This window comes from Allobosea sp. WAO (assembly GCF_001509835.1).
Lineage (GTDB): Bacteria > Pseudomonadota > Alphaproteobacteria > Rhizobiales > Beijerinckiaceae > Allobosea.
In genome coordinates, this window is the sequence record NZ_JXTJ01000015.1 from 55154 (window position 1) to 170496 (window position 115343).

The 115343-nt window shown below is 65.5% G+C and carries 99 protein-coding genes, 1 tRNA gene and 1 pseudogene (2 of these 101 running past the window's edge); 55 read left to right on the forward strand and 46 right to left on the reverse strand.

What is annotated here, in order from left to right; translation table 11 throughout:
* The 5 genes from DK26_RS23650 to DK26_RS23670 form a co-directional block, all read right to left on the reverse strand.
* On the reverse strand, window positions 1-1143 hold the 5' portion of the coding sequence (locus tag DK26_RS23650; RefSeq protein ID WP_066477953.1) for a M20/M25/M40 family metallo-hydrolase. It extends 456 nt beyond the left edge of the window; only the first 1143 of its 1599 coding nucleotides appear in the window; it begins with the start codon at window positions 1141-1143; its stop codon lies off the left edge, out of view.
* 21 nt (window positions 1144-1164) lie between these two features.
* Entirely contained in the window at window positions 1165-1959 is a 795-nt protein-coding gene (locus tag DK26_RS23655; protein WP_198162407.1) for an ABC transporter permease, read from the reverse strand.
* 4 nt (window positions 1960-1963) lie between these two features.
* Window positions 1964-2845, reverse strand: a complete 882-nt coding sequence (locus DK26_RS23660) for an ABC transporter permease (protein ID WP_066477955.1) — start codon at window positions 2843-2845, stop codon at window positions 1964-1966.
* Window positions 2846-2939: 94 nt separating this feature from the next.
* Complete coding sequence (locus DK26_RS23665; protein WP_066477957.1) at window positions 2940-4046, reverse strand: ABC transporter substrate-binding protein; 1107 nt, start codon at window positions 4044-4046, stop codon at window positions 2940-2942.
* Between the two features lie 56 nt (window positions 4047-4102).
* Window positions 4103-5197, reverse strand: a complete 1095-nt coding sequence (locus DK26_RS23670) for an ABC transporter ATP-binding protein (protein ID WP_066477959.1) — start codon at window positions 5195-5197, stop codon at window positions 4103-4105.
* A gap of 152 nt (window positions 5198-5349) precedes the next feature.
* Between DK26_RS23670 and DK26_RS23675 the strand changes: the two genes are divergently transcribed.
* Window positions 5350-6018, forward strand: a complete 669-nt coding sequence (locus tag DK26_RS23675) for a TetR/AcrR family transcriptional regulator (RefSeq protein ID WP_066477962.1) — start codon at window positions 5350-5352, stop codon at window positions 6016-6018.
* On the opposite strand, the gene DK26_RS23680 is transcribed toward DK26_RS23675, so the two are convergent.
* Together DK26_RS23680 and DK26_RS23685 are read right to left on the reverse strand one after the other, a co-directional pair.
* Entirely contained in the window at window positions 6008-7486 is a 1479-nt protein-coding gene (locus tag DK26_RS23680; protein WP_066477965.1) for an NAD-dependent succinate-semialdehyde dehydrogenase, read from the reverse strand. The genes DK26_RS23675 and DK26_RS23680 overlap by 11 nt on opposite strands.
* A gap of 4 nt (window positions 7487-7490) precedes the next feature.
* Window positions 7491-8771 (reverse strand): 4-aminobutyrate--2-oxoglutarate transaminase, encoded by a 1281-nt coding sequence (locus DK26_RS23685; protein ID WP_066477968.1) that lies wholly within the window; start codon window positions 8769-8771, stop codon window positions 7491-7493.
* Between the two features lie 255 nt (window positions 8772-9026).
* On the opposite strand from DK26_RS23685, the gene DK26_RS23690 reads away from it, so the two are divergent.
* Window positions 9027-9854 carry a MerR family transcriptional regulator gene (locus tag DK26_RS23690; RefSeq protein ID WP_083533538.1) on the forward strand — a complete coding sequence of 276 codons (828 nt, stop codon included), beginning with the start codon at window positions 9027-9029 and terminating at the stop codon, window positions 9852-9854.
* 170 nt (window positions 9855-10024) lie between these two features.
* Here the strand turns inward: DK26_RS23690 and DK26_RS23695 are convergent, their stop codons facing one another.
* Window positions 10025-10396, reverse strand: coding sequence for a hypothetical protein (locus DK26_RS23695; RefSeq protein WP_066477973.1), 372 nt, complete (start codon window positions 10394-10396; stop codon window positions 10025-10027).
* 280 nt (window positions 10397-10676) lie between these two features.
* Window positions 10677-11678 carry a carbon-nitrogen hydrolase family protein gene (locus DK26_RS23700; RefSeq protein ID WP_083533539.1) on the reverse strand — a complete coding sequence of 334 codons (1002 nt, stop codon included), beginning with the start codon at window positions 11676-11678 and terminating at the stop codon, window positions 10677-10679.
* A 118-nt stretch (window positions 11679-11796) separates the two neighbouring features.
* On the opposite strand from DK26_RS23700, the gene DK26_RS23705 reads away from it, so the two are divergent.
* The gene (locus DK26_RS23705; RefSeq protein WP_066477976.1) at window positions 11797-12651 is read left to right on the forward strand and encodes a LysR family transcriptional regulator; all 855 of its coding nucleotides are present in this window, start codon (window positions 11797-11799) and stop codon (window positions 12649-12651) included.
* A gap of 31 nt (window positions 12652-12682) precedes the next feature.
* Here DK26_RS23705 and DK26_RS29945 read toward each other — a convergent pair whose 3' ends face one another.
* Window positions 12683-14359 carry a methyl-accepting chemotaxis protein gene (locus DK26_RS29945; protein WP_184231682.1) on the reverse strand — a complete coding sequence of 559 codons (1677 nt, stop codon included), beginning with the start codon at window positions 14357-14359 and terminating at the stop codon, window positions 12683-12685.
* Window positions 14360-14532: 173 nt separating this feature from the next.
* On the opposite strand from DK26_RS29945, the gene DK26_RS23715 reads away from it, so the two are divergent.
* Window positions 14533-16155, forward strand: coding sequence for a peptide chain release factor 3 (locus DK26_RS23715; protein WP_066477982.1), 1623 nt, complete (start codon window positions 14533-14535; stop codon window positions 16153-16155).
* A 130-nt stretch (window positions 16156-16285) separates the two neighbouring features.
* On the opposite strand, the gene DK26_RS23720 is transcribed toward DK26_RS23715, so the two are convergent.
* Both DK26_RS23720 and DK26_RS23725 read right to left on the reverse strand, forming a co-directional pair.
* Window positions 16286-17515, reverse strand: a complete 1230-nt coding sequence (locus DK26_RS23720) for a hypothetical protein (protein WP_066477985.1) — start codon at window positions 17513-17515, stop codon at window positions 16286-16288.
* 31 nt (window positions 17516-17546) lie between these two features.
* On the reverse strand, window positions 17547-18839 hold the full coding sequence (locus DK26_RS23725) for an adenylosuccinate synthase (protein WP_066478246.1): 1293 nt from the start codon (window positions 18837-18839) through the stop codon (window positions 17547-17549).
* A 479-nt stretch (window positions 18840-19318) separates the two neighbouring features.
* On the opposite strand from DK26_RS23725, the gene DK26_RS23730 reads away from it, so the two are divergent.
* Window positions 19319-19897 (forward strand): protein-tyrosine phosphatase family protein, encoded by a 579-nt coding sequence (locus tag DK26_RS23730; RefSeq protein ID WP_066477994.1) that lies wholly within the window; start codon window positions 19319-19321, stop codon window positions 19895-19897.
* A gap of 185 nt (window positions 19898-20082) precedes the next feature.
* Window positions 20083-21294, forward strand: coding sequence for an amidohydrolase (locus tag DK26_RS23735; protein ID WP_066477997.1), 1212 nt, complete (start codon window positions 20083-20085; stop codon window positions 21292-21294).
* Window positions 21295-21468: 174 nt separating this feature from the next.
* On the opposite strand, the gene DK26_RS23740 is transcribed toward DK26_RS23735, so the two are convergent.
* From DK26_RS23740 to DK26_RS23750, 3 genes are all read right to left on the reverse strand, one after another.
* A complete protein-coding gene (locus tag DK26_RS23740) occupies window positions 21469-23157 on the reverse strand; it encodes a mucoidy inhibitor MuiA family protein (protein ID WP_066477999.1) in 1689 nt (562 codons plus the stop codon).
* A gap of 394 nt (window positions 23158-23551) precedes the next feature.
* Window positions 23552-25174 carry an ABC-F family ATP-binding cassette domain-containing protein gene (locus tag DK26_RS23745; protein ID WP_066478002.1) on the reverse strand — a complete coding sequence of 541 codons (1623 nt, stop codon included), beginning with the start codon at window positions 25172-25174 and terminating at the stop codon, window positions 23552-23554.
* An 83-nt stretch (window positions 25175-25257) separates the two neighbouring features.
* The gene (locus DK26_RS23750; RefSeq protein WP_066478005.1) at window positions 25258-25866 is read right to left on the reverse strand and encodes a TetR/AcrR family transcriptional regulator; all 609 of its coding nucleotides are present in this window, start codon (window positions 25864-25866) and stop codon (window positions 25258-25260) included.
* 77 nt (window positions 25867-25943) lie between these two features.
* On the opposite strand from DK26_RS23750, the gene DK26_RS23755 reads away from it, so the two are divergent.
* The 3 genes from DK26_RS23755 to DK26_RS23765 are packed head-to-tail and all read left to right on the forward strand — an operon-like array spanning window position 25944 to window position 29683.
* Window positions 25944-26549, forward strand: coding sequence for an NAD(P)H-dependent oxidoreductase (locus tag DK26_RS23755; protein ID WP_066478007.1), 606 nt, complete (start codon window positions 25944-25946; stop codon window positions 26547-26549).
* Between the two features lie 45 nt (window positions 26550-26594).
* On the forward strand, window positions 26595-27146 hold the full coding sequence (locus DK26_RS23760; RefSeq protein WP_066478009.1) for a biliverdin-producing heme oxygenase: 552 nt from the start codon (window positions 26595-26597) through the stop codon (window positions 27144-27146).
* The gene (locus DK26_RS23765; protein ID WP_066478011.1) at window positions 27143-29683 is read left to right on the forward strand and encodes an HWE histidine kinase domain-containing protein; all 2541 of its coding nucleotides are present in this window, start codon (window positions 27143-27145) and stop codon (window positions 29681-29683) included. Before DK26_RS23760 ends, DK26_RS23765 begins: the two co-directional genes overlap by 4 nt.
* 5 nt (window positions 29684-29688) lie before the next feature.
* On the opposite strand, the gene DK26_RS23770 is transcribed toward DK26_RS23765, so the two are convergent.
* Entirely contained in the window at window positions 29689-30570 is an 882-nt protein-coding gene (locus DK26_RS23770) for a type 1 glutamine amidotransferase (protein ID WP_066478015.1), read from the reverse strand.
* A 113-nt stretch (window positions 30571-30683) separates the two neighbouring features.
* Between DK26_RS23770 and DK26_RS23775 the strand changes: the two genes are divergently transcribed.
* The gene (locus tag DK26_RS23775; RefSeq protein ID WP_066478018.1) at window positions 30684-31589 is read left to right on the forward strand and encodes a DMT family transporter; all 906 of its coding nucleotides are present in this window, start codon (window positions 30684-30686) and stop codon (window positions 31587-31589) included.
* A gap of 7 nt (window positions 31590-31596) precedes the next feature.
* On the opposite strand, the gene bla is transcribed toward DK26_RS23775, so the two are convergent.
* Window positions 31597-32589, reverse strand: a complete 993-nt coding sequence (gene bla, locus DK26_RS23780; protein WP_066478023.1) for a class A beta-lactamase — start codon at window positions 32587-32589, stop codon at window positions 31597-31599.
* A 200-nt stretch (window positions 32590-32789) separates the two neighbouring features.
* Between bla and DK26_RS23785 the strand changes: the two genes are divergently transcribed.
* Both DK26_RS23785 and DK26_RS23790 read left to right on the forward strand, forming a co-directional pair.
* Complete coding sequence (locus DK26_RS23785; protein WP_066478025.1) at window positions 32790-34121, forward strand: hypothetical protein; 1332 nt, start codon at window positions 32790-32792, stop codon at window positions 34119-34121.
* 38 nt (window positions 34122-34159) lie between these two features.
* Window positions 34160-34999 carry an N-acetylmuramoyl-L-alanine amidase gene (locus DK26_RS23790; RefSeq protein WP_083533544.1) on the forward strand — a complete coding sequence of 280 codons (840 nt, stop codon included), beginning with the start codon at window positions 34160-34162 and terminating at the stop codon, window positions 34997-34999.
* Window positions 35000-35111: 112 nt separating this feature from the next.
* Here the strand turns inward: DK26_RS23790 and serA are convergent, their stop codons facing one another.
* Entirely contained in the window at window positions 35112-36701 is a 1590-nt protein-coding gene (serA, locus tag DK26_RS23795) for a phosphoglycerate dehydrogenase (RefSeq protein WP_066478031.1), read from the reverse strand.
* 217 nt (window positions 36702-36918) lie between these two features.
* Window positions 36919-38097 (reverse strand): phosphoserine transaminase, encoded by a 1179-nt coding sequence (locus DK26_RS23800; protein ID WP_066478034.1) that lies wholly within the window; start codon window positions 38095-38097, stop codon window positions 36919-36921.
* 286 nt (window positions 38098-38383) lie between these two features.
* Here DK26_RS23800 and DK26_RS28720 point away from each other — a divergent pair, with 286 nt between their 5' ends.
* Together DK26_RS28720 and DK26_RS23810 are read left to right on the forward strand one after the other, a co-directional pair.
* Entirely contained in the window at window positions 38384-39229 is an 846-nt protein-coding gene (locus DK26_RS28720) for a restriction endonuclease (RefSeq protein WP_083533545.1), read from the forward strand.
* A gap of 633 nt (window positions 39230-39862) precedes the next feature.
* A complete protein-coding gene (locus DK26_RS23810; protein ID WP_066478042.1) occupies window positions 39863-40219 on the forward strand; it encodes a hypothetical protein in 357 nt (118 codons plus the stop codon).
* 31 nt (window positions 40220-40250) lie between these two features.
* On the opposite strand, the gene DK26_RS23815 is transcribed toward DK26_RS23810, so the two are convergent.
* Window positions 40251-40496, reverse strand: a complete 246-nt coding sequence (locus tag DK26_RS23815) for a hypothetical protein (protein ID WP_066478045.1) — start codon at window positions 40494-40496, stop codon at window positions 40251-40253.
* 252 nt (window positions 40497-40748) lie between these two features.
* On the opposite strand from DK26_RS23815, the gene DK26_RS23820 reads away from it, so the two are divergent.
* The gene (locus DK26_RS23820) at window positions 40749-41012 is read left to right on the forward strand and encodes a hypothetical protein (protein WP_066478047.1); all 264 of its coding nucleotides are present in this window, start codon (window positions 40749-40751) and stop codon (window positions 41010-41012) included.
* Between the two features lie 132 nt (window positions 41013-41144).
* On the opposite strand, the gene putA is transcribed toward DK26_RS23820, so the two are convergent.
* Window positions 41145-44237: a bifunctional proline dehydrogenase/L-glutamate gamma-semialdehyde dehydrogenase PutA gene (gene putA, locus DK26_RS23825; protein ID WP_066478249.1), complete on the reverse strand. Its 3093-nt coding sequence runs from the start codon at window positions 44235-44237 to the stop codon at window positions 41145-41147.
* Window positions 44238-44390: 153 nt separating this feature from the next.
* Here putA and DK26_RS23830 point away from each other — a divergent pair, with 153 nt between their 5' ends.
* The 5 genes from DK26_RS23830 (at window position 44391) to DK26_RS23850 (ending at window position 49634) form a co-directional block, all read left to right on the forward strand.
* Window positions 44391-44846 carry an Lrp/AsnC ligand binding domain-containing protein gene (locus DK26_RS23830; protein ID WP_083533547.1) on the forward strand — a complete coding sequence of 152 codons (456 nt, stop codon included), beginning with the start codon at window positions 44391-44393 and terminating at the stop codon, window positions 44844-44846.
* Window positions 44847-45065: 219 nt separating this feature from the next.
* Window positions 45066-46118, forward strand: coding sequence for an ABC transporter substrate-binding protein (locus DK26_RS23835; RefSeq protein ID WP_066478049.1), 1053 nt, complete (start codon window positions 45066-45068; stop codon window positions 46116-46118).
* A 71-nt stretch (window positions 46119-46189) separates the two neighbouring features.
* Entirely contained in the window at window positions 46190-46978 is a 789-nt protein-coding gene (locus tag DK26_RS23840; protein ID WP_066478052.1) for an ABC transporter ATP-binding protein, read from the forward strand.
* Window positions 46975-47745 carry an ABC transporter permease gene (locus tag DK26_RS23845; protein WP_066478054.1) on the forward strand — a complete coding sequence of 257 codons (771 nt, stop codon included), beginning with the start codon at window positions 46975-46977 and terminating at the stop codon, window positions 47743-47745. Before DK26_RS23840 ends, DK26_RS23845 begins: the two co-directional genes overlap by 4 nt.
* A 269-nt stretch (window positions 47746-48014) precedes the next feature.
* Window positions 48015-49634: an acyl-CoA synthetase gene (locus DK26_RS23850; protein WP_066478056.1), complete on the forward strand. Its 1620-nt coding sequence runs from the start codon at window positions 48015-48017 to the stop codon at window positions 49632-49634.
* Here the strand turns inward: DK26_RS23850 and DK26_RS23855 are convergent.
* The 4 genes from DK26_RS23855 to DK26_RS23870 all read right to left on the reverse strand — a co-directional run bounded on the left by DK26_RS23855 (window position 49600) and on the right by DK26_RS23870 (window position 54505).
* Entirely contained in the window at window positions 49600-50730 is a 1131-nt protein-coding gene (locus DK26_RS23855) for a GNAT family N-acetyltransferase (RefSeq protein WP_066478058.1), read from the reverse strand. The genes DK26_RS23850 and DK26_RS23855 overlap by 35 nt on opposite strands.
* A 118-nt stretch (window positions 50731-50848) precedes the next feature.
* Window positions 50849-51976: a GTP-binding protein gene (locus tag DK26_RS23860; RefSeq protein ID WP_157089816.1), complete on the reverse strand. Its 1128-nt coding sequence runs from the start codon at window positions 51974-51976 to the stop codon at window positions 50849-50851.
* A 25-nt stretch (window positions 51977-52001) separates the two neighbouring features.
* Window positions 52002-52922 (reverse strand): DMT family transporter, encoded by a 921-nt coding sequence (locus tag DK26_RS23865; protein WP_066478060.1) that lies wholly within the window; start codon window positions 52920-52922, stop codon window positions 52002-52004.
* Between the two features lie 17 nt (window positions 52923-52939).
* Entirely contained in the window at window positions 52940-54505 is a 1566-nt protein-coding gene (locus DK26_RS23870; protein WP_066478063.1) for a D-alanyl-D-alanine carboxypeptidase family protein, read from the reverse strand.
* 190 nt (window positions 54506-54695) lie between these two features.
* On the opposite strand from DK26_RS23870, the gene DK26_RS23875 reads away from it, so the two are divergent.
* The 3 genes from DK26_RS23875 to DK26_RS23885 all read left to right on the forward strand — a co-directional run bounded on the left by DK26_RS23875 (window position 54696) and on the right by DK26_RS23885 (window position 58160).
* Window positions 54696-55601, forward strand: coding sequence for a DMT family transporter (locus DK26_RS23875; protein WP_066478071.1), 906 nt, complete (start codon window positions 54696-54698; stop codon window positions 55599-55601).
* A gap of 137 nt (window positions 55602-55738) precedes the next feature.
* The gene (locus DK26_RS23880) at window positions 55739-56908 is read left to right on the forward strand and encodes an acetyl-CoA acetyltransferase (RefSeq protein WP_066478072.1); all 1170 of its coding nucleotides are present in this window, start codon (window positions 55739-55741) and stop codon (window positions 56906-56908) included.
* 58 nt (window positions 56909-56966) lie between these two features.
* Window positions 56967-58160, forward strand: a complete 1194-nt coding sequence (locus DK26_RS23885) for an MFS transporter (protein ID WP_066478073.1) — start codon at window positions 56967-56969, stop codon at window positions 58158-58160.
* A 9-nt stretch (window positions 58161-58169) separates the two neighbouring features.
* On the opposite strand, the gene DK26_RS23890 is transcribed toward DK26_RS23885, so the two are convergent.
* Window positions 58170-58448, reverse strand: coding sequence for a BolA family protein (locus tag DK26_RS23890; protein WP_066478254.1), 279 nt, complete (start codon window positions 58446-58448; stop codon window positions 58170-58172).
* 76 nt (window positions 58449-58524) lie between these two features.
* Between DK26_RS23890 and DK26_RS23895 the strand changes: the two genes are divergently transcribed.
* From DK26_RS23895 to DK26_RS23920, 6 genes are all read left to right on the forward strand, one after another.
* Window positions 58525-59142 carry a J domain-containing protein gene (locus DK26_RS23895; protein ID WP_066478075.1) on the forward strand — a complete coding sequence of 206 codons (618 nt, stop codon included), beginning with the start codon at window positions 58525-58527 and terminating at the stop codon, window positions 59140-59142.
* Window positions 59143-59205: 63 nt separating this feature from the next.
* On the forward strand, window positions 59206-60675 hold the full coding sequence (locus DK26_RS23900; protein WP_066478082.1) for an SLC13 family permease: 1470 nt from the start codon (window positions 59206-59208) through the stop codon (window positions 60673-60675).
* 104 nt (window positions 60676-60779) lie between these two features.
* Window positions 60780-61955: a glycerate kinase gene (locus tag DK26_RS23905; protein WP_066478083.1), complete on the forward strand. Its 1176-nt coding sequence runs from the start codon at window positions 60780-60782 to the stop codon at window positions 61953-61955.
* A complete protein-coding gene (locus DK26_RS23910) occupies window positions 61952-63334 on the forward strand; it encodes a S8 family serine peptidase (RefSeq protein ID WP_157089817.1) in 1383 nt (460 codons plus the stop codon). Before DK26_RS23905 ends, DK26_RS23910 begins: the two co-directional genes overlap by 4 nt.
* A 25-nt stretch (window positions 63335-63359) precedes the next feature.
* Window positions 63360-63917 carry an RNA polymerase sigma factor gene (locus DK26_RS23915; RefSeq protein WP_248310091.1) on the forward strand — a complete coding sequence of 186 codons (558 nt, stop codon included), beginning with the start codon at window positions 63360-63362 and terminating at the stop codon, window positions 63915-63917.
* Window positions 63914-64693 (forward strand): hypothetical protein, encoded by a 780-nt coding sequence (locus tag DK26_RS23920; protein WP_066478087.1) that lies wholly within the window; start codon window positions 63914-63916, stop codon window positions 64691-64693. Before DK26_RS23915 ends, DK26_RS23920 begins: the two co-directional genes overlap by 4 nt.
* Window positions 64694-64845: 152 nt before the next feature.
* Here DK26_RS23920 and DK26_RS23925 read toward each other — a convergent pair whose 3' ends face one another.
* Together DK26_RS23925 and DK26_RS23930 are read right to left on the reverse strand one after the other, a co-directional pair.
* Window positions 64846-66831, reverse strand: coding sequence for a protein meaA (locus DK26_RS23925; RefSeq protein WP_066478090.1), 1986 nt, complete (start codon window positions 66829-66831; stop codon window positions 64846-64848).
* 263 nt (window positions 66832-67094) lie between these two features.
* Window positions 67095-68258 (reverse strand): mandelate racemase/muconate lactonizing enzyme family protein, encoded by a 1164-nt coding sequence (locus tag DK26_RS23930; RefSeq protein WP_066478095.1) that lies wholly within the window; start codon window positions 68256-68258, stop codon window positions 67095-67097.
* A gap of 165 nt (window positions 68259-68423) precedes the next feature.
* Here DK26_RS23930 and DK26_RS23935 point away from each other — a divergent pair, with 165 nt between their 5' ends.
* On the forward strand, window positions 68424-69662 hold the full coding sequence (locus DK26_RS23935) for a PLP-dependent aminotransferase family protein (RefSeq protein ID WP_066478097.1): 1239 nt from the start codon (window positions 68424-68426) through the stop codon (window positions 69660-69662).
* Window positions 69663-69678: 16 nt separating this feature from the next.
* Here the strand turns inward: DK26_RS23935 and DK26_RS23940 are convergent, their stop codons facing one another.
* The 6 genes from DK26_RS23940 to DK26_RS23965 all read right to left on the reverse strand — a co-directional run bounded on the left by DK26_RS23940 (window position 69679) and on the right by DK26_RS23965 (window position 74196).
* Complete coding sequence (locus tag DK26_RS23940) at window positions 69679-70995, reverse strand: MFS transporter (RefSeq protein WP_066478101.1); 1317 nt, start codon at window positions 70993-70995, stop codon at window positions 69679-69681.
* Between the two features lie 45 nt (window positions 70996-71040).
* Window positions 71041-71391, reverse strand: a complete 351-nt coding sequence (locus DK26_RS23945) for a MarR family transcriptional regulator (RefSeq protein ID WP_248310092.1) — start codon at window positions 71389-71391, stop codon at window positions 71041-71043.
* Between the two features lie 233 nt (window positions 71392-71624).
* The gene (locus tag DK26_RS23950) at window positions 71625-72113 is read right to left on the reverse strand and encodes a DUF1178 family protein (RefSeq protein WP_066478107.1); all 489 of its coding nucleotides are present in this window, start codon (window positions 72111-72113) and stop codon (window positions 71625-71627) included.
* A gap of 101 nt (window positions 72114-72214) precedes the next feature.
* A complete protein-coding gene (locus DK26_RS23955) occupies window positions 72215-73078 on the reverse strand; it encodes a carbon-nitrogen hydrolase family protein (RefSeq protein ID WP_066478109.1) in 864 nt (287 codons plus the stop codon).
* Window positions 73079-73090: 12 nt separating this feature from the next.
* Window positions 73091-73348, reverse strand: a complete 258-nt coding sequence (gene grxC / locus DK26_RS23960) for a glutaredoxin 3 (RefSeq protein WP_066478112.1) — start codon at window positions 73346-73348, stop codon at window positions 73091-73093.
* 47 nt (window positions 73349-73395) lie between these two features.
* Complete coding sequence (locus DK26_RS23965) at window positions 73396-74196, reverse strand: ComF family protein (RefSeq protein ID WP_248310093.1); 801 nt, start codon at window positions 74194-74196, stop codon at window positions 73396-73398.
* 176 nt (window positions 74197-74372) lie between these two features.
* Here DK26_RS23965 and DK26_RS23970 point away from each other — a divergent pair, with 176 nt between their 5' ends.
* Together DK26_RS23970 and DK26_RS23975 are read left to right on the forward strand one after the other, a co-directional pair.
* Window positions 74373-75494 carry an alkene reductase gene (locus DK26_RS23970; protein ID WP_066478113.1) on the forward strand — a complete coding sequence of 374 codons (1122 nt, stop codon included), beginning with the start codon at window positions 74373-74375 and terminating at the stop codon, window positions 75492-75494.
* Between the two features lie 638 nt (window positions 75495-76132).
* Window positions 76133-76208: transfer RNA gene (locus DK26_RS23975), tRNA-Glu, on the forward strand.
* Between the two features lie 48 nt (window positions 76209-76256).
* Here DK26_RS23975 and gmtX read toward each other — a convergent pair.
* The 3 genes from gmtX to DK26_RS28730 all read right to left on the reverse strand — a co-directional run bounded on the left by gmtX (window position 76257) and on the right by DK26_RS28730 (window position 81651).
* Complete coding sequence (gene gmtX / locus DK26_RS23980; protein WP_157089818.1) at window positions 76257-76973, reverse strand: gamma-mobile-trio protein GmtX; 717 nt, start codon at window positions 76971-76973, stop codon at window positions 76257-76259.
* Window positions 76974-77150: 177 nt separating this feature from the next.
* Entirely contained in the window at window positions 77151-80243 is a 3093-nt protein-coding gene (locus DK26_RS28725; protein ID WP_083533551.1) for a VPA1269 family protein, read from the reverse strand.
* Window positions 80236-81651 carry a tyrosine-type recombinase/integrase gene (locus tag DK26_RS28730; RefSeq protein ID WP_184231681.1) on the reverse strand — a complete coding sequence of 472 codons (1416 nt, stop codon included), beginning with the start codon at window positions 81649-81651 and terminating at the stop codon, window positions 80236-80238. Before DK26_RS28730 ends, DK26_RS28725 begins: the two co-directional genes overlap by 8 nt.
* A 1115-nt stretch (window positions 81652-82766) precedes the next feature.
* On the opposite strand from DK26_RS28730, the gene DK26_RS23990 reads away from it, so the two are divergent.
* From DK26_RS23990 to DK26_RS24000, 3 genes are read left to right on the forward strand one after another with little or no spacing between them, the layout of a single operon-like run.
* Window positions 82767-83558 (forward strand): PhnD/SsuA/transferrin family substrate-binding protein, encoded by a 792-nt coding sequence (locus DK26_RS23990; RefSeq protein ID WP_157089820.1) that lies wholly within the window; start codon window positions 82767-82769, stop codon window positions 83556-83558.
* Window positions 83555-85012: a HAMP domain-containing sensor histidine kinase gene (locus DK26_RS23995; RefSeq protein WP_066478120.1), complete on the forward strand. Its 1458-nt coding sequence runs from the start codon at window positions 83555-83557 to the stop codon at window positions 85010-85012. The genes DK26_RS23990 and DK26_RS23995 overlap by 4 nt, the downstream gene beginning before the upstream one ends.
* Entirely contained in the window at window positions 85002-86318 is a 1317-nt protein-coding gene (locus tag DK26_RS24000) for a sigma-54 dependent transcriptional regulator (protein WP_066478122.1), read from the forward strand. Before DK26_RS23995 ends, DK26_RS24000 begins: the two co-directional genes overlap by 11 nt.
* 17 nt (window positions 86319-86335) lie before the next feature.
* Here the strand turns inward: DK26_RS24000 and DK26_RS29950 are convergent.
* Window positions 86336-86476, reverse strand: a pseudogene (locus DK26_RS29950) (GDCCVxC domain-containing (seleno)protein); the annotation flags it as partial.
* 258 nt (window positions 86477-86734) lie between these two features.
* Here DK26_RS29950 and DK26_RS24005 point away from each other — a divergent pair.
* The 9 genes from DK26_RS24005 (at window position 86735) to DK26_RS24045 (ending at window position 98007) form a co-directional block, all read left to right on the forward strand.
* Entirely contained in the window at window positions 86735-87256 is a 522-nt protein-coding gene (locus DK26_RS24005; RefSeq protein WP_066478124.1) for an arsenate reductase (azurin) small subunit, read from the forward strand.
* Between the two features lie 11 nt (window positions 87257-87267).
* The gene (locus tag DK26_RS24010; protein ID WP_066478130.1) at window positions 87268-89730 is read left to right on the forward strand and encodes an arsenate reductase (azurin) large subunit; all 2463 of its coding nucleotides are present in this window, start codon (window positions 87268-87270) and stop codon (window positions 89728-89730) included.
* Between the two features lie 74 nt (window positions 89731-89804).
* Window positions 89805-91079 carry a gephyrin-like molybdotransferase Glp gene (gene glp, locus DK26_RS24015; protein WP_083533557.1) on the forward strand — a complete coding sequence of 425 codons (1275 nt, stop codon included), beginning with the start codon at window positions 89805-89807 and terminating at the stop codon, window positions 91077-91079.
* A 28-nt stretch (window positions 91080-91107) separates the two neighbouring features.
* Window positions 91108-91494 (forward strand): cytochrome c family protein, encoded by a 387-nt coding sequence (locus DK26_RS24020; RefSeq protein ID WP_066478132.1) that lies wholly within the window; start codon window positions 91108-91110, stop codon window positions 91492-91494.
* Between the two features lie 438 nt (window positions 91495-91932).
* Window positions 91933-93006: a topoisomerase II gene (locus DK26_RS24025; RefSeq protein WP_066478134.1), complete on the forward strand. Its 1074-nt coding sequence runs from the start codon at window positions 91933-91935 to the stop codon at window positions 93004-93006.
* A gap of 460 nt (window positions 93007-93466) precedes the next feature.
* Window positions 93467-94720, forward strand: coding sequence for a dsDNA nuclease domain-containing protein (locus DK26_RS24030; protein ID WP_157089821.1), 1254 nt, complete (start codon window positions 93467-93469; stop codon window positions 94718-94720).
* Between the two features lies 1 nt (window position 94721).
* The gene (locus tag DK26_RS24035; RefSeq protein ID WP_157089822.1) at window positions 94722-95273 is read left to right on the forward strand and encodes a hypothetical protein; all 552 of its coding nucleotides are present in this window, start codon (window positions 94722-94724) and stop codon (window positions 95271-95273) included.
* Window positions 95274-95491: 218 nt separating this feature from the next.
* On the forward strand, window positions 95492-97210 hold the full coding sequence (locus DK26_RS24040; protein WP_184231680.1) for a hypothetical protein: 1719 nt from the start codon (window positions 95492-95494) through the stop codon (window positions 97208-97210).
* A 41-nt stretch (window positions 97211-97251) separates the two neighbouring features.
* Entirely contained in the window at window positions 97252-98007 is a 756-nt protein-coding gene (locus DK26_RS24045) for an abortive infection family protein (RefSeq protein ID WP_066478145.1), read from the forward strand.
* Here the strand turns inward: DK26_RS24045 and DK26_RS24050 are convergent.
* The 4 genes from DK26_RS24050 to DK26_RS24065 form a co-directional block, all read right to left on the reverse strand.
* Window positions 98004-98633 (reverse strand): hypothetical protein, encoded by a 630-nt coding sequence (locus DK26_RS24050; RefSeq protein ID WP_248310094.1) that lies wholly within the window; start codon window positions 98631-98633, stop codon window positions 98004-98006. The two genes, DK26_RS24045 and DK26_RS24050, sit on opposite strands and share 4 nt — an antisense overlap.
* A gap of 14 nt (window positions 98634-98647) precedes the next feature.
* Window positions 98648-99181 (reverse strand): DarT ssDNA thymidine ADP-ribosyltransferase family protein, encoded by a 534-nt coding sequence (locus DK26_RS24055; RefSeq protein WP_066478150.1) that lies wholly within the window; start codon window positions 99179-99181, stop codon window positions 98648-98650.
* Between the two features lie 239 nt (window positions 99182-99420).
* Window positions 99421-100665: an organoarsenical effux MFS transporter ArsJ gene (arsJ, locus tag DK26_RS24060; protein WP_066478152.1), complete on the reverse strand. Its 1245-nt coding sequence runs from the start codon at window positions 100663-100665 to the stop codon at window positions 99421-99423.
* Between the two features lie 4 nt (window positions 100666-100669).
* Window positions 100670-101782: an ArsJ-associated glyceraldehyde-3-phosphate dehydrogenase gene (locus tag DK26_RS24065; RefSeq protein WP_248310095.1), complete on the reverse strand. Its 1113-nt coding sequence runs from the start codon at window positions 101780-101782 to the stop codon at window positions 100670-100672.
* A gap of 37 nt (window positions 101783-101819) precedes the next feature.
* Here DK26_RS24065 and DK26_RS24070 point away from each other — a divergent pair, with 37 nt between their 5' ends.
* The 9 genes from DK26_RS24070 to DK26_RS24110 all read left to right on the forward strand — a co-directional run bounded on the left by DK26_RS24070 (window position 101820) and on the right by DK26_RS24110 (window position 110132).
* Window positions 101820-102338, forward strand: coding sequence for an arsenate reductase ArsC (locus tag DK26_RS24070; protein ID WP_066478269.1), 519 nt, complete (start codon window positions 101820-101822; stop codon window positions 102336-102338).
* Entirely contained in the window at window positions 102335-103216 is an 882-nt protein-coding gene (locus tag DK26_RS24075; protein WP_066478163.1) for a metalloregulator ArsR/SmtB family transcription factor, read from the forward strand. The genes DK26_RS24070 and DK26_RS24075 overlap by 4 nt, the downstream gene beginning before the upstream one ends.
* 112 nt (window positions 103217-103328) lie before the next feature.
* Entirely contained in the window at window positions 103329-103676 is a 348-nt protein-coding gene (locus DK26_RS24080) for a metalloregulator ArsR/SmtB family transcription factor (protein ID WP_066478165.1), read from the forward strand.
* 151 nt (window positions 103677-103827) lie between these two features.
* Complete coding sequence (arsH, locus tag DK26_RS24085; protein WP_066478167.1) at window positions 103828-104550, forward strand: arsenical resistance protein ArsH; 723 nt, start codon at window positions 103828-103830, stop codon at window positions 104548-104550.
* A 76-nt stretch (window positions 104551-104626) separates the two neighbouring features.
* Window positions 104627-105931, forward strand: a complete 1305-nt coding sequence (locus DK26_RS24090) for an arsenic transporter (protein ID WP_066478169.1) — start codon at window positions 104627-104629, stop codon at window positions 105929-105931.
* A 44-nt stretch (window positions 105932-105975) separates the two neighbouring features.
* Window positions 105976-107037: an ArsO family NAD(P)H-dependent flavin-containing monooxygenase gene (locus DK26_RS24095; RefSeq protein WP_066478178.1), complete on the forward strand. Its 1062-nt coding sequence runs from the start codon at window positions 105976-105978 to the stop codon at window positions 107035-107037.
* A 138-nt stretch (window positions 107038-107175) separates the two neighbouring features.
* Window positions 107176-107493, forward strand: coding sequence for a metalloregulator ArsR/SmtB family transcription factor (locus DK26_RS24100; RefSeq protein ID WP_066478180.1), 318 nt, complete (start codon window positions 107176-107178; stop codon window positions 107491-107493).
* 54 nt (window positions 107494-107547) lie between these two features.
* On the forward strand, window positions 107548-108963 hold the full coding sequence (locus DK26_RS24105; protein WP_066478182.1) for an FAD-dependent oxidoreductase: 1416 nt from the start codon (window positions 107548-107550) through the stop codon (window positions 108961-108963).
* A complete protein-coding gene (locus DK26_RS24110; RefSeq protein ID WP_066478183.1) occupies window positions 108960-110132 on the forward strand; it encodes an MFS transporter in 1173 nt (390 codons plus the stop codon). The genes DK26_RS24105 and DK26_RS24110 overlap by 4 nt, the downstream gene beginning before the upstream one ends.
* A 202-nt stretch (window positions 110133-110334) precedes the next feature.
* Here DK26_RS24110 and DK26_RS29180 read toward each other — a convergent pair whose 3' ends face one another.
* The 4 genes from DK26_RS29180 to DK26_RS24125 form a co-directional block, all read right to left on the reverse strand.
* A complete protein-coding gene (locus DK26_RS29180) occupies window positions 110335-110478 on the reverse strand; it encodes a hypothetical protein (protein WP_157089823.1) in 144 nt (47 codons plus the stop codon).
* Between the two features lie 94 nt (window positions 110479-110572).
* Window positions 110573-111466 carry a hypothetical protein gene (locus DK26_RS24115; protein ID WP_066478184.1) on the reverse strand — a complete coding sequence of 298 codons (894 nt, stop codon included), beginning with the start codon at window positions 111464-111466 and terminating at the stop codon, window positions 110573-110575.
* A gap of 44 nt (window positions 111467-111510) precedes the next feature.
* Window positions 111511-112179, reverse strand: a complete 669-nt coding sequence (locus tag DK26_RS24120) for a dienelactone hydrolase family protein (protein WP_083533559.1) — start codon at window positions 112177-112179, stop codon at window positions 111511-111513.
* Window positions 112176-112412: a DUF2171 domain-containing protein gene (locus tag DK26_RS24125; RefSeq protein WP_066478187.1), complete on the reverse strand. Its 237-nt coding sequence runs from the start codon at window positions 112410-112412 to the stop codon at window positions 112176-112178. The genes DK26_RS24120 and DK26_RS24125 overlap by 4 nt, the downstream gene beginning before the upstream one ends.
* A 175-nt stretch (window positions 112413-112587) precedes the next feature.
* Between DK26_RS24125 and ligD the strand changes: the two genes are divergently transcribed.
* Complete coding sequence (gene ligD, locus DK26_RS24130) at window positions 112588-115215, forward strand: DNA ligase D (RefSeq protein WP_066478189.1); 2628 nt, start codon at window positions 112588-112590, stop codon at window positions 115213-115215.
* Window positions 115216-115268: 53 nt separating this feature from the next.
* A protein-coding gene (locus tag DK26_RS24135; protein WP_066478197.1) for a Ku protein crosses the window boundary here: on the forward strand, window positions 115269-115343 show its start. The gene runs 714 nt beyond the window's last position; only the first 75 of its 789 coding nucleotides appear in the window; the start codon lies at window positions 115269-115271; its stop codon lies off the right edge, out of view.

The window sequence follows — 115343 nt, forward strand, 5'->3', positions numbered from 1 at the left end:
CTGGATCTCGGGCATGAACGGGTCGTCCATCGGCTCCAGGCCGAGATTGCGCTGGATCTCACGGCCGAAGGCGCGCGCTTCCTCGCCCCATTGCGGCGCGCCGATCGCGGCGAAGTTGCGCCACGCCGCCTGCGCCATCGCGTGGTTTTGCAGGCCGGCGCGGGTGCGGGTGATCCAGGCGGGGCTGACCGTGCAGTGGCTCATCGCGGCGCAATGCTCGGCATTGCGGTCGAGCACCGCGAAGACGCGCTCGCACATGTCGAGCGTCGGGGCGCGCAGGGAATATTGGATCTGGGCGAGGCCGGGCGCGAGATTGTCCGCGGCCGCATAGCCCGCCTGGATGATGTGCTCGTTGAGCGTCCAGCTGCCGTGATGCGGCAGCATCGACTCCTTCATGTACTTGGACGAGGTGTACATCAGGCAGACCGCGTCGATCGCGCCAGGCGCGCGCGCGGTCGAGTGGCTGTGGGTCACGCCGGCAAAGGCGCCGGTCTGCTGCCAGGTCTCCGGGTTCGGGCACTCGAAGGTGTAGACGCGGCTCCAGTAGGGCGCGCTGTGGGTATCCCAGAAGCAGCTGTTCGCCAGCGCCGGGAACGAGTGCGGGTGGAAGCTGATCGCCGCGTCGAGATCGTTGTAGTAACCCTTCGCCGCGTGCACCGGCTTGGAGCCGCACATCTTCTCGGCCGGTTCGCCGAAGAACTTGATGCGGCCCTTGATGCCGTGCTTCTCCATGGCGTGCTTGGCGGCGAGGAAGCCGGCGAACGCGCCGATACCGAGAGCGGAATGAGGGTCGGTATGGCCGGCGGCGTGGCGGCTGACGCCCTCGCGCGGCTTGCGGAAGGGCACGGCTTCCTGCGAGGTGCCGGGCACGGCGTCGTACTCGGCATAGCCGCCGATGGTCGGGCCTTCGCCATTGGACCATTCGGCGCAGAACGCCGTCGGCATGCCGCCGGAACCTTCCTCGACGGTGAAACCCTCGGCGCGCAGGCGCTCGACATACCAGGCGGCGGAGCGGTACTCGCGCCAGGACGGCTCGTGCAGGTCCCAGATCGTCATATGGTCGGCGGAGAGACGCTCTGCGTTCTCTTCCAGCCAGGCGAGGGCGCTCTGCTTGTCGGCGCCAAAGTCACTGATGTCGGACATGGTTCTGCCTTTTCGGATGGTTCAGTTCCCGCGCCGCGAGCGCACATAGGCGTCCGCGCACAGGAGGCTCACGGTGACGGCGATGAGGACCGCCGCGACGGCGGCCATGGTGGGATCGAGCGACTCGTTGATGCCGTCCCACATCCGGCGCGGTAGGGTGAACACGGCGCGGCCGGCGATGAAGAGTGCGAGGACGAGCTCGTCCCAGCTATGGATGAAGGCGAAGATCAGCCCGGATACGACGCCGGGCATGATGTTCGGGATGATCACCAGGCGCAGCGTCTGGCTCATGCTGGCGCCGAGGCTGAGCGAGGCCTGCTCGAGGCGCGGATCGAAGCCGGCGAGCGCGGTCGAAACCGTGATCACCACATAGGGGACACCCGTCACCGCATGGGCGATGATCAGCCCGGTGTAGGTGTCGAGCAGGCGCAGGTCGATCCAGAACTGGTAGATGCCGAGCGCGTAGACGATGGTCGGCACCATGATCGGCACCAGCATCAGCATGCGGACGAAATCGCTGGCGCGGTTGCCGAGGCGCCAGCAGCCGATCGCGCAGAGCGTCCCGGCGACGACGGCCACGGCCGTCGAGACGCAGGCGATGATGAAGCTCTGCAGTATGCTGACGAGCCAGGGGCCGCTGCTGAACAGGTTGCGGTAGTACTGGAACGAGATCTCCGATTCCGGCAGCGAGAGATAGTGCCGGTCGGTCACCGAAACGGCGAAGACTACGGTGATCGGAAGGACGAGGAAGCAGATGATCAGCCACGCCAGCGAGCGTGTCATGATCGAGATGTTGCCGAAGCCGTTTGCGGTCATGGTCTCAGCCCGCCCCGAAGAGTTTGCGCAGATTGACCAGCCGGCTCAGCGCCGCGAGCAGCACGCCGATGACGATCAGCAGGATCGCGGCGAGCATGCTGGCGACGCCCCAGCGCACGACCTCGAGGATCTGGACCTTGATGTATTCGGCGATCATCAGCGTCTTGCCGCCGCCGAGCAGGGCCGGGGTGACGAAGAAGCCGAGCGAGAAGATGAAGACCAGGATGCTCGCGCCGACGACGCCGGGCAGGGACAGCGGCAGGAACACCCGCCAGAAGGCCTCGAACCGCGAGGCGCCTAGCCCGCGCGCGGCGGCGATGCAGCGCTGGTCGATGTCCCGCATGTTCGAGAAGATCGGCAGGATGCCGAGCGGAAGCATGTAATGCACCATCCCGATCATGACGCCGGTCTCGTTCCAGATCAGGCTCAGCGGCGAGTCGGTGACGCCCGTCGCCATCAGCGCCGAATTGATCAGCCCTTCGCGGCGCAGCAGCACGAACCAGGCGAAGGCGCGCACCAGCACGGAAATCCAGAGCGGGACGAGCACGCCAAGGAACATCCAGCGCTGGACTCTTGGGGAGGAGTGCACGAGCGCATAGGCGACGACATAGGCCAGCAGCAGCGTGAAGATCGTCGTCAGCACGCTGATGCGGGCCGTGGTCCAGAGCATGCGCTGGATCGAGGTGCTGCTGGCGAGCAACTCGTAATTGTCGAGGCCCGGAGCCGGCACCGTGACGCTCATCCAGAGCACGCGGCCGATCGGGTAGATGTAGAAGACCCCCATCAGGAGGAGAGCCGGCGCGATCAGCAGCCAGTAGCGCGTCTGGGGCGACGCGAAGAGGCTGAGACCGGCCCGGCTGCGCGCTGAGTCGGCAGGAGCAGTCATCACATGTCCGATCGGGTGGGGAAGCGCCCTCGGGCGCGGTCATGCCCACCTTGCGGAGGGCATGACCTGTCGTGCGTCGGGTGACGCGGAGCCGTTACGAAGAGATCAGGTCCAGGAAGCTCTGGAACGTCTTCGAATGGTTGGCCTTGTACCAATCGGCGTTGATCTTGGCCTGGACCGCAGCATTGGCTGCATCCGACGGGTTCTTCTTCTTCAGTTCGGCCGGCACGAGCGCATCCGCGGCGGGGTTCGAGGGGCCATTGCCCATCGCCGCCAGGAGCTTCACCTGGCCTTCCGGCTGCTGCATCGAGGCGATGGCGCGCATCGCTTCCTTGCCGGCGGGATTGCCCTTGGGCACGACCCAGAGGCCGGGCTGGAGCAGTCCGTCCTTGAAGGTGTAGGTGACACGGCCCTGCGTCTCGTCGGCGAGGACATTGGCGCGGGTGTGCCAGAGCAGGCCCATCACGCATTCGCCGTCGCGCATCAGGCTCTGGCTTTCCGAGCCGCTGTTCCAGAACAGCAGGTCCTTCTTGATCGTCGCGATCTTGGCGAAGGCACGCTTGACGTCGAGCGGGTAGAGCTTGTCCTTCGGCACGCCATCGGCCATCAGCGCGAATTCGAGCATGGCCTGCGAGTCCTTGCGCATCATGCGCCGGCCCGGATACTTCTTGGTGTCGAAGAAATCGGCCAGCGTCGGCTCGCCGGAAACCTTGCTCTTGTCCCAGGCGAGAACCGAGCTGAACATGTAGTTCACTACACCCTCGTCATAGGCAAAGGTGGGATCCAGCTTGGTCTTGTCGACGATCGAGTAGTCGATCTTCTCCAGCGCGCCATGCGGGCCGAGCTCGGCAAGGGTCGTGATGCCGGCGTCGCAGATGTCCCAGGTGACGTGCCGCGACTGGACCATGGTGAGGATCTTGCCGTTCAGCGCGCCGCTGCCGTCGAGCACGATCTTGCCGCCCTGGGCGGCGAACGGTTTCACGAAGGCCTCGTCGAAGGCCTTCATGGCGACGCCGCCGAAATTGACCAGCACCACTTCCTTGCCGGCCTGGGCCCGCGCGGCTCCACCGCCCAGCGCGAGCGCCGCAGGCGCGATGCCGAGCGCGAGCGCGCTGCGGATCAGGTCGCGACGCGTCTGCCCGGCGCCGAGTTCGGCCGCAAGGGCCCTACAATCTTCCCCGAAGCTCTGCTTTTCCATCATGATCCCCTGTTCTTGTTGATGATGAAGATGAGGCTTTCCGGTCGTTGGCCCGGCCGCTAAGCCTCCTGGACTTCCATCCCCGCCCGCGCGCTCCAACCCAGATCGAGGGATTGCCCGACTTCCGGAGCCGCGCCTGCATTCCAGGCCGGCAGCGAGACGCTGATCGGGCCGCAGCCTGCGGTGTCGACGAGGATGCGGAACTCCGAACCGAAGTAGTTCCACTCCTTGACGATGCCGCTCAGCCGGTTGTCGCTTTCGGTGCCGGGAGCGACGATGGAGAGCTTTTCCGGTCGCAGCGCGACCGTGACGTTGGAGCCGATGCCCGGCTTGGCGTCGCGGGCTTTCTGCACGAAGCGCACGCCATCTCCGGAGAACACGAAGCCGTCGCCGACATGGGACTCGACCTTGCCGCGCACGAAATTGCTCTTGCCGAGGAAGTCGGCGACGAAGGCCGTTCGCGGCCGGTCGTAGAGCTCGCTCGGCGTGCCCTGTTCGACCAGTCGCCCGTCGCTCATCACGACGATGCGGTCCGACATGGACAGCGCCTCGTCCTGATCGTGCGTGACATAGATGAAGCTCAGGCCGACCTTGCGATGCAGGCGCTTCAACTCCTCCTGCAGCTCGGCGCGCAGCTTCTTGTCGAGCGCGCTCAACGGCTCGTCGAGCAGGAGAAGGTGAGGGGTGAAAACGAGCGCGCGGGCGAGAGCGACGCGCTGCTGCTGGCCGCCCGAGAGCTGGCGCGGCAGGCGCTCGCTCTGCGTCGTCAGCTTGACCAGATCCAGCGCCGCCTTGACCTTCTCCTCGATCTCGGCGCGCGGGCGCCGGCGAACCTTCAGCGGAAAGGCGACGTTGTCGAAGACCGACAGATGCGGGAACAGCGCATAGCCCTGAAAGACCATGCCGAAATTGCGGGACTCCGGCGGCAGGTGCGTAATCGGCCGCTTGTCGAGATGGATGCTACCTTGGTCGGGCTGCACGAAGCCCGCGATCATCATCAACAATGTGGTCTTTCCGGATCCGGAAGGACCAAGCATCGTAAGAAATTCGCCACCCTTGATATCGAGGGATACGTCTTTGACAGCTTTGAATGTACCGAATGTCTTCGAAACACCAGATATCGACAGGTCGTGACCTGGAATCATTGCCGTCATTGTCAAGGCAGCCCCTCTGTTATATTTATTTCGACCTTGGCTGTCTGGTCGAGTGATTGCAGAGCTTAGCCACGTCAAAATCAGAGTCAACTATAAAAAAAGAGCCAACTCTAATTTTTTGAGGTAAGCTCGGGCATCGGCAGGAGGACGTTTTGGCCAGCAAGGTGATCGGACTGAGAGAGCGCAACCGGCAGCACCGCGTCGGGCTCATTCTGGGCGCAGCCTCTCGCCTGTTCGCGCAGGGCGGCTATGACAGCACGCGCATCGAGGAAATCGCCGAGGTGGCCGAGGTCGCGCCGGCCACGGTCTATAACTACTTCACGAACAAGGCGAACATCCTGACCGCGCTCGCTGCGCGGCATGTCTACAGCTCCTGGGCCGAGCGCAGCGCTTATGTTCAGAACCCGCCGAGCGACCCTGTGGAGGCCGTGCAGGGCTTCGAGCGCCTGCTCGCCGACCAGGCGATGCGCACGCTCGGCCGGGAATGCTGGCGGGTCATCATGGCCGCACCCTATCTCCAGCCCGGCAGCCGCCTCCACCGCGCCGGAATCATCTTTGGCTGGCTGATCGAGCGCCATTACCGGCGGATGTTGCGAACCTTCCAGGAGCGCGGCCAGCTCGATGCCGATGTCGACATCAGGGCGCTGGCCGAACTGATCACCGCGATCGGCACCTATCATTTCGGCCGCCGCGTCTCGGACGAGAACATGACGCTCGACACGCTGAAGCAGGACATCGAGAGACATGTCCTGATCACCTTTCTCGGCGTCATGCCCAGACAGGCGCGCCCGGACGCGCCGGGCGTGCTAGCTAGACACTGAGGCAAAGGTATTTGATCTCGAGATAGTCCTCGATGCCGTATTTCGAGCCCTCACGGCCGAGGCCCGATTGCTTGATGCCGCCGAAGGGCGCGACTTCGGTCGAGATCAGCCCGGTGTTGATGCCGACCATGCCGTATTCCAGTGCCTCGGCGACGCGGAAGATCTTCGAAACGTCGCGCGAATAGAGATAGGAGGCGAGGCCGAACTCGGTGTTGTTGGCCATCGCCACCACCTCGGCGACGGTCTCGAACCGGAACAGGGGCGCGACCGGCCCGAATGTCTCTTCGCGCGCAACCTTCATCGCGGCGGTGGCACCGGTCAGCACGGTCGGCTCGAAGTACAAGCCACCACGCTGGTCGCGCCTGCCGCCGGTCAGCACTTGCGCGCCTTGCGCTGTGGCATCGGCGATATGCTCCTCCACCTTGGCCAGCGCCTTGTCCGAGATGAGCGGGCCGGCGAGCGCGCCCGCCTCGAAGCCGTCGCCCACCTTGATCTGCCTGACGCGGTCGGCGAGCTTCTGCGCGAAGGCATCGTAAACCCCGGCCTGGACGTAAAGGCGGTTGGCGCAGACGCAGGTCTGGCCGTTGTTGCGGTATTTCGAGACGATCGCGCCTTCGACGGCAGCGTCGAGATCGGCATCGTCGAAGACGATGAAGGGGGCATTGCCGCCGAGCTCGAGGCCGAGCTTGAGCACCTGGTCGGCGCCCTGCCGCATCAGGATCTTGCCGACATTGGTCGAGCCGGTGAAGGTCAGCTTGCGGATCTTCGGGTTCTCGCAGAACTCGCGGCCGAGGGCGACAGCATCGGTCGACGGCAGCACGCTGAAGAGCCCCGCGGGCAGCCCGGCACGTTCGGCGAGAACGGCGAGGGCGAGGGCCGAGAGCGGGGTTTCCGATGCCGGCTTGGCCACCATGGCGCAGCCGGCGGCGAGGGCCGGCGCCAGCTTTCGCGCCAGCATGGCGTTGGGAAAGTTCCAGGGCGTGATCGCCGCCACCACGCCGACCGGTTGCTTGAAGACGATGATCCGCTTGTCGGGCTGGTGCCCGGGGATGGTGTCGCCATAGACCCGCTTGGCCTCCTCGCCGAACCATTCGACATAGGAGGCGCCGTAGAGGACCTCGCCCCTGGCCTCGGCCAGCGGCTTGCCCATCTCGGCGGTGAGGATCGCCGCGAGGTCGTCGACATTGGCGACCATCAGATCGAACAGGCGGCGCAGGACCGCCGCCCTGTCCTTGCCGGTGCGGGCCGCCCAGTCCTTCTGTGCCTCCTGGGCGGCGTCGATCGCGGCCGAAGCCTCGGCGCGGTTCAGGTCTGGTAGCGTCGCCAGGACCTCGCCCGTCGACGGATTGGTGACCTCGAAGGTCCGGCCCGTCGCCGCCGAGGCGACGGGCCGGCCGGCGATGAAGCCGCATTCGACGACGAGCGAGGTGTCCCTGAGCCGGGCGAGGAGGCTTGCCGCTATCGCCATCGCCTCAGGCCTTCGCAGCGCATTCGCGCAGGCTGTCCTCGAGGATGTCGAGCGCCTCGGAGAAGGTCTCGTCGCTGATGGTCAGCGGCGACAGGAAGCGGATGACATTGCCGTAGACGCCGCAGTTCAGCAGGATCAGGCCCTTTTCGAGCGCGCGGGCGCGGACACGGTTGGTGAAGTCGGGGGCAGGGGTCTTCGTGCCCGGCAAGGTGAACTCGACCGCGTTCATGAAGCCGGGGCCGCGGATGTCGGCGACCTCAGGCACGTCGGCCGTCAGCGACTGCAGGCGCTGCTTCAGGCGGGCGCCGAGCTGCTCGGCGCGTGCGCAGAGCCCCTCATCGGCGATGACGTCGAGCACGGCATGGGCCGCCGCGATGCCGATCGGGTTGCCGCCATAGGTCCCGCCGAGGCCGCCGACGCCGGGAGCGTCCATGATCTCGGCGCGCCCGGTCACGGCTGCGATCGGGAAGCCGCCGCCGAGGCCCTTGGCCATAGTGGTGATATCCGCGACCACGCCGGCGCGCTCCATCGCGAACATCCGGCCGGTTCGGGCGAAGCCGGTCTGCACCTCGTCGGCGATCAGCAGGATGCCATGCTGGTCGGCCAGCGCCCGCAGCGCCGTCATGAAGGCGCGCGGCGCCTCGTAGAACCCGCCTTCGCCCTGGATCGGCTCGATGATGAATGCCGCGACGCGGGACGGATCGACATCCGCTTTGAACAGCCGGTCGAGCGCCGCCAGCGAGGCTTCGGCGGTGACGCCGTGCAGCTCGACCGGGAAGGGGATGTGGTAGACCTCCGGCATCATCGGGCCGAAGCCGACCTTGTAGGGCGCCACCTTGCCGGTCATCGACATGCCCATGAAGGTCCGGCCGTGGAAGCCACCGGCGAAGGCGATGACGGCCGAACGGCCGGTGGCGGCGCGGGCGATCTTGACCGCGTTCTCGGTCGCCTCGGCACCGGTGGTGACGAAGATGGTCTTCTTGGCGAAGTCGCCCGGGACGACTTCGTTCAGCCGCTCGGCGAGCTCGACATAATTCTCATAGGGCACGACCTGGTGGCAGGTGTGGGTGAAGCGGTCGAGCTGGGCCTTCACCGCCGCGATGACCCGCGGATGGCGGTGACCGGTGTTCACCACGGCGATGCCGGCGGCGAAGTCGATGTAGCGCTTGCCTTCGGCGTCCCAAAGCTCGGCGTTCTCCGCCCGGTCGGCATAGATCTGCGTCGCGACGCCGACCCCGCGGGAGACGGCTGCTGCCCTGCGGGCTTCGATGGCGGAATTGGACATTGCTTGCTCCCCTTGGATGGCCGTGCCTGCGTCGGCAGCTCTTCGAGGAATTTCTTGCAGTTTTTCTGCAAGAAAACAAGATGGCCGCGAGCCGCTTTCCGCCATAGGTTTTCGCGCGTCCTATCGGACACGAAATGATGATCTAGCTCTTTGTTTTAGCATCGGATTCTTCCGAAAAGTGGTTTCCACTTTTCGGTCCGATGCTCTAGGTTCTCGCCCGATCGCCGTGACGATCGGCGCAGCCCGGGACCGGATGTGGAGCCTGTTCGATTTCGCATTACCGAGGCCGCCCGCATGGCGGGGGTTTCGGCCTCGACCTTGCGGCTCTGGGAGGCGCAGGGGCTGATCGAACCGATCCGGACCGCTTCGGGGCAGCGGCTCTACAGCCGCGAGCAGCTCGACCGCCTGCAGGAGATTGCCTGGCTGCGGCGCGAGAAGGGGCTCAACCCGCCGGCGATCGCCGACCGAATGCGCCGGGAGGATGCCCCCGCGCCGCAGGCCGGAGCAGCACCGGCCGCTGCGGAGGCGTCAGCGCGGGAGGTGCCGGTCGGGCTGAAGATGCGGCGGCTGCGCCAGGCGGCGCAGGAGACGCTGGAGGATGTCGCCCAGGCGACGGCGATTCCGGTCTCGGTGCTCTCGACCTTCGAGCGGACCTCGGTCGGCCTGTCGTTCAAGGCCCTGCACGAGCTCGCCCGTCATTTCGGGACGACGGTGGCGGCGATCAGCGGGCAGGAGGATCACGACGAGCGCGAATCGCTGGTGCGGTCGGGCGAATGGGCGACATGGCCGCCGACCTCTCCCGGCGTGACCGTGCAGGCATTGGCGCGCGGCCAGACCCTGATGGAATGCCATCGCTTCCAGCTCGCCCCGGGCGCCTCGAGCGAAGGCACCTATGAGCATGAGGGCGAGGAGTTCCTGCACATTCTCTCCGGCAGCCTCGAAATCGTCCTCGACGGCGACAAGTTCTTCGTCCTCGAAGCTGGGGACAGCTTCTACTTCGAGAGCCGCAGGCCGCATGCTTGGCGCAATGCCTGCGGGCAGGAAACCGTGGTCGTCTGGATCAATACGCCGTCGAGTTTTTGATCGCGAGGATCCGCTGCGACCTCCAGCTCTCGGGCACCCCGTTCCGAGCGAGCCCGGCCATATCGGCCGCGGTCCGCAAGGGGCGTGTCCTGGCGAGCTGGCCCGTTAACAGCAGTGTAGCGGCGCCGGCGTCACGGCGCGCCGAGGCAGGGGCCCGCAGCAATCCAAATTCAGCTGTGCCGACTATCCAGCAGCGCGCGAAGCCCGCGTACTGTGCTCTCGTCAAAGCTGATGTCGATATCCACACCTGAACGCGTTTTCGTCCTCAGGATGAGCGTTCCGTCGTCCGCCATCACGAAGCTGGTCTGTTCGGCGAGGACAGCGCTGACTACGTCGGCATTTGTCGGCGAGCCGCGCTGCTCGGCAGCGTGCATGACGGCAGCTTCGAACCGCGACAGGAAATCACCTTCAAGCCGGTGCGGGATGTGAAGGATGAAGCGCTGACCATTGCTATCCGTGAGATCGAGGCAGCTGTTTTGCCCGCTCGTGGAGGCGCCGTGGCCATTGACGCGGCTCAAGAGGATCGTGGCGGGCTCTGTCATCCTGGCATTCCCGAGCTTTGACGAGGTCACCCCGGCTCAATAGCCGTTTCGCGTCCAAGTCGGAACTCGCACATTTTTTGGTTTGGTGATCATCCCCAGCGTCGCTGGCAATCTCGGCGTCGACGTGCGGATAGTCGAGCGGCGGGAGCGGAGATCGGTCAGGACCATTGGCAATGTCGGTTTCCGGGCGAGGCGCCAACTTCCGCTTGTGGGGCTTGGCTGCCATGGCTCGCTGGTAACAGGTACGGCCGCTTCCCACCCCACACCCGTCATTCCGAGTTTATGGACTCACGGCCTCGCCCGATGGCGAGCGAAGCGAAGCGCTGGGTTGGCCTCGGTCCTGCGCCGCTTCTTCGAGCGGAGCCCGGTCGATGATCAACCGGAGCAGGTCGGGACGGGAATAGTGCCCGCCGGCGTCGATGGCGGACTTGGCGGCGAAAACTGCCTCCATTGCGCCTTCGGCAAGCAGGATGGTTTCGCCCTCGGCCGGGCCGGCGATGATCTCGCCGCGGGGATCGATGATGCAGCTCTGGCCGGTATGCTCGTAGGTGGCGAGCTCTCGGTAGCGTTCCGGCACGTCCTCGGTCATCCGGATGCCGGCGGCGCAGATGACATAGCAGGCCGCTTTCGAGGCGAAGGCACGAGAGAGCAGGTGCTGGCGCGGCCAGATGATGTCGGGGTAGGGCGGCGCATTGTTGGGCTCCCGCCCCGGCCACGCGGCGACATGGATTTGCGTGCCCTGCGCTGCGAGGGCATGCCCCGGCAGGAAGAGATTGTGTTCCCAGCAATTCAGGCCGCTGATCCGGCCATAGGAGCGCTGGTGCACCCTGAGACCTTCCGCGTCGCCATCGCCCCAGACGGCGCGCTCGACATGAGTAGCCTTCAGCTTGCGGTGCCGCCCGAGGATACGCCCCTCCCGTCCGATGAAGAGCAGCGTGCAGTAGACGGTCCCGAGCGTCGCCGTGTCGCGTTCGACCACGCCGATCACCACGTCGATGCCGCCCTCCCTGGCGGCGGCGCAGAGCCGATCCGTCGCCGGCCCGGGGATTTCGACGGCGTTGGCCTGGTATTCAGCCATCGCCCGCCAGCTCAGCGGGCGGAACTCCGCGTCAGCGAAGAACGGGTAGCCGTGAAGCCAGGCCTCGCCGAAGGCTGCGATCGTGGCCCCGGCCGCCGCGGCCTCGGCGATCAGCCGACAGGCCTTGTCCGTCGCGGCGTCGCGGTCGAACAGGATCTGGCGCGCCTGGATTGCCGCGAGCGTGAAACGCCCTTCGACCGCCATGTCCGCCTCCCGTTGTGCCGTCAGAAATGCGCCTCCAAGTGGGATTCTAGCTGCCTGCTGACATAACGAAATCAAAACTGCATTATTCCCGGCATAAGCGACCGTTATCGAGGCGGATATGCCGCGAAACCTCGACATCGCCTTGCTGCGTGCCTTCGATGCCGTCGTGGCGGCCGGCGGCATCACCGCGGCTGCGCGGCTGCTCAATCTGACGCAGGCTGCGGTCAGCCTTCAGCTGAAGCGGCTTGAGGAAAGCTTCGGCTGTCGCCTCGTCCAGCGCGACCGTGCCGGCATCCGCCTGACCCCGCAGGGAGAGCGCCTGATCGGCCAGGCGCGCCGGCTGCTGCGGCAGAACGACGAGGTCTGGGCCGTGATAGGCAGGCCTGCCTTCGCCGGCGAGGTCCGTCTCGGCATGCCGTCTGATCTCGTGAGGCCGTTCGGAACGCCGATCCTGCGGCGCTTCGATCGCGCTTGGCCGCAGGTGCGTGTCGTCATCGTTTGCGACAGCAGTGGCCGCCTGCTCGAACAGCTCGATCGCAGGGAGATCGATCTCGCGATCGTCGTGCAGAGCGCCGATGCTACGGGCGGCGAGACGTTGCGGGTCGAGCCTCTGGCCTGGGTCGGCGCGCGCAATGGAACGGCCCATCTGCGCGAGCCGCTGCCGCTTTCGACAGGCGACGACACCTGTCCGCATCGCCCGGTCGCATTGAAGGCGCTGGCGGCAGCGGGACGGGACTGGCGCTTTGTCTGCGAGGTCGCGAGCTTCGAAGCGATCTGCGCCCCGGTCGAGGCCGACATCGCCGTCTCGCCGATGCTGCCTGCGACGGTGCCGGAATCGCTGGCCGTTCTGAAGGAGTCGGCCGGCCTTCCGCCGCTGACCGATTTCCTGATCAATCTCCACCTTCCACGTGCGGGCGCGGGCGACGTGGCTCTGGAGCTGGCGCGCAACATTCGCGAGCTGCACAGCGCGTAGCCCCGGCGGCGGCAGGACCGGCGCAGCCCGCTCAGGCCGCCTTGATCTGCTTGAAGAAGGTGTCGACCTCACCGCGCAGCGTCGCCGCCTCGCGGGCGAGGTTTTCGGCGGTGCGCAGCACCTCGGCGGCCGAGCGCATCGCCTCGTCGGAGGCGGCGGTGACGCCGGCAAGCCGCTGCGCCACGGTCGCCGCGCCATGGGCTGTCGCCTGGGCGTTGCGGGCGATCTCGGAGGTCGTCGCGCGCTGCTCCTCGGTCGCGTCGGCGATGGCGCCGGTCTGGTGCGAGACGTCGCTCATTGTGCGGGTGATGGTGCCGATCGCACTGACGGCGCCCTCGGCCTCGCCATGGAAGGCCTCTATCTGGTGAGCGATGCCGTTGGTCGCCTCGGCAGTGCGGTTCGCCAGCGTCTTGACCTCGGCGGCGACGACGGCGAAGCCGCGTCCGGCCTCGCCGGCGCGGGCAGCCTCGATGGTGGCGTTGAGGGCGAGCAGATTGGTCTGCTCGGCGATGTCGCGGATCAGGTCGATGACGGTGACGATCTGCTCGGAGGCGCGGGCAAGGTTGCCGACATGGCGGCTGGCGCCGAGCGCCTCATCGCTGGCGCCGCCGACCATGGCATTGGCGCGGGCGACGCGGGCCGAGATCTCGGTGATCGAATCCGACAGGTTCTCGGCGGCGGTCGCGACCTGCTGGACATTGCCCGAGGCCTCCTGGGAGGCCGACTGCGCCCGGCCGATCTCGGAGGTCGCGGCGACGGCGAGTCCGTTCAGCATGCGCGCTGCGCTTTCCAGCGACTGGACGCCACCGCCGACGGTCTGGAGCGCACCGGCGAGCCTGGCATCGAACGCGGCGACGATCTCGTCGATGCGCTGCTGGCGCGCGATCCGGGTCTCTTCCTCGCCGGCCGCAGCGGTTTCGAGTGCCGCGCGGGCGCGGGCATTGTCGCGGAAGACCGCGACCGAACGGGCCATGTCACCGATCTCGTCACCGCGCTCGACCAGTGGGATCTCGTCCACGGGCTCGGCCGCCGCCAGCGCCCGCATCGTCGTCGCCAGCCGCAGCAGCGGCCCGGCGATGCGGCGCTGCACGATGAGCAGCGCAAGCAGAAAGCCTGCGGCGATCGCGAAGGCTCCGGTGCCGATCAGCAGGCGCGAGCTGCTCTGCTGCATATGCACGAGCTCGGTGTCGAGCGATGCACTGTGGGCATCGTTGCTGCCGGCGAAGCGCTTGAGCGCTTCGTTGAGCGCCTTGCGGTTGTTGCGGTTGCCCTCGTCGTCGCCCATCGCCCGGGCCGCTGCGATCGAGTCTGCGCGGGCAAGGCGCACGATCTCGCGGCGGAAGGCGATGAACTCTTCGACACTCCTGGCTACGGTGGTGTAGCTGTCGTGGTCGCCGGGGCCGATCAGCGGCTGCCAATCCTGCATCAGCACGTCGATCTCGCGCAGCCCCTGCAGCAGCAGCGGAATGAAGCGTTCGGCGCCAGCTGCGTCCGCACTCATGTAGATGCCGCGCGATTCCATCACCGCGCCGTTGACCAGACCGTTGATGCGCTCGGCAATGGCGGCGCGCTGGGAGGCGGCCTGCATCTCGCGTGTCATCGTCGCATAGCGTTCGAGCGTCTGAACGCCGACTGCGATCGCGAGTGCCGCCGCCAAGGCGAGCAGCAGCACGGCCGCGAGGATCTGGCTCGATATGGTGCGCAGCATGGCCATCGGTTCTTGGGCGCGCCTGCCGCGACTTTCCCCCTGGCGCGCGGCGTGAAACCGCCGAGCAGTCAAGCCGGGTTTGGTTAATTTTACGTTCGAGCGACCGGAAATAGCCTGATCCGGCAACTGCATGGCGATTGACTCAGGCGCCGCCATCCTGTCTCAACCACGCCATGACGGATATTCAGACCATCGCCGGCGCCGTGGCCGCCGCTGCGCCGCATGCGCGCCGCCGCACCTTCGCGATCATCTCGCACCCGGACGCGGGCAAGACCACGCTGACCGAGAAGCTCCTGTATTTCGGCGGCGCGATCCAGCTCGCAGGCGAAGTCAGGGCCAAGGCCGGACGGCGCCAGACCTCGTCCGACTGGATGAAGATCGAGCGGCAGCGCGGCATCTCGGTCGTCACCTCGGTGATGACCTTCGAATATGGCGGGCATGTCTTCAACCTGCTCGACACGCCGGGTCACGAGGACTTCTCGGAAGATACCTATCGGACGCTGACCGCGGTCGACAGCGCGGTGATGGTGATCGACGCCGCCAAGGGCATCGAGGCGCGCACCAAGAAGCTGTTCGAGGTCTGCCGCTTGCGCGATATCCCGATCGTCACCTTCATCAACAAGGTCGATCGCGAGACCCGCGACCCGTTCGACCTGATCAACGAGATCGAGACGACGCTGGCGCTCGACGTCGCGCCGATGACCTGGCCGGTCGGGCGCGGGCGCGAGTTCGTCGGCACGCTGGATTTCGCCTCGAACACCTTCCGCCGCAACCAGAAGGGCGATGAGACCGATGCCGGCACGCCGGTCGCCGGCGAGGACGACAAGCTGTTCGACGAGCTGCTGCCGAACGGCGCCGTCGACAGCTGGCGCGAGGAGGTCTTCCTGGCGCGCGAGGGCCTTAAGCCGTTCGATCTCGCGGCCTTCCGCGAGGGCCATCTGACCCCGCTCTATTTTGGTGCGGCGCTGCGCGACTACGGCGTGCGCGATCTGATCGACGCGCTCGGCCGCCATGCGCCGAGCCCGCGTGCGCAGGTCGCCGACAAGCGCGCGGTCGAGGCGGACGAGCCGAAAATGACCGGCTTCGTCTTCAAGATCCAGGCGAACATGGACCCGAACCATCGCGACCGCATCGCCTTCATGCGCGTCTGCTCGGGAAAGCTCTCGCGCGGCATGAAGGCGAAGCTGGTGCGCACCGGCAAGCCGATGCCGCTGAACGCACCGCAGTTCTTCTTCGCCCGCGACCGCTCGATCGCCGAGGAGGCTTATGCCGGCGACATTGTCGGCCTGCCGAACCACGGCACGCTGCGCATCGGCGACACGCTGACCGAGGGCGAGGAGATCATCTTCAAGGGCGTGCCCTCCTTCGCGCCGGAGATCCTGCGCCGCGTCAAGCTGAAGGACGCGATGAAGGCCAAGAAGCTGCGCGAGGCGCTGCAGCAGATGGCCGAGGAGGGCGTCGTCCAGCTCTTCCTGCCGCATGACGGGGCGCCTGCCATCGTCGGCGTGGTCGGGGCGCTGCAGCTCGACGTGCTGAAGGAGCGCATGGATGTCGAGTACTCGCTGCCGGTCGATTTCGAGCCCTGCCAGTTCTCGATCGCCCGCTGGGTCTCGAGCGAGGACAAGGTGGCGCTGCAGAAATTCGTCGCGCTGAAGCCGTCCTCGATGGCCGACGATCTCGACGGCGACCCGGTGTTCATGGCCTCGTCGCAGTTCACCTTGAAGTACGATGCCGAGCGTGCGCCGGGCATCAGCTTCTCGGATGTGAAGGACTACCAGAAGGTGGCTGGCGGCTGAGGCCGCCAGCGTTCGTGATGGTCGGCCTTGAGCCGACCATCTCAGAAAGCAATGGAACTCCGACGAGCGGATTTCTGTCCGAAATTCTCGGGCCTACGCTTCGCTGCGTCCGAGAATGACGTCCTGCGGCTCAGCCGCGCCAGCGCGCGAGCGCATCGGCGATGGTCTGGTTGCCGGAGACGCCCTTCTCGAAGGTGATGATGCCGCGCCGGCCGGAGGCGAAGCGCACCGGCAGGTCGATCCAGGGCCTGGACTGCAACAGGTCGAGATTACGGTCGGATTCGACCTGAACGTTCGAGAGCGCCGCCACGAACAGATTCTCGCCGAGCGCCGAGGAGATGGCCGAAAGCGGCGCGCCGCGCTCGCTTTCATCGGTCTTGAACTGCGGCACGCCGACCTCGCGGATCGTATCGCTCGCCGCCTCGCCGGTGGTGGTGAAGCGCATGCCGATGATGTGCGAGGCCGGGAAAGCCTGGTCGGTGTTGCGCCGGATGGTGAAGTCCAGCGCCAGGCCCGCATCGGGAACCTCGACCGTCGCGCGCACGATGGTCTCGACCGGCTGGCCCTGGCCGACCGTGTCGCTGTCGAGCCGCCAGAAGACGCGGCCGGGCACGGTGCGAGGCTGCTGCGGCGCCTCGGGCACCTCGATGTACAGCACGGCGCGCTGGGCGACGGCGATGTCGCTGGTCTGCCCCGGCGTGCTCGGGGTGCTGCGCGCGGTGCCGGGCTGGGATGCCGGAGACTCGGGCGTGCCGGCGCGCTCACTGATCTTGCCGGAATGTTCGGGCTGGGCCGGCTGCGCGGGTGCCTCCGTGCGCGGCCTTGCGGCCTGCTCCGGCTGCGGATTGATCTTGTTGACGTAGTAAGCGGCGCCCGCGATCACCGCGACGGCTAGCGCGACGCCGACACCGACGACGGCGGTGCGGACATGGCCCGGATTGACGCTGCGCGCGCGCGGCGGGGCGACACGCGGGCGGATCGGCGCCGTGTCCTCGCGCAGCGGCGGCTCGTCGAAGCGAGCGTCGTCTGCTTCGACGGGGGCCGGAGCGGGGCGCTCGGCCGGTGGTTCCGACCTTGCGGGCGGCATCGGCTCGGGGCTGCGCCGCTCGCCTGCCGGCAACGGCGGAAAGCTCGGCTCGATCGCCTCTGCGAGCGCGATCTCGGCCTCGATGCGCGAGACCGCCTCGTCGAGCGAGAGCCGCTCGCGGGTGATGTCGGCCTCGGAAAGCGGCGGATCGAGGCTGCGCAGCTGGGCGAGCAGGGCGGCGCGGGCGCGGTCATAGACCGCCCGGCGCGCCTCGGGCGACTTGTCGGTCAGCCCGGCGATCGCCCGCGCCAGAATGGGATGGAAATCGGCCATTCGCCTCAAATGTCCGTGTTGTTCCGGTCCGTCAACCCTCGAAAGGGTTCTGGACCAGGATCGTATCGTCGCGCTCCGGGCTGGTCGAAAGCACGGAGACGGAGGCGCCGATCAGCTCCTCGATGCGGCGGACATATTTGATCGCCTGTGCCGGCAGCTCGGCCCAGGAGCGGGCTCCGGCCGTGGAGCCTTCCCAGCCGGGAATGGTCTCGTAGATCGGCTCGACGCGGGCCTGGTCGCTCTGGCCGGCCGGGAGATGCTCGAGCACCTGACCGTCGAGGCGATAGCCGGTGCAGACCTTGATCTCCTTGAAGCCGTCGAGGATGTCGAGCTTGGTCAGCGCGATGCCGTCGATGCCGGAGGTCTTGACGGTCTGGCGGACCAGGCAGGCATCGAACCAGCCGCAGCGGCGCTTGCGGCCGGTGACGACGCCGAATTCCTTGCCCTTCTGGCCGATCAGCTCGCCGATCTCGTCGAAGAGCTCGGTCGGGAACGGGCCCTCGCCAACGCGTGTGGTGTAGGCCTTGGCGATGCCCAGCACATAGCCGACGGCGGAGGGGCCGAGGCCCGAGCCGGTCGCGGCCTGGCCGGCGACGATGTTGGAGGATGTCACGAAGGGATAGGTGCCGTGGTCGACGTCGAGCAGGGCACCCTGCGCGCCCTCGAACAGGATGCGCTTGCCGGCGCGGCGCTCCGCGTCGAGCAGGGCCCAGACCGTGTCGGCATAGGGCAGGATCTGTTCGGAGATGGCCGTGAGCTGCGCGAGCAGCTCTGCGCCGTCGACCTCGGCGATGCCGAGCCCGCGGCGCAGCGCATTGTGGTGCGCCAGCAGCCGCTCGATCTTGGCTTCGAGGACGGTGCGGTCCTTCAGGTCGATGACGCGGATCGCCCGGCGGCCGGCCTTGTCCTCATAGGCGGGGCCGATGCCGCGCTTGGTCGTGCCGATCTTCAGCGTGGTGTTCGACGTCTCGCGGAAATGGTCGAGCTCGCGATGCAGCGGCAGGATCAGCGTCGCATTGTCGGCGACGCGCAGATTCGCAGGCGAGATCTCGACGCCCTGGGCGCGCAGCCGGGCGATCTCCTCGACGAGGTGCCAGGGGTCGACGACGACGCCGTTGCCGATCACCGAGAGCTTGCCCGGGCGGACGATGCCCGAGGGCAGCAAGGAGAGCTTGTAGACGACGCCGTCGATGACGAGCGTATGGCCGGCATTATGGCCGCCCTGGAACCTGACGACCACATCGGCCTGGCTCGACAGCCAGTCGACGATCTTGCCCTTGCCCTCGTCGCCCCACTGGGCGCCGACCACGACCACGTTCGCCATGGCGGTGACCTTTCTCTCGCTGCCGAAGCCCGTCCGCGGAAGTGACATCACTTCCGCAACCGGACCATGCTCCAGGTTGGGCCGGCGCGAAATTCCCATCGTCCGGCCATGACGGGCCGAAGCGAAAGCACACCGGCGCAAAGCGCCCGCACAAACGAAAACCCCGGCGCAAGGCCGGGGTTTCGGGGAGGTCCTTGCAACCCCTCTTCCTCCAAGAGCATGGCGAGGTCAAGGCTGAGGCCGGGAAAGCCGGGGAAAGAATCGGCCTTGCGCCGTTCGAGGCCGCCTGCCGCCACGCGGTGGCTGGTCGAAAAGGCGGCGTTTGGTCGCCCCGCCGCGGGGGGCTTCTCTCGCTGCTATGCCGCCTTCGACCGGCGCGCGTGTCGGCGGACGAAGGGCAGCCCTGCGGTTACCGCTGTTGCGGGGGCGGGCCGGGAGGATTAACCCGGCCCCATCCGTCACCTTGGGGCCCGCCAACGATGCAACCGATCGCCATTTCGACGCTGACCATCTGCGGGATCGAGGAACTGCCGGCGCAGAGCGCCCGCAAAGTCAGCCATGTGCTCTCGCTGCTCGATCCGGACCTGCCGGAGCTCGAATCCTTCGTGGCCTACGAGGCGCATGAGCGGACGACCCTGCGCTTCCATGACATCATCACGCCGCAGGAAGGCCGCGTGCATCCGACAGAGGCGCATGTCGACGAGATCCTCGACTTCGGCGCCAAGCTGCGCGAATCGGCGCTGAAGCGGCAGGAAGGGCACCTGCTCGTGCATTGCCATATGGGCATTTCGCGCTCGACCGCGGCGATGCTTTCGCTGATCGCGCAGGTCCATGCCGATGAGGGCGAGGACGTGCTGTTCGCGCGGCTGCGGGCGATCCGGCCGCAGGCCTGGCCGAACTCGGTGATGATCGGCTTCGCCGACCAGGCGCTGAAGCGTGACGGCCGCCTCACCGATGCACTGCGCCGGCATTACGCCCACCAGCTCGTGGCCCAGCCGCGCTATCGCCAGTGGATGGCCGATCTCGGCCGCAGCGCCGAGGTCGAGATGGCGGGCTGAGGTCGCCTGCCACCAGCCGGCGACGCCCCGTCTCGCTCCGTCGGCGGCAGTCCCGTGAAGCATGGCTGTTTTGCTGCGCCCGCAGAGGGCGATGGCGGCGATCGGCCCTATGAATTCACTGGACGGCGGATGGCGATGGCACGGGCCATGCTTTGAAAAACCGCCGCAAGCTGGGGAATGCGACCATGACGAAGCTCGATGACTGGCTCGGCGAAAACCATGCCGAGTTCACGGCGATCCGCCGCGACATCCATGCGCATCCCGAACTCGGGCTGGAAGAGCATCGCACGGCGAAGCTCGTCGCCGACAAGCTGCGCGAATGGGGCGTCGAGGTCAGCGAGAATATCGGCCAGACCGGCGTCGTCGGCGTCATCCGCGGCACAGGGCCGGGCCAGCGCGCCATCGGGCTGCGTGCCGACATGGACTGCCTGGCGCTGGAAGAGCTGACCGGGCTGCCGCATGCCTCGAAATTCCCGGGCCGGATGCACGCCTGCGGCCATGACGGCCACACCACCATGCTGCTCGCGGCTGGGCGCTATCTCGCCGAGAACCGGGATTTCGGCGGCACGGTCAACCTGATCTTCCAGCCGGCCGAGGAAGGCCGTGGCGGCGCCAATGCCATGCTCGCCGACGGTCTGTTCGAGCGCTTTCCCTGCGATGCCATCTACGGCTTGCACAACACGCCGGGCGTGCCGGCCTCGCATTTCGGCACGGCGGTCGGCCCCTTCCTGGCGGCGGCCGATTCCTGGAAGGTGACCTTCCGCGGTGTCGGCGGCCATGGCGGCTCGCAGCCGCATCGCTCGACCGACATCACCTATGCGCAGGCGCATTTCGTGCTCGGCCTGCAGGGTATCATCGGCCGCAATGTCGCGCCGCTCGACACGGCGGTGATCAGCGTCGGCTTCATCCATGGCGGCGACGAGAACGCCTCGAACGTCATCCCCTCCGAGCTCGTCATCGGCGGCACGGCACGGACCTATTCGCAGGAGGTGCGAGCTCTGGTGGAGCGGCGCATCGCCGAGCTTGCGGCTGCGACGGCGCAGGCCTGGGGCTGCGAGGCGGACGCCCATTACCATCGGGGCACCAGCCCGCTGGTCAACGCCGCCGAGCAGGTGAAGGTCGCGGTCGCGGCGGCCTCCGCTGCTGTCGACCCTCAGCACGTCAACGGCCAGATGCTGCGCGGCACCGGTGGCGAGGACTTTGCCGAGATGATGCTGGTCTGCCCCGGTGCCTTCATGCGCATCGGCAACGGTGTCGAGGCCGATGGCTCGTTCAAGGGGCTGCACACCCCGCTCTACGACTTCAACGACGAGATCATCCCGGCCGGCGTGCGCTACTGGGTCGGCCTTGTCGAGCAGGAACTCGGCCAGGGCTGGCAGGCCGTCGCTGCGGAGTGACGCCGTCATGGTCGGGCTTGTCCCGACCATCCACGCCTTCGCCGACCACATGCGGGGTCTAAGACATGGATGCTCGCCACAAGGGCGAGCATGACGGGAAGCGCAGCGCGACTCCTCATCCGTCTCGGCTTCGCCGAGCCACCTTCTCCCGCAAGGTGAGAAGTGAGAGGAGCGTTACCGCCGCGTCTGGTCGAAGATCACCTCGCGGTCGCCCGGATATTTCACTCGGTAGGCGAGGCGGATTTCCTTCTGCGCGCCGGGGGCGAGCTCGAAGCTCCAGGCCGAGACGCCGCGCTTGTCGCCGACCTGCTTCTCGGTCGGCGGCGTGCTCTGCGACAAGAGCTCGACCGTGATCGCGCTGTTCTCCGAGAAGGGCACGCGCTCGGTCACGATGAGTTTCACCGTCTGGGCGTGCAGGCTCTTCACCACCGTCTTGAACTCGCGCTGGTCGGTACGGGTCGCGCCGAGCCAGCCGGAATCGTTCTCGCGCCGGCGCACCGGTACGCGCGTCACCTTGATGCGGTCATCGGCGCCGAAGCCGAGTTCGACCTTGTCGCCCGGCGCGATCTGGCCGAGGCGGCCCTTGCCGATATAGGCGCCGTCGCGGTGCAGATAGACCTCGCCGGGCAGCAGCGGCACCTCGTCCTCATGGCTGAAACTCGCCTCGAGATAGGCCTTCTCCTCCAGCTCCGGCGTGGCGCGGGCCGATAGCTCGGGCTTGAGCTTGCCTTGCGTCAGCACCACCGCCTTGGTGGAGCCGTCCGGCGGGATGGAAACCCGGCCGGGCACCCTGAAGCTTGCCTGATAGGTGCCGGCGCTGATGCCGGCGGTCTGGACCTCGGCCTGCTGTTTTTTGAGGGTGTCCGCAGCGGCCTCCGGCGCCGCCGGTGCGGGGGCGATCGCCAGGGCAGGGGGTCTGGCCGCGCGTTCGGCTTCCTGCCGCAGCGCGCGCGCCCGCTCTTCATAGACGACCGGCGGCTCGTAGAAGGCGATGCGCAGCGGATTGAGTTCCGGCGCCCGCGTGCCCTGTGCCGAGCGGGTCGTTGATAATTCGACCGCGACCTCGCTCCAGTCCTCGCCGGTGCGCTGGCGCAGTTCGGCGCGGCGGGTGAAGGCGATCTCGGCGCCACTATTGGCGCTGCCGGTTGTCAGCCGCGCCTCGTAGACCGGCAGCCAGCTCGCGCCCGAGACGCGGTAGCTGACCGCGATGTCGGCCGCGACCGGCGCCTTCGCCTCGACGGCGATGGCGACCTCGCGCTTCGGCTGGCCGGCGCGGGCGCCATGCGGGCGGGCCTTCTCCAGCGCCGCGATCTCGGCGTCGAGATCGGACATGCGGTTGCGCAGGGTCAGCAATTCGCCCTGGACCTTGACCAAGGCGGTGCCGATCGCATCGAAGATGGCCGGCCAGTCGGTGACCGGCAGCGCCTTGCCGTCGGGGCCGAGCTTGTCGGGGCCGGTCTTGCCGAAGTTCTCGATCGTCGCGCGCTTGGCCTCGACGGCGCTGACCTCGCCGGAGAGCTTTGCCTTCTCGCCCTGCAATGCCCGGATCTTGCCTTCGAGCGCGGCGTCGATGACGGGGCGGGCATCACCGGGAACCTGGCGGACATCGACGGCACCGATGGCGAACGGCCCGTCGCCTTCAGCCTCGACCCGGATCGAGGCCGGGTCGACGCCGGCCGGTAGGCCGCGCAGCACGATCTGCGAGACGCCCTGCAGGAGCGACGCCTTGCCGAGGCGGGTGACCACGGCGCCGTCCGGATAGACGGTGACACGGTCGATCTTCGAAGCGAGCTCGACTTCTGTCGCGCTGGCGAGGCCCGGCGCGAAAATCAAGGCTGCGGCCAGTCCGGTCTTCATCATCATGCTGTCCCCCGACAAATCACGCGGCCGCGATTTGCCCGAGGGATTTCGGCGCGGCGAGGGCGGAATTGGGCCGGAAGGTGGGAAGGCGCCGGGAGGGCACGACCACCGCCCGGCGACGATGGCAGCCCCTTGCCGGCGCCAGGACGGTTTTCGCTACGTCATGGGGAGCCGAACGGTCGGCAAGCCGCTTCCCTTCGCCCCTTGCGGGAAAGGGATAGGGAGGACTCGCGATCCTCGTCATACTCGCCCTTGTGGCGAGCATCCACGTCTTGGACCACGATACTCGACCAGCGAAGGCGTGGTTGGTCGTGACGGGCCCGACCATGACGCGGAAAGCCGGCGCGCGCCCTCATCCGGCCCTGCGAGCCACCTTCTCCCGCAGGGGGAAAAGGAACTAGCTGCGCAGGCCCGGCGCCTCCTGGCCGGTGCTGGCGACGTATTCGGTGTAGCCGCCGCCATAGAGATGAACGCCGTCCGGCGTCAGCTCGAGCACGCGGTTCGAGAGCGCCGCCAGGAAATGGCGGTCGTGGCTGACGAAGAGCATGGTGCCCTCGTACTGGGCGAGCGCCGTGATCAGCATCTCCTTGGTGGCGATGTCGAGATGGTTGGTCGGCTCATCGAGCACCAGGAAGTTCGGCGGGTCGTAGAGCATCTTGGCCATGACGAGGCGGGCCTTCTCGCCGCCCGAGAGGAAGCGGCAGCGCTTCTCGACATCATCGCCGGAAAAGCCGAAGCAGCCGGCGAGCGCCCGGAGCGAGCCCTGGCCTGCCTGCGGGAAGGACCCCTCCAGAGACTCGAAGACGGTGGCGTCGCCGTCGAGCAGCTCCATGGCGTGCTGGGCGAAATACCCCATCTTGACGCTCGCACCGATGGCCACCGAGCCGTCATCGGGCTTGGACGAGCCGGCGATCAGCTTCAGCAGGGTCGACTTGCCAGCGCCGTTGACGCCCATCACGCACCAGCGCTCCTTGCGGCGGACCTGGAAGTCGAGCCCCTCATAGATGCTGCGGCTGCCATAGCGCACATGGATGTTCTTCAGCGTCGCCACGTCCTCGCCGGAGCGCGGCGCCGGCTGGAACTCGAACTGCACGGTCTGGCGGCGGCGCGGCGGCTCGACCCGGTCGATCTTGTCGAGCTTCTTGACGCGGCTCTGCACCTGCGCGGCATGCGAGGCGCGGGCCTTGAAACGCTCGATGAAGGCGATCTCCTTGGCGAGCATGGCCTGCTGGCGCTCGAACTGCGCCTGCTGCTGCTTCTCGGCGAGCGCGCGCTGCTGCTGGTAGAACTCGTAGTCGCCGGAATAGCTGGTGAGCGTACCGCCATCGATCTCGATGATCTTGCCGACGATGCGGTTCATGAACTCGCGGTCGTGCGAGGTCATCAGCAGGGCGCCGTCATAGCCCTTGAGGAAGCTCTCCAGCCAGATCAGGCTTTCGAGGTCGAGATGGTTGCTCGGCTCGTCGAGCAGCATGGCGTCCGGGCGCATCAGGAGGATGCGGGCGAGGGCGACGCGCATCTTCCAGCCGCCGGAGAGGGCGCCGACATCGCCGTCCATCATTTCTTGAGTGAAGCCGAGGCCGGCGAGCACCTCGCGGGCGCGGCCGTCGAGCGCATAGCCGTCGAGCTCCTCGAAGCGGCCCTGCACCTCGCCATAGCGGGCGATCAGCTCCTCCATCTCGTCGGCGCGGTCGGGATCGCCGAGCGCCGCCTCGAGTTCCTTCAGCTCGGCCGCGACGGAGCTGACCGGGCCGGCGCCGTCCATCACCTCGGAGACGGCGCTGCGGCCGGCCATGTCGCCGACATCCTGGCTGAAATAGCCGATGGTGGTGCCGCGATCGACCGAGACCTGGCCTTCATCGGGCAGTTCCTCGCCGGTGATCATCCGGAACAGCGTGGTCTTGCCGGCGCCGTTGGGGCCGACGAGGCCGATCTTCTCGCCCTTCTGCAAGGCGGCCGAGGCCTCGATAAAGATGATCTGGCGGCCGTTCTGCTTGCCGATGCTTTCGAGGCGAATCATGGGGTCCGGGAGGTTTTCAAGATCTGGAGTTGCCGCGCGTTTACAGGCTGCGGGACCCGCACGGAACCCCGCAGCGTGCCGGATCAGCCCTTTGCGCTGCGCGCGACCATGGCGGTGATCGTCTCGAACAGCTCGCGCTTCGCCTCGTCGGCGCCGATTTCCTGCGTCGCGGCGGCGTGCGACAGCCCTTCGGCGGCGCCAAGCATGGCGCGCAAGCCCGCGGTCGGGATCGTCCTGCCGGCGGCGAAGGGCGCGAGCAGGTCCCTGCATTTCTCCAGGAAGATCAGGTCGCAGTCGCGCTTGACCGCGGCAAGCTCGGGCGAGCCGGCGAGCGCGGCCATGACGCCGGGGATCTCGCGCCCCTGGGTCAGGACGCAGTCGACATAGGAGGAGGCGATCGCCCCGGCCTTGCCCGCAAGGCTCGCCTCGCTGCCTGTGAGCGCCGCATCCATGATCGCGAACTCCCGCGTGTCGAAGTCACGATAGAGCGCGATCAGCAGGGCGCTGCGGGTCGGAAAGTGGCTGTAGACGACCGGCTTGGTGACGCCGGCCCGCTCGGCCAGGCGCCCGAGCGTCAGAGCGTCAGTGCCTTCCTCGCCGACCACCCGCCAAGCGGTCTCGATGAGCTGACGCTGGCGATCCTCGCGCGTCAGGCGCTGACGGCGCTGCTGTTCGGTTTTCGGGCTTGACATATCTTATATACCAAAAGTAACTTACTAAAAGTATATAGCGGTCGCCGACCGATCGCAATCACCGCAGGAGATTTCGCATGCATGCCCTCGTCGTCGTCGCCCATCCCGATCCCGACTCGCTCAGCCACGCCGTGACGCAGGCGCTCGCCGAGGGCGTCGCCGCGGCCGGGCACAGCGTCGAAATCGCCGATCTCGCCAGGGAAGGCTTCGATCCGCGCTTCTCGCTGAACGATCTTTCCGTGCACCGCCGCGAGATTCCACCTTCTGCAGATGTCGCGGCGGAACAGGCGCGGATCGACCGGGCCGATGCGCTGGTGCTGGTCTATCCGGTCTATTGGTGGTCGATGCCGGCTTTGATGAAGGGCTGGATCGAGCGCGTCTTCGCCAATGGCTGGGCCTATGACGAAGGGGCGGACCTCAAGACGGTCAAGAAGCTCGGGCATCTGCCGGTCCATCTCATCGGGATCGGCGGCGCCACCATGCGGACCTATGAGCGTCACGGCTATCTCAGCGCAATGAAGACGCAGATCGACCACGGCATCTTCGGCTATTGCGGTGCGCCGGTCGTGACTTCGGAACTGCTGCTGCCGGTGCCGGAGATGTCGGAGCATCTCGACACGGCCCGCGCGCTCGGCGGCAAGGTGTTCGCTGCCCGTGCCGGGCTTTCCGAGCGAGCCGCCTGAAACCCGGCTTGACGAACTCGGCGGGCCGCCGCTTCTGTGGCGGCGATGACATCGCCCTCGCTCCGGCTCTACCTCCGCGATCACACCCGCCAGGCCCATCAGGAACTCGACCGGACGATCGGCCGGCTCGACAGCGCCGACGCTTATGGCAGCTTCCTGCGGGCATCCTATGCGCACAGGCAGCCGGTCGAGCGCTATCTTGCCGGTGCCGACTGGCCCGCCGCGTTCGGTGACTGGCGCCCTACAGAACTCGGACCGCTGATCGCGGCCGATCTCGCCGATATCGGCGCCGAGCCGCCGGTCTCGCCCTCCTTCGACCTGTCAAAAGACATAGCCTCGCTCGTCGGGGTCATCTACGTCCTCGAAGGCTCGGCCCTCGGGGCAAAGCTGATCAGGCGCATGGCAGGCGCCCTCGGCTACGACGAGAACCATGGCGCGCGCCATCTGGCGCGGCAGGAGCGACTGGGATCCTGGCGGGGTCTGCTCGCGATCATGGAACGTCTGGAGAGCATCGATCTGGCGGCGGCTGTCCGCGCCGCCGAAACCACCTTCGAGCAGGCGGCGAGCGCCATGCGCGAGAACGGATTCGGCCGATGAGCACAGTCGACCTGACGAACTGCGACCGGGAGCCCATCCATATTCCCGGCAGCGTCCAGCCACATGGCTGCATGCTGGTCTGCGACGAGGGGGCGGTCGTCATCCGGCGGCATTCGGTCAATGCCGCCGAGTTCCTCGGCCTGCCCGAGGGCAGCATGGTCGGGCGGCGACTCGAGGATGTGATGGGCGGCCAGCCGGTGCACGAGCTGCGCAACGCGCTTGCGCGCTCGGGGACGCCGGCGCGGGCCGGCTTGATGCCGAAAATGGTCTTCCCGACCTCGGAGCAGGCCTTTGACGTCAGCGTCCATCGCTACAAGGGCAACGCGATCATCGAGTTCGAACGCTCGGCGCCCGACGGGACCAGCTCGCCGCTGGAGTTCGCCCGCACGCTGGTCGGGCGCCTGTCGAGCGCGCCGAACCCGCGCGACCTGATCTCGAGCGCGGTACGCCTGCTGCGGGCCGTGCTGCAATACGACCGGGTGATGATCTACCGCTTCGCGGCCGACGGTTCCGGCCAGGTGGTGAGCGAGGCCAAACGCGCCGATCTCGAGAGCTTCATGGGGCAGCATTTCCCGGCCTCGGACATCCCCAAGCAGGCGCGCCAGCTCTATCTGCTCAACCCGATCCGGCTGGTCTCGAATTCGAGCGGCGAGCGCTTTGCGATCGAGCCGGTGCTCGACGACAGCGGCGAGCCGCTCGACCTGTCCTATGCGCATCTGCGCAGCGTCTCGCCGATCCATTGCGAGTATCTGCGCAATATGGGCGTCGCCGCCTCGATGTCGGTATCGATCATCGTCGACGGCGAACTCTGGGGGCTGATCGCCTGCCACCATTACACGCCACGCTCGATGTCGATGAACCAGCGCATCGCCGCGGAGATCTTCGGCGAGTTCTTCGCGCTGCAGCTCAGTGCCCTGACGCAGAAGCAGGCGCTGGAGGCGGTCGACCGGGCGCGTGCCTTCCTCGGCAATCTCCTCGCCTCGGCCTCCCTCAGCACCGATGTCGCCGGCTTCCTGCGCACCAACCTCGGCGAGTTCCGGCAGCTGCTGTCCTGCGACGGCATCGGCCTGCTGATGGAGGGGCAGTGGTCGGCGACCGGCTCGGTGCCGCCGGCCGAGTTCGTGCCCGAGCTCGCCGGCCATGTCGGCATGCTGTCGCCGGGGGCCGTCTGGAGCAGCGACTGCCTGAGCGCCTCGCTGCCGAGCGCGAGCGCCTTCAGCGCCGATGTTTCAGGCGTGCTCGCAGTTCCCCTTTCGCAATTGCCGCGTGACTACCTCTTCTTCTTCCGCCGCGAGTTCGTGCAGACGATCGAATGGGGCGGCGATCCCAACAAGACCTATACCTCCGGCCCGCTCGGCGACCGGCTGACGCCGCGCCAGAGCTTCGCCGTCTGGAAGCAGACGGTCGAGAAGCGTTCGCGCCCCTGGACGCAGATCGAGCGCGAGCTGGCCGAGTCGATCCGCAGCGCGCTGGTCGAGGTCGTGCTGCGGCAGGGCGAGCTGCTCGCCGAGGAGCGCAAGAAGGCCGATCTGCGCCAGAAGATCCTCAATCAGGAGCTCAATCACCGGGTCAAGAACATCCTCTCGGTGATCAAGTCGATCATCTCCTATCCGCTCGGCGACGAGGTCGAGATCGCCGCCTATGTCGAGACGATCAAGGGGCGGATCGAGGCTTTGTCGCACGCGCACGACCAGGTCATGCGCAGCGCCGGCGGCGGCGTGCTGCGGGCGCTGGTCGAGGCCGAACTCGGCCCGTACAAGACCGCCCCGGGGCGCCTTTCGATCGAAGGGCCGCAGGTCGCGCTCGATGCGCGTGCCTTCTCGGTGATGGCGCTCGTCATCCACGAGCTCGCCACCAACGCCGCGAAATACGGCGCGCTGTCGCGCGAGAGCGGGCAGCTCTCACTGAGCTGGGAGCGGGACGAGGACGGCACTTGCCGCCTGCTCTGGCGCGAGCGTGGCGGCCCGCCGGTGAAGGTCCCGACCAGGGAAGGCTTCGGCAGCGTGCTGGTCTCTCGCAGCATTCCGTTCGATCTCGGCGGCAGCAGCGAGATTTCCTATCTGCCTGATGGCGTCGAGGCGCGCCTAGCCATTCCCGCCGTGTTCGTGACCTGGCTCGCGATGCCTGAGTCTGCCGAGGCGGAAGCAGAGAGCGCCGCCGGCGAGACGCCAGGAGAGGGAGGCGAGCCGCTGGCCGGCAAGACCGTGCTTCTCGTCGAGGATCAGTTCCTGATCGCGATGGAGGTCGAGGAGATGCTGCGTGGGCTCGGAGCCGGAGAGGTGGTCTCCTGCGCCAGCGTGCGTGAGGCGCTCGCCGCGATCGAGCGGCGCCGGCCGGAATGCGCCGTGCTCGACGTCAGCCTCGGCGCCGAAAACTCGGATGCGGTGGCGCAGCGCCTGCGCGAGCTCGGCGTGCCCTACATCTTCGCGACGGGCTACGATGCCGTGCCGTCTCTGGAAACCGGCGTTCCGGCCCTGCGCAAGCCTTATACGCGGGCAGCGCTCGCAGCCGCGCTCGGCGCCCTGAACCGCAGCTGATCCTCTCAAGCCCGCCCGCGCAGGCTCGCCTGCGGCTTCACCCGCATCTCCAGGAAGTTGCTGAGCTCGGTCACCCGCTTGACGGGATCGAGCACCTCTTCGTCCAGCCCATGCGCCCAGGCGAGGTCGCGGCGGGTCGGCTCGGCATCGAGTGCATCGAGATCGGCGAGCCAGCTTTCCGTGTCGGCCTCGTCGCGGCGGAAGCCGCGCTCGATCAGGGTCTTGCCGTGGCGCCGCAGGATCGTGACGATCAGGCGCAGCGAGAACTCGGGATGGTACTGCACGCCCCAGAACGTGCCGCCATCCTGGCGGAATTCGGCCGCCTGGATCGGGCTCATCGCATTGGCTGCGAGGATGGTGGCGTCGGCCGGCGGGGCGACGATGCTGTCGAAATGGATCGCCGGCGCGTCGAAGGCGGTGGGGCGGCCGGCGAGCAGGGGATGCGCGGCGCCGGCCTCCGTCTTGGCGATACGGCGGGCGAAGCCGATCTCGAGCCCGTTCGGGTTGAGCGCGACTGTGCCGCCGGCCGCGACGGCCGCGATCTGGATGCCCCAGCAGGAGCCGAAACAGGGCGTGCCGCTCCTGTAGACCGCCCGCATCAACTCGATCTGGCGGGTCACCGCCGGTTCCGGGCTGTGGATGCGCAGCGACGAGCCGGTGAGAGCGATGCCGTCATAGGAGGAGAGGCCGGCGCCATCAGGCAGGTTGGCGCCGTCGTCGGCGGGCAGGCAGATATCCGTCACCAGACTGGGCTCGATGCGCCTGAGCTCGGCGGCATAGGCTTCGCCGGGCGTCGCGCCGCTGTCGCGCACATAGTCCTCGCGCTGCGCGCGCTTGTAGCCGTCGACGATGAGAACGCGGAGCGGCTTGGGGCTGGACAGATTCATGGCTTCCTCGGGACGTTTGCGTCCGGCGACGGGCTGCGTTGCGCCTCCTCTCATAGGAGAAGCGCCCTGCGCAAGGCTATGCAGGCGCTCCGCAGATATGAGGATCGTGCATCTTGCAGCCGGCCGCCTCCCTTCCGCAGCGGATCTGGGCCAACGCCTATCTGCTGCTGACGCTGACCACCTTGCTCTGGGCGGGCAACGCCGTGGCGAGCAGGCTCGCCGTCGGCCAGATCGCGCCGATGACGCTGACCTCGCTGCGCTGGGTCCTGGTCTGCTCCGTCATGCCCTACCTGTTCCGGCAGGGGCTGCGCGAGCACTGGCCGGTGCTGAAGGCGAACTGGCTCAAGGTGACGCTGCTCGGCGCCTTCGGCTTCACCGCCTTCAACACGCTGATGTACATCGCGGCCTATTCGACGACTGCGATCAATATCGGCATTCTGCAGGGCTCGATCCCGGTCTTCGTGCTGCTCGGTGCCTTCCTCGCCTTCCGCACGCCGATCGGCGGGCTGCAGGCGCTCGGCGTCACCGTGACCATTCTCGGCGTGCTGGTCACGGCGAGCCGGGGCGACTGGCACACTCTGCTGCAGCTCAGCGTCGTGCCGGGCGATCTCTGGATGATCATCGCCTGCCTGCTCTATGCCGGTTACACCGTCGGCATCCGCACGCGCCCGCCAATGCCCGGGCTGATCTTCTTCACCGCGATGGCGATGGTCGCCTGCCTGGTCTCGCTGCCGCTGCTCGCGGCCGAGATCGCCGCCGGCCAGGCCTATTGGCCGACGCTGACCGGCTGGCTGATCCTGATCTATGTGGTGATCGGCCCCTCGATGGCGTCGCAGCTCTTCTTCATGCGGGCGATCGAGCTGATCGGACCCGGCCGCGCCGGCGTCTTCGTCAATCTCGTGCCGGTGTTCGCGCCGCTGCTCGCCGTCGCGATCCTCGGCGAGCAGCTCGCGCTCTATCACGCGCTGGCACTGGCGCTGGTGCTCGGCGGCATCTGGATCGCCGAGCGCAAGCGCTGAACGGGCTCTAGCGCAGGCTTTCCACTGCCAGCCGCGCGACTGCCGCGTGGGCGGCCTCGCGGGCCTCGGCACTCGCCTGCGAGCCCGCGAGGTAGACCGCGATGACGAAGCGGCGGCCATCCGGCAGGGTGACGATGCCGATATCGTTGGTGGCGTGGTTCAACCCATCGGCGCTCGGGCCGAGCCCGGTCTTGTGGGCGAAGCGCGCGCCCTGCGGCAGGCCGGCACGGATGCGCTGCGGGCCGCTCTTGGTCTCCACGATGATCTTATCGAGCAGAGCGGTGTGGGCGGGCTCGCGCAGCCAGTTGCCCCTGGCGAGCGCCTCGAGGAAGGCGGCCGAGGCGTCGGGGCTGGCGGCGTCGCGCTTGTCCTTCAGCGTCGCTTCCAGCGTCTTGCGACGCTGGGCGGCCGGGATCGCTTGCACAGCTTTCGAGAAGGCGGCGGTGTCGATCGGCTGGTCCCAGGCATAGCCGGGCAGGCCGAGGATCTCCGGCTGGAAGACGCGCTCATAGCGGTCGACCGAGATGCCGGGGACGCCGCCGTCTTTCAGCATCGCCGTCAGCACCTGCGGGCCGCCGATCAGGCGCAGCAGCAGGTCGGCGGCGGTGTTGTCGCTCTCGCCGGTCGAGCGGGTGAGGAGGTCGCGCAGGGTGTAGTCGTTGCGCTCGCCCTTGAAGGCCCTGGCGAGCGGGCTGTGATAGAGCGACAGATCGTTGCGGGTGACGGTGATCTTCTGGTCGAGCTTCAGCTTGCCGGCCTCCACCGCCTGCAGCACCGCGATGGCCAGCGGCAGCTTGAACACGCTCTGTAGCGGGAAGGGCTCGGCGCCGCGATGCGACCAGCTCTTGCGATCCCTGAGGTCAAGAAGCGCGACGCCGACGCGCCCCTTCGCCGCCTGTTCGATCGATTTGATCCCGGCATCGAGCTTGGCCTTGTCCCAGTCGGCGAAAGCGGGCGAGGCGGCGAGGCAGGCGAGGGCGAAGGTGGCGATACGCGGCATTGGGGTCTCCATGTCGGCCGCCACAGGACAGAGCGATTGCGGCGCGAATGGGAGCGTGACGGGCAGGCCAGCCGTCAAAGTGGCAGTTGTGGTTAAATGCAACCTATGGTATGCAATCTTTCAATGACATAATCAGAGATTGTACCTGGCCTCTCTTCGACCGGGCGGCCGTCGACACCGCATCCGGCAGGAGGGGCGGAGTGGGCACGCTCGCTTTCATCAGTGGCGCCATCAAGCGCGATCCGCGTCTGCGACTGGCAGGCGGTGTCGCATTGCTGGGCGCCGTCGTCGCGGCAGTTCTGGAGTTTACGGGCGGGGATCGTGACCTCGCCGTGATCGGCGGCTTGTTCACCGTCGGCTTCATGATCCTGCTCGCGATCTTCATCACCATTACCGAGAGCAAAGAGCCGCGCCCGCGCCTGGCGGCCTTCCTGGTCTGGTCGATCTCGCTGGCCTTCGTGGCCTCGATCGCATTGCTCGCGCTGTCCTATTTCATTTGCCTGCCACCGCCGTTCAAAAGCCATTGCGCAACGCGGCCGAGTTATGTGCGCGGTGAGATCGCCGACCTGCCTCCGCCCCATAAAAAGCAGGTCGGCATCGCGCTCGAAGGCCATGCGATGGGCGCGATCAACGCCGACACCAAGGCTTTCCACTTCGTCGTCCTCGAAAATCCCAGCAAACGCTCGACGTTGACGGTCACCGTCCGCTCGCCGGACAAGGCAGTCGACCGCGACGAGGACATCAAGGTGCACCTGTCCTGCATCGTGCCCTTCTTCCGCTCGTCGTCGATGCTCGAATGGCGCTATGCCGAGGACGGCGTGCCGCAGCCCGACGGCACCGTGGTGGCGACGCCGGCGCTTTACGAGAACGCCCGCAAGATCGGGGAGTTCGGGCGCAAGGACCCGATCCTCTGCCAGGACGTGCCGGCCGTTCCCCGGGATAGCTCCGGCTGGCGGGCGCTGCTGCCGAGCTGGCAGGCTTTCGCGCAGGCGCCGGCTTCCCAGCCCTCCCCGGAAATCAAGGGCGCGATCGAGGACCTGACCAACGAGGACACGATCGTGCGCCGCTCGGCCCGCGCGACATTAGCGAACGGTTCGGCCACGGCGGTGCCCTCGATCCTGGAGGCCATGCGCGACAAGCCCGGGGATTACCGGGTCCAGCTCGGCGGCAGCGTCGCCCTGACCGAGATGCTGCGCCGGAACAAGGCGGATGCCGACGCGATCGCGAAGACCCTGAAGGGCGAGGAGGATCGCACGCTGCTGCTCAACGCTGCCGGAGCCAAGGACCGGACGCTGCGCATCTATGCCAGCGAGTTCCTCTACGACCTCGGCGACCCGCAGGTCTCGCGGCAGGCGGTCAGCCTCGCGGCACAGACTGATGACGAGAACGCCCGCTACAACTGGCTGCTGGTGGCGCAGGGCGGCTGGCACAAGCTCAGCACGGCCCAGAAGCAGGAGGCCGGGGCCGATCTCGTCCGGGCTCGCGAGGCCTCCGGCCCCCAGACGCTCAAGCTCTTCGACAAGCTGAAATAGCCGGCCGCGGGCTGCGCGGCGCATAGGGGGAGCGTGTCGTGTACAAGGTCAGGAACCACAGACTGGCGAGCGGCGCCAGTAATGTCCCGTTCGTCAGATCGCCCAATATCGGTGGCCAGTTTGCCCCGAGATTTTTGGTGATCCATTACACGGCGAGCGGTCCGTCCTTCGATACCGCGGCCTACTTTGCCAAGCCATCGGCCAGAGTGTCGGCGCATCTGGTGGTCCGTCGCGACGGTCAGGTGATCCAATGCGTGCCATTCAATGTCGTCGGCTGGCATGCGGGCGTGAGCCGCTGGACCGATAGGGGAGGCAATAATTACGTCGGACTCAACCAGCATGCGATCGGCATCGAGATCGAGAACTGGGGGCCGCTACGGCGTACCGGCTCCGGTTGGGTGTCATGGACCGAGGCAGTGGTCGATCCCAGCAAGGTGATCGAGGCCGCGCACAAATCGGGCGGGCCGGTGCGCGGTTGGGAGACCTATACCGAGGCGCAGGTCGAGGCGACGCTGGAGGCGGCGCGGGCCATTTGCGATGCCTATGGCATCGACGAGATCATCGGTCATGACGACATCTCGCCCGGCCGCAAATCGGACCCCGGACCGGCCTGGAACATGAATTCGTTCAAGGCCAAGGTGTTTGGCCGCGACACGAACGGCCCGCCGACCTGGACCGTGCGCTCGCCGACCGGCCTCAACATCCGCTCGGGGCCGGGCATGGAGCATCCGGCGCTGCGGCCGCAGCCGCTGCCCGACGGTACGGTGGTGATCGTCCACGAGGCCGACGGGCAATGGCGCTTCGTCTCGGTGCTGAACGGCGCCGGCCAGCCCGATTTCTCGGGCTGGGTGCATGCCGCCTTCCTGTACGAAAGCTGAGGGGTGGCCGGGGAAGCCCGCCGCCCTCGTCGGCGGCGGGCTCAGTCTTAAGGTGAGAGACGGATTCACCCCTCAGATTGGTTCAATCTGAGCGGGTCCGGCTCTTGTGCCCTCAGAACTTCAGCCGGCGCGCCCGCTTCACCATCGGGATCTCGTGGATCCTCGCGAGCAGTTCGTCCGAGATCGCGTCGTCGACGGCGACATAGCAGATCGCGTCGCCGCCGGGCTTGTCGCGACCGAGATTGAAGGTCGCGACGTTGACGCCGGCTTCGCCGAGCACGGAGCCGAACTGGCCGATAAAGCCCGGCTTGTCGGCATTGCGGACATAGAGCATGTGCGGCGCGAACTCGGCGTCGACCTGGATGTCGCGGATCTCGATGATGCGCGGCTTGCCGTCATGGAAGACGGTGCCGGAGGCATGGCGCGGCATGTCCTGCGCGTCGACGACGATGCGGATGACGCTTTCGAGATTGCCGGCGACCTCGCGGGTCAGCTCCTCGACGACGATGCCCTTCTCCTTGGCGATCATGGTCGCGTTGACCATGTTGATCTCCGGCAGGAAGGGGCGCAGCACGCCGGTGATCGCGGCGGCCGAGATCGCCTTCAGGTTCAACTTGGCGACCGCGCCCTCGTACTCGATGCGGATGCCCTTGACCTGTGCCTCGGTGAGCTGGCCGAGGAAGGAGCCGAGCTTTTCGGCGAGGTCGACGAAGGGCTTGATCCGCGGTGCTTCCTCGGCCGAGATCGAGGGGAAGTTCACCGCATTGGTGATCGCGCCCTTGAGCAGATAGTCGCTCATCTGCTCGGCGACCTGCAGGGCGACATTCTCCTGCGCCTCGTTGGTGCTCGCGCCGAGATGCGGCGTGCAGACGACATTGTCCAGACCGAAGAGCGGGTTCGTCTCGGCCGGCTCGGCCGAGAACACGTCGAAGGCGGCGCCAGCGACATGGCCGGACTTGATCAGCTCGGCCAGCGCCGTCTCGTCGACGAGGCCGCCGCGAGCGCAGTTGATGATGCGCACGCCCTTCTTGGTCTTGGCGAGGTTTTCGGCCGAGAGGATGTTCTTGGTCTTCTCGGTCATCGGGACGTGGAGGGTGATGAAATCGGCGCGCTTCAAGAGCTCGTCGAGCTCGACCTTCTCGACGCCCAGTTGCACGGCGCGCTCCGGCGAGAGATAGGGATCGAAGGCGATGACGCGCATGCGCAGGCCGATGGCGCGCTCGGCGACGATCGAGCCGATATTGCCGCAGCCGATCAGGCCGAGCGTCTTGGCGGTGATCTCGACGCCCATGAAGCGGTTCTTCTCCCACTTCCCGGCCTGGGTCGAGAGGTCGGCGGCCGGGATCTGGCGGGCGAGCGCGAACATCATGGCGATGGCGTGCTCGGCGGTGGTGATCGAATTGCCGAAGGGCGTGTTCATCACGATGATGCCGCGCGCCGTCGCGGCGGGGATCTCGACATTGTCGACGCCGATGCCGGCGCGGCCGATCACCTTCAGGTTCTTCGCCTCGGCGAGCAGCTTTGCGGTGGCCTTGGTCGCCGAGCGGATGGCGAGGCCGTCATAGTCGCCGATCACGGCGGCGAGCTTGTCCTTGTCCTTGCCGAGGGCGGGATCGAAGGTCACGTCGATGCCGCGATCCCGGAAGATCTGCACGGCGGCGGGGGAGAGGGCGTCCGAAATCAGGACTTTGGGGGCGGTCATGGGATACCTCGGAAGGCCCGCGCAGCGGCGGGCTGAAAGGGGAAGGTCGTCATGGTCGCCCTTGTGGCGACCATCCACGTCTTCGCGCGGCTCGCCGCCGCGCCTTCGGAGATCGGTTGCGCCGCCTGCCTCTATCGCTCTGGACGCCAGTGGCGTCGCAAGGCGTGGATGGTCGGGACAAGCCCGACCATGACGAGAGTGGCGGCGCGGGCGGCGCTTACGCCGCCTTCTTGCCCAGCGAAGCCTTGGCCTCGTTGAAGGCGTAGGTGATCCAGGGCAGCAGCGCCTTGAGGTCGCGGCTCTGGACGGTGGCGCCACACCAGATGCGCAGGCCGGGAGGGGCGTCGCGGTAATGGCCGAGATCGTAGCCGGCGCCGGCCTTCTCGATGATCGAGACGACCTGCTTGGCGAAGGCCGCCTGCTGGTCGGCCGGCAGCGCGGTCACGGCCGGGTCGGTGAACTTCAGGCACACCGAGGTGTTCGAGCGCGTCTTCGGCTTGACCGCGAGGAAGTCGATCCAGTCGTTCTCGCGCACGAACTTGGCGAGGACGCGGGCATTGCCCTCGACCTTCTTCACGAGGCCGTCGAGCCCGCCAACCTTCTTCGCCCAGAGCAGCGCGTCGACATAGTCCTCGACGCAGAGCATGGACGGGGTGTTGATGGTCTCGCCGACGAAGATGCCCTCGGAGAGCTTGCCGCCCGAGGTCATGCGGAAGACTTTTGGCAGCGGCCAGGCCGGCTTGTAGGTCACGAGCCGTTCGACGGCGCGCGGCGAGAGGATGATCATGCCGTGCGCGCCTTCGCCGCCGAGCACCTTCTGCCAGGAGAAGGTGACGACATCGAGCTTGGGCCAGTCGAGGCGCTGGGCGAAGGCGGCCGAGGTCGCGTCGCAGATCGTCAGGCCTTCGCGGTCATCGGCGATCCAGCTGGCGTCGGCGACGCGCACGCCGGAGGTGGTGCCGTTCCAGGTGAAGACGACGTCGCGGTTCTTCGTGTCGACCTTCTTCAGGTTCGGCAATTCGCCATAGGGCGCCTCGAACAGGCGGGCATCCTGCAGCTTGAGCTGCTTGACGACATCGGTGATCCAGCCGGAGCCGAAGCTTTCCCAGGCCAGCATGTCGACGCCGCGGGCGCCGAGCATGGACCACATCGCCATTTCCATGGCGCCGGTATCGGAGCCGGGCACGATGCCGATGCGGTAATCGGCCGGGACCTGCAGCACTTCGCGGGTCAGGTCGATCGCGAGCTTCAGCTTGTCCTTGCCGACCTTGGCGCGGTGCGAGCGGCCGAGCGGCGCATCAGAGAGGGCTTTGAGGCTCCAGCCGGGGCGCTTGGCGCAGGGGCCGGACGAGAAATTCGGCACGCGCGGGCGCGTGCTCGGTACGGTATTCGCCATCGATGTCTCCATCCTTGCAGATGGGCGCGCCTCGGTGGGGAGGCGTGTCCCGTCGACGGGGGTAGGATGGGAGGGGCGGGGGAGTCAAGCGGGGAGGGCTAGTGAGATGAACCCTTCAAATCGTAAGGCTCTTTCTCTCGCGTGTTCGAAACTCAGTAAGGCCTCTGATGGTGTGCTTGATTGATTTATATGCACTCAGAATGGGGTAGCATTCAAGTTTTCGACGGTTTCATATTTATGAAGTCATTTCAATCTTGATTATATATTTGCTTTGAGGAGAAATTTGATGGGTACCTTGGTTGCGACGTACTCGGAGCGTGATGAAAGATTTTATCGGCTTGCGGCTAAGTACGAACTTAGTCCGGATTCAGTTCGGAGAACTAGAGCCTCTCCTTTGCGTTATTGCTTGGGCTCCAACATGTTATATTTACCTGAAGATATCGAAGAAGCAACCTCTGGGCGTGTGTGTTGGGCGAGGATTAGTTCTGAATTGCTCTATTCCCATAGGTTTGATTTCGGCAATGAATTTAACGGAAGTGGCGAAATAGTCTCTGGGTTAGCAAATCTTGAGGCGGTTGGGGTTCGTATTGGTGATCGCTATGTGCGACGCTGGAAGGAAGAGAATGGGCAGTTTGTTCAAGTGCCGGAGTTTTGTTCGCAGACTCTAATTGATGCACTGGCGAACGATCCAGAGGCGCTTGCTTCGGTTGATAACGAAGATTTCGAAGGGCTTTGTGCCGAACTTTTTGCCCGACGAGGTTTCAAAGTCGATCTTTTTCGTCGCGTTGCGGACGGAGGAATCGATTTTCTGGCACTCCAAGATGAACGCACTGATCCTTTGATCTTTGCGGTTCAAGTGAAGCAGCCGGAAATCCGCGAAGGTAAATCTCGTAGAAGTGTAGGAAGGCCGGTAGTTCAGCAGATATACGGAGCCGCAAAGGCATGGGATCTCAAAGGAGGTATCTTAATTTCAGGTTCTACATATAGTCAGGAAGCGAAAAAGTTTGCTGATCTCAAACCGAATGAGATGATGGTTTATGATTCGAATAGCGTTCTCGATTGGATCATGAACTTTCGTTGGAACGAGGATGAGTTAATCGGTGATCGCGATTCCAGCGCTCAGCGGGGATAAACCGCAAACTTATCCCCGCCCTCCCAACCTCCCGTATACTCCCCCGCATCCCATCCCCGAGGGGCGGCCGACCGGAGGCATGTCGTTTGGCGGGGTGGGTGCGGCGCCTGCGGGCGAGGGTTGCGCCTCGCTCCCGGGAGGCTTCGGGAACCGACCTGGGGGTACTACGGCCCCTGCGCGAGGAGCTCGCTAGACTGCGCCGGCCTCACCGGCCGGCGTGATGGAAGCGCGGCCCGGAGTTTTCAAATCGCCGCTGAGCGGAGCGCCACGGGGCGTGCGGATGGGGATCCATCCGCGCCGCTCCCGGCCACGGAAGCGGATCACCAACGCGCCTCGCGGCGCTCCGCTGCCCCTCACTTACGACAACGCCCGCGGGTTGCGCCTGCGGGCGGGGACGATGCTTGGGCGCGAACCCCTCCCTCTTGCGGGGAGGGGCAGGGGTGGGGGGCGGAAAGTCGGAACGGGCGGGCGCCGGTTCGCCGTGACGCTTCTACCGGCAGCATCGTACCCGGTCGTTCGCCCCCCATCCCCAACCCTTCCCGCAAGGGGGAAGGGGGTTCGCGTCGTCCCGCCCTCATCCCCTGCCGGACCTTCTCCCCCGAGGGGAGAAGGGGGCAAACTGGAGGACACCCCATGCCCCGCAATCCCGACTATCGTGGCGCGACGAAAGAGGAGTTCGAGCGCTATCAGCGCGAGCGGCCGATCATGCTTCGCAGGGTCGCGACATTGATGCAGTGCTGGCGCTTCTGTGGCCGCAAGGATTGCCGGCGCGCCAGGGCCTGCTCCGGGCCGGATGGCGCGGAATGCGCCGGCAAGCTCATGGACTGCCTCTCCGACGAGATGCGCGCGACCTTCCGCGAGGCGATCCGCCTGCGCCTCGCCGGCGTCGAGGGCAGGGAGGCCTGGTACGAGGCGGAGCGGCGCATCGCCCGGCACAAGGCGCAGATCGAGGCGATTCCGGGGATGAGCCCCGGCGCGGACCGCGGCTGAGGGCGGCCGCCGCCCCGTTCTGGCGGGCGGCTCAGAGGCCGGTCATCGTCATTTCGGCGTCGATCGCCTTCATCTTCGGGTTGGCGGCGCAGAAGGCCCGGACCCTGGCCTCGATGGCGGCGGCCTCGCGGGCCGGGCCGTCGGCCTTGGTCTTGCGGTGGCCGGCCTTGAGATAGTCGGCGCAGCTCATGTCGGGGTCGGTTATGCGGGCCGCGGCCGGGGCGGTGGCGAGGAGACAGGCGAAGGCCGCGGCGAGCGCGCGCAAGGCGAGAGGCATGGGGAAGGTCCTGAACGATCGGCCGTCTGCGCGGCCCGTCAGCGGGCGTCCTGCACCCTGCCGGCGCGGGCTGCAAATGCCGATGGCGCCGCCCGGCCTTGCAGGCAGGGCATCGCGGGAAAGCTGCCGTTTCGGCAGGTCAGGGGCGGGAAAAGCTGGCTGCGGCGGCGGTGTCCTTGCGCCTTCGCCGCGCCGTTCGCGGCCGTGCTGCTATAAGCTCCGGCTCGAACGCGATTCACGGAAGGCGCCGCCATGGCCAGAAAGACCCCCGAGCAGCTCACCAAGGAATTCGAGGGCCGCAAGGCCAAGGGGCTGGCCAAGGGCGCGGCGGCCTATTGGCCGAACGTGCTCGCCAATGCCGTGCTGAAGCTCGCGGCGGAAGGCCAGGTGCCCGAGGTCGCGACCCTGATCGCCCGGCTCGAGCTGGAAGCCGCCTCGAAGGACATCGAGGTCAAGGCCGGCGCCGAGGAAGCGCTGGCGCGGCTGAAGCAGGCCGCGGCGCGCGGCGCGGAGTAAAACCTTCTCCCCGCGGGGGAGAGGGTGGCCCGGCGTAGCCGGGTCGGATGAGGGAAGGATGGCTCACCCAGTCAAAGCGCCCTCATCCCCCTGCCGGGACCTTCTCCCCCGAGGGGAGAAGGGTGCTGTCTCCTACTCCCCCATCGCGATCAGCGAGGCGTTGCCGCCGGCTGCCGCGGTGTTGATCGTCACCGTCTGCTCGGTGGCGAAGCGGGAGAGATAGTTCGGCCCGCCGGCCTTGGGGCCGGTGCCCGACAGGCCGTGGCCGCCGAAGGGCTGCACGCCGACGACCGCGCCGATGATGTTGCGGTTGACGTAGATATTGCCGGTCGAGAGTTTTTGCGTGACGTGCTCGACCGTGGTCTCGATGCGCGAATGCACGCCGAGCGTCAGGCCGTAGCCGGTGGCCTCGATCGCCTCGATCACCTTGTCGAGCTCGCCTGCCTTCCAGCGCACGACATGCAGCACCGGGCCGAAATGCTCGGCGGTGAGGTCGGCGACGCGGTCGAGCCTGATGATGTGCGGGGCGACGAAGGTGCCGCCGAGCGACGGAACCGCGCCGGCATAGGCGACGCGGCCTTGCGCCTGCATCGCCGCGATATGGGCGTCGAGCCGCTGCTTGGCGGGGGCGTCGATCACCGGGCCGACATGGGTCTCGATTTCGCGGGGGTCGCCGAGCCGGAGCACGCTGGCGGCGCCCTCGATCATCTCGACCATCTTGTCGGCGACGTCCTCCTGCACGACGAGAAGGCGCAGCGCCGAGCAGCGCTGGCCGGCCGAGCGGAAGGCCGACATCACCACATCGTCGGCGACCTGCTCGGCGAGGGCGGTCGCGTCGACGATCATGGCGTTGAGCCCGCCGGTCTCGGCGATCAACGGGACGATCGGGCCGTCCTTGGCGGCGAGCGCCCGGTTGATGGCGCGGGCCGTCGCGGTCGAGCCGGTGAAGGCGACGCCGGCGACGTCGGGATGGGAGACGAGGGCGGCGCCGAGCTTGCCATCGCCGGGGGTGAGGTGCAGCGCCGATTTCGGCACGCCGGCCTCGTGCAGGATGGCGATGGCGAGGCTGGCGATCAGCGGGGTCTGCGGCGCCGGCTTGGCGACGACGCTGTTGCCGGCGACGAGCGCCGCGGCGACCTGGCCCACGAAGATGGCGAGCGGGAAGTTCCAGGGCGCGATGCAGACGAACGGGCCGCGGCCGCGCAGGACGAGGCGGTTCTCCTCGCCAGTCGGGCCGGGCAGGGCGGTCGGCACCGCGAATTTGGTCTCGGCCTCGGCGGCGTAATAGCGCAGGAAGTCGACGGCTTCGCGGAGCTCGGCGATGGCGTCGTCGAGCGTCTTGCCGGCCTCGGCCTGGAGCAAAGCGAGGATCGGGCCGCGGCGGGCCTCCATCAATTCTGCCGCCTGGCGCAGCGCCGCGGCGCGGATCCGGGCGGGCGTCGCGTTCCAGGCCGGGAAGCCGGCCTTCGCGGCGAGCACGGCCTGGGCGGCAGCAGCCTCGCTCGCCTCGACGACATGGCCGATCGGCCTTGCGTCGATCGGCGAGCGCAGCTCGCGGCGGTTGCCGGCGACGGGCTTGCCGTCGATCACGGCGCCCGCCTCCGGGAAGGGCTTGGCGGTGGCGCAGCCGATCTCGGCGAGCAGGGCGTCCAGGCTCGCGGCATCGCCGAGCTCGACGCCGGCCGAATTCTTGCGCGACGGGCCGAAGAGATCAGCCGGCAGCGGGATGCGGCGATGGCGGGCGGCGCCGGGCGTCCCGATGATGTCGGCCGGCGGCACGAGCAGCTCCGAAACCGGCACGTCGGGATCGCCGGAGACCGAGACGAAGGAGGAGTTGGCGCCGTTCTCGAGCAGGCGGCGCACGAGATAGGCGAGCAGGTCCTGATGGCCGCCGACCGGCGCATAGGTCCGGCAGGCGAAGCCGGAATTCTCCTGCAGCAGGCGCTCATAGAGCGCTTCGCCCATGCCGTGCAGGCGCTGGAACTCGAAGTTCTCGGTGTTGCCGGCAAGCTCGGCGACGGTCGCGACGGTGAGCGCGTTGTGGGTAGCGAACTGCGGAATGATGCGCGGGCGCAGGGCCAGCAGCTGCTTGGCGCAGGCCTCGTAGTTCAGGTCGGTCATCGCCTTGCGGGTGAAGACCGGATAGTCGGGCAGGCCGCGCTCCTGGGCGCGCTTCAGCTCGGTGTCCCAATAGGCGCCCTTGACCAGGCGCACCATCATGCGCCGGTCATAGAACTCGGCCAGCGCCGCGATATGGGCGATCACCGCGCTGGCGCGCTTCTGATAGGCCTGGATGGCGAGGCCGAAGCCGTCCCAGCCGGCGAGCGAGGCGTCTGCCAGCACGGCGTCGATGACGTCGAGCGAGAGCTCGAGCCGGTCGGCCTCCTCGGCGTCGACGGTGAAGTTGAGATCGTACTTCTTGGCCTGGCGGGCGAGCTCGATCACCTTCGGGGTGAGCTCGACGAGCACGCGCTCGCGATTGGTCGCGTCATAGCGCGGATGCAGGGCCGAGAGCTTGACCGAGATGCCCGGCCGGTTCGGCAGCTTGTCGTTGCCGGCGGAGCGGCCGATCGCGTCGATCGCGGCGGCATAGGAGGCGTAGTAGCGATCGGCATCGCCTTGCGTGCGTGCGCCCTCGCCGAGCATGTCGAAGGAGTAGCGATAGAGCTTGCCGGTGCCCGAGCGGGCGCGCTTCAGCGCCTCCTCGATGGTCTGGCCGAGCACGAAATGATTGCCCATGACCCGCATCGCCTGGCGCGTCGCGGTGCGCACCGCCGGCAGGCCGAGGCGCTTGGAGAGGTTGCCGATGATGCTGGTCGGCGTCTCGCCGGGCTGGATGATGCGGGCGGTGAGGCCGAGCGCCCAGGACGAGGCCGAGATCAGGAAGGCGTCGGACTTCGATTCATGGTGGGCGAAGTCGCCCTGGCCGAGCTTGTCCTCGATCAGCCGGTCGGCGGTGGCGGCGTCGGGCACGCGCAGCAGGGCTTCCGCCAGCACCATCAGGGCGAGGCCCTCCTTGGTCGAGAGCGAATATTCGCGCAGCAGTTCCTCGATGCCGCCGAGGCCGACCTTGCGGGTGCGGATCGCCTCGATCAGCGAGGTGGCGCGGGCGTCGATCCTTGCCTTGGCGGCGGGCTCCCGCCTGGATCCGGCGAGCAGGCGCCCGGCGATCGCGCCGTCATCCTCGGCATAGGGCGCGCGGAAAACGGGGGCGGCGCTGTCGATCGGTCGCGGGGCAGGGGCGGCCATGGGGGGCTCCGGAGAGGCTGAACGGGATGATCTGAAGGATCGTGGCAAGCTCGCCGGATATCAATGGATATGTTTGGCTCTTATATGTAAGAACACCTGTCAGATCATCATTCTGTAGAGAAATATCCCGTGCTGGATCGAACCGACCGCCGCCTGCTGGCGATGCTGCAGAATGACGGCCGCGCCGCCGGCGTCGAGCTGGCCGAAGCGGTTGGGCTGTCGCCGACCGCGACCGGCGAACGCCTGAAGCGACTGACGCGCGAGGGCTACATCACCGGCTATCGCGCGACGCTCGATCCGGTGAAGCTCGGCCTGCACCTTCTGGTCTTCGTCGAGGTCTATCTCGACAAGACGACGCCCGACGCCTTCGAGCGCTTCGCCAATGCGGTGAAACGGGCGCCCGAGGTGCTGGAGTGCCATATGGTCGCCGGTGGCTTCGACTATCTGGTCAAAACCAGGGTCGCGGACATGAACGCCTATCGGCGCTTCCTCGGCGAGGTGCTGCTGGCGCTGCCGGCGGTGCGCGAGACGCGGACCTATGCGGTGATGGAAGAGGTCAAGACCGACGGGGCGTTGCCGCTCTGACCGGCCGCCTTTTGGCTTGCATCGGACGTGCCTCAGGCAGGTTGCCAGAAATTTGCGCGACTTGTTTGCCGCGCTGCATGAATTTTCATCGGATCGGCTTGACGCAGATGGACATTGCGCCAGTTTGAAGCTGTGTACCCGGCGGCACGGGCCTTGCTCATCGTCGCCGGACCATAACTCCCGCCATCGCTCCTCCCGCGCCTCATTCCGGAGTCCCAGATGTCTACGACTAAAGTCCATAGCCCCCTTTCACGCCGGCGCCTGGCCGGGCTGGCGGGCGTGCTCGGCCTGGTCGTGGCGGGGCTCGGAATCGGCCCGGCCGCTGCGCAGACGGCGGTGCGCTTCACGCTCGACTGGCGCTTCGAGGGGCCGGCCGCGCTGTTCCTGATGGCGCAGGAGAAGGGCTATTTCAAAGCCGAGGGGCTCGACGTCACCATCGACACGGGCAATGGCTCGCGCGAGGCGATTCCGCGCGTCGCTTCGGGCACCTATGATGTCGGCTTCGGCGACGTGAACTCGCTGATCCGCTTCCGCGACGAGAACCCGACGGTCGATCTCAAGGCGGTGATGATGGTCTATGACCGTCCTCCCTTCGCCATCGTCGGCCGCAAGAGCCGCGGCATCACCAGCGATGTGAAGAGCCTCGAAGGCAAGAAGTTCGGCGCCCCGGCGGCGGACGCGGCCTTCGCGCAATGGCCGATCTTCAAGACCGTCAACAAGCTCGATGACAGCAAGATGCGGATGGAGAATGTCGGCTTCCCGGTGCGCGAGCCGATGCTCGCCTCGGGCGAGGTCGACGCCGTCTTCGGCTTCGCCAACTCGTCCTACATCAACCTGAAGTCTCGCGGCGTGCCGGTCGACGACATCGTCACCATGCTGATGTCGGATTACGGCGTCGAGCTCTACGGCAATGTCGTGATGGCCTCGCCGAAGTTCATGGCGGAGAAGCCGGAGGCCCTGCGCGGTCTGCTGCGCGCCATCACCAAGAGCATCCGCGACACCGTCGCCAATCCCGAGCTCGGCGCGCAGCTGGTGATCAAGCGCAACGACGTCGCCAAGCTCGAGGTTGAGCTCGAGCGCCTGAAGATGACGCTCGAACAGAACGTCGTGACTCCCTGGGTCAAGGCCAACGGCGTCGGCGGCATCGACAAGGCGCGCTGGGCGACGGCGCTCGACCAGATCGGCCTGACCTTCACCTTCAAGGACAAGGCCAAGGCGGGCGAGGCCTTCGTCGACAGCTTCCTGCCGGCCGAGGCCGATCGGAAGCTCTGAGCACCCCTACCCGCATCCGGCCCTTCCGTCCGGGAGGGCCGGCATTCCTGCCTGCTGCCCACGGAGCGCCCTTGACCGCCTTCGTCGAACTGAACGAGGTCACGCATGTCTATGGCGGCGGCGATGGGCCGCCGGCCGTCGAGGGGCTGTCGCTGAAGGTGCGCGAGGGCGAGTTCGCCGCGATCGTTGGCCCATCCGGCTGCGGCAAGTCGACCCTGATGAAGCTCGCGACGGGCCTGCAGAAGCCGAAGGCCGGGCTGGTCGCGGTCGCCGGCCAGCGCGTCGCCGAGCCGATCAAGATCACCGGCATGGCCTTCCAGAACCCGGTGCTGCTGCCCTGGCGCACGACGCTGGAGAACCTGCTGCTGCCGCTGGAAGTGGTGCAGCCCCATCGCCAGCGCCTGCGTGCCAACAAGGCCGAGTATGTCGCCCGCGCCGAGGCGCTACTCGAGAAGGTCGGCCTCAAGGGTATGGGCGCGAAATATCCCTGGGAGCTCTCCGGCGGCATGCAGCAGCGCGCCTCGCTCTGCCGCTCGCTGATCCATGAGCCGAAGCTCCTGATGCTCGACGAGCCCTTCGGGGCGCTCGACGCCTTCACGCGCGAGGAGCTCTGGTGCGTGATCCGCGACCTGCAGGCCGAGCGCGCCGTGACCGTGATCCTCGTAACGCATGATCTGCGCGAGGCGGTATTCCTGGCCGACCGGGTGTTCTGCATGTCGGCGCGGCCCGGCAAGATCACCGCCGAGCGCGAGATCGGCTTTGCCCGCCCGCGCGACCTCGAAATCACCTACACGCCGGAATTCGCCGAGATCGTCCACGAGCTGCGCGGCCATATCCGGCAGGCGAGGGCGGCGGCATGAAGCGCTCGATCTGGCTCAGGCTCGCGCCCTATCTGTTCACGCTCGGCTTCTTCGCGCTCTGGGAGGCGGCCTGCCGGGCCCTCTCGATCTCGGCCTTCGTGCTGCCGCCGCCCTCGGCGATCTGGACGGCGCTGGTACAGTACCAGAAGCCGCTCTACACCAACGCCTTCCATACGCTGTGGATGACCTCGGCGGGCTTTGCGCTCTCGATCCTGTTCGGGCTCGCGGTCGGGCTGCTGGTCGGCTCCTCGCGCCTGCTCCGTGCCGGGCTCAACCCGCTGCTTGTCGGCTTCAACGCCATCCCCAAGGTTGCGGTGGTGCCGATCCTGGTGCTCTGGTTCGGGGTCGGCTGGCTGCCGCCGGTGCTGACCGCCTTCGTGATCTCGTTCTTCCCGATCGTGGTGAATGTCGCGACCGGCCTCGCCACGATCGAGCCGGAGACCGAGGACGTGCTGAAGGCGCTCGGCGCGAGCCGGCTCGACATCATGACCAAGGTCGGCATTCCGCGCTCGCTGCCGTATTTCTTCGGCGCGCTGAAGGTCTCGATCACGCTCGCCTATGTCGGCTCGGTGATCGGCGAGCAGAACGCCTCCAATCTCGGTATCGGCAATTTGATCACCCGCGCCTCGGCCGATTTCAACGTGCCGCTGGTCTTCGCCGCGCTGATCGTGCTGGCGGTGCTCGGCATCTTCCTGGTCGCGGTCGTCGACTTCGTCGAGAACCGGATGACCGGCTGGGCCAAGCGCTCGCAAATGGCCGGCGGCTGAGCGGGGCCTGAAGACCGCGGTTGACGCTTCGCCAAGGTGACAGCGCTCCGCCGTCTGCCTATCGTGCGCGCGCTCCAGCGCGTTTCCGCTCCCCGTAACGGTGGGACAGGAGGCGAGCCTCGCAGGGGCTCGCCATTCCGGGTCCGCTCCCCTCGCCAAGGTGGCCTCACCTCGGGTTCCTGCGGGCTCTGTCTCTTTGTTTTATCGCATTTTCTTCACGCGAACCGGTACCCACTTCGCGCGAGAATGCTCTAGCCGAGGGCCTGTCGATGCTTCCCGATATCCGCGACTATGAGCGCCTGCGCGCCGCGTTCCGCTGGCAGATCCCGGAACGCTACAACATCGGCGTCGATTGCTGCGATCGCTGGGCCGCAGTCGAGCCCGACAGGACCGCGCTGATCGAGCTCAATCCGGACTGGTCGGTCACGCCGGTGAGCTATGGCGAGTTGCGGGCTCAGTCGAACCGGCTCGCCAATGCGCTGCGCCGGCGCGGCGTCGGCATCGGGGACCGCATCGCGATCCTGCTGCCGCAGGGTCGGCATGTGCCGATCGTCCATCTCGCCGTCTACAAGCTCGGGGCCATCGCCGTGCCGCTGGCGGCGCTGTTCGGCGCCGACGCACTGTCCTACCGGCTGAACGATTGCGGCGCCAAGGTGCTGGTGACCAATGCAGCGGGCCTATCCAAGCTGGCGCAGATCGACGAGCCGCTGCCGGAACTCGAGCTGATCCTCTCCAGCGACGGCGCCGATGGCCGGGCCGAAGGGCTGGAGAGGGCGCTCGAAACCGAAAGCCCGGATTTCACCCCGGTCGACACCTCGCGCGACGACCCGGCGCTGATGATCTACACCTCCGGCACCACCGGCAACGCGAAGGGCGCCCTGCATGGCCACCGGGTGATGCCCGCCCATCTGCCGGGGGTGGAGATGCCGCACGAATTCCTGCCGCAGCCGGGCGATCTGATCTGGACGCCGGCCGACTGGGCCTGGGCCGGCGGCCTGCTCAACTGCCTGATGCCGGCGCTGCATCATGGCGTGCCGATCGTGGCGCGGCCGGCGGCGAAGTTCGACCCGGACGAGGCGTTCCGGCTGATGGCCGAACTCGGGGTGCGCAACAGCTTCATCCCGCCGACGGCGCTGCGCATGCTGCGCTCGGTCGACAATCCGCGCGGGCGCTACGACCTCAAGCTGCGCACAGTCGCTTCGGGCGGCGAGTCGCTCGGCGCCGAGACGCTGGCCTGGGGCCGCGAGAAGCTCGGCCTCACCATCAACGAGTTCTACGGCCAGACGGAGTGCAATCTCGTGCTGGCCTCCAGCGCGGCGCTCGGCGTGGTCAAGCCTGGCTGCATCGGCAAGGCGGTGCCGGGCCACGATGTCGCGGTGATCCGTGCCGATGGCAGCCTGTGCGAGCCGGAGGAGGAGGGGCGGATCGCGGTCAGGCGGCCGGACCCGGTGATGTTCCTGCGCTACTGGAACAAGCCCGAGGCGACGGCGGCCAAGTTCATCGGCGACTGGATGACCACCGGCGACCAGGGCCTTTGCGATGCGGAAGGCTATTTCCGCTTCGTCGGTCGCGACGACGACGTCATCACCTCGTCGGGCTACCGGATCGGGCCCGGCGAGATCGAAGATTGCCTGCTGCGCCATCCGGCGGTCTCGCTGGCCGCCGTGGTCGGCAAGCCGGACGCGCTGCGCACCGAGATCGTCAAGGCCTTCGTCGTGCTGGCGGCGGGCCATGAGCCGTCGGAGGCGCTGGTCGCCGACATCCAGGGCTTCGTGCGCCAGCGCCTGGCGGCGCATGAGTATCCGCGCGAGATCGCCTTCCGGACCGAATTGCCGATGACGACGACCGGCAAGATCATCCGCCGGCTGCTGCGCGACGAGGCCGGCTGAGCACGTCGCGGACGCCCTGGCCGCTGTTGCCGCGCGGACGGGGCGACAGCCGCAATTCGGCGAGCGGCAGCCGGTGGGCGACAGCGTGCTGGCCGGCGATCTCGCCGATCAGCTCATGGAGATGGCTGCGCCGGCGCAATTGGGCGAGGAGCTGCGCCAAGGGCGCGAAGCTGGCGAAGCGCTCGTCCTGTGCACTGGCATAGAGCCAGCGGCGCTTGCCCCTGCCGAGCAGGATCGCGCCTGCGATCGGCTGGCCATCCAGTGTCAGCAGGCTGGCGCGACATTGCCGGCTGCGGGCGAGATTGCGCGTCATGGCGCGCAGGAAGGCGGTCTCGCGGATATCCTGCAGGGTCGCGGTGCCGGCCCTGGCGAGCGGGCCGGACGCCTCCAGCGCCAGCAGCATCTCGACGGCGTCGCGCATTTCCTGGCGAGACCCGGCACCGGCCAGGGCGAGCTCGCCATGGCGGGAGAGGCCGTGGCGGAGCGCCGCGAGATCGGGCCCGCCCTCGGCCGGTGGCAGGGGCGGTGGGGCCGCCTGGCCCAACGTCGCCGTCCAGCCCATCGCGGCGGCATGCTCCAGCGCGCTTCGGGCGAGATGGCCGTCGCGATTGATGCCGGGCAGCACCAGGCCATTCGAGGCGTTGCCGCCCCAGGCATTGCGCATGCCGAACACGGCCTCGATCACCCGGCCCGTCTCCTCACGGTCGATCAGCGGGGCGGCGCTGCCAAACCGGTCGTCGCGCCAGCCGGTCAGAGTGTCGCTGCCGAACAGGCGACGGCTGCGCAGGACTGGGATGAAGCCGAGCAGGCGATTGGCGCCGCCGGGCTTGCCCTGCCAGGCCAGCAGCACCGAGACATCACGGAAGCTGACGAGATGCTGCGCGGCGGGCAAGGCGAAGCCTGGCTCGAGGAAGGGATTTTGCTCGATGGCACGACCGGCGAGATCGCTCCACTCCGCCTCGATCGCTACGCAGGCCGCCAGCGGCCGGCGTTCGATATGGATGGTGCCGCTTGCTTTCGCAGTATTTGCGATGTCCGGGCGCGCGGCTGGCCGGCGGCCATCGACCGGCATGTTCAGGGCGAAGAGGTTCGGCATGGTCCTGCCTCCGGAGCCCGCCGGATCGAGACTGTTACGTGCCGGAATGGCACGTCGCGACAGCGACAGCGGCAGGCTGTGAAGCAGGAATCAAGAAGCGGGCCAGATGGTGCCCGGCTCAGCCATGGTGGTGATGCGCATGGCTCTCCGTCCCGGCCGACGCGGTGCGGCCGAGAAAGGCGCTCCAGAGCCGAGCGACGACCGCCTCGTCGAGATCGCGGACGATCAGCACGAGGCGCGAGCGCCGGTCGGCATCCGGCCAGGCGGCAAGCTGTACCGGCGGATGCAGCACTTGCTGGACGGCATGGACGAGGAGTGGCCCTCGCGGCTCCTCGGCGAGGCCGACCAGGCCTTTGAGGCGCAGGAGCTTCGGCCCATGGGTCGAACGCAGCAGGGTCCAGAACAGTTCGAAGGTCGCCAGCCGGATCGGCTCCTCGGCGGTCAGGACGAAGGCGCGGATGCTGGCGTCGTGGCGGTTGACGTCATGGTGGTGGTGATGCGCGTCATGATCGTGGTGATGATGCCCATGACCGTCATGGTCATGGTGAGCGTGGCGATCGTGACCGCCTCCGAGCGTCTCGGCCGCGAGCCATCGGCGCAGCTCGCCAGGCCGGTCGGCGAGATCGTAGAGGCCGGCGCCAACCAGAGCCTGCGCTGGCGCATCGGCGGGCAGGATCGCGGCGCCGGGATTGAGCGCGCCGACACGCTCGCGCAGGGCGGCGACCGCTTCCGAAACGGGGGCGATATCGGTCTTGGTCAGGACGATCCGGTCGGCGGCGATGACCTGCCGCAAGGCTTCGGGATGGGCATCGAGCGTGGCGTAACCATTGACCGCGTCGACCACGGTGACGACCCCGTCGAGCCTGAAGCGCATGGCGAGGTAGCGGTGATTGATCAGGACGTTGAGTATCGGGGCGGGATCGGCGAGGCCGGTCGTCTCGATCACGACGCGCCTGAATGGCGCGATCCGGCCATTGTCGAGGCGGCGCAGCAGGTCCTCCAGCGTCACGATCAGATCGTCGCGGATGGTGCAGCACAGGCAGCCCGAGGCGAGCAAGATCATGTTGTCCTCGACGCCCTCGATGAGGAGGTGGTCGAGGCCGATCTCGCCGAACTCGTTGACCAGCACGACGCTGTCGGCCAGCGCTTCGTCCTTGAGCAGCCGGTTGAGCAACGTCGTCTTGCCGGCGCCGAGGAAGCCGGTGAGCAGGGTGAGCGGGACGGGCGCAGGCGGTTGAGCGGACATGAGGGCGATCGATCCGGCGGGCGGTTCAGGCTGGGGGCGCGAGCGCAAGCCTCGTAGCCCGTGCCCGCTTTTGTTCCAATATTACATTGGCCATGATCGCGGCAACGACAAGGGCCCCGCCGGCATATTGCAGCGCGCCGACGCGCTCGCCCAGAACGGCGGCGGCGATGATCACGGCGAAGACCGGCTCGGCGCAGAAGGCGAGCGCGGCCGGGCCGGGCGAGACGCGCGCCAGCGCCAGCACCTGCCAGAGGAAGCCGACGAGATAGCCGCCGATCGTGACGAGGACGGCGAGCGGCGCGAGCGCGAGCGCCAAAGGCGGCTGCATGCCGCCGGTGAGCAGCAGAATCAGCAGGGTCACCGGCAGGATCATCAGATGCGACCAGAACAGCTTCGGCAGCGTCCCGGTCTCGCCGAGCGCGCCGGCGGCGAAGAACTGCACCGCCGCCGCGACGCTGGCGAGCAGCGCCAAAGCGAGGCCGCGCGGGTCGAGCCCATGCCAGTCCGGCCCTACGACCATGGCGACGCCGAGGAAGGCGATGAGCACGACGACGATGCGCTCCAGGCTGGGCCGCGTCCGGGTCAGCAACGGCTCGGCGAGCACGACCAGCACCGGGAAAGTGTAGAACACCACGGCGGCAACGGTGACCGGCAGGAAGGCGACCGAGGAGAGATAGGCGCTGCCGACAAGCGCCGTCGAGATTCCGAACAGGATGAGCGCCGGCCAGCGGCGGCGTGGCACGGAAAGTCCGGAGCGCCAGAGCAGGACGGCGCCGCCGACCAGCGCCAGCATCAGGAAGACGCGGTAGAATACGAGCAGCGGGCCGCTCAGTCCGGCCATCCCGGCGATCTGGGCGCTGACGATATTGGTGCCGAAGGCAGCGGCGGAAGCGAGCGCCAGCGCGATACCGTGCTGGCCAGGGGAGACGTCGCCGTCAGTGCGCACGGCGTCTCCGAAAGGTCTCAGGCGTCAGGCTTGGCGGCAGACGCCGCCGGCTTGGCCGGGCGCGCGGGCGGCTTGGCCAGCGCGGTGCTCGGCTTGGCCTTGGCCGGAGCGGGCTTCGCCTTGGCGGGCTTGGTCAGCACGGGTTTCGCGGGAGAAGCCTTGGCAGCGCTGGTGCGCCCGGCCGGCTTGATGCCGGCGGCAGCGCCCGGCCGCAGGCTCGCCTGGGTTGCGGCGCCGGCCTGGACGGCGCCCTGCAGCCGCAGCGGGCCGGAGCGGAAGGCATCGGAGGGCGGCTGGACCTCGTCGCCCGGTGCCGTGGCGGCAAAGGCGGAGGAGCGCGAAGGGATCGCTCCATTGGCGGAGGCAGTCCTTCCGGCGGAGCCACCGACCAGACCGGCGGCGACCGGCGCCCCCGGCTGGATCTCGCGCGCGATCTGGGTGTCGGGCTTGGCGACGGCATTGGCCGCGAGCGGCGCCGCGGCGGAACCGGGCGTGCGGCCGAAAGCGACCGCGACGGTCGCGAGCGGAGCACGCTGGCCAAGGGTGATACGGCCCGATGGCGAACGGGTCAGGACCGCGCCGCCGACGCCGGACTGCGGTGCGCCAACGGCGAAGCGGTCGGAGGTGCCATCGCTGTTGCCGCCGACGCCAGGAGCGGAGGAGACGGTGATCGGGCCGCTGGAATCGACATCGTCGCCGAGTGCGCCGCCGCCGCGGCGGACCGTGTCGCAGACGCTGTAGGCACGCCCGCCAGTGCCGGAGGGGAGGCTCGCGACGGTGCTGCCGAAGCCGCCCCATTTGCCGAAGCCGTCATCGAGGAGCTGCGCCGCCTTGATGGTGCGCTCGGCGCCGGAATGGGCGCCCATCACCACGGCGATCAAGGTGCGGCCGCCGCGCGTCGCGGTCGCCACCACATTGAAGCCGGAGGCGCAGACGAAGCCGGTCTTGAAGCCGTTGATGCCGTAATAGCGGCCGACGAGGCCGTTGGTGTTCTTCAGCACCTGCTTGCCGAGCTGCACGGCGCCGGTATTCCAGTAATCCGAATAGTCGCCGAACTCGCTCATCAGAGCCATGGCGAGCACGGCGAGGTCGCGGGCGCTGCTCTGCTGGTCGGGATGGTGCCAGCCATTGGGATTGACGAAGTTGGTGTCGCGCATGCCCAGGCGCCGCGCCTCGGCATTCATCATCCCGACGAAGCTCTCGACATCACCGCCGACGCCCTCGGCGATGACATAGGCGATGTCGTTCGCCGACTTCACCATCATGATGCGGATGGCGTTGTCGAGCGTCACTTCCTGGCCGGCGCGGATATAGACCTTGACGCGCGGCTGGCTGGCGGCCCGCTTAGAGGCCGGGATCGCGGTCTCAAGTCCGATCTTTCCGTCGCGCACGGCCTTGAGTGCGACATAGAGCGTCATCATCTTAGTGGTCGAGGCCGGGTGCCAAGCCTGGCTCGCATTCTCGCTCGAGAGCACGGCGCCGCTGGAGGCGTCGATTACCAGACTCGTGCCGGCCTGGGCCGGGACGGCGGCGGCGAGGAAGCTGGCGACCGTGGCGCCGGCGGCGAGGCGAAATGCGTTCATCGGCTGAGGTCTTGAACCTGTCTTGACGTGGAGTTGAGCGGCTTCAACGCGACGCTTGGGGCATTTTCGAGACGGCGAGCGATTTTTTAAGCCTCGCTGATCCTGCATACCTACCCTTCGCAGAGCGATTTGCCTAGCGCCGTCAAGCGGTCCACAAGCGGGGAAATCGTCTTCGTTCCGGGAATTCCGCGTGAGCTTCGCCCTTTTGTGGATACCGGCGACGCTCGCCGCCTCCCTGCTCCAGACCGCGCGCAACCTGACGCAGCGCTCGCTGACCGACGCGATCGGGGTCGTCGGCGCGACGCAGGTGCGCTTCCTGTTCGGCCTGCCTTTTGCCGTGCTCTTCCTCATCCTGGTCTGCCTGGCGAGCGGAAGACTGCCGCCACCGCCGGATCTCCGCTATCTCGGCTTCACGCTCTGGGGCTCGGTGACCCAGATCCTCGCGACTGGGCTGATGCTGGCCGCGATGCGCGAGCGCTCCTTCTCGGTGACGACGGCCTACACCAAGACGGAGCCGGTGCAAGTCGCGCTGTTCGGGGCGCTCCTGCTCGGCGATGCGCTGAGCTGGCCGAAATTCGCGGCCATCGTCCTCGCCACGGCCGGCGTCGTGGTGATGTCGTGGAAGCCCGGCGAGAAGCTCAGCGCAGCGGGCCTGCGCCCGGCGGTGCTCGGGATCGCGGCCGGTGCCTCCTTCGCGCTCTCGGCGATCGGCTTCCGCGGCGGCATCCTCGCTCTGCCGGACGGAAATTTCGTGCTACGCGCCACCACCACCCTGACCTGGGGGCTGGTGTTCTCCTCGGTGATCCTCGCCGCCTATATGGCCGCGGTGGACCGCACGGCGCTGCGTCGCTCGATCGAGAACTGGAAACCCTCGCTCGCCGCCGGCTTCCTCGGCGCGGCCGCCTCGCAGTTCTGGTTCATCGGCTTTTCGCTGACCAGCGCCGCCAATGTCCGCACGCTCGGCCTGGTCGAGGTTCCTCTCGCCCAGATCGCCTCGCGCCGGATCTTCTCCGAAGGCACGTCGCGGCGCGAGATCCTGGGCATGACGATGATCGTCGTCGGCGTCGGCGTGCTGCTGGCGCTTTCGGTCGGCTAGGAGTTCGGCGTGGCGCGCTTGACAGGGCCGGGCCGTTGGCCTTTCCACGCACGACAGAAATGCACCGGTGCCGCTTGTCGCGGGACGAGGGCAACGGCAGATAATGTGTATCTGCACATCATTCGGGAGATGACGCCATGAGCGCTGCAATCGTCGGTTGGGCCCATACTCCGTTCGGCAAGCAGGATGCCGAGACCATCGAGAGCCTGATCGTCAGGGTCGCGACGGATGCGCTGGTCGATGCCGGCATCACCGCGGACCAGGTCGACGAGATCGTGCTCGGCCATTTCAACGCCGGCTTCTCGGCCCAGGACTTCACCGCCTCCCTCGTGCTCCAGGCCGACCCGGCGCTGCGCTTCAAGCCGGCGACGCGGGTCGAGAACGCCTGCGCCACCGGCTCGGCCGCGGTGCATCAGGGCGTGCGCGCCATCAAGGCCGGCGCCGCCAAGGTCGTGCTGGTCGTCGGCGTCGAGCAAATGACGACGACTCCGGGGCCGGAAATCGGCAAGAACCTGCTCAAGGCGTCCTATCTCGCCCAGGAAGGCGACACGCAGGGCGGCTTCGCCGGGGTCTTCGGCAAGATCGCCGGGGCCTATTTCCAGCGCCATGGCGACCAGTCCGACGCGCTCGCCATGATCGCGGCGAAGAACCACAAGAACGGTGTCGACAACCCTTACGCCCAGATGCGCAAGGATCTCGGCTACGCCTTCTGCCGCGAGGAAAGCGAGAAGAACCCCTTCGTCGCCGGCCCGCTGAAGCGCACCGACTGCTCGCTGGTCTCGGACGGCGCCGCCGCGCTGGTGCTGGCCGATGAGGAGACCGCCAAGACCCTGCGCCGCGCCGTCGGCTTCCGCGGCATGGCCCATGTCCAGGACTTCCTGCCGCTGGCCCGCCGCGACATCCTGAAGTTCGAGGGCGGCGCGCTCGCCTGGCAGAAGGCGCTCGCCAATGCCGGGATCGCGCTCGACGATCTTTCCTTCGTCGAGACCCATGACTGCTTCACCATCGCCGAGCTCATCGAGTACGAGGCGATGGGCCTGACCAAGGAGGGCGACGGCGCCCGCGCGATCAAGGAAGGCTGGACCCAGAAGGACGGCAAGCTGCCGGTCAACGTCTCCGGCGGCCTGAAGGCCAAGGGCCATCCGATCGGCGCGACCGGCGTCTCGATGCACGTGCTCTCGGCCATGCAGCTCACCGGTGAGGCTCCGGAAGGCATGCAGGTCAAGGATGCCCGCCTCGGCGGCATCTTCAACATGGGCGGTGCGGCGGTGGCGAACTACGTCTCCGTGCTCGAGCGGATCAAGTGAACGCTCCGGGAGCTCCGCGGCCGGCCGAGGCCGCCTCGGCCCGGCATGGGAGTTCCCGGTGACTATCTTCTTCGCGCTGCTGCCGGCCTATATCCTCTCGATCTTCTACCGTTCCTTCCTGAGCGTCATCGCCGGGCCGGTCATGGCCGATCTCAAGATCGGCCCAGCCGAGTTCGGCACGCTCGGCGCCGCCTGGTTCATCACCTTCGCCGCCGCGCAGTTCCCCGTCGGCTGGGCGCTGGACCGCCTCGGGCCGCGCCGCACGGTCGGCGCGGCGATGGCTATCGGTGCGGTCGGGGCCTTCCTGTTCGCCACGGCCCAGAGCGCGTGGGTCGCGGTCTTGGCCATGGGGCTGGTCGGCATAGGCTGTTCCCCGATCTTCATGTCGGCGCTCTATCTCTTCGCGCGGACGCAGGACGTGGCACGCTTCGGCGTGCTGTCCTCGGTCTTCATCGGCCTCGGCTCTCTCGGCAATCTCGCCGGTGCGGCGCCGCTGGCGCTGGCGGCGCAGAGCTTCGGCTGGCGCGCGACCATGCTGGGCTTCGCCGCGATGTTCCTGCTGGCGACAGTGCTGGCCGCGGTGCTTGTCCGCGATCCGCCGGTTGCGACCGATGCGTCGGGGCAGCAGGAAGGCCTGCTGAAAGGCCTGAAGAGCATTGTCAGCATCCGACCGCTCTGGCTGCTGGCGCCGATCACGCTCAGCGCCTATGCGATCCTGGCGACGGGGCGGGGGCTGTGGATCGCGCCGTTCATGAGCCAGGTACATGGGCTCGACGCGGTCGCTGCCGGCCATGCGGCGCTCGCCATGGCGATCACCATGACATCAGGCGCCTTCGTCTATGGGGCGCTGCAGAAGCGCGTCGGCCGCAGCAAGCCCCTCGTCGCCTGGGGCACGGCGGTGACCGGGGTGGGTTTCGCCTTGCTCGCCTTGCTCGGCGACCGCTCGATGCCGGGCGCAGTCACGCTGTTCGCCATCGTCGGCGGCACCGGCTTCACCTACGCGATCCTGATGGCGCATGCCCGCGTCTTCTTTCCCGACCATCTGGTCGGCCGCGGCATGACCTTCGTCAACTTCCTGTTCATCGCCGGGGCGGCGGCGGTCCAGTTCGGCTCGGGCTGGTTCATCGCGGCCCAGCGCGCCGCCGGCCGCGATCCGGCGACTGCCTTCGCCAATCTGCACTGGGTCTTCGCGGCGCTGCTGCTCGCTTCGACCGCGGTCTACCTGTTCACGCCGGAGCGCAGGACGAAGTAGGCGCTCAGCTCAGCCTTCTGCGGGCGCGCGCGCCACGATCGCCAGAGCGTGCACACCGCCGGCCAGTTCCTCGGCCAAGGCGGCATTGACCAGGCGGTGGCGCTCGAGCCGGCTCTTGCCGGCGAAGGCCTGCGACACGATATCCACCCTGAAATGGGTTTCGCCGCCCTCGCGCCAGCCGGCATGACCGTGATGCTGGTGCGATTCGTCGATGACGGCGAGGCGGGCGGGCGCCAGCGCCTGTTCCAGCTTGGTCGTAATCCGTTCAGCCATTGTGGTCATGATCATGCCCTTGTCGCGCGGCACGACTCACTGCCGCGGCACACTTGTCGCTTTCACGTTCCGGTCCCATAACCCGTCCAGCATGAACTTCAACTCGCGCCTTTTCGATCGTATCAGGATCGGCCCCTCCGAAGCGGAGGAGGTCGTCGAGGAACCTGCGCGCCGCTGCGACCATGCCGGCTGCACCAAGGCCGGCGAGTTTCGGGCGCCGATGGGGCGCGGCAAGGAAGGCAAGTTCTTCCAGTTCTGCCTCGACCATGTGAAGGCCTACAACGCGACCTACAACTACTTCGCCGGGATGAATGACGAGGCGCTCGCCGCCTATGCGAAGCAGGAAGAGATCGGCCACCGGCCGACCTGGAAGCTCGGCGTCAATTCGAAGGCTGCGCGGATGTCGCAGCGCGGCCGGGTTTCCGGCGGCGCAGCCGGGCCGGAGGTCCAGGACGGGTTCAATATCTTCGGCGCCCGCGCAGGCCAGCAGCAGGCGAAGGCGGAGCCGCGCGTCGGCATCGTCGCGCGCAAGGCGCTGGAGACGCTCGGCCTCGACGACACCGCCGACCGCGCGGCGATCAAGGCGCGCTACAAGGAACTGGTGAAGCGCTTCCATCCCGACGCCAATGGCGGCGACCGCTCGCGCGAGGGCACGCTCCAGGAAATCCTCAAGGCCTATCAGACGCTGAAGAGCACCGGCGCAGTCTAAAGGGCCGCGCAGATTTTCCGCCGCGGCTGGGAATAAGCAGGCACGCGCCGTCGTTTGCGCGGCATGAGCATTGTCCCGACCCAGATCCTGACCAGGGCCCGCATCGGCGGGCCGCGGTCTTTCGCCCTTCCCGCCCTGGAAATGCGGCTGCCGTTTCGCGCCGCGATCCTCCCGCTCGGGCTCGCCGCCCTGTTCGGCGCGGCGATCTGGCTCTGGCTGCCATTCCCGGCCGAGGCCCGGATCGCGCTGATCGTGTTCGGCCTCGCGACGATCGCCTGGTGCCTGACCTCGCTCGACGACACGCTGATCGCGCTTGCGGCGGCGGCAATTCTGGTCGCAACACGCACCGTCCCGGCGCAGCAGCTCCATGGCGCGCTCGGCAGCGAGCTGATCTGGCTCCTGATCGGCGCCTTCATCATCGCGGCGGCGCTGCGCGCCTGCGGGCTCGCCGAGCGGCTGGCTCTCTCGGCCCTGCCCCGCGTCCGCACCGTGAGAGCCCTGTTCCTCGCGGTCACCGCCGTGATTATCGCAACCGCCTTCGTGGTGCCGTCGACCTCTGGCCGGGCGGCACTATTGCTGCCGGTCTATCTGGCCCTCGCCGCCGCCATCGACGATACTAGGATCAATCGGGCGCTCGCTCTGCTGTTCCCGACGGTGATCCTGCTTTCGGCGGGCGGCTCGCTGATCGGCGCTGGCGCGCATCTGATCGCGGTCGAGATGATCGTACGCAGCGGTGGCGGCGCCTATGGCTATCTCGGCTGGATGGCGATGGCGCTGCCGCTGGCGGTGATCGCCAGCCTCGCCGCCATGGCGCTCGTCCTGTGGTTGTTCCTCGCGCCGGCCGAGCGGAGGCGGGCACTGTCTCTGCCCGCGCCCGAGACCGGCCCGCTGACGCGTCAACAGCTCTATGTGGGCGCCGTGATCGGCCTCGTCGTGCTCGGCTGGAGCACGCAGGGCCTGCATGGCGTCGATGCCGCGGTCGTGACGCTGCTCGGTGCCGTCGCGGTGACCTTGAAGCCGCTCGCGCCGGTCTCGATGAAGCAGGCGGCCAGGACGGTCGAATGGCAGCTCATCCTGTTCCTCGCTGCGACCACGCTAATGGGCAGCGCGCTGATCGCGACCGGCGCGGCGAAATCGCTGATGGAGCTTCTGCTCGCAGCGTTGCCTCCCGGCGCGCTGGGCTCGGTGCCGGCGGTGGCGGCTTTGGTCGCCGCGGTAGCACTGCTCTCGCATCTGCTGATCACCTCGCGTAGCGCGCGGGCGACCATCCTGATTCCGCTGCTCGCCCTGCCGCTGGTCGCGCATGGCTATGATGCCGGGGCGCTGATCGTGCTGATCGTGATGGGCACCGGCTTCTGCCAGACGCTGGCGGTCAGCGCCAAGCCGGTCGCGCTCTATGCCGATCTCGAAAAACCGACCTATGCGGCGCGCGACCTGATGCTTCTTTCGCTGGCGTTGCTGCCGGTGATGTTCGCGCTGTTGATGGGTTTCTCGCTCTGGATCTGGCCGTTGTTCGGCCTGGCTTTGCGCTGAGCCGCCCGGCCCGAAAAATAATGAGCCGGCATCGGAATAAGCCCGGAGCGGCATCGTTTACGGAGCAGAGGCGCAAGGCCTCGTGGCACTGTGAGGATCATCCGATGACGCTCAACATCCTGATCGCCCCTTCGGGTTTCAAGGAGAGCCTGGACGCCAGCGACGTCGCCGCCGCCATCGCCTCGGGCGTCCATGCCGCCATGCCGGACGCCAGAACCCTGCTGGCGCCGCTGGTCGATGGTGGCGAAGGCTTCACCCGGGCGCTGGTCGCCGCCACCGGCGGTCAGCTTCACGAGCGGACCGTGACCGGGCCGGTCGGCCAGCCGGTCGCCGCCTGCTTCGGCTTCCTCGGCCGTCCCGGTCCGAAGACCGCGGTGATCGAGATGGCCGCTGCCGCCGGTCTCGCTTTGGTCCCGCGCGACCAGCGCAACCCGATGCTGACGACGAGCTATGGCGTCGGCGAACTGATCCTGGCGGCGCTCGATGCCGGCGCGGAACGCATCCTGATCGGCTGCGGCGACAGCGGCATCAACGATGGCGGGGCCGGCATGGCCGAGGCCCTCGGCATCCGCCTGCTCGATGCGAACGGGCAGCAGATCGCCCGCGGTGGGGGTGCGCTCGCCGATCTCACTCGCATCGACCTTTCGGGGCGCGACCCACGCCTCGATAGCGTCAGGCTCGACGCGGCGGTGAACTGGCACAACATCCTGCTCGGCCCGAAAGGCGTGGCGCGTGTCTTCGCGCCGCAGAAGGGTGCGACGCCCGAACAGGTCGTCATTCTGGAAGCGGCGCTCGAAACCTATGCCGCCTGCCTGCGCGAGGCGACCGGCCATGACCTTGCGAGCGCGCCCGGCGGCGGCGCATCGGGCGGGCTGGGCGCCGGCCTGCAGGGGCTGCTGGGCGCAAGGCTGCACCCACGTTACAGTATCGTGATGCAATATCTGGCTTTCGACGACCTGCTGGGCCAGGCCGACCTCGTCATCACCGCCGAGGGCTGCCTCGACGAGCAGACGCCGTTCGGCAAGATCCCGGCCGAGGTGGCGCGGCGCGCGAAGGCGCTGGGCATTCCGGTGGTGGCGCTCGCCGGCACGATCGGTCGGGGCAAGGTGCGGATCAATTTCGAGCATGGCATCGACGCCTTCGCCAGTATCCTGAAGCGGCCCTGCACGCTTGAGGAGGCGATCGCCGAATCGGAGAAGCTGCTGCGCCGGGCCGCCGAGGATGCGGTGCGCATGATCGGCGTCGGGATTCGCCTGCGCGGCGAGAGGTCGGCGGCATGAGGCTTCGCCGCCCTTCCACCGCCGGACTGGCTAGGCTGGCCCGTGCCGTGACGCTCGGTCTCGGGCTGGCACTGCTGCCCTTCGCCGGCCTGCCCGATGCCTCCGGCCGCTTCGCCGCCGCCTTCGCCGACGATGATGGCGGCGGCGACGACGGCGGTGGCGGAGGAACGGGCGGCGGCTCTGGCGGCGGAGGTTCAGGCGGCGGTGGAGGCGGCGGCAGCGCGGAGCGCAGCAGCAGCGGGCGCCATATCCGTTCCTTCAACCTGTTCGGCCTGTTCGAAATCGGGCAGAGCGCGCCACGACAGAGCCAGCGCTCGGCGCGCCCGCAGCGCCCCGCGGTCCAGGCCGTGCCGCGCGAGATCGTCGCGGCAGGGTTGACCGAGGCGGATATCGCCCGGCTGCGCGAGGAGGGGTTTCGCCTGGTCGCGCAGCGCAGTCTCGGCCTCGTCGGCAATCTGACGGTGCGCATGCGCGTGCCGCGGCGCCTCTCGACGGCACGGGCGGTGGAGCGGGTGCGTACGCTGTTTCCGGCGGCGCTGGTCGATCTCAACCATCTCTATCGCGGCGTCGCGGCGCCATGCCCGGATAATCGCTGCTTCTCCCTGCTGGCGCCGGAGGCGCGCATCGCCGGGTCCTGCGTGGCGCGCGGCACGATCGGCATGGTCGATACGGGCGTCGACCTCGCCCATCCGGCCCTCGCCGGCAGGGCGATCGAGACCGAGAGCGTGCGCGAGCCGGGCTACAAGCCTGCAGGCGATGCGCACGGGACCGATGTCGCGATCCTCCTGACCCGGGGGACGGGCGGCGAGGGCGCGCGCATCGTAGCGGTCGATGCCTTCCACCGGCGTGGCGGCAGCGCCAATGCCGACAGCTTCGACCTTTCCGCCGCGCTCGATTTGCTGGCCGGGCGGCAGGTGCCGGTCGTCAACCTCAGCCTCGCCGGGCCGGCCAATGCGCTGGTCGAGCGGATCGGCAGCCTGATGCATGGTCGCGGCACGGTTCTGGTCGCGGCAGCGGGCAATGGCGGGCCGGGCGCCGAGCCGCTCTATCCCGCCGCCTATCCCTGGGCGGTGGCGGTGACCGCGATCGACCGCGACGGCAAGGTCTATGCGCGCGCCAATCGCGGCGCACATCTCGCCTTCGCGGCGCCGGGCGTTCGCGTCCAGTTCCCCGACAAGGCAATGCGGCCCGGCCCGCCGCGCTCGGGCACCTCCTATGCAGCGCCCTTGGTGACGCTCGCCTTCGCGCATCGCCGGATGCAGGACGAGAAGGCGCAGCCGCAGGCGCTGCTCGCGGCACTTTCGGCCGAGGCCAGGGACCTCGGCGCTCCCGGACGGGACCCGGTCTTCGGCTGGGGCAGCCTGTCCTGCCCGCTGTAGACGCCAGCGAAACCGAGAAAAGCCGATGTCGGATATGCGACCAGGCCAGATAGCCAGCGGCCCCCCGCTGCCGGGAACGGCAGGCGGGCTCTCTCCCTTCGCGACGGAACTGGTCTCGTTGCTGCCGCGCCTGCGTCGCTATGCGATGACGCTGACGCGCTCGGCCAGCGAGGCGGACGATCTCGCGCAGGCGAGCTGCGAGAGGGCGCTGAAGGCGCAGGCGCAGTTTCAGGAGGGTACCAGGCTCGATGCCTGGCTGTTCAGCATCGCCCGCAATCTCTGGATCGATGCGCTGCGCAAGCGCCAGCGCGAGGGGCGTACCGAGGAAATCGATGCCCATCTCGATCTGCCGGGCGAGGATGGGCGGCAGGTGAACGAGGTCGCGTTGACCGTCGATTCCGTCCAGCAGGCGCTGGCGCAGATGCCGGAGGAGCATCGCCGGCTGCTGATGCTGATCTGCGTCGAGGGCTGCAGCTATCGCGCCGCCTCGGAGCAATTGGCGATCCCGATAGGCACGGTGATGAGCCGCCTGTCGCGGGCGCGGCAGGGTCTGGCGGCAAGACTGGGAATGGAAGCGAAATGACGAAGCCCGAAGTCTCTGACGAGATGCTGACCGCCCTGGCCGATGGCGAGCTTTCCGCCGGCGAGGCCGAGCGGCTGCATGCGCTGGTCACGGCCGATCCCGAATTGGCCGAGCGCTTCGCCATCCTCGCCGAGACGCGCTTCCTGCTCGAAGCCGAGGGCGAGCCGAAGCCGGAAGCTGTGCCGGAGCGGCTCCTGGCCGCGATCGACGCTGCGGATGCCCCTCCCGCGCAGGCGCAGCCGAGGCTGACGGTGATCGCCGGTGGCGCCGGGGAGAAGCCGATAGCCGCGCCGCGCACGAGTGCTCGCCGCGCCGGCTGGCGCTTGCCGCTGGCGGCGAGCTTCCTGCTCGTGGCGGGGGGCGTCGCCGGCTATCTCGCAGCAGGGCGAGGGGGGCAAGGTTCCCCCGGCATTGCGGTGGCCGGTCTCGACCGGGCCGCGCTAAGCGCGGCGCTCGACACGGTGGCGAGCGGCGGGGCGGTCGCGCTGCCGGCCGGGAATCTTCGCATCATCGCCTCGCACAAGCTCGCCGATGGCCGCCTCTGCCGCGAGTACACGATCTCCGGCGCCGGACAGGGCAAACCCGGCTGGAACGGGGTCGACTGCCGGGATGGGCAGGGCTGGCGGACGGAGTTCGTGGCGGCGACCCCGCCGGAGAGTGCGGGCTACAAGCCGGCGAGCGGCGGCGCACTGGCCGAGGCCTTCCTACTCGATCGCGGCGCGGAAGGCCCGCTCGATCCGGCGGCTGAGCAGGGGCTGTTGAGAGGGGCGAGGTAGCCCGCACTAGTTTCGGTCGGAACCACAGGGTCGTCTCGGGCTTGACCCGGGACCCATGCCAGAGCGCTTGTTCGGGAAGCTCAGGCATGGATCCCGGCTCTGCGCTTCGCTCCGGCCGGGATGACTAGCGTTTACCTTGGGGCTCTCCCGCGTCAGCGCTCCTTCGCCGCGAGCCCGGCGACATCGGCGATGATGCCGTCGAGGGCGAAGTCCTTGGGCGTGTAGACCGCCGCGACCCCCATATTGCGCAGGGCGTTCTCGTCATCGGGCGGGATGATGCCGCCGACCACGACCGGAACCTCCATACCGGCGACGCGCAGGCGCGCGGTGACGTCGCGCACCAGCGGCAGATGCGAACCCGAAAGAATGGAAAGGCCGATGATATCTGCCTCGGTTTCCTTCGCCTGGGTCACGATCTCCTCGGGGGTCTGGCGAATGCCGCCATAACTGACCTGCATGCCGGCATCGCGGGCCCGGACCGCGATCTGCTCGGCGCCGTTCGAATGGCCGTCGAGGCCGGGCTTGCCGACCAGGAAGCGCGGCGTGCGGCCGAGTTTTTCGGTGGCGCGGGCGACGGCGGCCTTCACGGTGGCGAGGCCGGCATCGTCGCCGAGCTTGGTCGTGTCGACGCCGGTCGGGGCGCGGTACTCGCCAAAAATCTCGCGCAGGGTCTGGGCCCATTCACCGGTGGTGACGCGGGCCTTGGCGCAGGCGATCGAGGCCGGCATGACGTTGCGGGCTTCCTTGGCGGCGCTCGCCAGCTCGGAAAGCGCGACCTCCGCCGCCCTGGCGTCGCGGGCCGAGCGCCAGGCCTTCAGACGGCCGACCGCCTCGATCTCGACCGAGTCCGGTACGGTGACGACATTGCCTTCGCCGGCCGAGAGCGGCGAGGGCTCGCTATTGGTGAACTTGTTGACGCCGACGACGATCTGCTCGCCGCGCTCGATCGCCTCGATCCGGCGCGCACCGTTCTCGACCAGCGCCTGCTTCATGTAGCCGGTCTCGATGGCGGCCAGCGCTCCGCCCATGGCGTCGATCTTGGCGAGTTCCTCGAGCGCTGCTGCTTTGAGCTCGGCGACCTTGCTATCGATCACGGTCGAGCCGTCGAAGATGTCACCGAATTCGAGCAGGTCGGTCTCATAGGCCAGGACCTGCTGCATGCGCAGCGACCATTGCTGGTCGAAGGGGCGCGGCAGGCCGAGCGCCTCGTTCCAGGCCGGGAGCTGGACGGCGCGGGCGCGGGCCTTCTTGGACAGCGTCACCGCCAGCATCTCGATCAGGATGCGGTAGACATTGTTCTCGGCCTGCGGCTCGGTCAGTCCCAGCGAATTGACCTGCACGCCATAGCGGAAGCGGCGATGCTGCTCCTCGGTGACGCCGTAGCGGCCGAGCGTGATCTCGTCCCAGAGCTCGACGAAGCTGCGCATCTTGCAGAGCTCGGTGACGAAGCGCATGCCGGCATTGACGAAGAAGGAGATGCGCCCGACGACGCTGCCGAACTCCTCCGCCGAGACTTCCGGCCGGGCCTTGATCGAGTCGAGCAGGGCGATCGCGGTCGCGAGCGCGAAGGAGAGCTCCTGCACCGGCGAGGCGCCGGCCTCCTGCAGATGGTAGGAGCAGACATTGGTCGGGTTCCATTTCGGCAGCTCGCGGGCCGTGAACACGACGATGTCGGTGGTCAGCGCCATGGAAGGGCGCGGCGGGAAGACGTAAGTCCCGCGGGAGAGGTATTCCTTGACGAGATCGTTCTGGGTCGTGCCCTGCAGGGCCGGGCGCGGGGCGCCCTGCTCGTCGGCGACGGCGATATAGAGCGAGAGCAGCCAGGCTGCCGTCGCGTTGATCGTCATCGAAGTGTTCATCTGCGCCAGCGGGATCTGGTCGAACAGGGTGCGCATGTCGCCGAGATGCGTGACGGGCACGCCGACCTTGCCGACCTCGCCGCGCGAGAGGACATGGTCGGGGTCGTAGCCGGTCTGGGTCGGCAGGTCGAAGGCGACGGAAAGCCCGGTCTGGCCCTTGGCGAGATTGGTCCGGTAGAGCCTGTTGGATTCGGCGGCGTCGGAATGGCCGGCATAGGTCCGGAAGATCCAGGGCTTATCGCGCTGGGTCTGGTTCCGAAGCGGATCGATCGCGTTCATGGTCGCTCCCTGCCGTGCCGTCTTTGAGCTCGTGCAAACTGATTGTTGCACTGCAGCGAAGATAACGCCAGTGGGAGCGAAAGGTCGCCTCAGACCTTGGGATGAGGTGAGGCGAGGCTACCGTTCGATATGAGCTGGGTCATTGCCTCGACGTGATGCCCGCCCTTGTGGCGGGCATCCACGTCTTGAGCATCGTCTTCGATCACCGAAGACGTGGATGGTCGGGACAAGCCCGACCATGACGATGGAAAGCGAAGCGGATGCTACTCCGCCAGTTCGCGCATTACCTTGATCAGGTCGGATTTGCCCTCGAAGCCGATGCCCGACAGCTCCGGCATGACGATATGGCTGTCCTCGACGCGGACGCTGTCAGGGAAGCCGCCATAGGGCTGGAACAGGTCGGGATAGCTCTCATTGCCGCCGAGGCCGAGGCCAGCGGCAATGTTGAGCGACATCTGGTGGCCGCCATGCGGGATGCAGCGATCCCAACCCCAGCCGGCGACCTTCAGCGCGGCGAGCGTGCGCTGGTACTCGCATAGCCCGTAGGAGAGGGCGCAGTCGAATTGCAGCCAGTCGCGATCCGGCCGCATGCCGCCATAGCGCAGCAGGTTGCGGGCGTCCTGATGGCTGAAGAGGTTCTCGCCGGTCGCCATCGGGCCGGGATAGAACTCGGCGAGCGCGGCCTGGAGGGCGTAGTCGAGCGGGTCGCCCGCCTCCTCGTACCAGAACAGCGGGTAGTCGCGCATCGCCTTGGCATAGGCGACGGCGGTCTCAAGGTCGAAGCGGCCATTGGCGTCGACGGCGAGCTGCGCATCCTTGCCGATCTCGGCCAGCACCGCCTCGATGCGGCGGCGATCCTCGGCGAGCGGGGCGCCGCCGATCTTCATCTTCACGACGCGATAGCCGCGGTCGAGATAGGAGCGCATCTCGGCGCGCAGCTGGGCGTCGTCCTTACCGGGATAATAGTAGCCGCCGGCGGCGTAGACGAAGACCTTCGGGTCGGCTTGCCGGCCATGGCGCTCGGCGAGCAGCCGGAACAGCGGCTTGCCGGCGATCTTGGCGGTGGCGTCCCAGATCGCCATGTCGAGCGTGCCGACGGCGACCGAGCGCTCGCCATGGCCGCCCGGCTTCTCGTTTTTCATCATCGCCGCCCAGCAGCGATCGGGATCGAGATTGTCGCCGGCGTCATTGATGAGGCTCTTCGCCTCGGCTTCCAGCAGGCGCGGCGCGAAGCGCTCGCGGATCAGCCCGCCCTGGCCGTAGCGGCCGTTCGAGTTGAAGCCGTAGCCGACGACGCGGCTTCCGTCGCGGACGACATCGGTGACGACGGCGACGAGACTCGTCGTCATCTTCGAGAAGTCGATATAGGCATTGCGGATCGGCGAGGCGATCGGTTGCGTGATCTCGCGGACGTCGACGATGCGCATGGTCTTCTGCTCCCCTTTTCCGCGCTTATGCCCCGGCCGGCCGGGGCTGGCCACTGCCGGGCCGGGGGCGGCGCCATGCGCGCGGGGTGGTTTCCCGGGAGCGGGAGGCTCTGTAGGGTCGCCGCGATCATCAGCAGTCCACTATCCGCAGTCGCAGTGAGAAGCATGTCCCATTCCGAAAGGCGCACCGGCCGCCCGGCGCTCGCCAGCTGGCTTTCGACCGGCAACAGCATCACCCAGCAGTTCATGGCGATCGGCGGTCAGGCTGATTTCATCAGCCTCGCCGGCGGGCTGCCGGCGGCCGAGCTCTATCCTGTCGAGGTGATGGCTACCGCGCAGGAGCGGGCGCTGACGCGCTGGGGTTCGGCGATCCTCGAATACGGGCCGATCGAGGGCTTGCCGGCGCTGCGGGCCGCGGTGGCCGAGCGCGTCTCGAAAGCGAGCGGGCGCCGCTTCGGCCCGGAGAACGTGCTTCTCACCACCGGCGCGATGCAGGGGCTCGATCTCGTCGGCAAGCTCCTGGTCGATCCCGGCGAGCTGATCGTCTCGCAGTTCCCCACCTATCTCGGCGCGCTCGACGCCTGGCGGCCGCGCGCGCCGCGCTATGAGAAGCTCGACTGGAGCCTGCAGGCGGCCGGCCATGACGCGGCGCTGCGGCAGGCCAAGTTCGTCTATGCCGTGCCGAACTACTCCAACCCGACCGGCGTGCTCGTCTCGCAGGAAGAGCGGGCCGGGCTGCTCGACAAGGTGCTGGAAGCCGGGACCTGGCTGCTCGAGGACGATCCCTATCTGCCGCTGCAGTTCGACGGGCCGGCCGGGCCCGGCATCCTCGCCCATCATGCGCAACGCCAGCCGAACGGCGCCTATGACGGGCCGGTGATTTATCTTGGCACGCTCTCGAAAAGCCTGGCGCCGGGCCTGCGCGTCGGCTGGATCGTCGCCGAGGCATCGCTGATCTCAGCCCTGGCGCTGGTCAAGCAGTCGACCGACATCGCCTCCAGCCTGCTGACGCAGGCGCTGGCCTTGGAGATGATCGAGAGCGATTTCGAGGCGCAGCATGTACCGAAGATCGTCGCCGCTTATCGCGAGCGGCGCGATGCGCTCTGCGCGGCGGCGAGCGAGCATCTCTCCGACTGGTTCGAATGGGAGGTGCCGCCCGGCGGCATGTTCGTCTGGATGCGGGCGAAGACGCCGGAGATCGACACCGATGCGCTCTACGCCCATGCGCTCCTGGAAAAGATCGCCTTCGTGCCGTCGAGCGTCTTCGATCCCGATGGGGCGCTGAAGAGCGCGATGCGGGTGAATTTCACCCGCTCGGCGCCGGAGGTGCTGACCGAGGGCGTGCGCCGGCTGGCGCGCGCCGTCCAGCGCCAGCTCGCCGCGCGCCCGGACCGGGCGGCCTGACCGACCTCGCCTTGGCTCAGGCCGGCTTCGCGACCAGCGCGCCGGCCTTGCCGCTGCGCATGGTGATGCAGAAGGCGGCGGCGAAGAGGCAGAGTGCGCCGGCGATGAAGAAGGCCGGCAGGTAGCTGTCATAGACGGTGCGGCTGAAGCCGGCGCCATAAGCGGCGAAGGCGGCGCCGAGCTGGTGGCCGGCGAAGATCCAGCCGAAGACGAGGTTCGCCTTCTCGCCGAAGCGGTCGGCGGCAAGCTTCACCGTCGGCGGCACCGTCGCGACCCAGTCGAGCCCGTAGAAGATCGCGAACAGCGACAGGCCGTAGAACGAGAAGCCGGTGAAGGGCAGATAGAGCAGCGAGAGCCCGCGCAGCCCGTAATACCAGAACAGCAGCCAGCGGCTGTCATAGCGGTCCGAGAGCCAGCCCGAGCCGACCGTGCCGAGGAAGTCGAAGATGCCGATCACGGCGAGCACGCCCGCCGCCGTCACCGCGGCCATGCCGTAATCGCCGCAGAGCGCGATGAAATGGGTCTGCACCAGCCCGTTGGTGCTGGCGCCGCAGACAAAGAAGGTGCCGAACAGTACCCAGAAGGTGCGCGTCCGTGCGGCCTCGCGCAGTGCGACGAGCGGCGAGACGAGCATCGCTGCAAGGCTGGCCGGCGTGGCAGGCGCGGGCACCAGCGCCGTCTCGCCATAGGGCGCGAGCCCGACATCGACCGGCCGGTCGCGCATCAGGGCGAGAACGGCGAGCGCCGCGACGACGATCAGAGCGAGCACCAGCAGCATGGCGGAGCGCCAGCCGACCTGGTCGGTCAGCCAGGCGAGCAGAGGCAGGAAGACGAGCTGGCCGGTCGCTGTGCTCGCCGTCAGCAAACCGACGACGAGGCCGCGCCGGTGCGAGAACCAGCGCGTCGCGACCGTGGCGCCGAGCACCATTGCGGTCATACCGGTGCCCAGGCCGAGCACGACGCCCCAGAGCAGCATCAGCTGCCAAAGCTCGGTCATGGCAAAGGAGCCGAGGATGCTCACGGCGATCAAGGTGAGCGCAACGGCGACGACCGGGCGCAGGCCGAAGCGGTTCATGAAGGCGGCGGCGAACGGGCCCATCAGGCCGAACAGCGCGAGGCGGATCGCCAGCGCTGAGGAGATTTCGGAGGTCGCCCAGCCGAACTCCTTCTGCAGCGGCCCGATCAGCACGCCGGGCGCGCCGACCGCGCCCGCGGTCACCAGCATGGTCAGGAAGGTCACGGCGGCGACGAGCCAGCCGTAATGGATGCCACGGCGGGCGAGGGCGCTGGCAAGGCCTGAGGGAGCGGGTGGGGTGGCGAGGTCCGGTTGCATGGCGCCTTCCTGTCGCGGGTAGATACCCGCATTTGTGTGAGGAAATCAGAGTGAATCGAGGGCGGAGCGCAGCTGCTTCATGAAATCGGCCCCGAGTCGATCGTCGAGGGCCTTCTGGGCGCCATCCCAGAGCGGGGCGCCATCGGCCAGAACCTGGCGCCCGGCATCGGAGAGCTGAACGGTCGCTTCGCGCTGGTCCTCGCCGCGCCCGAGTGCGACGAGACCCATCTTCTCGAGCACGCGGACATTGCGGCCGACGGTCGAACGGTCGAGGTCGACGCGGTGGCCGAGCTCGGTCAGCGTCGCCGGCTCGATGCGGGCGATCGAGCGCATCAGGCTGAACTGCGCGATGTTGACCCCGACCGGCGCGATCGCCTCGTCATAAAAGGCAATCATTCGCCGCGAGGCCGAGCGCAGTGTCGTGCAGATGCAGGGCGAGGACATAGGCGCGGGTATATGCCCGCGATGAGGCTATGGCAAGTCAAAATGCGTGCGAGGCAGGCCGCTGCAGGCGAGATCCTCGTCATGCTCGCCCTTGTGGCGAGCATCCACGTCTTGAACACCGCCATTCCCAACGGAAGGCGTGGATGGTCGGGACAAGCCCGACCATGACGCTGGAAGGGCTGCCTCTAGTTCCTCGCGCCCGGCAGCTTCGGCAGCGGCAGGAAGTCGACGCCTTCCTCGTTCAGCATCTTCGCATCCTCAGCTGTCGCCTCGCCATAGATTGCGCGGCCTTCGCTCTCGCCGTGATGGATCTTCAGCGCCTCCTCGGCGAAGCGCGGCCCGACATGCTCGGCATTCTTGGCGACGTGATCGTGCAGGGCGGTCAGCATGGCGCGGAAGGCGACTTCCTTTTCGCCCATCAGCGCGACGGGAGCTGGTGCCGGTGCGGGCGCAGCGGTGGCGGGGGCCTCGGCTGGTTCAGTCTGCTCGGCCGGGCGCTGCCCGCGATCCGTGCGCGCGACCGCCGGGGCCATGACCCCGCGCTCGATCTTGATGCTGTCGCAGAACGGGCAGGCGACGAGGCCACGTTTGGCCTGCTCGTCGAAACCGGAGGAGTTGGCGAACCAGCTCTCGAAGCCGTGGCCATTATCGCAGATGAGGGCGTAGCGGATCATGTCTTCTCTGGTCGGGCGCCGCACTGCGCGGCGTGCCGAAACGTCTTCAGTGCTCGATCACTTGAAATGGGGCCTGGCGCCTCAGGCGCCAAGCCCGCGGGTCATTCGGCCGCGTCGCGCTGCGGGCGCTCGGCCTGCCAGGTCTCGACGGCGAACGAACGGGTGTGCCGCAGGCTGGGGATGCGGGCGCGTGCATTGGCGACCTCGGCGAGGTCGATCTCGGCGAGGATCACGCCCGGCTCGTTGCCGGCCTCGGCCAGGACGCGGCCCCAGGGATCGACGATGATCGAGTGGCCATAGCTCTCGCGCCCATCCTCATGCACGCCGCCCTGTGCGGCCGAGACCATGAAGGCGCCGTTCTCGATGGCTCTTGCCCGCTGCAGCACCTGCCAATGCGCCTCGCCGGTCTGGCGGGTGAAGCAGGCCGGCGCGGTCAGCATGAAGGCGCCGGCTTCCGCTTCCGCCCGGTAGAGATAGGGGAAGCGGACATCGTAGCAGATCGACATGCCGACCAGTCCCCAGGGTGTCTCGGCGAGGGCCGCCTCGGCGCCGCCGCTGAAGGTGTTCGACTCGCGCCAGGTCTCGCCATTGGGCAGATCGACGTCGAAGAGATGGATCTTGTCGTAGCGCGCGGCGATGTTGCCCTCGGGGTCGATCATATAGGCGCGGTTGGCGATCTTCTCGCCGGCCTTGACCGAGACCGAGCCGATCTGCAGCCAGATCTTGCGGTCGCGTGCCGCCTCGCGCAGCCCGGCGAGAACCTCATGCTCCGCCTCGGTCTGGCAGGTCTCGCGCAGGCGCCTGGTGTCGCGCTCGCAGAGATTGGTGACCTCGGGCGTCTGGACGAATTGCGCGCCCTGGGCGACGGCCTCGCCGATCATCCGCACCGCATCGTCGCGGTTGCGCAGCGGATCGCGGCTCGAACGCATCTGGACGCAGGCCGCGATGAAGCGCGTGCTGGTCATGGCTCTCTCCGTTCAGGCGGCGAGCAGGGTGTCGAGCTTGCCCTGCGCATCGAGTGCGTGAAGATCGTCGGAACCGCCGACATGGCTTTCGCCGATGAAGATCTGCGGCACCGAGGTGCGCCCGCCGGCCTTGGCCGTCATCGCCTGGCGCAGCTCCGGCTTGCCGTCGACGCCGATCTCCTCGAAGGCGACGCCCTTCTTGGTCAGCAGTGCCTTGGCGGCGTGGCAATAGGGGCACCAGCTCGTGGTGTAGATCGTGACTTGCGGCATCGCTCGGGTCCGGGTCGCTGTCTCTGGCTTTCGTATATAGGGCCGGCTCAGCTTTCCGTCACGACCCGGGCGAAGGTCAGCACGTCGACTGCCGCCGCCCCGCCGCGCAGCAGGGCGCGGGCCGCGGCATTGGCGGTCGCGCCGGTGGTCAGAACGTCGTCGACGAGTAGGACGCGCCGGCCCTCGAGCCGCGGCCGCATCGCCGGCGGCACCTTGAAGGCGCCCTGCAGGTTCTCGCCGCGCTGCGCCCGCGTCAGCCCGACCTGCTGCTTCGTCCGTTTGACGCGGGCCAGTGCCCGGTGCTCGCAGGGCAGGCCGGACTGCCGCGCCACCACCTTTGCCAGCGCGGAAGCCTGGTTGAAGCGGCGCGTCCAGAGGCGAAAGGGGTGCAGCGGCACCGGCACGACGAGGTCGCATTCTGCGGTCAGCTCATGGCCAGCCTGCGCCATCATCCGGCCGAGCATCAAGGCGAGCTCGAGCCGGTCGCCATATTTCAGCCGGTGCACCAATTCGCGCGCCGTTCCGTCGAAGCGGCAGGCGGCGCGGGCCCGGGCGAAGACCGGCGGATCGGCGATCGCCGCGGGCGAAACCAGCCCGGCGCCGAGATCGACTTCGAAGGGCGTGCCGAGGCGCTCGCAAAAGGGCCGTTCGATGAAGCCGATCCCGGCCCAGCAGCCGGCGCAGAGGCCCTGCGCCTCGCTCGTCGCCGCCCGGCAGGCGATGCAGGCGGGCGGATAGACGAGCGCGACGAGCCCCTTCAGCCCGGCGCCGAACCAGCGACGGCCGCCGCGCAGCGCCGCGCTGGAGGCGATTGCCATCGTCTTCAGCGGCGTCTGCGGAAGGCTCATCCCTGCGATGCCTCGCAGGGGGATGGATCTGGCCATTTTGCGCCGCCGGCTTGCGCTGGCGCGTCAATTCGCCAAGCTGGTCGGGTCTCAAGCGAGCGCGCGCCCAAGCCGAAAGGCCGGGGCGCCGTCTCCGTGTCATCCACCCGCCCGGCGACTGCCCGACGAGGACCGTCAAGATGAGCCATTCTGCTGCTTCCGCCAGCGCTTCCGTCGCGAAGCTGTTCACGCCCTTCCAGCTCGGCGATCTCACGCTGAAGAACCGCGTCGTGATGGCGCCGCTGACGCGCAACCGCGCCAATAAGCATGATGATGCGCCGAACGCGCTGAATGTCGAGTACTACCGCCAGCGCGCCGGCGCCGGGCTGATCATCACCGAGGCGACGCAGATCTCTCAGCAGGGCCAGGGCTATATCTGGACGCCCGGCATCTATCGCGACGCGCATGTCGCCGGCTGGAAGGCGGTGACCGATGCCGTTCATGCGCAGGGCGGCGTGATCTTCGCCCAGCTCTGGCATGTCGGCCGCGTCAGCCACAGCGTGCTGCAGCCCGGCAACCAGGCGCCGGTCGCGCCCTCGGCCCTGCGGGCCAACACCAAGACCTATATCGAAAGCGGCTTCGCCGAAGTCTCCGAGCCGCGGGCGCTGCGGCTCGACGAGATCCCCGGCATCGTCGCCGATTTCGTCAGGGCGGCTGAGAATGCCAAGGCAGCCGGCTTCGACGGCATCGAGCTGCACGGCGCCCATGGCTATCTGCTCGACCAGTTCCTGCGCGACGGCTCCAACAAGCGCGACGACGCCTATGGCGGCTCGATCGAGAACCGCGCCCGGCTGGCGCTCGAGGTGGTGGATGCCGTCGCCCGGGTTTTCCCGAAGGAGCGGATCGGGATCCGGATCTCGCCGGTCAGCCCGGCGAACGATGCCCGCGACAAGCATCCGCAGGAGCTGTTCGGCTATCTCGTCGGCGAGCTCGACAAGCGCGGCATCGGCTTCATCCATGTCGTCGAGGGCGCCACGCGCGAGGCGCGCGACTATCTGCCTTTCGACTATCAGGCGCTGCGCAAGGCTTTTCGCGGCGCGTACATCGCCAATAACGGCTTCACCCGCGAGCTCGCCATCGAAGCTGTCGAGAAAAGCGAGGCTGATCTTGTCGCCTTTGGCCGGCTCTTCATCGCCAATCCCGATCTGCCGGAACGGCTACGGCTCGACGCGCCGCTGAACGCGCCTGACGCAGGTACTTTCTATGGCGGCGATGCCAAAGGCTATACCGACTATCCGGCGCTGGCGCGCCCGGCCGCCTGACGAACGCCTCGTCGCCGCCTTTCGGCCGGGGCCTGATGCTTGCTGCGGCTTGCGGAAGCCCTCCGCCGCTCCGGGCGAATCGCCGCCCGGCCCGGCGCTTTGCCGGCGCAGCCATACTCCGCTGCGGAGGTTTGGGGCTCGGCACAGGGCTCTGGCGCACCCGGTTCAGCCCACGGCACAAGCCCGGGGCGACGCCGGGGCTCTCGCGCAATGCAGCGCGCTCCGATCGTGAAAAGCAGCCCCGCCGGGCCAATATCATCGCAGAAACACCGACGAAACGGGTATTTTGATCACGCTGCACGGGCCGGGCAGGGCGCCCGCGCGCGGCCGAACACGGCGCGGCCGGAGCCATCGCTCGGGCTTGCGCAAAGCTTTTGTCATAGCGGTGCAGGAAAGGCTTGCAGAGCGGGCGAGGCCCGACTATACGGACGGCCTGCCGCGCTGCTCCCTTCGTCTAGCGGTCTAGGACGTGACTACCCCCCAGGTTACCTACCAAGTGAGTAGGGGCAGGGGATTAAGGGTGGTAGGGTTACCAACGAGGTCCGTTCGCGGGCTGGATTTGGTGAGCTAGACGAATGGAATTGACTGGCTAGTAGAAAGAGTAATAGTAAAGTATATCGCAGTATAAAGTAAGTAACGCTCCCTTCGTCTAGCGGTCTAGGACGTCGCCCTCTCACGGCGAAAACAGGGGTTCGAGTCCCCTAGGGAGCGCCATTACTTAGATATACTAAGCTGCGCAGGGAATGCAGGCACGTACGGGCCTCAGATATCCCCTGTGTCGTAGGTCTTTACAATCTTCTCCAAAGCATCCAAGAATCCTGGATCGGTCAGGCGGCGACCCTCCAATGTTTCGACGCTGCCATCGTCCGCTTGACGCAAGCCTCGCGCCCTCATCCGTCTTACGGCAACGAAATCCTTAAGCGCGCTGACCTCCGCTTCGCTTAAAGTTTGTCCGTTCGCGACGGTAGGTGGGACGCCTTCGAGTTTGCTCGCTACGGCCAAATAGATGGTGGGTGCTTCCCGAGCCCGTCTGAGAATATCGAGCTGCGCCTTGTAGCTTCTGTTTTGGGCAGCAAGCAGGGCAACGCGGTGCTTTAGTTCCGGGTCAAGTCGGGCCAAATCTTCGTCGCCGACAATGTCAACCGCGGCAAGTGGGCCGCCCCTCTGTCTTCGCGGGCGCAGGATCACTTCGGAAGCAGCTTCCCAAGCCCGGTACAAACCATGATAAGGATTGGCTCCGCCTCGCTTATTGCGTATCGATGGCTCAGCTAAGCTCTGCTCCTTGGCATGGATGCGTGCCGCGTAGGTCTGGACCACCAATGGTACGGTGAGCCGCTGCTTCCCATTCACGACGAGGTGGTAAAGTACGCTGTGAAGGTTTTGGAGCTTCGACTTGATTGTCGAATTGGTGGCGCGCTCCACAAATCCTTTGAGCGTTGCGTTGACAATATCCAGAGCTTGCTTCTCTTCGGCGTTCATTGACATAGCTCTCTCAACAAATGCTCTCCCGATCGGACGAGGGATGGGATCGACGATTCAAGATCGAGAAACCGATCCGGGTCGCCTTCAACAAGGACGCCGCCAGCAGGTCTTCAACGGCGCTTTCCCGGCTGATATCTCGGATATGGCATCCGTCGAAAGGACCGCGCGCAATGCTTACTGCGCATTCAGTTCGAGCAATATCTCGCGGCCGGACGGAGTGAGTGCGGCCCGCTCAAGCGGACGCCCGATGCTTTTCCGGGCGACCTCCTGAATGCGCTCCTGGAGGCCGAGTTCTTCGAGCGTCTTTCGCCCTTCGATTAGATTCTGGGCCTCCTGAGCACCAAGTTCGCCCAGCAGCATGGCCGCCATCGCGTCCGCCCCAGCGCGACGCTCTTCAAGGGAAAGCGGCGCCAAGGTTATAGGGATATAGCCATTCTGGTAGAGAATGCGGTTCAAGAATTCGTCTCTCTCCCTTTCAATTTCTGGCCTGTCTAGAGATACATAGAATCGACTCATCTGGACGACCGAGTCCGTGAGTTCGAAGCGGGTGGACTCTCGCCCAGACACCTCTGGTATACCTTTTTTTCGGATCACCATCGGGATGCCGTCTTCACTCGCTTCTGCGGTTACTTTTCGGATCGCGCGGATCAACTCAATTAGCGTCATAGTTGCGTGTATGTCAGCCACAGATTGCTCCTGTGATTGAGTTTCAGCGTCCCATTCGGCCTCGAGGACTGCGATGCGTTGGCGCAGAGCAGGAGGCACGGGCTCTCCCTTGGCGTTTGCATCTCGGCGCTCGGCTTTGAGCTTCTTGATCTCAGCGTCGCGTTCCTCGATACGCTCTTTCAGCATGTCCAGTCGCGCAGAAATCAAGTTGGAGTGGCCCCACAGCGGGATCAGAAAGGGTAGCCCGCTGACCAAGAAGCGGCACCGCACACAATTCCTCGAGCCGCCCGGGACGGGCTTGTAGCGTGACTTGTTCACTCCTAGGTCATTTCGAGCCTGCCAGAGTTCTCCACCGATATGGCAGAGCGTTCCTCCATTTGGACAAATTCCGATGTCCATTCGAGACCACGTGGACCCGTCGGAGTAAGGGCCCTTCAACTGGGCTAGACCATCATCGTGAAGGCGAGCTGTCATTCTGGCGGCCTGTTCAAAGGTCGCTTTCTTCAGGAAGACGGGGAAGGCATCGGCCGCCTTGGCAAGAGCTTGAAGGCGAGCTCGCGTCAGAATTTCACTTACATGCGACGGCTCAAATTTCGTGTACTTCAAGGTCATGAGGATGGTCGCGTGACCGGCTATGAGCTTACTAAGAACCGCAATCGGGACGCCTTCATTGTAGAGGCTGGTAATCGTTGAGGAGCGCAATCCATGTAGAGTGAATATTGCCTTTTTTGGCGCCCCACTTGCGTCGCGTCCGGTAATGATAGTAATCGGATTACTGGGGTCTTCAGAATTGAGGCGAAGCTCAAGCTCTTCCAGCGCATCATAGAAGAATTGAAGTATTACCTTGTAGCTGGGTGGCGCCTCATTGCCTCTTGGTCCGACATTCAGCGGGTATCTAAAAATATAGAATCGGTCGGGGATCAGAGCTTTAACCGCCTCAGTCGGGTCGTCGATAAATATACCGTATGGAGTCTTTGAGAGCGGCAAAGGTCCATTTACCGGATTGTATTTTTCTTGCCATTCTCGCATCTTAAAGAGATTATATAACGCCTCGATAAATTCCCAAGGCATCTCATATCCCGAATTTTCGTCAAATAGGTTCGGCCTGTCTTGTGTTTTATTGGAGTTTATCCAGAAGCCCGTTAGAGTGCTCGTGTTGCCTCCAAATTGGGAGTGAATCTCTCGAAATACTCCGCGCCGGGTGTTTTTTGCGCCGACGGCCTTCCAGTAACCGGCATGTGGTCCTTCGGCTGGGCCCCATTTATTCTCCGTGGGATTCCAGTACCGGCTGTCGCCCTCTCCGCTATCGAGCCGCCGAACCTGGACATTTCGCAGCGGTAAATCCAACATAAGCAGGAGCATTCGAGGTAATACCTCACAGAATACGGGTTCCGCATGCCCGGAATCAGGATTTTTCCACGTAATCCAATGAAGTGGTCGTCCATCCGCGCGAGATTTAAGGCCTCTTGCCCAAGCAAAGTTATCTTCAGATATTATTTTTTTCAGTTCGACGTGCATTCGTGTTGGCATCGGCTTGGCCGCGACATCGCCGTTTTTCGATGTGGTAACATTCGATGCCTGAGAAGCTCTGAATCGTTCAATGTCTCCGTATGAGAGTGCGAATTTGAATGAGGTATTTCCATTCTGATCACGGCTTTCGTCTTCCATCCAGCAGAAGAATTCGAAGATCCGCCCGATCGAATTTATACGTTGAGCTGGCGTTGACCAAGTTTTCGAGAACTCAAGTAGACCAAGCATGTTGGGTCGGGAGAGCGCCTTCTCTGGTTTGTCGACCTCAACAGGAGGGCGGGTGTTAAAATATTTTTCCAGTAGGCGTAGCGCGCGAAAATAAGCTCTTTTTTGGAGAAGAACTCTCTCGTCTAGCCAGCGGTTGAAATCGTCCCGGAGCCATTGAAGGTGAGGGGTTTCAGGCGAAATAATTTTGGTTCGGCTGCTCTTCTTTCTACGAACTTGACGATTTACTTGAATGCAGAACTGCGGATTGTTCGTGACCTCAGCTATTAAGCGTACCAGGCGATTCAGGGTTCGTCGGTGTAGCTCAGACGTCCATTCCGCCCAGAGCCCGTTAGGTCGAAACAATCGTCCCAATTCAACGATGTGCGCTTCTTGAATATTCTCGAGATACTCAACATTGTCTGAGGAGAATTTGAGCGCGGCAAGCCATTTCCAGATTGAGAATGAGCGGTCTCGACGTTGTCGCGCTGGGAATTTCGAAAAATGCGAAAGTTTATCTAGTTCCGACCGTAATAGTGCGAAGTCGGGGTCAGTTTCTTGGAGGAAGAACTGGAACCATTGCGCGTTTATATCGCCGATAGCAGAACGGCCGAAGAGGATACCCAATGGCCACAGGACGGCCCTCTGTGCGTGCAGGCCGTGAAGCTCGTAAAGAAAATCGTCCTGAGCCACTCGGCTGCCATCCCGGCGACAGCTCTCTACCATCTCCTCGATCAGAGTAGCTAGGTTCTCGCTGTCGGTATCGTTGATGCTTGGTATCAGGGCGAAGCGTCGTTCGTCCGGGTTGAACCAAGATCCGCCGATATTCTTCGCAATCGTTACGTGGTTGAAGCGAGATTCAAACACGCGACCCTCCTGATGTTATGAATTCCCTGAGAGCAAGTAGCGCACCCGAACTTTCATGGCCGATAGTTGGGATCTGAACGACCTCTCCCATCATGCGTCGGCGGGCTGCTTCTAACTGCGCGTTGATTTGTGCCTTGGTTGGTACGACGTAGGGAACATGTGAAAGGTAATGTCGGTGGTGCAGTCCCTTCTTGATCACAGATGGGGGGACACCGAGGTTCGAGAGGGTCTGCCCGTAGAGGTGGCGCAGTCCGTGTGTTGTCGTCCCGCGCGCTTTTGTATGCTCTAGACCGATCCGGCGCACGGCGGCCGCGTGGTTTCGTTCGTAGCCCTTTGGGGAGTAAGGGTCCCCAATTATGGCGCCGTTGGCTTGAGAAGTTCGTTCGGTTACAAAGAGAAACGGATGGTCCCTGCCGCCAAGGCTTCGACGTTTTTCCATAATTGGACCGCGGATGAACCGCAGATAGCCAAGGTATAGTACCCAAAACAGCGTCGCTGCATTGTCGTCGAGCCAGTACACGAAGGCTTGGTTGTCTTTGTTGAGATCCATACCTTTCCAACCGGCGTGATATCGGTCTCGAAGAACTTCATGGCGGGGGCGCAAACTGTATCGGCGCTCAAGGATCTCCGCTCGTGACAGCGAACATTCGCTTCCGCTCAACGGGTCCGAATATCGTACCTTGGCTTCGGCCGGATGATTGATGACGACCAGGGCATGACCCGGCCTTTCGGGTTCTTCCACAATGTCCTGGATCCAGAGATGCAACCCTTCGCTGCGGCGGAAGCCTCCGTACGCATCGAGTAGAACCATCATTTGGTCTCGGATATTGTATCGTAGGTAAGGATTAGTCGCGTGGAGCTGTCCTGGCCGCTGATGGCCGATCCAAAGGAGTGGCTCCAACTGGTCAGGCGGGAAGAACTTTGCCTCCTCCGCCGATTGTCCTCCCGTCGTTCGACCAAGATCGATGAGGCGGGGCGTTGTTCGCTTCACATTTGTGGGGGTCAAGTGAGACAACATCGAGACTTGGCGTCGACGTGCCCAGACAAGGTGCTCGGAGAACGACAATGCATCGGTCGGAACGCAGCGGGCAGGGAGGGCGCGCAACGGGTTGTCTGGTCCTTCGGCATGCGCCCAGTCTGAGAATCGTTCGATGGCGTATACGAGTATTTTGGCTCTTGAGAGCGGCGTGCGGGGCCAAAAGAGCCCATCAGGATCATCGCCCGCTTCTATTGTGCCGCTGAGAAGAGACATGGCGAATGCACGGTAGAGACGGCGTTGGACGTTGAGGCCACGCTCCAGGGCGTCGTCGGCGATTGGCTGTCCTCGAGTCTGGCAAAAGTCCCAAAATAATCCGAGGCCGCGAGATACGGTGTCCTGCCATGTTGTTGAGTTGGTCGGAAACGCCATCATGTAATCGACGAGAGGTGCAAAAATCTCTACGGACCCGTCAGCTTTCCGTAAGAATAGGCCCCGGGCGGACCATCCGTTAGGCATCGTTTCGACGTTGATGGCGCTCGTCACGTGATGAAGGGGTTGAGGCTCTTTCACAGGCACTGAATCCTTCCGTTGGCACGGATCGCGGTTATGTGTCGCTAGATCGTTTTTGGAATGAGTTGTTGCTCGACGAGCCCATGCACGGCTCTGAGCTTCTCGGTGCCGGCGCGGGCCAGCTCAGAGATGCAGAAAGCTGCAACCACGATACGGTCCATTGTTCGTTGAACAGCGATCGATCTGTTCAGTAATAGCGTATAACCAGGAATATTGCGCAACCGCATTGGTCGTCATTCGCCTGTTCATCAGTTCTGCATTCGGATATTAATGAAAAGGATTCGTATATAAATCGTTAAAATGCACATTATTCTGATGAGTATCTTATCTAAAAGTTTGTCGCTGGCGCCTAATGGTAATATTCGTAATTTGTATATTATAGAGAAGCGGGAGATTGTCGTTTCTCTGCTCCGCTAATCTCCCGCTTCGCGGATACCTCGCCCTCCCGCTCCCGCAGATCAGCGTTCCGGCATGGAGGTGTTCTCCCGGAACGCCATTCCGGGAGACTGGGGGAGCAGCGTTCCGGCACGGAAGTGTTCTCCCGGAACGCCATTCCGGGAGACTGGGGGAGCAGCGTTCCGGCACGGAGGTGTTCTCCCGGAACGCCATTCCGGGAGACTGTGGGAGCAGCGTTCCGGCACGGAGGTGTTCTCCCGGAACGCCATTCCGGGAGACTGGGGGAGCGCTAAGGATTCACGGAGCTGAATCCTTGGGAGCAAGTCCGAACATGCTTAGCGCAAATCCCGAGTCTTCACGCTGAGCATATTGAGATGTGGGTCGGGAACTCGTTCAGTCGAGAGAGTTTGACTGCACTTTCTCCGGAGATCAGATTGTCATTGGAATAACCTCCATAAGGGAGGGGCGTGGTGACATTCGGGAGGGAGCGACGATCGGTGCCAGCTCGAGGGAATTGGGCACCGACGCGTCGTGCGGTTCTTGTTGGCGGAGCTGCCTTTATCGGCGCTCCCGCGATCGTGCGCGCCGAACAGCCGTTCCGCTTCGGTTTGACGCCGGTTTTCCTGACATCGGATCTTGATCTACTCGAAGCGCTACAGCGCTATCTCTCGGTCGCGATGGGGACCGAGGTTCAGCTCGTTCTGAAGCGCACCTATCAGGAGATCACCTCCCAACTGCTCTCGGGCCTCCTCGACTCTGCCTGGATCTGTGGGTTTCCGTTCGTGTCGTATCGAAGCGAACTTGAATTGGTCGCGGTTCCTGTCTGGCGCGGCAAGCCTACCTATCAGTCCTATCTCCTCGTCGGCGCTGATCGGGGCGATGCCAGTTCGATTCTCGATCTGCGGGGCGATATCCACGCGTTCTCCGATCCCGACTCGAACTCGGGGTATCTCGTGACACGAGCGCTGCTGGCGGAGAACCGAGCCAAGCCTCAGGACTTCTTCCGGCGAACCTTCTTCACCTATGGACACCGCAACGTGGTTCGGGCAGTGGCTGCCGGCCTTGCCCAATCGGGTAGTGTCGACGGCTACGTCTGGGAAGTTCTGAGCGAAGCCGAGCCCGAGCTAACGAAGCTGACCAAACCCGCCTGGCGCTCGGAGAGGATGGGGTTTCCTCCCATCGCGACATCAGCGGGAAACGCAGCCAGCGAAGGTATCCGGCGCTTCCAGCGGGCTCTGATCGACATGCCCAGCGATCCGACGGGCCGAAGCGTCCTGGGCCTTCTGCGGCTTGACGGCTTCGCCACGGAAGATCCCTCGCTCTTCGACAGTATTGCCCGGCGCGTTGACTTAGTGAGGGCGCTCGGATGAAACGCGCTTCGCTTGATCCGCGGCGCTGGCCGCTCGCCTTCAAAGCTCCAGCCCTCGTGGCCGCATTCATGCTGATCGTTAGCATCGTCATGACCAACGCGGTGCTGTCGAGGCTGCGCGAAACGCAGGAACGGCAGCTCGCGGCGATGTCGATGATCTACCTCAACGGTCTCGCCTCCGCGCTTATTCCGCATGTCCTCCGGGAGGATATCTGGGAGATATTCGACACGATCGAGCGTGGGGCAAACCTCGAGGGAGGCTTTGGCCGAGCCAGCGTCGTCGTTGTCGACAGCAAGGGAGAGACGCTCGCCGCGAGTGATCCCAGAAAAGCGCCTGTGCTCAGTCGGCAGTCCGATCGGGATCGCCATTTTGAGGGTGATGCTGTTCTCATTGTCGATAGCGACAAGGCGCGCGCCTTTGCCCGGAAACCGCTGATCTACCAGGACCGACGTATCGGCGAGATTTATGCCGACTACGATATCAGTCACCTCTTGCGCGAGCGTGGTGAGGTCCTGCGAACACTGATCGCCACCAATACCGGGATCGCCCTGCTTCTGGCCGCATTCGGATACTGGATCATCCGGCGTATGCTTGGTCCTCTTGCTACGTTGTCCCGGCACCTCGATCTCAGTGTCTCCGGACCGGTGCAGCCTATCCCACAAGACCAGATCAAAAGATCGACGCGCGAGTTCAGGCGCCTCTTCGTTCGCTTCAATGCGATGGCCGATGCCGTCAATGAACGCGAGGCCATCGCGAAGGAGCTGGCGAACGAGGAGCGGCTCGCCAGCCTCGGCCGGCTTGCTTCCGGCATGGCGCACGAAATCAACAATCCGCTCGGCGGCCTGTTCAACGCGATCGATACCCTGAAGCGTCACGGCGACAAGCCCTCGGTTCGCTCGACATCGCTCAACCTGATCGAGCGCGGCCTGAAGGGCATCCGCGATGTTGTGCGGTCGACGTTGACGGCCTATCGCGCCGATCGCGGCCCAAGCCGACTCGCGGCGGCTGACCTGGACGATATTCGCCTTCTGGTCGGCCCTGAACTCGTGCGGCACGCTATCTCCATCGATTGGCGGAACATGCTCGAGGGCGAATTGCCAACGGACGCGTCAGCTCTTCGCCAGGTCGTTCTGAATTTGCTCTTGAATGCGATACAGGCCAGCCCGGAAGGCGGACAGCTCATCTTCCTCGCAACGGTTGATGCGGAGAATCTGCTACTCGAAGTCCATGACGAAGGTCCGGGTCTCAATGTCGAGGCCGAGGCAGTGCTCACCGGAGAAAGCCAAAAGCCAGCCCCGGTTGGTGAGGGCTCAGGTCTGGGGCTTTGGGTGACCCGGCGCCTGCTTCAAGATCTGCGCGGGCGCGCGATCGTTGGTGTCTCCCATCTCGGTGGAGCGCTAGTCCAGGTTCGGGTGCCACTGGCACCTGTAGAGGAGCTTCGCGATGTCGCTTGAACGATGTGCGATTGGCCTGATCGAGGATGATCCGATTATGGGCGAGTCCCTTGCCCAGCGGCTTGCCCTCGAGGGAGCCGACGTCACCTGGTGGAAGACGAAGGCCGAGGCCGTGCAGGGGCTCGCGAAGCGTCGTCCTCAGGCTGTGATCTGCGATCTCAAGCTGCCGGACGGCAATGGCGAGGAGATCTTCCTCGAGACCGCGAAGTCCGAGCGAGCTCCACCGTTCCTGTTCATGACCGCCTTTGGCGAGATCGATCAGGCCGTCAGGTTGATGCGGTGCGGTGCAGGCGACTACGTCACCAAGCCCTTTGAAATGTCTTCATTCCTCGAGCGGGTGGAGTCTCTGGTCGATTCGCCTCAGCCGGAGAGCGAAGGGATCCTCGGCGTATCGCCTGCAATGCGTGCGCTGGAAGGCACGCTGGGGCGACTGGCCAAGGTCGGCGCCCCGGTCCTGCTGACGGGCGAGACCGGGAGCGGCAAGGAAGTCTGCGCCCGCCTGCTCCATGCCTCGCGCGGCAAGGCGGGGCCGTTCATGGCGGTGAACTGCGCTGCCATACCCGCAGAGCTCATGGAGAGCGAACTCTTCGGCCATGAGAAGGGCGCATTTTCTGGCGCTCACGCACGCCATCTCGGCTATGCCGAGCGTGCCGGGACTGGAACCTTGTTTCTCGACGAGATCGGCGACTTGCCTCCTAAGCTCCAGGCCAAGCTTCTACGGCTTCTCGAGGAGCGCAGCTTTACTCGGGTTGGCGGCGAGCAGGTCATTCCGTTCAAGGCCAGGGTGGTTTGCGCGACCAACGTCGACCTCCCGCAGAAGGTCAAGGAAGGCTCGTTCCGGGAAGATCTGCTGTATCGGATCAACGTCGTACATGTTCCGGTTCCTCCGCTGCGCGACCGCGGAGAGGACATCGTCTGGCTGATTGATCGCTTCGTCACCGAGCTGACCGAGGATTCGGTTGTTCGCATCCAAGGGACGAGCGCGCTGGCCATGGAGACCGCGCTGACCCATGACTGGCCCGGCAACGTCCGTGAACTCCGCAATCGTGTGGAGCGCGCGATCGCCTTGAGCGACGGGCCGTTGCTGATGCCAGGCGATCTGTTTCCTGATCTCGGACCTGTCTTCAAACCTTCTCAGCGGGAAGGGTTGGAGGGCATTCGCGACGAGGCCGAGCGGCGCCATATTGCCCGCGTCCTCGCCGAAAATGATGGAGCGGTGCTTGCCACTGCGAAGGCGCTTGCGGTCTCCCGGACCACGCTTTGGGAGAAGATGAAGCGCCACGGAATTGCCCCGGCTCGGGAGTAGGAGCGCACCGTTCCACCTCAGCCGTGGCAACCGCCTCCGCAGCAAGATGAGGATTGCCCTCCGACCCGCGTCTTCTGGATGGGCGGGCATGGCACGTCGCCGTAGGAGCAGAACACGCCGCAATCGCCCGCCTTCGGCCTGAGCAGGTCGCCGCAGCCGCCGGCTTGTCCCAATCGTCCGTAACCGCCCTTCCGTTCCAGAGAAAAGTCGAAGCAACCTAGGTTTCCGGGCGGTCGAGTACCGCCGTCGGTTTTCCGAACCTTCGCGGCCGCAGCATGTTCGGAAACTCGAACATCCACAAACCAGCCGCGATCCTTAGATCATTGTTTTTGTTCAGGCTTTTTGCCGCCTAAGCTTTGGCACGGGGCCTGCAATCACCTCCTACCGCTCACGAGAAGCTGGCTGGAGGAATCCCAATGAAGAAGTGCGATCTGATGGTCGATCTCGGCCGCCGCCGTTTCCTGTCGGGAGCGGGCATGGCAGCCGCCGGCGCCGCCGCGACAACGATGGTTGCCGCGCCGGCCCAGGCGAAGCCCGCTGCCGCGCTGGTCGACTATCCCGCCAACAAGCTCGGAACCGTTGCGGAGCTCAAGGTCAACGAGCCGAAGGACGTAGCCTATCCCGATGATGATGCGCCGGGTGTGCTGATCAAGCTCGGCAAGCGAGTTCCGGGAGGTGTCGGCCCCGACGGAGACATCGTCGGCTTTTCGACTGTCTGCCCGCACAAGGGCTTCCCGCTTGCGTTCAACGCGGCCGACAAGACGCTGAACTGCCCCGGGCACTACTCCCGCTTCGATTGCGAGGCCGGCGGCCAGCAGGTTTGGGGGCAGTCTACTCAAAATCTGCCGCAATACGCGCTGCGTGTCGAAGCCAATGGCGACATCGTTGCAGAGGGGCTGGACGAGCTTCTCTTCGGCCGCCTGTCCAACGTGCTCTGAGGGAGAAGGTCATGACCTACAAGCGCCAGATCGATCGCCTCCCGATCGTCCCTGCGGATGCCAAGGAGCATAACGTCACCTGCCACTTCTGCATCGTCGGGTGCGGCTACAAGGCCTACACCTGGGACATCAACAGGCAGGGCGGCACGGATCCGAGCCAGAACAAGTTCAAGGTCGACCTCGCCAAGCAGCAAGGGGCCGAAAGCGACGCCTGGTATTCGCCGTCCATGTACAACATCGTCAAACAGGACGGTAAGGACGTCCACGTAGTCATCATGCCGGACAAGAACTGCGTGGTGAATTCGGGCCTCGGCTCGGTCCGCGGCGCCCGCATGGCGGAGACCTCGTACTCGGAAGCGCGTTCGACGCAGCAGCAGCGCCTCACGCACCCGATGGTCTGGCGCTACGGCGCGATGTCGCCGACATCCTGGGATGATGCGCTCGATCTCGTGGCCCGGGTCACCTGCCAGATCGTCAAGGACCAGGGTGAGGACGGGCTCTTCGTTTCCGCCTTCGACCACGGCGGAGCCGGCGGCGGGTACGAGAACACCTGGGGCACCGGGAAGCTCTATTTCGGCGCCATGAAGGTGAAGAACATCCGGATCCACAATCGGCCGGCCTACAATTCCGAGGTCCACGCCACGCGCGACATGGGCATCGGCGAGCTCAACAATTGCTACGAGGACGCCGAGCTTGCTGACACAATCGTCGTGGTTGGCGCCAATCCGCTGGAGACGCAGACCAACTATTTCCTGAACCATTGGGTGCCGAACCTGCGTGGCACGTCGATGGACAAGAAGCGCGCCGAGCTTCCGAATGAGGCTCATCCACCCGCACGCATCGTCATAATCGATCCGCGTCGCACCGTGACGGTCAACGCCTGCGAAGTAGAGGCCGGCAAGGACCGGGTGATGCACCTCGCCATCAACTCGGGCAGCGATCTGGCGTTGTTCAATGCCTGGATGACGTACATCGCCGAGAAGGGGTGGGTCGACAAGGCACTGATCGCCGCCTCAACCAACGGCTTCGACAAGATGGTCGCGGCCAACAAGACGACGCTGGAGCAAGCTGCCGCTCTGACGGGCCTTACCGTCGACCAGATCCGCCAGTCGGCGGAATGGATCGCGTCGCCCAAGGACGGCAATGCACGTCGCCGCACCATGTTCGCCTATGAGAAGGGCCTGATCTGGGGCAACGACAACTACCGCACCAACGGCGCGCTCGTGAATGTCGCGCTCGCCACGGGCAACATCGGTCGGCCGGGAGGCGGCTGCGTCCGTCTAGGCGGCCACCAGGAAGGCTACTCGCGCCCGTCCGACGCCCATGTCGGCCGCCCGGCGGCGTATGTCGACAAGCTCCTGCTCGAAGGCAAGGGGGGCGTCCACCACATCTGGGGTTGCGACCACTACAAGACGACGCTCAATGCGTACCAGTTCAAGCGGAACTACAAGAAGCGCACCGACCTGGTGAAGGAGGCGATGGATTCCGTGCCATTCGGGGATCGTCCGGCACTGGTCAACGCCATCGTCGAGGCGGTCAAGAAGGGCGGGCTGTTCTCGGTCGACGTCGACATCGTGCCGACCCAAATCGGTCAGGCATCCCATGTCTGGCTCCCGGCTGCGACCTCCGGCGAGATGAACCTGACCTCCATGAACGGCGAGCGCCGGATGCGCCTCGTCGAGCGCTACATGGATCCGCCCGGACAGGCGATGCCCGATTGCCTGATCGCGGCGCGCATCGCCAACAACATGGAGCGCGTCTTCCGGGAGATCGGGATGGCGCAGGTCGCCGACAACTTCAAAGGCTTCGATTGGAAGACCGAGGAAGATGCCTTCATGGATGGCTATGCCAAGCATGAGAAGGGCGGCGAGCACGTCACCTATGCTCGCCTGAAGGTGATGGGCACGAATGGCTTCCAGGAGCCGGCGACCGGCTTCGCGGACGGCAAGATCATCGGCACGAAGCGGCTGTTCTCCGATGGCAAGTTCGGTGGCAAGGACGGCAAGGCGACATTCATGGAGACGCAGTGGCGAGGTCTCCAGGCTGCGGGAAAGCAGGCCGAGAAAGACAAGTTCCCGTTCCTGATCAACAACGGGCGAGCCAACCTGATCTGGCAAAGCGCTTACCTCGACCAGAAGAACGACTTTGTCATGGACGCGCAGCCCTATCCCTTCATCGAGCTGAACCCTGCCGACATGGCCGAGCTCGGCCTCAAGAATGGCGATCTCGTCGAGGTCTACAACGACAATGGCTCGACGCAGGCCATGGCCTATCCGACACCTTCGGCAAAGCGAAAGCAGGCCTTCATGCTTTTCGGGTTTCCCACCGGGGTCCAAGGCAACGTCGTCTCGGCAGGCGTCAATGAGTTCGTAATCCCGAACTACAAGCAGACTTGGGGCAACATCCGGAAGATCGCGAGCGCGCCGGAAAATACCAGGCATCTGTCCTTCAAGAGCCGCGAATACGCGGTCTGAGGCCGTCGCGATAAGCGGGTCGCACGCACGTGCGACCCGTTCGTTTCCGTTCGCTTCCAGCTCGCAGGTTACCCATGACCGCTCTCGTTGCAGCCGAAGCACTGCTCGCGACTCCCCCTGTCGATCGCGCTTCTGTTACGCACTCGGTGTCGGAAGCATGCGCTCGCGCTTCAGCCTATGCCATGCCGCTGATCGGAGCTGACATTGTCCCTGTGGCGCAGGGGACAGGGCGCACGCTTTCCGAGCCCGTTGTCGCGCTGGTTGCGACACCGCCCTTCACCCAATCCGCCATGGACGGCTATGCCGTGGTTGCGTGCGACGGGATTGCGGTCGGCACCCGCTTGCGGGTGGTCGGCCGCGTGCCCGCTGGCCGTCGAGGGGACGAGATCGCTCCAGGCCAAGCGACCCGGCTATTCACCGGAGCCCCTATTCCCGAGGGGGCCGACGCCGTGGTCATGCAGGAGCATGTCGAACGCGATGGTGATGCCATCGTCCTGCGTCGCCCGATCCGGGCGGGAGACAATATCCGGATCAAGGGAGAGGACGTCCAACCGCTTGAGATCCTACTTCAGGCGGGCGAGCGCCTCGATGCACGTCATATCGCCCTTGCCGCCGCGCAGGGCATCGGCACCTTCAGGGTACGCGCACGGCCGCGTGTTGCCGTGATCTCGACGGGAGACGAGCTCCGACAGGCTGGTGACACGCTCGAGCCCAGCGCGATCTATGATTCCAATCGACCAATGCTGCTCGCCTTGATCGAGCAATCGGGACTGGTTCCGATCGACGGCGGTTGGGTTCCTGACCGGCCAGAAATGCTCGCGGATCGTCTGCGGTACATGGCGGAGCGCGCCGACCTCGTAGTCACGAGCGGAGGCGCCTCCCTCGGCGAGGAGGACCATGCGCTTGAGGCGTTGGTGCAGGCAGACGGCAGCGGCGAGACGCTCAAGATCGCTTTGAAGCCCGGCAAGCCTGCCGTCGTCGGCCGCATCGGTTCCGCGGCCTATCTGGGCCTGCCGGGCAATCCCGTTTCGAGCCTGGTGTGCTGGCTCCTGCTGGGCCGAGCGATGACCTCCACGCTTGAGGGGCGGGAGCCTCCACAGCGGCTCGGCTTTCCGCTCCCGAGCAAGTCGGCCTTTGCGCGCCGAGCAGGCCGAACCGAGTTCGTTCCGGTTAAGCTCGTCAACGGTCACGATGGCCTTGGCGTCGAGATCCTTGGCCGCGGCGGTTCTGCCCGGCTGCAACCACTCGCCGAAGCCGATGGCCTGGCCGAGATCGCCGCGGAAAACGGCGGCGTTCGGCCCGGCGACGTTGTCCTGTTTCATCCGCTTCGTGGCGGCTTCGCCATCTGACCCTTTCATCATTGGAGATCCATCGATCATGAATCGCCTGTGGCCTATGCTTGCCTTGCTCGCCCTCTCGCCGTCCGTTGTCGTTGCCCAGGACATCTCCGCTGGCGAGCGCTCCTGGAACAAGTGCCGGGCCTGCCACCAGATAGGTGAAACCGCAAAGAACGGCGTCGGGCCAGAACTCAATGGCCTGTTCGGGCGGCATTCCGGATCAGTCGAGGGCTACAGCTATTCGAGCGCCAACAAGAACTCGGGTATCACCTGGGACGATGCGACATTCGCCGTCTACATCAAGGATCCGAAGGCCAGGATCCCGGGAACCAAGATGGTATTCGCCGGGATCAAGAACGAGCAGGAGATCAAGGATCTGACCGCCTTCCTCAAGCAATTCGGCAAGGATGGGACGAAGGATCCGTGAGCGGCCGGGAGCTCAACGCGGAAGTCAATGTCGAGAGAGTATCTGTGCAGTGAGGGGACTTGGCCTGACGTCCGAGCCCCCTCACTGCACTGACCGCGCGACGCGATCAAAAGCGCTGGATTTCTGCTGATGCCTGGCTCAGCCCGTCGCAGTCATTTGCGGCTTTAGGAAGCAATGGCCACGGAAGTTTCGGCAAGGACCTGATGCGGAATGGTTCTCGCCTCTCAATGCGCTCCAGAAGTTCGGTGACGCGCCTGCATCGCTCCACTTTCCGGTCTGCCGGACACGAGCGGCCCTGGAGCTCAACTCGCTGCTCCCCATGTACTCAAGTTGATATCGACGGCGATTGCTACCGACGCTGAAGCTGAGCTAGAAACCGCCGCTTGAATAATCAAAATGAGGCACTGACCTTCAGTTGCCTGCCTACGAGGAAGCTGAATGCCCCGCGATCCGATCAAGACCGCCCGTAACCGCTTGGTGGTCGATATGACGACAGAGCTCAGAGCAATGCTCCCTCAGGTTCTTAAAGAAACTGGAGTACTCAAAGAGAGTTCACTGAATGCCATTATAGGCGGGAAAGCTGCACAGTTTATCGATCTACTGCACGAAGTGATCCTTTCACCGGAGCAATATGCGACTCTGTATATGAAGGGCTTTAGGCAGGCGATGTCGTCAGAAGATGCTCTATTTCCAAACTCGCACCGCATCAATTACGAGATGCTGAGGAAATCCGAGGCGGCTCAGAAATACTTTATGTTGTTCCTTAAGCGTTCTTATTTGAAGCATTTTGATGAATTATCACGCGTTCGACCGCCAATTGCAGAGTCTGAAATCTGGATAGGGCAGAATAAAGCCGACTACGGGCTACTGATTACGCCGCGCTACGTGAACGGTGTTTGGGAAAACGATAAAAGCGAGATCCGGCATTTTCCTAAACTGTACTGGACCATCGGGCACATTCTGAATTCCGGCCTCGTGGTGCAAGGTGATGAGGACAAGATCGAATTTTCGGACGTTAATGCGTACTTGGCGTTTTTCAAGAACACCCTCGTTCGCGCTTCGGGGTCGCCGTATGAAAAGGAAATCGCAAATCTATACGTAGATTATGTCCGCGCATCTAACAATCCAGATAATATCCCGCTTCTTATTCCTGAATATCGTTATGAAGGTCCGGTGGCGAAGCATAAATACAGGTTGGATTTTTGTATCATCGATCCTTATACGATGCGTAAGGTCGGCTACGAACTTTCTCCTTGGTCGACCCACGGATATCTCAGTTCTATCAGAGGTCTAAATCAGGCCAAAATCAATGAGATGGCATCCGATAATTTTGAGAAGGAGATGCTGAAGCATCGTTCGTTTTTCAAGAAGCATGATATATATGCTCTGATATATACGGACTCGCAACTAGCAAATATTGTTAGTGTATTCGAAGATATGAAGCAATATCTCGACCCCGTCGATAAGGTAGTTCAGTTGGATTTCCATCTGCTCGATAAGTTTTTTGGCTAGGTTTGGCCGCACCAGGACGTGGCGCCGTGATTTTCGTCATCGCTGGGTTGGCGGGCTTGCGAGCGGCCCGGCCGCTCGATGCAGCCCCCCGACGCCGTGTCTCTTGCGGATTCTTGCGCCCGGGGGGCTCAGTCCACGCGAGACCCTCGACCGGCTGATGCCGCACTCATGGTCGAGGGGACCTTTGCGAGCCGGGTTGGCGAACAAATAGCGGAAGGCGGTCGCGTTGATCGCTCTCACGCCATCGAACGATGCCAGGACGAGCAGTCAACTGTACGACGCCGATCATGTGTCGGACGGTCGACAGGTCCGCTTCAACGAAGGCGGATTTGCGCCATCCGCCTGCGTATTCAGCCGCTACTAGGGCGAGGCAAGTTATCAGAATGGCCTGTTGTAACCTTAGAGAAAGTGGATAGTTTTTCTCTCGCTAGGATTGCGAAGGTTCGGCGCTGGGGGGCGAGTGAGCGAGATCGAGACGCGTGTCGATGAAATGTCCGTGCCGGATGCAGGCGACGAGACTCAAAGACGTTTCCGCTACCAGATCAACTTTACGGCGCTTAAATGCCTTCAGACCTTGAGAAACGGATCTGATGTCAAAGCGGTCTATTGCGAGCATGTTGAAGATGTCCTGATTGAGCACGGCGACGGCAGCTTAACGGGCATCCAGGTCAAGAGCCGCGAACTCAATCAGAAGCCATTTCGATCGACTGATCCATCCGTACGTGGCTCCCTGATCCGGTTCTGTGTCCGCGATGCTCGCTATCCCGGTCGCTTCAGGCAGTTCGTTCTGGTCACAAACTTCGTTTTCTTTGCTGGTGATGGCGTCGACGACTTGCGCAATGTGCTCAAGCGCTGCCGGGAAAACCCGGGTCACGACGGATGCGGCACTCGTGACAGGATCGTCGCCTATCTCAAGGTTGTCGCCGGCGCGGCAGGGGTTCCCGTTGAGGATGTTGTTCGAACCCTTGCGAGGGTGGTTCTAGAGGAACGGCGAACCGGCATCGATCAGCCGGATATCGAGATCGTTCACGCACTGGGTGAATTTCCAGCGCTCAGAGAGCTGCGGTGGGCGGAGTTGTTCGTGATGGCAAAGGGACTTCGAGGTCACGTCTGGGAAGTGTCCTCGCCCGGGCTGTCGGGCTTCATTCTTGACGTTCACGACGTCGTCGAAAACTTGCCTCAACATTTGGAGCGGCTCCGGACGGCCCGAAAGCGGATCGATGGAGAGGTCCTTCGCAGCTTGATGCAGCCGCAGTCCGTCAGCGGCGAGCTGCTAGCGATCGCAGGCTTCACAACGCGTGAGTCGATACCGCCGGGTCTGGGAAAAATGGAGCTCAAAATGGCAGCCGGCTCCATCAGCTATGCCGACATCGACGAAATGAAGGACGATGTATCCTCGCTCGATACCGCCTTCCTCCGTTGGAAGGAAAAGTTCGGCCTGACCGAGGCGAACAAGAGGCTGGCCCATTTTCAGCACTTCGCCAAACGAGCCGCGCGCGACGCCGAGAAGGCCGCCGAGCTTACCGGCGCACCGTACGGCCCGGCAATGTTCGAGGCGTTGAAAGCCCAAGCGGGTGCGATCAGCCAAGCGGAAGCGAGTACCCTATTCGGCTGCCGCGCCGAGCATCTGATTGGTGCGGCGGGTCTGCTCTCCGAGGAATGCCGGGTCTGGTGGGATCCCTCGCGGACGCTCCCGCTTACGGAGACCGAGTAGCGTGGCCACCTTGCCCGAGATCGTGAACTATCTGGAGGGGGACGACGCGCTTCATCTCGGGCGTCTGCTTGTCCTCATCGATACGTTCGGCGGCCGCAACGGCGAGAAGCAGATTGAAGGGCTGACGAAGCTCGCCAAGCTCGATTTCTTGCTTCGATACCCCGATTATCTCGAACGGGCGCTTTTGGCCCGCGACGTGCTGGACCCGTCGATCGGCGCCCACGATTTCGAGCGCCACTCGATCGAAGCGCGCATGGTGCGGTTCAAGTACGGCCCCTGGGACCATCGATACCGTCGATTCCTCAACACTCTCGCTGGCCGTGGACTGGTTGCGGTCGGTGCCAGTGGTCGCACGATCATGATCGGACTCACGGAGCGCGGCCGCCGGGCGGCCTCGTCACTACGTGAAGAGCCTGAGTACGCCGCAATCGCTCAACGTGCGATTCTGCTCAAACGCCATCTGGACCTATCGGCCAGTACGCTGATGGAGTTCGTCTACAAGACTTTCCCGGAACTGGCGTCGCTTCGCATGGGTGAGACCATCGAACAATGAAAATTCGACTTGAAACGCTAAAATTATACTGCCGCAAAAGCGAGGAAATCGTCAGATTTGGACGAAATATCACATTTGTACATGGAATTTTGAGTCTCGGAAAGTCGACGATTGCCCGCTTGGTCGATTTTTGTTTTGGCGGATCCCTCGAGCTCACGACCGCAGTTCAACGAGAACTTCTGTCGGTCCAGCTTACCCTCACGATTGGTGAGAGGCAGGTGCTGATCGAGCGCGTCAAAGGAGAGGGGGTGGCGAAGGTTTCGTGGATTGAAGACGATGGCGAGCCTGTCGCTCTTCTGATCCGGACAAAGGGGGATGGCCCCGTCGTATATGGTGACGACGTGGTCAACCTGAGCGACCTTCTCTTGCGGCTGCTTGGCTACCCGATCATCCGGGTTCGCAAGCGAACCGGCGATGATGACTCTCCCATGGTACGTCTCAGCTTCCGGGACCTACTGAAATTCTGCTACCTTGAGCAGGAACAACTGGATTCCTCCTTTTTTCGCCTGGGCCAACCCGTTCTTGCGGAAAAGAGCAAGGACGCACTTAACTTTTTCGCGGGCTATTACAGTGAGCGGCTGAGTACGTTGCAGGCCGAGTTCGATCAGGCACGTACCGATCAGAGGTCCAAAACCGAAGCGGCAGAGCGTATCCGTGGGTTCCTGGCACAGTTCGGCTTCGCCTCCGCCTCCCAGATCGACGCCGAGATCGTGAAGGATCACTTCCGGCTCGTCGATGTGCAAGCCGACCTGACCGCGAGTGCGAACGACTTCTTCAGGCAGACCCATTTCGTGGACGAACAACGCGTCCGCCTGCGTCAAATGTCGAACCAGCTCGATGCCGAACAGGAGACCTTGGAAGATCTCGATCGCCGGATCGAGGAACAGAGAGAACTCCGCGCCGAACTCATGTCTATGAAGTTCAAGGTGGCGCGTGCGGATCGGGCTCGGTCCGTTCTATCCGGCAGCGCATTCGAAAATTGTCCGCAGTGCGGCCAACCCCTCGCGGCTCATCGGGCCCCGGAAGGAAGTTGCTATCTGTGCCTTCAGGTCGTGCTTCCGAGCAGCGATGAGATCAATCCCGCGAGCATCAGCAGCGACCTGGAAGCCAGGCTTACGGACATCGAACAGGCGCTTCGTCGGCACGCCATCGCGCGCAAGCGGCAGTTGGAGCGGATCGTAAAGCTCGTAGCAGACAAAGACCGGCTGGACCACGATGTGTCGGAGTTACTGAGCGGCTACGAGACGGATCGCGCTGCCCGTTCGCGGCAAGCGGAACGTGAGGTTGCTGAAATTGAAGAACGCAAAAGGTTTCTCAATCGGGTCAGGGCCATGCCCGGCGCAGTTACCGAGATGCTCGCCGAAGCCGACAAGCTGTCCGAGGTTATCACGCGGCTGGAACGAGAGATCCGACAGGAGCAGATGCGGCTCAGCAAGGCCGATGAGAATTTCAGGGCGTTGGGCGAAAACTTCCTCGAAGCCTTGATCGCGACGCGTGTTCCCGGGGTGGGGCCCAAGGACACCGTCAACATCAACCGCAGGACCCTAATCCCGGAGATCTGGCCCGAGGGCGACGAAACGGCTGCCTATAGCTTTTTCACGGCCGGCAGCGGGGGGAAGAAGACCCTGTTCACGATCTGCTTCGCCTTGGCTCTCCATCGGACTGCGGCGATCAAGGCCATGCCGGTGCCCTCGTTGCTCATCATCGACACTCCGCTCAAGAATATCACCCCGGACATCAATCCCGAGCTGGTGGCGGCCTTCTACACATACCTTTATCGGATCGCCGAGACGGACCTGCTGAGTCATCAAATAGTGATCATCGATCAAGCGTTGGTCGAGCCCTCGCCAGCAAGCCCGTTGGATTTCGTAGATCGGCTCATGACGGAGGACGATCCCGAGCACCCGCCGCTGATTTCGTATTATCACGGTCCTTGAGCCTTGCTCGAGCGCGCCGAGGCTAACCGAATGGCTAACCCATGACGTTTTACGATATGCCTGACAGTTGGCTGGAGCGGGCGCGACTTCTCGAGAACGTCATGCGGGCGAGCTGCACCGGCGGCGAACGCGACGAGCCGATGTATTCGGCCTTGCGAAGCGAATTTATGCAGGACGACCAGCTCAAAGCCTTGTTGCCGGAGATGGTGCGGACGAACCGGACCCTCGCGTCCCTGTGGGGTGAGCTCGGCGAGATCGCCGGGTACAAGGGGCGGCGAAAGCACCTGAACGACGCCTTCACCCGGATTATCGATCACCTCGAGGGAGCGAATCGTGCGCCTCTCGACATCGTCGCTGGCGACACGTTGGCGACGTTCGACAGCGACGGCGTGCATGCGGTCTGGACCAAAGCCCTGGCGCGGCGAACAACCGACCCCGAGGGCGCGATCACCATGGCCCGAACCCTGCTGGAGACGGTCTGCAAGCGCGTGCTCGACGAGCGGGATGAGAGCTACGACGACCGGGCGGATCTGCCCGATCTGTACAAGGCGGTGGCCAACTTACTGAATTTGGCGCCTGACCAGCACACCGAGGCACCGATCAAGGCGATCCTTGGCAGCGCCATGAATTTGGTCAACGGCCTCGGCACCCTACGGAACAGGCTGTCGGACTCGCACGGCCGAGGCGGCAAGATTCCAGTAAGACCCTCACAGCGCCATGCCAGCCTTGCAGTCAACATGGCCGGAGCCTTGGCGGCCTTCGTCGTGGAGACACATCAAGAAAAAGCAGCCGCCTAAATCGGCGGCAGCCTGGATGCGAAGTAGTCGAAGTCGGCTACGGCTTTCTCAAGCTCCGACCTTGCATAAAGGCTCTTGAGTTCCGCGAACGCCCGCGCCTGGCAGTTGACCTGCTTCTCGGGGTTGAACTCGATGTCCGTGTAACCGTCGTAGTCGACGTTGGCTGCGATCCACTCGGAGTGTCCGGCCAGAGCTCGAATGTAGAGCCAGTCATAAAAGGCGTTCTTCGGGCTCAGCGGGAAGCGCTTTCCTTCCAGTTCAAAGCCGATCAGATTGCCGGCGTCGATCTCACGGATGAAGCGTTTCGCCTCACGCGGCTGAAACTCAAATATCTCGGGGAACGGTCCCTGGCGCTCGAAGACCTTCGAGCCTTGGTAGACGCTCTCCAAGGGGTATTGAAATCCCTCCAGATTGATCTTGAGGCTAAAGGCGCTCAACCTGCGGCCAACCTCGACATCGGACTTCGTCGAAATTTCGAGGACATTCTCCAGGCCAGCGCGCTTGGCAGCATTATGCAGCGCGATGACGTTTTTCTTTTTTTGACTTTCTGCGAACCCCGAAGACCAGTTGAACTCGAAGGACCGCTCGTGGGTCAGTTGAGTGCCCGCTAGGGTCGGGATGAACACCGGTCTGCTGGCCACTAGTAACGCACCATGATCATTGCCCTGGGTACCAAGGTTGGAACGAGTACCTCGAATTTTTCGGCTGCGCGCAGTCTCGTCTGGATCGCCGCGTCAGTCCAATCGGTCCGACTATAGAGGACCTCGATGTCCATATGGGCGATGGCCTCGGCTATCGGCAAGATCAATACGTCGTTTGCGTTGGCCACGCCAAGAGCGACTCTCACTCCCGGAGTGGCCAGAACCGCTGGATTGATGCCGAGATAATGCGGCTTTGGGAGCCGCCCGGCCTGCTGCGCCAGAAACTTCATGCCATGGTTCCGGGTCATGCATAGGCTGACGTATGGATCGATCCCCCGCTCTAAATCCAGCCTCTGGCTTAGTTCGTTGCCACCGGTCGCGGTCGGTGGCCAGAGGCCCTTGGCGCGTAGCTGTGACTTCGACAGGATTCCGTGTGCGTTAATCCCTGCGAAGTTCGCTTCATCGGTGAAATGGTAGAGATGCTGGTGCTGCGGGCTCGCGGCGATATGCCTTACAAGTTCGTCGACTGTCATTCTTGTTACCCCCCCGGCGATCTAGTAGGGCGAAGAGGGATCCTGACAACCTATGCGTTAGGTGTATCGCGCTGTGCACCTCGCCTGGGAGCAGCACGAGCGGATGGGATTGGCGCGGCAATCTCGCGTCGCCGCATAGGAATGACGATTGCGACCGCAATGCCCATCCGGCGCGCACATCGTCAGCGATTGGCACAAGCCGCAAGCGGGGTAGCCGAGTTTCCCCGATCTCTAAGTGCCTAGATCTGTTCCGGCGCGAGCTCATCTCGCCCTGGCAACGCGAGCGTTGCCAGGAAACAGGCGATCAGCATCAGGCATGATCCGATCAGGCAGGCGAAAATGCCGCCCCATTGGTAGAGCAGGCCTGAAAGCAATGTGCCGGTGAAGCGCCCCAACGCGTTGGCGGCATAGTAGAACCCGACATCCTCGGCTGCCTTCTCGGATCCGGCATAGGCCAGGATCAGATAGGAGTGGACCGAGGAATTGACGGCGAAGGCAAAGCCGAACAGGCCCAGGCCGACCACCAGGACGATATCCGGCCTCAATCCCGAGTTGCTCGCCAGAACCGCGGCGATGGCGGCGGGAATGATGGCGAGGATCAGCGACCAGCGCCTTGCAGCTCTCACCTCCTGCGTCAGGCCGTCGGGACTGCCCTTGACCACGGCGGGCGCCGCTGCTTGCACGAGCCCGTAGCCGATGGTCCACAGCGCGACGAAGCTGCCGACCATCGTGAAGGTCCAGCCCGCGGCGTAGAGGAAGACGGGCACGCCGACGACGAACCAGACGTCCCGGGCTCCGAAGAGGGCGACGCGCGCGATCGCGAGCAGATTCACGCCACGGTTCTTGCCGAAGAGCTCGCGTGCGCTCTTGCTCGCCTTGGCCTTTCCGAGCATGAGCGGCAGCGAGATCACCACCCCGAACAGCACTACGCTGAGCGCAACCGCCATCGCCCACAGCGCGCCCCGGAAGCCGAGGAGTTCGAGCAGCAGCCCGCCGAGGAAGAAGCCGAAGCCCTTCATCGCGTTCTTCGAGCCTGTGAACCAGGCGACCCAGCGGAAGAGGCGGCCTTCTGAATCCTGCGTCTTCGCGGCGGTTTCGGCGATCTTGATGGCCGATTTCGAGGCCGTCTTCGTCAGATCCTTGGCGACGCCGCAGATACCCTGGGCGAGTACCACCCAGATCACGGAGGCAACGGCCGACCAATCTGGCGAAAGAGCCGAGAGGACCAGAAAGCCGGTGATCTGCGTCGTCAGGCCGATCGCGAGCATCCTGGTGATGCCGTAGCGCGCTGCGAGCCAGCCGCCGATGAAGTTGGCCATCACGCCCGCCGCCTCATAGAGGAGGAAGAGAAAAGCGAGGGTGAAAGGCGAGTATCCGAGCCTAAAGAAGTGCAGCAGCACGAGCATACGCAAAGCGCCGTCCGTGAGGGTGAAGCCCCAATATGCGGCCGTCACAATGGCGTAGTTGCGCGTGCCCTCATTCATCGCGTCAGATCCCGACCGCTTCGAGATGGCAGGCGAGATCGACCATGCGACAGGCATATCCCATCTCGTTGTCGTACCAAGCGTAGACCTTGAGCATCGTGCCATCGGTGACGAGTGTGGAAAGGCCATCGACGATGCTGGAGCGCGTATCGCGCTGATAGTCGATCGAGACGAGAGGACGCCCTTCGAAACCGAGGATCCCGGCGAGCGGTCCTGTAGCTGCGCTCTTGAAAAGCTCATTGACCTCAGCGGCCGTCGTCGACCGTTCAAGTTCAAAGACGCAATCGGTCAGCGAGGCGTTGAGCACGGGGGCGCGGACCGCGTGGCCATCCAGCTTCCCCTTGAGCTCCGGATAGATCAGCGCGATCGCCGTTGCGCTGCCCGTCGTCGTTGGCTGGAGCGAGAGCATCGCCGAACGGGCCCGGCGCAGGTCCTTGTGCGGGGCGTCGACCACGACGTTGGTGTTGGTGGGATCGTGGATCGTCGTGATCTGGCCATGCCGGATACCGAGGTTATCGTGGACGACCTTTACGACCGGAGCCAGGCAGTTCGTGGTGCAGGAGGCGGCCGTCACGATCGGATGCTTAGCGGGATCGTAGAGGCGCTCGTTGATGCCGACGACGACATTCAGGACGGACGGATCCTTGACCGGCGCGGCGACGATCACCCGCTTGGCCCCGCGCTTCAGATGTCCCTCCAGCACCTCCGGGGTCAGGAACTTACCGGTGCATTCGAGAACGACATCGACGCCCAGATCGCCCCAGGGCAGTTCGGCAGGGGATGCCTCGGATGAGAAGCTGAGCTTGCGCTCGCCGATGTGGATCGCCCCGTCACCGTCATGGCCGATCTCGGTTCGCCAGCGACCTTGCATGCTGTCGAACTCGAGCAGGTGAGCCGTTGCCGCGGCACCTCCCTTGATCTCGTTCAGGTGGACGATCTCGAGGCGGTTTTCGCGCCGGGGGTCATCACCCGGGCGCTCGGCTGCGCCCAGCGCGGCCCTGAGCGACAGGCGACCGATCCGCCCCATTCCATTGATGCCAACCCTCATGTCGCCCTCTGCACTTGCCGTCGCTACATTTCGATATGTCGCTTGACATCGAAATGACAGGCGAGTCAATCATGTCGACAGTTATCGAAATGACGAGATGGTGATCATGGCTCGGGCTCCCCTCAACGTTCTCTTCGTCTGCACTGGCAACTCGGCCCGATCGATCATGGCCGAGGCGATCATCGGCCGGATCGCTCCCGGGAAGTTCAAGGGCTACAGCGCCGGCAGCGATCCCCGGGAAGAGATCAACCCGTTCGCGGCCCGGCTGCTCAAGTCGCTGAACTTCGACGTCACGCAATTCAAGCCGAAGAGCTGGGAGCAGTTTGCGAAGGTTGACTCGCCGCCCCTGGATTTCGTCTTCACGCTCTGCGACGACGCCGTGAACGAGCCTTGCCCGCACTGGCCGGGTCAGCCGATGAGCGCCCACTGGGGCTTGCCGGACCCTGCCGCATTCGTCGGCGAGGACGTCCAGAAGGCCCTTGCCTTCGCCGACGCCTACCGCATGTTGAACAATCGGATCTCGATCTTCAGCAACTTGCCGCTGGCCTCCCTCGAGCGGGTCGCCCTACAGCACCGGCTGGACGCGATCGGAACGGATCCCGGAATGAAGGACGACGCAGCTTGACCACCCGCCTCGAAGCCGCCCGCGCCGTCGAACTGCTGGGTGCGCTCGCCCAGCCGACACGGCTGGAGATCTTCCGGCTGTTGATGCGCTATCGGCCCCATGGCCTTGCGGCAGGCGATATCGGTCGGCTGCTGGCGGTTCAGCACAACACGCTGTCGACCCACCTTGCGGCGCTGGAGCAGGTCGGCCTGCTGGCGTCGCGCCGCGAGGGCCGCCACATCATCTTCGCGGCGGTGCCCGATCGAGCCGACGCCCTTCTCGGCTTCCTGTCGGAGGCGTGTTGCACGGAGCGCCCGTCTGTCTGCGGGAGCGAGGCCGCATCTTATCTCTCGCGCAGGGAGGCGGAGCCGACCGAGAACCCCTTGCGGGTGCTCATCGTCTGCACCGGCAACTCCGCCCGGTCAATCATGGCGGAGGCGGTCATGAACCGCGAAGGCCTCGGCCGCATCCGAGCCTATTCGGCAGGAAGCCGCCCGCATGAGGAACCGCATCCGCAGGCGCTTCGGCTGCTTGCCGATCTGGGCTACGAGACAACCGATTTCCGATCGAAGTCCTGGGACGAATTCCTGGGCGCTGACGCACCCCCGATCGACCTCGTCGTCACGGTCTGCGATTCCGCCGCAGAGGAGGAGTGCCCGTCGTTCCCGGGAGCGCCCTTGCGCGTCCACTGGGGACTGGATGACCCGGCTCAGATCGGCGGGCCCGCCGAGGCGCAGCGTGCCGCCTTCCGTCAGAGCTATCGCGATCTGACCGCTCGGGTCACTGCTCTCGTAAACCTGCCGTTTGAGACCATGACGCTAGCCGAACTGGCGCCTGCGCTCGAGTCCATTGGACGCATGGACGGGGCCACGCCCAAATCGCTCGTTCAGGCGGCCTGAGCCTCCGAGAAGGCCCTCGCGCCCTTCTGACCGACGACGGCGGCGATGGCGTGTCACAGAAACCCGCGCCGAGACACTTGCATTCTACAAGGATTGTTGCAATATTGAATTCATGAACGATGAACAGGCTGTCGCCTCCCTCTCAGCTCTTGCGCATGTCGATCGACTGGCGGCCTTCCGAATGCTGGTGAAAGCCGGACCTGACGGCTTGCCATCCGGAGAGGTGGCGGAGCGTCTTGCGATCCCGCCGACACGGATGAGCTTCCATCTGGCGACGCTGGAGCGATCGGGTCTCGTCGCATCGCGGCGTGATGGACGCCGGATCATCTACGCCGCGAGCTACGATGACATGCGGGGGCTCCTCGGCTTCATCACCGAGGACTGCTGCGGCGGCAATGTTGCCATCTGTGGTGACCTCATGATGCTGGCCAACACGTCATGCGTTTCGGAGACGTGCTGATGCGCCTCCTACGCGCGCCCTGACGCCGACAGGGCAAATACCAGCCGCGGTCTAACCATCTCCGATGCGCCTTGAGCGCGGCCCGGCCCATTGGCGTGGGCGCGGCCGACCTGGCGCGCCGTAACCGCCGTCATCACTTGGAAGGCCTGCCATGACCGCAACAGCGATCGATCTCCCTAACGTCGCCGTCGACCAGCTCGAGCCCATAGACACAGCAGCGCTCACTGGAGCAGCCGCGCCCCTCCATCCGCCGCGGATCCTCGTGCTCTACGGCTCGATCCGCGAGCGATCCTTCTCTCGCTTGGCGGCGGAGGAAGCCGGTCGCCTGCTGCGCTGGTTCGGCTGCGAGGTAAGGACCTTCGACCCGCGCGGTCTGCCGCTACCCGACGGCGCCGAGCCCGATCATCCCAAGGTCAAAGAGTTGCGTGATCTCGCCGGCTGGGCCGAGGGCATGGTCTGGGTCAGCCCTGAGCGCCATGGCGCCATGACCGCGATCATGAAGGCGCAGATCGACTGGATACCACTCAGTCTCGGCGCAAAGCGTCCGACGCAGGGCAAGACGTTGGCACTGATCCAGGTCAGCGGCGGGTCGCAGAGCTTCAACGCCGTGAACCAGATGCGCATCCTCGGCCGCTGGATGCGAATGATCACGATCCCCAATCAATCCTCGGTTCCAAAGGCCTTTCTAGAGTTCGACGAGGCCGGCCGCATGAAGCCTTCGCCCCTCTATGACCGCATCGTCGATGTCTGCGAGGAGTTGGTAAAGTTCACCCATCTGACGCGGGGCCGCTCATCCTATCTCACCGACCGCTACTCCGAGCGGGTTGAAAGTGCGGAGGCGCTGATGAAGCGAGTCAACCAGAGCGCGATCTGACTCACACCATCGGCAGCGGCCCCATGAGCTTCCTTATGGGGTCGGTTTCGCGGCACCGTTTCACCTGGATATCTTCATGCTCTCTCTCGCCATCTTCGTGGCCACCCTCGTCCTCGTCATCTGGCAACCGAAGGGGTTGGGCATCGGCTGGTCCGCACTCGGCGGCGCCGTGGTCGCCATGCTCGTCGGTGTCGTCGGCTGGGCCGATCTCGGCACGGTCTGGGGGATCGTGTGGGACGCCACCTTCACCTTCGTCGGCCTGATCATCATCTCGCTCATTCTCGACGAGGCCGGCTTCTTCGCCTGGGCGGCGCTGCATGTCGCGCGCTGGGGCGGCGGCAACGGCCGCCGGCTCTTCCCACTCGTCATACTGCTCGGCGCCGTCATCGCAGCCTTCTTCGCCAATGATGGAGCGGCGCTGCTGCTGACGCCGATCGTGCTGGCGATCTTGCTTCGGCTGAACTTCCCGCCGGCAGGTGCAATGGCCTTCATCGTTGCCTGCGGTTTCGTCGCCGACACGACCTCGCTGCCGCTGGTGATCTCCAATCTCGTCAACATCGTCACCGCGAACTATTTCCAGATCTCGTTCGGCCGCTATGCGGCTGTAATGGTGCCGGTCAATCTGGTCTCGCTGGCAGCGACGCTCGTCGTGCTGTGGGTCTATTTTGGTCGCGACGTCCCGGCGTCGTATGCGGTCGGCGATCTGGAAAAGCCCAGTTTTGCGATCAAGGACAATGCCGTCTTTCGTGCCGCTTTCCCGCTGCTTGGCGTGCTGCTGGTGGCGTATTTCGCCACCGCGCCGCTCGGCATCCCCATCGCCTTCGTGACAGGGGCCGCCGCACTCGTTCTCATTGCCATCGCCGGCCGATGGACCACTGGCGGGAAAGGCGCCGTCGTCTCGGTGTCGAAGGTCCTGCGTGAGGCTCCGTGGCAGATCGTCCTGTTCTCGATCGGCATGTATCTCGTCGTCTATGGCCTCGGGAACGCCGGCCTGACCGATATAGCGGCCGGTGTTCTGATCTGGCTTGCCGACAAGGGGACCTTCGTCGCTACGGTCGGGACGGGGTTCGTCGTCGCCATCCTGGCTTCGGTGATGAACAATATGCCCGCTACCCTCGTTGGCGCGCTTGCCATCGACAGAGCTGCCGTCGCTCCGCTTACCCAAGAGCTGATGGTCTACGCCAACGTGATCGGGAATGACCTCGGACCGAAGTTTACCCCGATCGGTTCGCTCGCGACGCTGCTCTGGCTGCATGTTCTCGCCGGCAAGGGCCAGACCATCACCTGGGGCCAGTACATGAAGGTCGGGCTCGTCATCACGCCGCCCGTGCTGCTCGTGACGCTCGTCGCACTCTGGCTCTGGCTTCCGGTCATCACGTGAAGGGCGGGGAGCAGGATCATGCCGGGCAGGAGAAGAGCGCTGACATGAGCGCGCCCCTTGACGTGGTGGTCATAGGCGGGGGGCAAGCCGGGCTGGCCTCGGCTTACTTCCTGCGGAGGGCCGGTCTCAGCTTCTCCATCCTGGATAGCGAGCAACGTGCGGGAGGAGCATGGCTTCACGCCTGGGATTCGCTGCGCCTGTTCTCTCCGGCCCAATGGAGTTCGCTGCCGGGGTGGCCGATGCCGGCAACCGAGGACGGCTATCCCAAACGCGACGCGGTAATCGACTATCTCAGCCGGTACGAGGAGCGCTATGGGCTCGCCGTCAAGCGCCCGGTTGAGGTTGAGGGCGTCAGAAAAGACGGCGGCCTGTTCACCGTCGAAACGAATGCGGGGCCGGTGCGGGCGCGCGCCGTGATCAGCGCCACTGGAACGTGGAGGAACCCATTTTGGCCATCCTACCCCGGCCAACATCTTTTCAGGGGGCAGCAGATCCATTCGGCGAGGTACCGGTCACCGGCGGAGTTTGCCGGGCGCCGCGTCATTGTCGTGGGTGGCGGAAATTCCGGGGCTCAGATCCTGGCAGAGCTATCCATGGTAGCCGACGTCACGTGGGTGACACCGACGCCTCCTTCATTTCTTCCTGATGACGTGGACGGGCGCGTCCTATTCGAGCGCGCGACAGCTCGTTGGCGGGCCGCGCAGGAAGGTCGCTCCGTCGACGTGCCGCAAGGCGGCTTCGGCGACATCGTTATGGTGCCACCAGTCAAGGAGGCTCGGGCGCGAGGCGAACTTCATGCCGTCGCCCCGTTTGTTCGCTTCACAGAAGGCGGCGTGGTCTGGGGAGACGGTAGGCAGTCTAACTTCGATGCGGTGATCTGGTGCACGGGGTTCCGACCGGCACTGTCCCATTTCGATCCCCTCGGGATTGTGGGTAAGGACGGGCTCTTGGAAACGAATGGCACACGAGCCATCGAGGAGCCGAAGCTATGGCTCGTCGGTTATGGCGACTGGACCGGCGCTGCCTCGGCAACCCTGATCGGCGTGATGCGGACGGCGCGGACAACCGTGTCCGAGATCGCCGAATCCTTGGCCGAACTCAGATAGCCCGATGCAGCCAGATGAGGCCGCAGTCTCGCGATGGGTTCGCGATATCCCTTCTGCGGCGCTCTCCGGGGGGCTGGTAATTCGACGAATGTGGAATTTATCTTGACTGAGGGTGGGGGGCATGAAAATCATGTTTCCATGAATATCGAATTAGCAGCAGCCCAGCTCGAAGCTCTTGGCAATCCGACTCGGCTTCAGGTCTACCGTGTGCTCGTCCGGGCCGGGCATAACGGCCTTCCGGTCGCCCAGGTGCAGGAGCGTCTCGGCATCCCGGCCTCGACCCTGTCCCATCATCTTCAGCGTCTCATCCGAAACGGCCTCGTCTCGCAGGAGCGCCAGGCGACGACACTGATCTGCCGCGCAGTCTATCCGGCAATGGACGCCTTGCTCGGCTTCCTGGCCGACGAATGCTGCATCGACGAGGGTTGCTCGGCAGGGTCCGAAAAGGCCGCCTGAGCGCGCTTTCATTTATCAAATAATTCCATCATTCCGGAAGCAGCGGAGGATACCATGCAGGAACTTCCCGTCGTCGTCATCGGTGCCGGTCCGGTCGGCCTTGCCGCCGCGGCTAACCTCGTTGCCCGCGGAATCTCGGTGCGAGTCTACGAAGCTGGGTCGGCGGTCGGCGCGAACGTGCGCGACTGGGGTCATGTCCGGCTATTCTCGCCCTGGGAGTACAACATCGATCCGGCCAGCCGTTCTCTGCTCGAAAAGACGACATGGCAGGAACCGGATGCCCAGAGCTATCCGACCGGGCGCGAGCTGATCGAGGGCTACCTCCTTCCCTTGGCTGAGACGGCCGAGCTCGCACCGGTGATCGAGTACGGCGCCCGTGTCGTGGCGATCGGTCGACGTGGTATCGACAAGGTCGTCAGTCGGGAACGCGAACTCCGCCCGTTCCAGCTCGTCATTCGTGACCGGGAAGGCGGTACCCACCGCGTTCTCGCACGCGCCATCATCGATGCTTCCGGAACCTGGACGACGCCGAACCCGGCGGGTGCCGGAGGCATGCCTGCCGATGGCGAGGAAGCGCTCGCGGATCGGATCGCCTACGGCATCCCGGACGTGCTCGGCCGTGACCGCGATCTTCATGTTGGGCGCACGACGCTCGTGCTTGGGGCCGGGCATTCCGCTGCGAACGTCCTGCTCGACCTTGTCGAACTGTCCGAGCAGGACGCGGCAACTGAGGCGATCTGGGTGACACGCGGCCGCGATCTGTCCCGGGTCTATGGCGGTGGCGCCAACGATCAACTCGCAGCTCGGGGCGACCTCGGTCAGCGGCTTCGTCGACTGGTCGAAAGCGGCCGCATCCAGTTGGTCAGCGGGATCGCCATTGGCGGTATTCGCGAGCAGGGAGGGCGTCTGTACCTCGACGGCGAGACGGCCGAAGGCGGAAAAACGATCGGTCCGGCCGATCGCATCGTCGCCTGCACGGGCCAGCGCCCAGATCTTTCGCTGACGCGTGAACTGCGAGTGGAGTTCGATCCCTGGCTCGAGAGCGCGCGAACACTCGGGCCGATGATTGATCCGAACCTGCATTCCTGCGGTTCCGTGCCGCCGCACGGTCACCGCGAGCTTTCGCATCCCGAGCCAGGTTTCTACACGGTCGGCATCAAGAGCTACGGGCGCGCCCCGACCTTCCTGATGCTCACGGGCTATGAGCAGGTCCGATCCGTCGTCGCGGCGATCGCGGGTAACATAATTGATGCCGACGATGTGAAGCTCACGCTTCCGGAGACCGGCGTCTGCTCCGCCGCGCCGGCAGGAGCATCGGCATGTTGCGGCGGTCCAGCGCCCGACCCCGTTGCTGCCTGTTGCGCTGATGACGCCGTTGCGAAGGCCGACGGTAAGGGGGGCTGCGGTTGCGGCCCTGCCAAGCTTCCTGAACCCGTGACGACCTCCTCTTGCTGCGGCAAGGTCGCGTGACCGCTCGAAACCGGCTGACGGTCATCTCGGCTCTGGGCGTGGTTCAAATCCTCGCCTGGGGTTCCTCCTACTATCTCCCTGCGGTTCTCGCGGCACCCATCGCTGCCGACACCGGATGGCCACTGTCTTGGATTGTCGGGGCGCTCTCGGTCGGCCTGCTCACGGCCGGAGCCGTTGCGCCCTATGTCGGCCGCCTCATCGGGGAGACCGGCGGAAGGCCGGTCCTGGCCGCTGCCGCCATACTCATCGCCTCCGGGCAACTCATTCTCGGTCTGTCGCCGAACCTTCCCATATTCGTCCTCGGCTGGGTCGTGTTGGGGGCCGGCATGGCCGCTGGACTGTACGATGCGGCGTTCTCGACACTCGGACGCCTCTATGGCGGAAGCGCGCGATCGGCGATCACCGTGCTGACGCTTTGGGGCGGCTTCGCCAGCACGGTCTGCTGGCCGCTGTCGGCCTATCTTGTCGAGCAATTCGGTTGGCGGGGGACCTGCTTCGTCTACGCAGCCATCCAGCTTATGATCTCACTGCCACTCGTGTTGACGATCTTGCCGCGCGTTCCGCCCGAACTGCCGACGCCGACGACGGGAAGCTCCGGGGTGGCATCGAGCCTGCTTCCAGCGGAGCGTCGCGCTTTCCTGCTTCTCTCTGGGATCGTCATCATCGGTGGCGCGATTGGCGCGATCGTCGGGGTTCATCTGCTGACGCTGCTCCAGGCGCAAGGAATCGGTCTCGCGGCGGCCGTGGCTCTGGGCGCGCTTGTCGGCCCGGCGCAGGTCGGCGGACGGGTGATCGAGATGGCGGGCGGAGGGCGGCATCATCCTCTGTGGACCATGAGCGCTGCGCTCGGGCTGATTGCCATCGGACTGGGACTGATGGCACTCGATATCGGCCCGATCGGGCTTGCGATCATCCTCTACGGGGCGGGCAACGGCGTTTTCTCGATCGCCAAGGGTACCCTTCCGCTGGCCCAATTTGGCCCTCAGCGCTACGCCGCGCTGATCGGAAGGCTGGCTCGGCCGAGCCTTATCGCTCAGGCGCTGGCGCCCGCAATGGGAGCCTACCTCTTCGACAAGGCGGGCGCATCCTGGACCTACGGCGCCCTGATGCTGCTTGGCCTGTTAAATGTGCTGCTGGGGATGGGCCTCTGGGCAACCCGGACCCGCTAACCCATCCGTTGCTCCGGGAACGTCGGTCCGATGCCGACTCAGGTCGGAACACCCGTCCAGGTTGACACCCCGGGCGACCGCGCAGCCATCCAAGCCGCTTTGGCTCATAGCTGCGCGCGGTTGTGCCAGGAGGCCCGTAAGCACGAGAGCCAACGAAGATGGCCCCGGACTCGCGGCGCCGTCCTTCACGCAAACGATGCGATCAGACGACCGGCGGCTGATACGGGCAGGCGTTCTCGTCGAAGCGACTCCAGTCACCCGCGCGATACTGAGCCTCCCGGGTCGCGCGGTCGATCGGCGTCGCGCCCTTGAGGATCGCCTCCATGGTGGCCATGGCTTCAGGCACGGCACGACAGGCACCGTTCCTCAGTGGCGTGGCGAGAATTCGGGAACTCATACGCAATGCGTGTTGTCGCTGCGGTCAAAGGCATCGGCATAGATCATGGCGAACGCGCGGCCCGCGTAGCGGACGCTCTTTCCAGCGACTTGGCTTTCCGACGGGCCGCGCGCAAATCCTCAAGTGTCGGCTGCCACCATCCCCTCGCTCGTTCCGTCGCCCCGGGCTCGCGTCGCGCCGGCCATGTCCGGATGAGTTCCTCGAGTGTCGGCGAGCGCCATAAGACCCAGACCTGAACCTCCCCCATCTCAGCCTCAGTACCGGCCTCGACTGCGTCACCGATATCGACCACTTCCCCGTCGCTGCCTGTGACGACGACGATGCCCCGAGCGGTCATCACCGGTCGTCCGGGCGGCGGGAGTTGCGAAGCCGGAACAGGCAACCGTTTGCGCCTTCTTTCCGCCTCACGTTGCCTGACGTAGGCGAACTCCGGGGACTGCTTCAGCTCCTCGCGGCGCCGTCTCCGTTCGCTCGGCTCCGCCCGCCGTGCCGCGATCTCGACAGACAGCCAGCACGACCTTAACGCCTCGAGCGACCGAAAAGGTATGCGCCAGACCTTCCCCTCTCGATCCCAAGCCGCCCAAGGCACGCCACGAAGGTGATCGATGACGGTGCGGGAAAAGGGTGTCCTGACAAGGAGGTCACTGCTCGCTTCGAAATAGTCGCTCTTGATCGGATCGAAGGCAAAAGCATCCCGCCCGCGCTCGTCAGCAAAAGCGAGAGGCTCGGTCAGCTCGCGTTGAAGCCAGACTGCGACCCGGCGCTCCGCGGTCGTCCCGGGGAAGAACCAGGCGCCCGCCTCGTCGCTCCATCGCGCTGCCGGAAACCGGGCGCGGAAGCGTTCTACGAGCATGGCATCATAGGGAAAGGCAACGATCGCTCCCGCGTCGTCATCGGCTGTTCGGATTTCAATCCGATCGGGCGGCTGAGCTGGCATTGTCGATTCTTCCGGCTCGATCAGTCGAGACGAACAGGGCATCGTTACAGATGTTGCCGAAGGAAACCCTGAGCTCGTCTGATGGCATCCGGCAAGGAGGCGAGCGACAGCCCATGTCCCTCGCCGGGATATATACGGCTCTCGACGGTCCCGCCCTGTGATTTGATCACACGCTCGATCGCCCTTGCATTGGCCACCGGGACGACGCGATCGGCGTCGCCATGCAGGATCAGGGTCGGCGGGAGCCTGCGTCCCGCGGCGAGGCCCTCGGGCTCAAAGCCGAAGAAATCGACGACCGCCCGAATCCGTGGAGAGCGCGAGGCGAGGGACAGCGCAAGAGCGCCACCCAAAGAGAAGCCAACGACGGCTACGCGGTCCGGCTCGGTGCCGCGAGGAGGTTCGGCAAGGATGGCCTCAAGCGTCCGCAGCCAGATCACGTATTTGGACCGGATGTCGCCATAGCGGGCTCGACTGTCGCCGGTCGCTTCGAAGTAGCGCGGCAGCAGCACCGAATAACCCGCGTTGGCGATCATCTGCGCCGCGAATTGATAGCGCCCAGCATTGCTCAGCCCATCCGACCCGCGCAGGAGGTAGACTGTCGATCCCGTCGAACCGAACCTGTCGACGCCTATCCGCGTTTCAGCGCTCGAACGCTTGGCCGTTCCAATCATGCAGGCGGCACCGAGGAGGGTTCGACGATCGATCCCTCTCATTCGGCGGCCTCGCACCAGCGCTCCTTCGCCTCGGCAGCCGGACCAGTCAGCTTGATGGTATCGCCCTCGACGGCCACGACGAGGCCGATGTCGAGATACTGTCGCGCGCCCCCGGATTCGGGATCGTTCTTCTTCAGCTTGAGAAGCTGCCCGCTTAGGCCATCGATCGTGCCATGGCCGCCGTCGGCGCTGATGACGCTTTGGCCTTCCTTGATCTGCTCGACGAACATCATGGTGGGCTCCCTTCGCAAGATGCTTCGCTGCGGCAACGGAAGCCGGGCGACGAAGTTCCGCGGTTGCGGCGCTTCGATGCGAATGGCCGAACCGAGATCCGCGGAACGGTTCTCGGTTCGGCTAATGGAACCGCCACAAGACAGCGCGGTTGCCGCTTCATCGGGAGGGTCGTCGATGTCGAGCAAGCTGCATGGATACCGGGCCAAACGGAACTTCGAGAAAACCAGGGAGCCGAGCGGCGAAGACGCGGTGGCGCCTTCGGACCGGTTGCGCTTCGTGATCCAGAAGCACGAGGCCACTCGGCTGCATTACGATCTGCGCCTCGAACTGGACGGCGTCTTCAAGTCCTGGGCGGTGACGAAAGGCCCGTCGCTCGACCCGCAGGACAAGCGACTGGCCGTCGAGGTCGAGGACCACCCGCTTGCCTATGGCGACTTCGAAGGCACGATCCCAAAGGGCCAGTATGGCGGCGGCACGGTCCTGCTGTGGGACCGCGGCTATTGGGAGCCGGAAGGCACGCTCAGCCCGGAGCGGCAGCTCGATAAGGGCGAGCTGAAATTCACGGTTCACGGCGAGCGGCTGCGGGGCAGCTTCGTCTTGGTCCGAATGCGACGCGACCGGGATGGCGGCAAGCGAACTAACTGGCTTCTCATCAAGCATCGTGACGAGCATGCTTCCGACGGCGATGGCGAGAAGGTCCTGGACAGCGACGCGTCCGTTGCCTCGGGCCGCTCAATGGCTGCGATCGCCGCAGGGAAGGGCAAGTCTCCCAAGCCGTTCCTGCTCGCGACGGAGGTTGTGGAGGCGGATGCGGTCTGGGATTCCAGCGTCGGCCTCGCCGCTGCCGAACGCCGCGCGCCGGTCCGAGAGGCCAAGTCGCGAAGCAAGACCGCAGCGGCGGGAACGATGCCCGATTTCATACCGCCCCAGCTCTGTACCTCGGTCCAGCGGCCCCCGGCCGGCGCGGAATGGGTCCATGAGATCAAGTTCGACGGCTATCGCGTCCAGCTTCGTGTGGAGGGCGGAGAGGTGACCCTGAAGACGCGCAAGGGATTGGATTGGACGAAGAAGTTCCAGGCGATCGCTGATGCCGCGCGAGGCTGGCCGGACAGCATTGTCGACGGCGAGGTGGTGGCGCTGGATGAAACCGGCGCGCCGGATTTCGCCGCGCTCCAGGCCGCGCTGTCGGAAGACAAGACCAAGGACTTAGTCTACTTCGCCTTCGACTTGCCGTGGATCGAGGACGAGGACCTGCGGCGCGAGCCGCTCCTGACCCGAAAGGCTCGGGTGAAGGAACTGGTCGAGCGCCATGGCGACGGCATCGTCCTGCGCTATGTCGAGCATTTCGAGAGCGGCGGCGAAGCCGTTCTGAAGTCGGCCTGCAAGCTCTCGCTGGAAGGGATCGTGTCGAAGTCCGGAGAGGCACCCTACGTCTCCGGTCGAAGCGTTACGTGGACAAAGGCGAAGTGCCGCGCCGGGCACGAGGTGGTGATCGGCGGCTGGGCCACGACCGAGGGCAAGTTCCGTTCGCTGCTGGTCGGCGTGAATCGGGGGGCGCATTTTGTCTATATCGGCAGGGTCGGAACGGGGTACGGCGCCTCGAAGGTCGCAGCGTTGCTGCCGCGACTGAAGAAGAACGCGGCCAAGACGTCGCCGTTTACCGGTGCCAACGCGCCGCGACGCGCGCCGGGCGTGACATGGCTCGATCCCGTCCTCGTCGCCGAAATCGAGTTCGCGGGCTGGACCGGCGACGGCATGGTCAGGCAGGCCGCTTTCAAGGGACTCCGGGAAGACAAGCCCGCGGCGGAGGTCGAGACCGATCTGCCGGCATCACCGGAGGCGGTCGATCCGGCGAATCCGGTTCCCACCTCGCCACGCAAGGGCGGCAGGGTCGACGTGCTCGGGGTCAGCCTGTCGCATCCGGACAAGGCGCTCTGGCCGGATGCCGAAGATGGGAAGCCGATCTCCAAGCTCGATCTGGCGAACTACTTCGCCGCTGTGGGCGAGTGGATGATGCCACACCTCAAGGGCAGGCCCTGCTCGCTGCTCAGGACACCGGACGGCATCACCGGAGAGACGTTCTTCCAGCGCCATGCAGGCCTCGGCACCTCAAACCTGTTCGAACTCGTCCACGTCTTCGGCGACAAGAAGCCCTATCTCCAGATCGATCGCATCGAGGCCCTGGTCGCGGCGGCCCAGATCGGCGGCATCGAGCTGCACCCGTGGAACTGCCAGCCCGGCGATCCTGAGGTTCCCGGCCGTCTCGTCTTCGACCTCGATCCGGGGCCGGGGGTCGAATTCGACGATGTGGTCGCTGCGGCGAACGCGATGCGCGAGAGGCTCGACGCGCTAAAGCTGACCAGTTTCTGCAAGACGACGGGTGGCAAGGGTCTGCACGTCGTCACCCCGCTCAAGGCTGCCAAACGCGGGAAACTTGACTGGCCGACGGCCAAGGATTTCGCTCGGCGGGTCTGTGCCGAGATGGCGGCGGACGAGCCGTCTCGCTACGTCGTCAATATGGCCAAGCGGCTGCGCAACGGCCGGATTTTCCTCGACTATCTGCGCAACGACAGGCTTTCGACGGCCGTCGCGCCGTTGTCGCCCCGCGCGCGGCCCGGCGCGCATGTTTCGATGCCGGTGCAGTGGACGCAGGTCAGGAAGGGACTCGATCCCGCACGTTACACCGTGCGCACGGTTCCCGCCCTGTTGGCGAAGAGCAAGGCGTGGGACGCCTATTGCGATGCGGAGGTGCCGCTGTCGGACGCTATCAAGCGGCTCGGGCGAAGCGGCAAGGCCGCGTGAGAGACTGCGGAACGAACACTGACGGCAGTGGTTTACCGTCGGGGAGACAAACCATGGCACAGCGGACGTTCTGGAAGGGCTATCTCAAGTTGTCGCTGGTGACGTGTCCGGTGGCGATGATGCCGGCA

Coding starts and splice junctions, on each gene's coding strand:
- DK26_RS24070 (WP_066478269.1), top strand. CDS start 101,820: ATGGCTCGGGCTCCCCTCAACGTTCTCTTCGTCTGCACTGGCAACTCG.
- DK26_RS23900 (WP_066478082.1), top strand. CDS start 59,206: ATGAGCATTGTCCCGACCCAGATCCTGACCAGGGCCCGCATCGGCGGG.
- DK26_RS23725 (WP_066478246.1), bottom strand. CDS start 18,839: ATGGCGAACGTGGTCGTGGTCGGCGCCCAGTGGGGCGACGAGGGCAAG.
- DK26_RS24025 (WP_066478134.1), top strand. CDS start 91,933: ATGCCCCGCGATCCGATCAAGACCGCCCGTAACCGCTTGGTGGTCGAT.
- DK26_RS23700 (WP_083533539.1), bottom strand. CDS start 11,678: ATGGCGGTCGAAGGGCGTTTCACGCTCGCGGCAATCCAGGCGCGCCAG.
- DK26_RS23705 (WP_066477976.1), top strand. CDS start 11,797: ATGCCGCGAAACCTCGACATCGCCTTGCTGCGTGCCTTCGATGCCGTC.
- arsH (WP_066478167.1), top strand. CDS start 103,828: ATGACCGCAACAGCGATCGATCTCCCTAACGTCGCCGTCGACCAGCTC.
- grxC (WP_066478112.1), bottom strand. CDS start 73,348: ATGCCGCAAGTCACGATCTACACCACGAGCTGGTGCCCCTATTGCCAC.
- DK26_RS24045 (WP_066478145.1), top strand. CDS start 97,252: ATGACGTTTTACGATATGCCTGACAGTTGGCTGGAGCGGGCGCGACTT.
- DK26_RS23870 (WP_066478063.1), bottom strand. CDS start 54,505: ATGAACGCATTTCGCCTCGCCGCCGGCGCCACGGTCGCCAGCTTCCTC.
- DK26_RS24080 (WP_066478165.1), top strand. CDS start 103,329: ATGAACGATGAACAGGCTGTCGCCTCCCTCTCAGCTCTTGCGCATGTC.
- DK26_RS23770 (WP_066478015.1), bottom strand. CDS start 30,570: ATGAATCTGTCCAGCCCCAAGCCGCTCCGCGTTCTCATCGTCGACGGC.
- DK26_RS24100 (WP_066478180.1), top strand. CDS start 107,176: ATGAATATCGAATTAGCAGCAGCCCAGCTCGAAGCTCTTGGCAATCCG.
- DK26_RS23950 (WP_066478107.1), bottom strand. CDS start 72,113: ATGATCCGCTACGCCCTCATCTGCGATAATGGCCACGGCTTCGAGAGC.
- DK26_RS23730 (WP_066477994.1), top strand. CDS start 19,319: ATGCAACCGATCGCCATTTCGACGCTGACCATCTGCGGGATCGAGGAA.
- DK26_RS23685 (WP_066477968.1), bottom strand. CDS start 8,771: ATGTCCAATTCCGCCATCGAAGCCCGCAGGGCAGCAGCCGTCTCCCGC.
- DK26_RS23955 (WP_066478109.1), bottom strand. CDS start 73,078: ATGACCAGCACGCGCTTCATCGCGGCCTGCGTCCAGATGCGTTCGAGC.
- DK26_RS23720 (WP_066477985.1), bottom strand. CDS start 17,515: ATGGCCGATTTCCATCCCATTCTGGCGCGGGCGATCGCCGGGCTGACC.
- DK26_RS23965 (WP_248310093.1), bottom strand. CDS start 74,196: ATGAGCCTTCCGCAGACGCCGCTGAAGACGATGGCAATCGCCTCCAGC.
- DK26_RS23880 (WP_066478072.1), top strand. CDS start 55,739: ATGAGCGCTGCAATCGTCGGTTGGGCCCATACTCCGTTCGGCAAGCAG.
- DK26_RS23670 (WP_066477959.1), bottom strand. CDS start 5,197: ATGACGGCAATGATTCCAGGTCACGACCTGTCGATATCTGGTGTTTCG.
- DK26_RS24105 (WP_066478182.1), top strand. CDS start 107,548: ATGCAGGAACTTCCCGTCGTCGTCATCGGTGCCGGTCCGGTCGGCCTT.
- DK26_RS23995 (WP_066478120.1), top strand. CDS start 83,555: ATGAAACGCGCTTCGCTTGATCCGCGGCGCTGGCCGCTCGCCTTCAAA.
- DK26_RS23945 (WP_248310092.1), bottom strand. CDS start 71,391: ATGATTGCCTTTTATGACGAGGCGATCGCGCCGGTCGGGGTCAACATC.
- DK26_RS23855 (WP_066478058.1), bottom strand. CDS start 50,730: ATGCCGAACCTCTTCGCCCTGAACATGCCGGTCGATGGCCGCCGGCCA.
- DK26_RS28720 (WP_083533545.1), top strand. CDS start 38,384: ATGGGTACCTTGGTTGCGACGTACTCGGAGCGTGATGAAAGATTTTAT.
- DK26_RS23755 (WP_066478007.1), top strand. CDS start 25,944: ATGCATGCCCTCGTCGTCGTCGCCCATCCCGATCCCGACTCGCTCAGC.
- DK26_RS23925 (WP_066478090.1), bottom strand. CDS start 66,831: ATGAACGCGATCGATCCGCTTCGGAACCAGACCCAGCGCGATAAGCCC.
- ligD (WP_066478189.1), top strand. CDS start 112,588: ATGTCGAGCAAGCTGCATGGATACCGGGCCAAACGGAACTTCGAGAAA.
- DK26_RS23660 (WP_066477955.1), bottom strand. CDS start 2,845: ATGACTGCTCCTGCCGACTCAGCGCGCAGCCGGGCCGGTCTCAGCCTC.
- DK26_RS23915 (WP_248310091.1), top strand. CDS start 63,360: ATGTCGGATATGCGACCAGGCCAGATAGCCAGCGGCCCCCCGCTGCCG.
- DK26_RS29945 (WP_184231682.1), bottom strand. CDS start 14,359: ATGCTGCGCACCATATCGAGCCAGATCCTCGCGGCCGTGCTGCTGCTC.
- DK26_RS23740 (WP_066477999.1), bottom strand. CDS start 23,157: ATGATGATGAAGACCGGACTGGCCGCAGCCTTGATTTTCGCGCCGGGC.
- DK26_RS24020 (WP_066478132.1), top strand. CDS start 91,108: ATGAATCGCCTGTGGCCTATGCTTGCCTTGCTCGCCCTCTCGCCGTCC.
- DK26_RS23820 (WP_066478047.1), top strand. CDS start 40,749: ATGGCCAGAAAGACCCCCGAGCAGCTCACCAAGGAATTCGAGGGCCGC.
- DK26_RS23920 (WP_066478087.1), top strand. CDS start 63,914: ATGACGAAGCCCGAAGTCTCTGACGAGATGCTGACCGCCCTGGCCGAT.
- DK26_RS24010 (WP_066478130.1), top strand. CDS start 87,268: ATGACCTACAAGCGCCAGATCGATCGCCTCCCGATCGTCCCTGCGGAT.
- DK26_RS23680 (WP_066477965.1), bottom strand. CDS start 7,486: ATGGCGATAGCGGCAAGCCTCCTCGCCCGGCTCAGGGACACCTCGCTC.
- DK26_RS24090 (WP_066478169.1), top strand. CDS start 104,627: ATGCTCTCTCTCGCCATCTTCGTGGCCACCCTCGTCCTCGTCATCTGG.
- DK26_RS23845 (WP_066478054.1), top strand. CDS start 46,975: ATGAAGCGCTCGATCTGGCTCAGGCTCGCGCCCTATCTGTTCACGCTC.
- DK26_RS23735 (WP_066477997.1), top strand. CDS start 20,083: ATGACGAAGCTCGATGACTGGCTCGGCGAAAACCATGCCGAGTTCACG.
- DK26_RS23835 (WP_066478049.1), top strand. CDS start 45,066: ATGTCTACGACTAAAGTCCATAGCCCCCTTTCACGCCGGCGCCTGGCC.
- DK26_RS23695 (WP_066477973.1), bottom strand. CDS start 10,396: ATGACAGAGCCCGCCACGATCCTCTTGAGCCGCGTCAATGGCCACGGC.
- DK26_RS23765 (WP_066478011.1), top strand. CDS start 27,143: ATGAGCACAGTCGACCTGACGAACTGCGACCGGGAGCCCATCCATATT.
- DK26_RS24055 (WP_066478150.1), bottom strand. CDS start 99,181: ATGACAGTCGACGAACTTGTAAGGCATATCGCCGCGAGCCCGCAGCAC.
- DK26_RS23905 (WP_066478083.1), top strand. CDS start 60,780: ATGACGCTCAACATCCTGATCGCCCCTTCGGGTTTCAAGGAGAGCCTG.
- DK26_RS23655 (WP_198162407.1), bottom strand. CDS start 1,959: ATGACCGCAAACGGCTTCGGCAACATCTCGATCATGACACGCTCGCTG.
- DK26_RS23715 (WP_066477982.1), top strand. CDS start 14,533: ATGACGGATATTCAGACCATCGCCGGCGCCGTGGCCGCCGCTGCGCCG.
- DK26_RS24005 (WP_066478124.1), top strand. CDS start 86,735: ATGAAGAAGTGCGATCTGATGGTCGATCTCGGCCGCCGCCGTTTCCTG.
- DK26_RS23935 (WP_066478097.1), top strand. CDS start 68,424: ATGTCCCATTCCGAAAGGCGCACCGGCCGCCCGGCGCTCGCCAGCTGG.
- DK26_RS28730 (WP_184231681.1), bottom strand. CDS start 81,651: ATGGCGTTTCCGACCAACTCAACAACATGGCAGGACACCGTATCTCGC.
- DK26_RS23800 (WP_066478034.1), bottom strand. CDS start 38,097: ATGGCGAATACCGTACCGAGCACGCGCCCGCGCGTGCCGAATTTCTCG.
- DK26_RS23895 (WP_066478075.1), top strand. CDS start 58,525: ATGAACTTCAACTCGCGCCTTTTCGATCGTATCAGGATCGGCCCCTCC.
- DK26_RS23930 (WP_066478095.1), bottom strand. CDS start 68,258: ATGCGCATCGTCGACGTCCGCGAGATCACGCAACCGATCGCCTCGCCG.
- serA (WP_066478031.1), bottom strand. CDS start 36,701: ATGACCGCCCCCAAAGTCCTGATTTCGGACGCCCTCTCCCCCGCCGCC.
- DK26_RS24115 (WP_066478184.1), bottom strand. CDS start 111,466: ATGCCAGCTCAGCCGCCCGATCGGATTGAAATCCGAACAGCCGATGAC.
- DK26_RS23860 (WP_157089816.1), bottom strand. CDS start 51,976: ATGTCCGCTCAACCGCCTGCGCCCGTCCCGCTCACCCTGCTCACCGGC.
- DK26_RS24000 (WP_066478122.1), top strand. CDS start 85,002: ATGTCGCTTGAACGATGTGCGATTGGCCTGATCGAGGATGATCCGATT.
- DK26_RS23745 (WP_066478002.1), bottom strand. CDS start 25,174: ATGATTCGCCTCGAAAGCATCGGCAAGCAGAACGGCCGCCAGATCATC.
- DK26_RS24095 (WP_066478178.1), top strand. CDS start 105,976: ATGAGCGCGCCCCTTGACGTGGTGGTCATAGGCGGGGGGCAAGCCGGG.
- glp (WP_083533557.1), top strand. CDS start 89,805: ATGACCGCTCTCGTTGCAGCCGAAGCACTGCTCGCGACTCCCCCTGTC.
- gmtX (WP_157089818.1), bottom strand. CDS start 76,973: ATGAACGCCGAAGAGAAGCAAGCTCTGGATATTGTCAACGCAACGCTC.
- DK26_RS23815 (WP_066478045.1), bottom strand. CDS start 40,496: ATGCCTCTCGCCTTGCGCGCGCTCGCCGCGGCCTTCGCCTGTCTCCTC.
- bla (WP_066478023.1), bottom strand. CDS start 32,589: ATGCCGCGTATCGCCACCTTCGCCCTCGCCTGCCTCGCCGCCTCGCCC.
- DK26_RS23910 (WP_157089817.1), top strand. CDS start 61,952: ATGAGGCTTCGCCGCCCTTCCACCGCCGGACTGGCTAGGCTGGCCCGT.
- arsJ (WP_066478152.1), bottom strand. CDS start 100,665: ATGAATGAGGGCACGCGCAACTACGCCATTGTGACGGCCGCATATTGG.
- DK26_RS23850 (WP_066478056.1), top strand. CDS start 48,015: ATGCTTCCCGATATCCGCGACTATGAGCGCCTGCGCGCCGCGTTCCGC.
- DK26_RS24120 (WP_083533559.1), bottom strand. CDS start 112,179: ATGAGAGGGATCGATCGTCGAACCCTCCTCGGTGCCGCCTGCATGATT.
- DK26_RS23665 (WP_066477957.1), bottom strand. CDS start 4,046: ATGATGGAAAAGCAGAGCTTCGGGGAAGATTGTAGGGCCCTTGCGGCC.
- DK26_RS24125 (WP_066478187.1), bottom strand. CDS start 112,412: ATGATGTTCGTCGAGCAGATCAAGGAAGGCCAAAGCGTCATCAGCGCC.
- DK26_RS23810 (WP_066478042.1), top strand. CDS start 39,863: ATGCCCCGCAATCCCGACTATCGTGGCGCGACGAAAGAGGAGTTCGAG.
- DK26_RS23750 (WP_066478005.1), bottom strand. CDS start 25,866: ATGTCAAGCCCGAAAACCGAACAGCAGCGCCGTCAGCGCCTGACGCGC.
- DK26_RS23940 (WP_066478101.1), bottom strand. CDS start 70,995: ATGCAACCGGACCTCGCCACCCCACCCGCTCCCTCAGGCCTTGCCAGC.
- DK26_RS23890 (WP_066478254.1), bottom strand. CDS start 58,448: ATGATCATGACCACAATGGCTGAACGGATTACGACCAAGCTGGAACAG.
- DK26_RS23970 (WP_066478113.1), top strand. CDS start 74,373: ATGAGCCATTCTGCTGCTTCCGCCAGCGCTTCCGTCGCGAAGCTGTTC.
- DK26_RS23760 (WP_066478009.1), top strand. CDS start 26,595: ATGACATCGCCCTCGCTCCGGCTCTACCTCCGCGATCACACCCGCCAG.